At 72.2% G+C, this 113,919-nt stretch carries 99 protein-coding genes, 1 tRNA gene and 1 pseudogene (2 of these 101 running past the window's edge); 42 read left to right on the top strand and 59 right to left on the bottom strand.

Annotated features, from left to right (window positions below):
- Positions 1 to 326, bottom strand: partial view of a DEAD/DEAH box helicase gene (locus AC3EUV_RS16155; RefSeq protein WP_432143227.1) — the 5' end (the start) only. Its footprint begins 2,617 nt before the window's first position; 326 of the gene's 2,943 nt are visible here — the first part of the coding sequence; it begins with the start codon at positions 324 to 326; its stop codon lies off the left edge, out of view.
- A 501-nt stretch (positions 327 to 827) separates the two neighbouring features.
- On the opposite strand from AC3EUV_RS16155, the gene AC3EUV_RS16160 reads away from it, so the two are divergent.
- Together AC3EUV_RS16160 and AC3EUV_RS16165 are read left to right on the top strand one after the other, a co-directional pair.
- Positions 828 to 2,372: a UvrD-helicase domain-containing protein gene (locus tag AC3EUV_RS16160; RefSeq protein WP_432143226.1), complete on the top strand. Its 1,545-nt coding sequence runs from the start codon at positions 828 to 830 to the stop codon at positions 2,370 to 2,372.
- A gap of 46 nt (positions 2,373 to 2,418) precedes the next feature.
- Positions 2,419 to 2,733: a DUF6343 family protein gene (locus AC3EUV_RS16165; protein WP_432143225.1), complete on the top strand. Its 315-nt coding sequence runs from the start codon at positions 2,419 to 2,421 to the stop codon at positions 2,731 to 2,733.
- A 177-nt stretch (positions 2,734 to 2,910) separates the two neighbouring features.
- Here AC3EUV_RS16165 and AC3EUV_RS16170 read toward each other — a convergent pair whose 3' ends face one another.
- The 5 genes from AC3EUV_RS16170 to rpsA form a co-directional block, all read right to left on the bottom strand.
- Entirely contained in the window at positions 2,911 to 3,330 is a 420-nt protein-coding gene (locus tag AC3EUV_RS16170; RefSeq protein ID WP_432143224.1) for a tetratricopeptide repeat protein, read from the bottom strand.
- A gap of 483 nt (positions 3,331 to 3,813) precedes the next feature.
- On the bottom strand, positions 3,814 to 4,134 hold the full coding sequence (locus AC3EUV_RS16175; protein WP_432143237.1) for a cupin domain-containing protein: 321 nt from the start codon (positions 4,132 to 4,134) through the stop codon (positions 3,814 to 3,816).
- 164 nt (positions 4,135 to 4,298) lie between these two features.
- Positions 4,299 to 4,889 carry a dephospho-CoA kinase gene (gene coaE, locus AC3EUV_RS16180; protein ID WP_432143223.1) on the bottom strand — a complete coding sequence of 197 codons (591 nt, stop codon included), beginning with the start codon at positions 4,887 to 4,889 and terminating at the stop codon, positions 4,299 to 4,301.
- Between the two features lie 312 nt (positions 4,890 to 5,201).
- Positions 5,202 to 6,155 carry a PAC2 family protein gene (locus AC3EUV_RS16185; RefSeq protein ID WP_432143222.1) on the bottom strand — a complete coding sequence of 318 codons (954 nt, stop codon included), beginning with the start codon at positions 6,153 to 6,155 and terminating at the stop codon, positions 5,202 to 5,204.
- A gap of 630 nt (positions 6,156 to 6,785) precedes the next feature.
- Complete coding sequence (gene rpsA / locus AC3EUV_RS16190) at positions 6,786 to 8,306, bottom strand: 30S ribosomal protein S1 (RefSeq protein ID WP_129296945.1); 1,521 nt, start codon at positions 8,304 to 8,306, stop codon at positions 6,786 to 6,788.
- A gap of 376 nt (positions 8,307 to 8,682) precedes the next feature.
- Here rpsA and AC3EUV_RS16195 point away from each other — a divergent pair, with 376 nt between their 5' ends.
- Positions 8,683 to 9,504 (top strand): class I SAM-dependent methyltransferase, encoded by an 822-nt coding sequence (locus tag AC3EUV_RS16195; protein ID WP_432143221.1) that lies wholly within the window; start codon positions 8,683 to 8,685, stop codon positions 9,502 to 9,504.
- 82 nt (positions 9,505 to 9,586) lie between these two features.
- A complete protein-coding gene (gene hrpB / locus AC3EUV_RS16200) occupies positions 9,587 to 12,217 on the top strand; it encodes an ATP-dependent helicase HrpB (protein ID WP_435603200.1) in 2,631 nt (876 codons plus the stop codon).
- 6 nt (positions 12,218 to 12,223) lie between these two features.
- On the opposite strand, the gene pgfA is transcribed toward hrpB, so the two are convergent.
- From pgfA to AC3EUV_RS16215, 3 genes are all read right to left on the bottom strand, one after another.
- A complete protein-coding gene (pgfA, locus tag AC3EUV_RS16205) occupies positions 12,224 to 13,237 on the bottom strand; it encodes a cell envelope lipid trafficking protein PgfA (protein WP_432143236.1) in 1,014 nt (337 codons plus the stop codon).
- A 94-nt stretch (positions 13,238 to 13,331) separates the two neighbouring features.
- Positions 13,332 to 13,466: an SPW_0924 family protein gene (locus AC3EUV_RS16210; RefSeq protein ID WP_435603201.1), complete on the bottom strand. Its 135-nt coding sequence runs from the start codon at positions 13,464 to 13,466 to the stop codon at positions 13,332 to 13,334.
- Between the two features lie 183 nt (positions 13,467 to 13,649).
- Entirely contained in the window at positions 13,650 to 15,476 is a 1,827-nt protein-coding gene (locus AC3EUV_RS16215) for a lytic transglycosylase domain-containing protein (protein WP_435603202.1), read from the bottom strand.
- Positions 15,477 to 15,628: 152 nt separating this feature from the next.
- Between AC3EUV_RS16215 and AC3EUV_RS16220 the strand changes: the two genes are divergently transcribed.
- Positions 15,629 to 16,576 carry a DUF4184 family protein gene (locus AC3EUV_RS16220; protein WP_432143218.1) on the top strand — a complete coding sequence of 316 codons (948 nt, stop codon included), beginning with the start codon at positions 15,629 to 15,631 and terminating at the stop codon, positions 16,574 to 16,576.
- Between the two features lie 42 nt (positions 16,577 to 16,618).
- Here the strand turns inward: AC3EUV_RS16220 and AC3EUV_RS16225 are convergent, their stop codons facing one another.
- Positions 16,619 to 17,317 carry a rhomboid-like protein gene (locus AC3EUV_RS16225; RefSeq protein WP_435603233.1) on the bottom strand — a complete coding sequence of 233 codons (699 nt, stop codon included), beginning with the start codon at positions 17,315 to 17,317 and terminating at the stop codon, positions 16,619 to 16,621.
- A gap of 217 nt (positions 17,318 to 17,534) precedes the next feature.
- Positions 17,535 to 20,273 carry a DNA polymerase I gene (gene polA, locus AC3EUV_RS16230; protein WP_435603203.1) on the bottom strand — a complete coding sequence of 913 codons (2,739 nt, stop codon included), beginning with the start codon at positions 20,271 to 20,273 and terminating at the stop codon, positions 17,535 to 17,537.
- Positions 20,274 to 20,539: 266 nt separating this feature from the next.
- Between polA and AC3EUV_RS16235 the strand changes: the two genes are divergently transcribed.
- The 7 genes from AC3EUV_RS16235 to AC3EUV_RS16265 all read left to right on the top strand — a co-directional run bounded on the left by AC3EUV_RS16235 (position 20,540) and on the right by AC3EUV_RS16265 (position 29,638).
- Positions 20,540 to 22,840, top strand: a complete 2,301-nt coding sequence (locus AC3EUV_RS16235; protein WP_432143216.1) for an FdhF/YdeP family oxidoreductase — start codon at positions 20,540 to 20,542, stop codon at positions 22,838 to 22,840.
- A gap of 116 nt (positions 22,841 to 22,956) precedes the next feature.
- Positions 22,957 to 23,430 (top strand): PaaI family thioesterase, encoded by a 474-nt coding sequence (locus tag AC3EUV_RS16240; protein ID WP_432143215.1) that lies wholly within the window; start codon positions 22,957 to 22,959, stop codon positions 23,428 to 23,430.
- A gap of 483 nt (positions 23,431 to 23,913) precedes the next feature.
- Positions 23,914 to 25,134: a branched-chain amino acid ABC transporter substrate-binding protein gene (locus AC3EUV_RS16245; protein ID WP_432143234.1), complete on the top strand. Its 1,221-nt coding sequence runs from the start codon at positions 23,914 to 23,916 to the stop codon at positions 25,132 to 25,134.
- A gap of 121 nt (positions 25,135 to 25,255) precedes the next feature.
- The gene (locus AC3EUV_RS16250) at positions 25,256 to 26,185 is read left to right on the top strand and encodes a branched-chain amino acid ABC transporter permease (protein ID WP_432143214.1); all 930 of its coding nucleotides are present in this window, start codon (positions 25,256 to 25,258) and stop codon (positions 26,183 to 26,185) included.
- A gap of 5 nt (positions 26,186 to 26,190) precedes the next feature.
- Positions 26,191 to 27,987, top strand: a complete 1,797-nt coding sequence (locus AC3EUV_RS16255) for a branched-chain amino acid ABC transporter permease (protein ID WP_432143213.1) — start codon at positions 26,191 to 26,193, stop codon at positions 27,985 to 27,987.
- A 5-nt stretch (positions 27,988 to 27,992) separates the two neighbouring features.
- On the top strand, positions 27,993 to 28,925 hold the full coding sequence (locus AC3EUV_RS16260) for an ABC transporter ATP-binding protein (RefSeq protein WP_432143212.1): 933 nt from the start codon (positions 27,993 to 27,995) through the stop codon (positions 28,923 to 28,925).
- Positions 28,922 to 29,638, top strand: coding sequence for an ABC transporter ATP-binding protein (locus AC3EUV_RS16265; RefSeq protein WP_432143211.1), 717 nt, complete (start codon positions 28,922 to 28,924; stop codon positions 29,636 to 29,638). Before AC3EUV_RS16260 ends, AC3EUV_RS16265 begins: the two co-directional genes overlap by 4 nt.
- 75 nt (positions 29,639 to 29,713) lie before the next feature.
- Here the strand turns inward: AC3EUV_RS16265 and AC3EUV_RS16270 are convergent, their stop codons facing one another.
- Positions 29,714 to 30,367 (bottom strand): ANTAR domain-containing response regulator, encoded by a 654-nt coding sequence (locus tag AC3EUV_RS16270; RefSeq protein ID WP_432143210.1) that lies wholly within the window; start codon positions 30,365 to 30,367, stop codon positions 29,714 to 29,716.
- Positions 30,368 to 30,456: 89 nt separating this feature from the next.
- On the opposite strand from AC3EUV_RS16270, the gene AC3EUV_RS16275 reads away from it, so the two are divergent.
- Positions 30,457 to 30,539 (top strand) — tRNA-Leu (locus tag AC3EUV_RS16275).
- 84 nt (positions 30,540 to 30,623) lie between these two features.
- Positions 30,624 to 31,412, top strand: a complete 789-nt coding sequence (locus AC3EUV_RS16280) for a helix-turn-helix domain-containing protein (protein ID WP_435603204.1) — start codon at positions 30,624 to 30,626, stop codon at positions 31,410 to 31,412.
- Positions 31,413 to 31,464: 52 nt separating this feature from the next.
- Here AC3EUV_RS16280 and pyk read toward each other — a convergent pair whose 3' ends face one another.
- Both pyk and AC3EUV_RS16290 read right to left on the bottom strand, forming a co-directional pair.
- Positions 31,465 to 32,901: a pyruvate kinase gene (gene pyk / locus AC3EUV_RS16285; protein ID WP_432143208.1), complete on the bottom strand. Its 1,437-nt coding sequence runs from the start codon at positions 32,899 to 32,901 to the stop codon at positions 31,465 to 31,467.
- Between the two features lie 145 nt (positions 32,902 to 33,046).
- Complete coding sequence (locus tag AC3EUV_RS16290; protein WP_432143207.1) at positions 33,047 to 33,778, bottom strand: SIMPL domain-containing protein; 732 nt, start codon at positions 33,776 to 33,778, stop codon at positions 33,047 to 33,049.
- Positions 33,779 to 33,919: 141 nt separating this feature from the next.
- Here AC3EUV_RS16290 and AC3EUV_RS16295 point away from each other — a divergent pair.
- Positions 33,920 to 34,270: pseudogene (locus tag AC3EUV_RS16295) on the top strand (metallophosphoesterase family protein); the annotation flags it as partial.
- Positions 34,271 to 34,515: 245 nt separating this feature from the next.
- On the opposite strand, the gene AC3EUV_RS16300 reads toward AC3EUV_RS16295, so the two are convergent.
- From AC3EUV_RS16300 to AC3EUV_RS16315, 4 genes are all read right to left on the bottom strand, one after another.
- Positions 34,516 to 35,952, bottom strand: a complete 1,437-nt coding sequence (locus AC3EUV_RS16300) for a lysine N(6)-hydroxylase/L-ornithine N(5)-oxygenase family protein (RefSeq protein WP_435603205.1) — start codon at positions 35,950 to 35,952, stop codon at positions 34,516 to 34,518.
- On the bottom strand, positions 35,949 to 37,382 hold the full coding sequence (locus tag AC3EUV_RS16305) for a pyridoxal phosphate-dependent decarboxylase family protein (protein WP_432143205.1): 1,434 nt from the start codon (positions 37,380 to 37,382) through the stop codon (positions 35,949 to 35,951). Before AC3EUV_RS16305 ends, AC3EUV_RS16300 begins: the two co-directional genes overlap by 4 nt.
- A 200-nt stretch (positions 37,383 to 37,582) precedes the next feature.
- Entirely contained in the window at positions 37,583 to 40,117 is a 2,535-nt protein-coding gene (pepN, locus tag AC3EUV_RS16310; RefSeq protein ID WP_435603206.1) for an aminopeptidase N, read from the bottom strand.
- Positions 40,118 to 40,745: 628 nt separating this feature from the next.
- The gene (locus tag AC3EUV_RS16315) at positions 40,746 to 41,633 is read right to left on the bottom strand and encodes a helix-turn-helix domain-containing protein (RefSeq protein WP_432143203.1); all 888 of its coding nucleotides are present in this window, start codon (positions 41,631 to 41,633) and stop codon (positions 40,746 to 40,748) included.
- Positions 41,634 to 42,014: 381 nt separating this feature from the next.
- Here AC3EUV_RS16315 and AC3EUV_RS16320 point away from each other — a divergent pair, with 381 nt between their 5' ends.
- Positions 42,015 to 43,802, top strand: coding sequence for a beta-galactosidase (locus AC3EUV_RS16320; protein ID WP_435603207.1), 1,788 nt, complete (start codon positions 42,015 to 42,017; stop codon positions 43,800 to 43,802).
- 44 nt (positions 43,803 to 43,846) lie between these two features.
- On the opposite strand, the gene AC3EUV_RS16325 is transcribed toward AC3EUV_RS16320, so the two are convergent.
- From AC3EUV_RS16325 to AC3EUV_RS16340, 4 genes are all read right to left on the bottom strand, one after another.
- Positions 43,847 to 46,963 (bottom strand): endo-alpha-N-acetylgalactosaminidase family protein, encoded by a 3,117-nt coding sequence (locus AC3EUV_RS16325; RefSeq protein ID WP_435603208.1) that lies wholly within the window; start codon positions 46,961 to 46,963, stop codon positions 43,847 to 43,849.
- A 248-nt stretch (positions 46,964 to 47,211) separates the two neighbouring features.
- A complete protein-coding gene (locus AC3EUV_RS16330) occupies positions 47,212 to 48,369 on the bottom strand; it encodes a sensor histidine kinase (protein WP_435603209.1) in 1,158 nt (385 codons plus the stop codon).
- Between the two features lie 67 nt (positions 48,370 to 48,436).
- Positions 48,437 to 48,613, bottom strand: a complete 177-nt coding sequence (locus AC3EUV_RS16335) for a hypothetical protein (protein ID WP_432143200.1) — start codon at positions 48,611 to 48,613, stop codon at positions 48,437 to 48,439.
- A 229-nt stretch (positions 48,614 to 48,842) separates the two neighbouring features.
- Positions 48,843 to 49,637 carry a S1 family peptidase gene (locus AC3EUV_RS16340; RefSeq protein ID WP_432143199.1) on the bottom strand — a complete coding sequence of 265 codons (795 nt, stop codon included), beginning with the start codon at positions 49,635 to 49,637 and terminating at the stop codon, positions 48,843 to 48,845.
- A gap of 264 nt (positions 49,638 to 49,901) precedes the next feature.
- Here AC3EUV_RS16340 and AC3EUV_RS16345 point away from each other — a divergent pair, with 264 nt between their 5' ends.
- The gene (locus tag AC3EUV_RS16345) at positions 49,902 to 50,801 is read left to right on the top strand and encodes a hypothetical protein (RefSeq protein ID WP_432143198.1); all 900 of its coding nucleotides are present in this window, start codon (positions 49,902 to 49,904) and stop codon (positions 50,799 to 50,801) included.
- A gap of 45 nt (positions 50,802 to 50,846) precedes the next feature.
- Here the strand turns inward: AC3EUV_RS16345 and AC3EUV_RS16350 are convergent, their stop codons facing one another.
- Complete coding sequence (locus tag AC3EUV_RS16350) at positions 50,847 to 51,542, bottom strand: alpha/beta fold hydrolase (RefSeq protein ID WP_432143197.1); 696 nt, start codon at positions 51,540 to 51,542, stop codon at positions 50,847 to 50,849.
- A gap of 161 nt (positions 51,543 to 51,703) precedes the next feature.
- On the opposite strand from AC3EUV_RS16350, the gene AC3EUV_RS16355 reads away from it, so the two are divergent.
- Positions 51,704 to 52,276 (top strand): LacI family DNA-binding transcriptional regulator, encoded by a 573-nt coding sequence (locus AC3EUV_RS16355; protein ID WP_432143196.1) that lies wholly within the window; start codon positions 51,704 to 51,706, stop codon positions 52,274 to 52,276.
- 47 nt (positions 52,277 to 52,323) lie between these two features.
- On the opposite strand, the gene AC3EUV_RS16360 is transcribed toward AC3EUV_RS16355, so the two are convergent.
- Positions 52,324 to 53,058, bottom strand: coding sequence for an MBL fold metallo-hydrolase (locus tag AC3EUV_RS16360; RefSeq protein ID WP_432143195.1), 735 nt, complete (start codon positions 53,056 to 53,058; stop codon positions 52,324 to 52,326).
- Positions 53,059 to 53,208: 150 nt separating this feature from the next.
- Here AC3EUV_RS16360 and AC3EUV_RS16365 point away from each other — a divergent pair, with 150 nt between their 5' ends.
- The gene (locus AC3EUV_RS16365) at positions 53,209 to 53,697 is read left to right on the top strand and encodes a hypothetical protein (RefSeq protein ID WP_432143194.1); all 489 of its coding nucleotides are present in this window, start codon (positions 53,209 to 53,211) and stop codon (positions 53,695 to 53,697) included.
- Between the two features lie 72 nt (positions 53,698 to 53,769).
- Entirely contained in the window at positions 53,770 to 54,246 is a 477-nt protein-coding gene (locus tag AC3EUV_RS16370; protein WP_432143193.1) for a PPOX class F420-dependent oxidoreductase, read from the top strand.
- 15 nt (positions 54,247 to 54,261) lie between these two features.
- Here the strand turns inward: AC3EUV_RS16370 and AC3EUV_RS16375 are convergent, their stop codons facing one another.
- On the bottom strand, positions 54,262 to 55,023 hold the full coding sequence (locus tag AC3EUV_RS16375) for a winged helix-turn-helix domain-containing protein (RefSeq protein WP_432143192.1): 762 nt from the start codon (positions 55,021 to 55,023) through the stop codon (positions 54,262 to 54,264).
- Between the two features lie 67 nt (positions 55,024 to 55,090).
- On the opposite strand from AC3EUV_RS16375, the gene AC3EUV_RS16380 reads away from it, so the two are divergent.
- Positions 55,091 to 55,660 carry a hypothetical protein gene (locus AC3EUV_RS16380; protein ID WP_432143191.1) on the top strand — a complete coding sequence of 190 codons (570 nt, stop codon included), beginning with the start codon at positions 55,091 to 55,093 and terminating at the stop codon, positions 55,658 to 55,660.
- Between the two features lie 109 nt (positions 55,661 to 55,769).
- Here AC3EUV_RS16380 and AC3EUV_RS16385 read toward each other — a convergent pair whose 3' ends face one another.
- The 3 genes from AC3EUV_RS16385 to AC3EUV_RS16395 form a co-directional block, all read right to left on the bottom strand.
- Positions 55,770 to 57,230 (bottom strand): glutamate synthase subunit beta, encoded by a 1,461-nt coding sequence (locus AC3EUV_RS16385; RefSeq protein WP_432143190.1) that lies wholly within the window; start codon positions 57,228 to 57,230, stop codon positions 55,770 to 55,772.
- Positions 57,223 to 61,845, bottom strand: a complete 4,623-nt coding sequence (gltB, locus tag AC3EUV_RS16390) for a glutamate synthase large subunit (protein ID WP_432143189.1) — start codon at positions 61,843 to 61,845, stop codon at positions 57,223 to 57,225. Before gltB ends, AC3EUV_RS16385 begins: the two co-directional genes overlap by 8 nt.
- Positions 61,846 to 62,165: 320 nt before the next feature.
- On the bottom strand, positions 62,166 to 62,897 hold the full coding sequence (locus AC3EUV_RS16395) for a VIT1/CCC1 transporter family protein (protein ID WP_388195115.1): 732 nt from the start codon (positions 62,895 to 62,897) through the stop codon (positions 62,166 to 62,168).
- 360 nt (positions 62,898 to 63,257) lie between these two features.
- On the opposite strand from AC3EUV_RS16395, the gene AC3EUV_RS16400 reads away from it, so the two are divergent.
- Genes AC3EUV_RS16400 through AC3EUV_RS16425 form a run of 6 tightly spaced genes read left to right on the top strand, consistent with a single transcriptional unit; the run spans position 63,258 to position 70,725 of the window.
- Positions 63,258 to 64,364 carry an ADP-ribosylglycohydrolase family protein gene (locus tag AC3EUV_RS16400; protein WP_432143188.1) on the top strand — a complete coding sequence of 369 codons (1,107 nt, stop codon included), beginning with the start codon at positions 63,258 to 63,260 and terminating at the stop codon, positions 64,362 to 64,364.
- Positions 64,361 to 65,653: an ADP-ribosylglycohydrolase family protein gene (locus AC3EUV_RS16405; protein ID WP_432143187.1), complete on the top strand. Its 1,293-nt coding sequence runs from the start codon at positions 64,361 to 64,363 to the stop codon at positions 65,651 to 65,653. The genes AC3EUV_RS16400 and AC3EUV_RS16405 overlap by 4 nt, the downstream gene beginning before the upstream one ends.
- Positions 65,650 to 66,954, top strand: coding sequence for an ADP-ribosylglycohydrolase family protein (locus tag AC3EUV_RS16410; RefSeq protein ID WP_435603210.1), 1,305 nt, complete (start codon positions 65,650 to 65,652; stop codon positions 66,952 to 66,954). The genes AC3EUV_RS16405 and AC3EUV_RS16410 overlap by 4 nt, the downstream gene beginning before the upstream one ends.
- A complete protein-coding gene (locus tag AC3EUV_RS16415) occupies positions 66,951 to 68,411 on the top strand; it encodes an ADP-ribosylglycohydrolase family protein (protein WP_432143185.1) in 1,461 nt (486 codons plus the stop codon). The genes AC3EUV_RS16410 and AC3EUV_RS16415 overlap by 4 nt, the downstream gene beginning before the upstream one ends.
- On the top strand, positions 68,408 to 69,712 hold the full coding sequence (locus AC3EUV_RS16420; RefSeq protein ID WP_432143184.1) for a CaiB/BaiF CoA transferase family protein: 1,305 nt from the start codon (positions 68,408 to 68,410) through the stop codon (positions 69,710 to 69,712). Before AC3EUV_RS16415 ends, AC3EUV_RS16420 begins: the two co-directional genes overlap by 4 nt.
- A complete protein-coding gene (locus AC3EUV_RS16425; protein WP_435603211.1) occupies positions 69,709 to 70,725 on the top strand; it encodes an HpcH/HpaI aldolase/citrate lyase family protein in 1,017 nt (338 codons plus the stop codon). The genes AC3EUV_RS16420 and AC3EUV_RS16425 overlap by 4 nt, the downstream gene beginning before the upstream one ends.
- Before the next feature lie 85 nt (positions 70,726 to 70,810).
- Here AC3EUV_RS16425 and lgt read toward each other — a convergent pair whose 3' ends face one another.
- From lgt to hisI, 11 genes are all read right to left on the bottom strand, one after another.
- Complete coding sequence (lgt, locus tag AC3EUV_RS16430; RefSeq protein ID WP_432143182.1) at positions 70,811 to 71,869, bottom strand: prolipoprotein diacylglyceryl transferase; 1,059 nt, start codon at positions 71,867 to 71,869, stop codon at positions 70,811 to 70,813.
- 119 nt (positions 71,870 to 71,988) lie between these two features.
- Entirely contained in the window at positions 71,989 to 72,882 is an 894-nt protein-coding gene (locus AC3EUV_RS16435; protein ID WP_432143181.1) for a DsbA family protein, read from the bottom strand.
- Between the two features lie 116 nt (positions 72,883 to 72,998).
- Positions 72,999 to 73,817 (bottom strand): tryptophan synthase subunit alpha, encoded by an 819-nt coding sequence (gene trpA, locus AC3EUV_RS16440; RefSeq protein ID WP_432143180.1) that lies wholly within the window; start codon positions 73,815 to 73,817, stop codon positions 72,999 to 73,001.
- Positions 73,814 to 75,100, bottom strand: a complete 1,287-nt coding sequence (gene trpB / locus AC3EUV_RS16445; protein ID WP_435603212.1) for a tryptophan synthase subunit beta — start codon at positions 75,098 to 75,100, stop codon at positions 73,814 to 73,816. The genes trpA and trpB overlap by 4 nt, the downstream gene beginning before the upstream one ends.
- A 487-nt stretch (positions 75,101 to 75,587) precedes the next feature.
- Entirely contained in the window at positions 75,588 to 75,716 is a 129-nt protein-coding gene (trpM, locus tag AC3EUV_RS16450) for a tryptophan biosynthesis modulator TrpM (protein WP_387248982.1), read from the bottom strand.
- A 184-nt stretch (positions 75,717 to 75,900) separates the two neighbouring features.
- Positions 75,901 to 76,710, bottom strand: a complete 810-nt coding sequence (gene trpC / locus AC3EUV_RS16455; RefSeq protein WP_432143178.1) for an indole-3-glycerol phosphate synthase TrpC — start codon at positions 76,708 to 76,710, stop codon at positions 75,901 to 75,903.
- Positions 76,711 to 76,888: 178 nt separating this feature from the next.
- Complete coding sequence (locus tag AC3EUV_RS16460) at positions 76,889 to 77,329, bottom strand: DUF2752 domain-containing protein (RefSeq protein ID WP_432143177.1); 441 nt, start codon at positions 77,327 to 77,329, stop codon at positions 76,889 to 76,891.
- A gap of 163 nt (positions 77,330 to 77,492) precedes the next feature.
- Positions 77,493 to 77,738, bottom strand: coding sequence for an HGxxPAAW family protein (locus tag AC3EUV_RS16465; protein ID WP_432143176.1), 246 nt, complete (start codon positions 77,736 to 77,738; stop codon positions 77,493 to 77,495).
- An 84-nt stretch (positions 77,739 to 77,822) separates the two neighbouring features.
- Entirely contained in the window at positions 77,823 to 78,488 is a 666-nt protein-coding gene (locus tag AC3EUV_RS16470) for a TIGR02234 family membrane protein (protein ID WP_432143175.1), read from the bottom strand.
- 66 nt (positions 78,489 to 78,554) lie between these two features.
- On the bottom strand, positions 78,555 to 80,099 hold the full coding sequence (locus AC3EUV_RS16475) for an anthranilate synthase component I (protein WP_435603213.1): 1,545 nt from the start codon (positions 80,097 to 80,099) through the stop codon (positions 78,555 to 78,557).
- A 10-nt stretch (positions 80,100 to 80,109) separates the two neighbouring features.
- Positions 80,110 to 80,499, bottom strand: coding sequence for a phosphoribosyl-AMP cyclohydrolase (gene hisI, locus AC3EUV_RS16480; RefSeq protein WP_432143173.1), 390 nt, complete (start codon positions 80,497 to 80,499; stop codon positions 80,110 to 80,112).
- A 33-nt stretch (positions 80,500 to 80,532) separates the two neighbouring features.
- Here hisI and AC3EUV_RS16485 point away from each other — a divergent pair, with 33 nt between their 5' ends.
- Entirely contained in the window at positions 80,533 to 80,676 is a 144-nt protein-coding gene (locus tag AC3EUV_RS16485) for a hypothetical protein (RefSeq protein ID WP_432143172.1), read from the top strand.
- Positions 80,677 to 80,703: 27 nt separating this feature from the next.
- On the opposite strand, the gene AC3EUV_RS16490 is transcribed toward AC3EUV_RS16485, so the two are convergent.
- Both AC3EUV_RS16490 and AC3EUV_RS16495 read right to left on the bottom strand, forming a co-directional pair.
- Entirely contained in the window at positions 80,704 to 81,336 is a 633-nt protein-coding gene (locus AC3EUV_RS16490) for a TIGR03085 family metal-binding protein (RefSeq protein ID WP_435603214.1), read from the bottom strand.
- 101 nt (positions 81,337 to 81,437) lie between these two features.
- Positions 81,438 to 82,334 (bottom strand): LysR family transcriptional regulator, encoded by an 897-nt coding sequence (locus AC3EUV_RS16495; protein WP_435603215.1) that lies wholly within the window; start codon positions 82,332 to 82,334, stop codon positions 81,438 to 81,440.
- A gap of 95 nt (positions 82,335 to 82,429) precedes the next feature.
- Here AC3EUV_RS16495 and AC3EUV_RS16500 point away from each other — a divergent pair, with 95 nt between their 5' ends.
- The 3 genes from AC3EUV_RS16500 to AC3EUV_RS16510 are packed head-to-tail and all read left to right on the top strand — an operon-like array spanning position 82,430 to position 85,828.
- On the top strand, positions 82,430 to 83,137 hold the full coding sequence (locus tag AC3EUV_RS16500) for a succinate dehydrogenase (protein ID WP_435603216.1): 708 nt from the start codon (positions 82,430 to 82,432) through the stop codon (positions 83,135 to 83,137).
- Between the two features lies 1 nt (position 83,138).
- Positions 83,139 to 85,088 (top strand): fumarate reductase/succinate dehydrogenase flavoprotein subunit, encoded by a 1,950-nt coding sequence (locus AC3EUV_RS16505; protein ID WP_435603217.1) that lies wholly within the window; start codon positions 83,139 to 83,141, stop codon positions 85,086 to 85,088.
- Complete coding sequence (locus AC3EUV_RS16510; protein ID WP_432143167.1) at positions 85,085 to 85,828, top strand: succinate dehydrogenase/fumarate reductase iron-sulfur subunit; 744 nt, start codon at positions 85,085 to 85,087, stop codon at positions 85,826 to 85,828. The genes AC3EUV_RS16505 and AC3EUV_RS16510 overlap by 4 nt, the downstream gene beginning before the upstream one ends.
- 1 nt (position 85,829) lies before the next feature.
- Here AC3EUV_RS16510 and AC3EUV_RS16515 read toward each other — a convergent pair whose 3' ends face one another.
- From AC3EUV_RS16515 to hisD, 11 genes are read right to left on the bottom strand one after another with little or no spacing between them, the layout of a single operon-like run.
- The gene (locus tag AC3EUV_RS16515) at positions 85,830 to 86,420 is read right to left on the bottom strand and encodes a nitrile hydratase subunit alpha (RefSeq protein ID WP_432143166.1); all 591 of its coding nucleotides are present in this window, start codon (positions 86,418 to 86,420) and stop codon (positions 85,830 to 85,832) included.
- Positions 86,417 to 86,701 carry an SH3-like domain-containing protein gene (locus AC3EUV_RS16520; RefSeq protein ID WP_432143165.1) on the bottom strand — a complete coding sequence of 95 codons (285 nt, stop codon included), beginning with the start codon at positions 86,699 to 86,701 and terminating at the stop codon, positions 86,417 to 86,419. Before AC3EUV_RS16520 ends, AC3EUV_RS16515 begins: the two co-directional genes overlap by 4 nt.
- Positions 86,694 to 86,963, bottom strand: coding sequence for a hypothetical protein (locus AC3EUV_RS16525; RefSeq protein WP_432143164.1), 270 nt, complete (start codon positions 86,961 to 86,963; stop codon positions 86,694 to 86,696). Before AC3EUV_RS16525 ends, AC3EUV_RS16520 begins: the two co-directional genes overlap by 8 nt.
- A 31-nt stretch (positions 86,964 to 86,994) precedes the next feature.
- On the bottom strand, positions 86,995 to 87,759 hold the full coding sequence (gene hisF / locus AC3EUV_RS16530) for an imidazole glycerol phosphate synthase subunit HisF (RefSeq protein ID WP_398834395.1): 765 nt from the start codon (positions 87,757 to 87,759) through the stop codon (positions 86,995 to 86,997).
- A complete protein-coding gene (locus AC3EUV_RS16535; RefSeq protein WP_190145050.1) occupies positions 87,756 to 88,163 on the bottom strand; it encodes a Rid family hydrolase in 408 nt (135 codons plus the stop codon). The genes hisF and AC3EUV_RS16535 overlap by 4 nt, the downstream gene beginning before the upstream one ends.
- Before the next feature lie 21 nt (positions 88,164 to 88,184).
- A complete protein-coding gene (gene priA / locus AC3EUV_RS16540; RefSeq protein WP_026169748.1) occupies positions 88,185 to 88,907 on the bottom strand; it encodes a bifunctional 1-(5-phosphoribosyl)-5-((5-phosphoribosylamino)methylideneamino)imidazole-4-carboxamide isomerase/phosphoribosylanthranilate isomerase PriA in 723 nt (240 codons plus the stop codon).
- An 8-nt stretch (positions 88,908 to 88,915) separates the two neighbouring features.
- Positions 88,916 to 89,572, bottom strand: coding sequence for an imidazole glycerol phosphate synthase subunit HisH (gene hisH / locus AC3EUV_RS16545; RefSeq protein ID WP_435603218.1), 657 nt, complete (start codon positions 89,570 to 89,572; stop codon positions 88,916 to 88,918).
- On the bottom strand, positions 89,563 to 89,727 hold the full coding sequence (locus tag AC3EUV_RS16550) for a hypothetical protein (RefSeq protein WP_167511540.1): 165 nt from the start codon (positions 89,725 to 89,727) through the stop codon (positions 89,563 to 89,565). The genes hisH and AC3EUV_RS16550 overlap by 10 nt, the downstream gene beginning before the upstream one ends.
- A gap of 3 nt (positions 89,728 to 89,730) precedes the next feature.
- Positions 89,731 to 90,324 carry an imidazoleglycerol-phosphate dehydratase HisB gene (hisB, locus tag AC3EUV_RS16555; protein WP_432143161.1) on the bottom strand — a complete coding sequence of 198 codons (594 nt, stop codon included), beginning with the start codon at positions 90,322 to 90,324 and terminating at the stop codon, positions 89,731 to 89,733.
- Positions 90,321 to 91,439 (bottom strand): histidinol-phosphate transaminase, encoded by a 1,119-nt coding sequence (locus AC3EUV_RS16560; protein ID WP_432143160.1) that lies wholly within the window; start codon positions 91,437 to 91,439, stop codon positions 90,321 to 90,323. Before AC3EUV_RS16560 ends, hisB begins: the two co-directional genes overlap by 4 nt.
- Before the next feature lie 8 nt (positions 91,440 to 91,447).
- Positions 91,448 to 92,770, bottom strand: a complete 1,323-nt coding sequence (hisD, locus tag AC3EUV_RS16565; RefSeq protein ID WP_432143159.1) for a histidinol dehydrogenase — start codon at positions 92,768 to 92,770, stop codon at positions 91,448 to 91,450.
- A 263-nt stretch (positions 92,771 to 93,033) separates the two neighbouring features.
- On the opposite strand from hisD, the gene AC3EUV_RS16570 reads away from it, so the two are divergent.
- From AC3EUV_RS16570 to ybaK, 3 genes are all read left to right on the top strand, one after another.
- Complete coding sequence (locus tag AC3EUV_RS16570; protein ID WP_435603219.1) at positions 93,034 to 94,635, top strand: oxidoreductase; 1,602 nt, start codon at positions 93,034 to 93,036, stop codon at positions 94,633 to 94,635.
- Positions 94,636 to 94,914: 279 nt separating this feature from the next.
- Positions 94,915 to 95,661, top strand: a complete 747-nt coding sequence (locus AC3EUV_RS16575; protein ID WP_432143157.1) for an LON peptidase substrate-binding domain-containing protein — start codon at positions 94,915 to 94,917, stop codon at positions 95,659 to 95,661.
- A 45-nt stretch (positions 95,662 to 95,706) separates the two neighbouring features.
- Entirely contained in the window at positions 95,707 to 96,201 is a 495-nt protein-coding gene (ybaK, locus tag AC3EUV_RS16580; protein ID WP_432143156.1) for a Cys-tRNA(Pro) deacylase, read from the top strand.
- A 51-nt stretch (positions 96,202 to 96,252) separates the two neighbouring features.
- On the opposite strand, the gene AC3EUV_RS16585 is transcribed toward ybaK, so the two are convergent.
- The 4 genes from AC3EUV_RS16585 to AC3EUV_RS16600 all read right to left on the bottom strand — a co-directional run bounded on the left by AC3EUV_RS16585 (position 96,253) and on the right by AC3EUV_RS16600 (position 100,337).
- A complete protein-coding gene (locus tag AC3EUV_RS16585; protein WP_435603220.1) occupies positions 96,253 to 97,005 on the bottom strand; it encodes an ABC transporter permease in 753 nt (250 codons plus the stop codon).
- 68 nt (positions 97,006 to 97,073) lie between these two features.
- On the bottom strand, positions 97,074 to 97,895 hold the full coding sequence (locus AC3EUV_RS16590; RefSeq protein WP_432143154.1) for an ABC transporter permease: 822 nt from the start codon (positions 97,893 to 97,895) through the stop codon (positions 97,074 to 97,076).
- 61 nt (positions 97,896 to 97,956) lie between these two features.
- Complete coding sequence (locus AC3EUV_RS16595; protein WP_432143232.1) at positions 97,957 to 98,889, bottom strand: ABC transporter ATP-binding protein; 933 nt, start codon at positions 98,887 to 98,889, stop codon at positions 97,957 to 97,959.
- A gap of 161 nt (positions 98,890 to 99,050) precedes the next feature.
- Positions 99,051 to 100,337, bottom strand: a complete 1,287-nt coding sequence (locus AC3EUV_RS16600; RefSeq protein WP_432143153.1) for an NYN domain-containing protein — start codon at positions 100,335 to 100,337, stop codon at positions 99,051 to 99,053.
- Between the two features lie 275 nt (positions 100,338 to 100,612).
- Here AC3EUV_RS16600 and AC3EUV_RS16605 point away from each other — a divergent pair, with 275 nt between their 5' ends.
- Positions 100,613 to 100,786: a hypothetical protein gene (locus AC3EUV_RS16605; protein ID WP_362601611.1), complete on the top strand. Its 174-nt coding sequence runs from the start codon at positions 100,613 to 100,615 to the stop codon at positions 100,784 to 100,786.
- Positions 100,787 to 100,860: 74 nt separating this feature from the next.
- Here AC3EUV_RS16605 and dnaE read toward each other — a convergent pair whose 3' ends face one another.
- Positions 100,861 to 104,412, bottom strand: coding sequence for a DNA polymerase III subunit alpha (gene dnaE / locus AC3EUV_RS16610; protein ID WP_432143152.1), 3,552 nt, complete (start codon positions 104,410 to 104,412; stop codon positions 100,861 to 100,863).
- A 216-nt stretch (positions 104,413 to 104,628) separates the two neighbouring features.
- Between dnaE and AC3EUV_RS16615 the strand changes: the two genes are divergently transcribed.
- From AC3EUV_RS16615 to AC3EUV_RS16640, 6 genes are all read left to right on the top strand, one after another.
- A complete protein-coding gene (locus AC3EUV_RS16615) occupies positions 104,629 to 105,993 on the top strand; it encodes a DUF2252 domain-containing protein (protein WP_432143151.1) in 1,365 nt (454 codons plus the stop codon).
- A gap of 105 nt (positions 105,994 to 106,098) precedes the next feature.
- Positions 106,099 to 106,758: a hypothetical protein gene (locus tag AC3EUV_RS16620; protein ID WP_432143150.1), complete on the top strand. Its 660-nt coding sequence runs from the start codon at positions 106,099 to 106,101 to the stop codon at positions 106,756 to 106,758.
- Positions 106,759 to 106,807: 49 nt separating this feature from the next.
- Entirely contained in the window at positions 106,808 to 107,617 is an 810-nt protein-coding gene (locus AC3EUV_RS16625; protein ID WP_432143149.1) for a thioredoxin domain-containing protein, read from the top strand.
- A 122-nt stretch (positions 107,618 to 107,739) separates the two neighbouring features.
- A complete protein-coding gene (locus AC3EUV_RS16630; protein ID WP_432143148.1) occupies positions 107,740 to 108,447 on the top strand; it encodes a hypothetical protein in 708 nt (235 codons plus the stop codon).
- Positions 108,448 to 108,491: 44 nt separating this feature from the next.
- Complete coding sequence (locus tag AC3EUV_RS16635; RefSeq protein WP_435603221.1) at positions 108,492 to 109,433, top strand: thioredoxin domain-containing protein; 942 nt, start codon at positions 108,492 to 108,494, stop codon at positions 109,431 to 109,433.
- 90 nt (positions 109,434 to 109,523) lie between these two features.
- Entirely contained in the window at positions 109,524 to 111,167 is a 1,644-nt protein-coding gene (locus tag AC3EUV_RS16640) for an alkaline phosphatase D family protein (protein ID WP_435603222.1), read from the top strand.
- Between the two features lie 34 nt (positions 111,168 to 111,201).
- Here the strand turns inward: AC3EUV_RS16640 and AC3EUV_RS16645 are convergent, their stop codons facing one another.
- Positions 111,202 to 111,813, bottom strand: coding sequence for a dienelactone hydrolase family protein (locus AC3EUV_RS16645; RefSeq protein WP_432143145.1), 612 nt, complete (start codon positions 111,811 to 111,813; stop codon positions 111,202 to 111,204).
- Positions 111,814 to 111,925: 112 nt separating this feature from the next.
- Here AC3EUV_RS16645 and AC3EUV_RS16650 point away from each other — a divergent pair, with 112 nt between their 5' ends.
- On the top strand, positions 111,926 to 113,020 hold the full coding sequence (locus tag AC3EUV_RS16650) for a mechanosensitive ion channel family protein (protein WP_435603234.1): 1,095 nt from the start codon (positions 111,926 to 111,928) through the stop codon (positions 113,018 to 113,020).
- A 19-nt stretch (positions 113,021 to 113,039) separates the two neighbouring features.
- Here AC3EUV_RS16650 and AC3EUV_RS16655 read toward each other — a convergent pair whose 3' ends face one another.
- Positions 113,040 to 113,919, bottom strand: the 3' portion of a protein-coding gene (locus tag AC3EUV_RS16655) for a Na+/H+ antiporter (protein ID WP_432143144.1). It continues 716 nt past the right edge of the window; the window shows 880 of its 1,596 coding nt (coding positions 717-1,596); its start codon lies beyond the right edge, outside the window; it ends in the stop codon at positions 113,040 to 113,042.

Genomic DNA, 113,919 nt, shown 5'->3' on the forward strand with positions numbered 1-113,919 from the left:
AGCAGGACGGCGGGGACCGTACGGCTGCGGGCGCCGTTCCCGTGACGGCGGGCAACGGTCAGCGTCCCCTGCTCGGCGGCTCCATGCCCGTCCCCCGCCCCTTCGTCGCTTCCCCGGGCCGCGAGATCCGGGAGCGGCCCGCCGTCAGGACGCCAGAAAGCGATCTTCCCGGCACGCGGCGGCTGGGCGGGCAGAAAGACCGCGGCACAGCCGGCCAAGGCTGCATCGGCGATTCCGCTGCCCTGCCCATTGCCCTCGGACAGGGCGGCGGGCAAGCCGTCCGGCGACCGGGGCTCCCCCGCTGCCGTCTCCCACCGCCTCGCCATTCCATCCCCTGCTGCCTGGTCGATCGCCTGGTCGTTCCGCCCCGGTCGCGGCACCCTCCGAGCCTGCCGCGCCCGCCCTGCTCCTGCGCCCCCGACCTGCGAGTCTACGGTCGTACCCACAGCGTCTCCCGCCCCCTCTCCCACGTCTGCACCGGCCTCGGACAGCGGCGGGCGAGGAATACCGGTCACCCCCGCCCTCAGCTCCGCCCCGCCGCGGCACGCGCCCGGCGCCATGGCGGAGACATCGAGCACACGCCTGCCGCCCGCGGCCGGCCGAGGGCCGCCGTGCCGCCCCTGCCCGCCGACGATCGTCCGACCGCCGCTGCCTGACCACGATGGAAGCAGACAGCACTGACAACGCCCCCCACCTGCGCTTTCTTTGCACCGACCAGAGTTATCCACAGCCCACGAAAATCTCCTTGCCCGCACCTCGAAATCCGCTACGGTGAGTGACGTCATCACTCTCAGTGATCAGCTAATCGATATCGGTGAGGAGCTCTCATGCACACCCCGACGCGCGAACAAGCCGCCGCAACGGAGGCCTTCCCGACCGGCGCACACCTCGTGATCCAGGCGGGCGCCGGGACCGGAAAGACAACCTCCCTCGCCCTGCTGGCCCGTACCGCCCGGCGGCAGGGCCGGCGGGGCCGGTACATCGCCTTCAACAAAGCTGTCGCGCGCCACGCCGTCCGGGCCTTCCCCGCCGGAGTGACCTGCGGGACCGCCCATGCCCTCGCCTACACCGCCGTGGGCAGGGACTACCAGGCGCGGATGAAAGCCCCACGGCAAGCGGGATGGCGCACGGGCGCGGCCCTGGGCATCGACGAGGAGATGTCCGTGCGCCTCGGAGCGCGCAAGGCCACCAACAAGGCGCTCTCCCACACGGTCCTGCGCACCGTCACCCGCTTCTGCCAGTCGGCCGACAAGGAGCTCGCACCCCACCATGTCCCGCCCCTGCGCGGAGCCGAGGCCGAGCTGCTGCGGGCACGGCTCGCCGAGCTCACTCTCCCCTACGCGCGCAAGGCCTGGGCCGATCTCCAGCACCCCGATCACGGCGTGGTCCGCTTCGAGCACGACCACTACCTCAAGATGTGGGCGCTGCGCGATCCCGTCATTCCGGCGGACTTCCTGCTCCTTGACGAGGCACAGGACACCAACCCCGTGGTCGAGCAGCTCTTCACGGCCCAGCGCGACCACGCTCAGCTGGTGCTGGTCGGGGACTCCGCCCAGGCCATCTACGGCTGGCGCGGCGCACGCGACGTGATGACCGGATTCGACGGCAGACAGCTCAGCCTCTCCCGCTCGTTCCGCTTCGGCCCACCGCTCGCCGCGGAGGCCAACCGCTGGCTCACGATCATCGGCGCACCGATCCGGCTCACAGGTTCACCCGGTCTGGAGACGGAGTTGGGCACGGCCCATGCGCCGGACGCGGTCCTGTGCCGGACCAATGCGGGAGCCATGGTGGAGGTGATACGACAGCTGGACGCGGGCCGCCGGGTCGCGCTGGTCGGCGGCGGCGAGGCACCCAGCGCCCTTGCCCGCGCCGCCCACGACCTCGAATCCGGGCGCCGCACGGCCCACCCCGAGCTGATGCTCTTCGAGACCTGGGGCGAACTACGCGAGTACGCGGAGTACGACCCGGCCGGACGGGACCTGCTGCCCCTGGTGGAGCTGGTCGACGAGCACGGCACCGAGGCCCTGCTGTGCGCCCTGGACCGGCTCTCCCCTGAGGGCTCCGCCGAGGTGACGGTGTCCACGGCCCATCGGGCCAAGGGCCGGGAGTGGGCACGCGTGCGCATCGCGGACGATTTCACCGGCCCCGAAGATCTCGACGAACGCGACGACGACGGCACCCCGCTCCCCGGCCCGATCGACGTCGACGAGGCGCGCTTGGCCTACGTCGCCGTGACCCGCGCCCGCTCACTGCTCGACATCGGTGGCCTCTCGTGGATCAACAGCCACCCCGCCGGCGACCCGCGCCCCACCATCGACAGAGCCGAGGAGCAAAGGGTGAAAAGTAGGGAAAGAGGTCCCAGGGACAGGTGACTGGCTCGTCGACCGGGAGGATCCTGGAGGTGGGAGATGGGTTCCGATGCGTACAGGAGATGAGCCCCTTCACGCACGCAGCCCGCTGAAAATCCGCTGCGGACTGGCGCTGTGGGGGTTGCTGTGGACGATCGCCGGAGCCGTGGCCTTCGTCAATGCCGGCAGGCCGGAATGGGCCGCCGCGTGTGCCGCACTGGCGATGGTGGCGGCCGCGGACCTGACGATGGTGATCCGCCACATCCGCCAGGGACCGCACTACCAGCCGGGCAAGGACATACCGCCCTACGCCCCTGACCGAGGCCGGAACGACGCGTTCGGCATACGCAACGGCCGAGGCCGGAGACGGGACACCAGGCCGTAGGGGCTGCGCCAAGTGCCCGGTCTCCTGTACGGAGACGATGCCGTACGAGCTGCGGGCAGCATTGCCAGTGCCCCGTGTCGCCTACCGCCTACCGCCTACCGCCTACCGCCTACCGAGTGTCGGGCACGGGGTGGGACGGGAGGGACATTGACGCGAACGCAGGAGGGCCCCGCGTGACTACTCCTGATCGCCGTTGGGGAAACCAGGATCGCGTTCGCCGTCGCCGTCACCGGTGTCGTGTGCGAAGCGGGCGGCTTCGATGTAGTCCGGGCGCGGGTCGAGAGCCGCCGCCAGTCGGAAGTGCCGCAGCGCCTCCTCGGAGCGGTCGGCGCGCTCCAAGGTGCGGCCGAGCGCGAAGTGCGCGAAGGCATTGTCCGGTTCGCGCTCCAGAACGATCTGGAACTCGAGTTCCGCAGGACGCAGTTGAGCGGCGAGAAAGAAGGCACGGGCGCGCAGCAGGCGGGCCGCGGTGTTCTCGGGGTGCGCGGTGATGACCGAGTCCAGCAGCCGGATCGCCCCGCGCGGGTCGCGGGCCGCCAACAGCTGCTCCGCGGCGCGGAAGCCGATGACATGCGTCTCGGGGCTGCTCTCGGGCACGGCCTGCTCCTCTCGGTCGCCGTCGGGACGTCCCTTACCTGCGGACCGTACGGCGTTGCCTGCGGCACAACAATCCCATCGGTCCGGGCATTCCCCCGCCGGCCCGGCCTCAACCGGCCCTACCTGCGCCCCCGCATGAGGCTCGCACCATGTGTCGGGAGGGGGGACGGCGTGGGGCGGTGATCCATCCCCGTCCCCAGCCTGGGAGGTTCCGGAAACAGACCGCGGGGTGACACGAGAGGAGGCAGAAGGGCAAGGAGCGGAGGTGCCGGCCGCAACGTAGGCGGCACCAGCCGCGGAGGCAGAGCAGAGGAGCGGGAGGAAACGTAGGCGGAGGCGGCGGAGGGCGGGAGGGGAGGGGAGGGAGGGCCCCAGAGCCACGTCACCTCCATACCCTGTCTCCCCCTCACCCCTCCCGCCTCTTACCTCCCCCGCCAGGCGCCCGTAGCCCGTCCCCCACCCGCAACCCGCAACCCGCAACGGCTACAAGCTGATGTGGTACGCCTTGCGCAGGGTCTCGTGCACGGTCCACCGGGTGCGGTCGCCCTCACGCAGGACGCAGGCGTCACCGGGGCCGACCTCCAGCACCTGGCCGCCCTCGACCTCGATGGTGGCGCGCCCGCTGACGACCACGAACAGCTCATTGGCCTCGGTGTCCGTCACCACGCCCGGAGTGATCTGCCAGATTCCCCGGATCTGCCGGCCGTCGGGGGCCTCCCACAGCACCTTGCCCGTGACCACCGGCTCACCGGAGACGATTTGGGAAGGGTCCAGGGGATCGGGCTCAAGATCGTCGTCCGCGATGCCGGGGATGTTGACCACGAACGATGCCGGCGCCGCGTCCCCGGCGGTGGGGGACTCGGCGGCGGTGCCGGAGCCGGGCTCCGCGGCGAGGTCGGGCTCGTTGTCAGGGGTCTTGGCGTCAACGCCGGAAGCAGCAGTCATGGCGGCGAGGGTATCGTCCGGCCTCAGGCGGTCCGCAGGCGCTCCCATACTGCGCGGACCTGCGGTTCCAGCGCCTCCAGCGGTCCGTCGTTGTCGATGACCAGATCCGCGACCGCCAGCCGCTGTTCGCGGGTCGCCTGGGCCGCCATCCGGGACTTCGCCTCGTCCTCCGCCATGCCGCGCCGCCGTACCAAGCGGTCCAGCTGGGTCTGGGGTGCGGCGTCGACGACCACCACCAGGTCGTACAGCGGGGCCAGCCCGTTCTCCGTCAGCAGCGGCACGTCGTGCACCACCACCGCGTCCGGGCCCGCCGAGGCTTCGAGTTCGGCCGAGCGTGCCCCGACCAGCGGGTGCACGATCGCGTTCAGCGCCTTGAGCTTGCCGGGGTCGGAGAACACGATGCTGCCCAGCTTCGGCCGGTCCAGTGTGCCGTCCGGCGCGAGGATGTCGGCCCCGAACTCCTCGACCACCGCCGCCAGTCCGGGCGTGCCCGGCTCGACGACCTCGCGTGCGATCTTGTCCGCGTCCACGATCACCGCGCCGTACGACGCCAGCAGTCGCGAAACCTCACTCTTGCCCGCGCCGATTCCGCCGGTCAGCCCCACCTTCACCATGGGCCCACGCTATACGCTGCGCCCGGACGGCAGGAGACTCCCACTGCACTGCTTCAGGTGCCGACCGGCGCGGGCCTCGGCCGTTTCAGGCACGGAACGACAGGAGCCTCCCGCCGATGCACCCACGGGCCGGCTCCGGCACCCACCGATGCAGGCGCCGGACGGCAGGAACTCCGGCCCATGCAGGCACCGGCCGGTTTCAGCACCCACCGATTCCAGCACCGGCCGACTCAAACACCGAGCCACAACAGGCTCCCGCAAATACAGCCACCAGCCAGCTCAAGCACCGGCCGGTTCAAGCACCCCCCAGCATCAGACCCCGCCCGCCCCGCCATCGCCCTCGCGCTCCGCCAGGAAGCGTTCGAATTCGCGGCCGATCTCGTCGGCCGATGGCAGTTCTGCCGGCTCGGCGACCAGGCTCCCGCGGCTCTCCGCGCCGGCCACCGCGTCGTACTGATGCTCCAGCCCGCTGACCAGTGCGACCAGTTCCTCGTCGCCCTCCGAGATCTGCCGCTCGATCTCCTCCTGCGTCCGCAGCGCCTCCGTGCGCAGCGAATGGGCGGCGCCCGGCAGTACCAGGCCGGTCGCCGCCGTCACCGCCTCCAGAGCGGTCAGTGCGGCGTCCGGGTAGGCGGAGCGGGCGATGTAGTGCGGTACGTGCGCCGCCACTCCCAGGACATCGTGTCCCGCTTCCGCCAGCCGGAATTCGATCAGCGCCTCCGCGCTGCCGGGCACCTGTGCCTCGTCGAAGAAGCCGCCGTGGCCCGGCATCAGGTCGGTGCGGTTGCCGTGCGGGGTGAGGCCCACGGGGCGGGTGTGCGGGACGCCCATGGGGATGCCGTGGAAGTTCACCGAGAGGCGCACGCCGAGCCGCTCCACGATCTCCTTCACGGCGCTCGCGAAGCGCTCCCACTCGACGTCCGGTTCGGGGCCGGACAGCAGCAGGAACGGCGCGTCGGTGGTGTCCCGTACGAGCCTCAGCTCGATGCTCGGGGTCTCGTAGGCGGTCCAGCGGCTGCGCTCGAAGGTGAGCAGGGGCCGGCGGGCGCGGTAGTCGACGAGGCGGTCGTGGTCGAAGCGGGCGACGAGCTCGTTCGGCAGGCCGTCCAGCAGCCGCTCCACGATCTGGTCGCCGGTCTCACCGGCGTCGATGTACCCGTCGAAGTGGTACAGCAGCACCAGTCCGGCGGAGTCCCTGGAGGCAAGCGCCTCCACCTCCGCGAGCCCGCTCGGCTCCCATTCGTACAAACCCTGGGGATCCAACACAGTGACCGCTCCTCCTCGTTCTCATGAGCGGCAACGCACGACCCGGCGCAGGCATTCCCGGTAACGGAGATGACCCGGCCCACCGTGCGCACCGCCCGGCCCCACATCAGAGCCAGTCCCCCCACACACCGGTGCCACACACCACCCCCGCCCCGCCCCTCCGAAACCGGCTGTTTCCGGCCCACGCAGCCCCACACAGCCCTACGCGACCCCACACAGCCCCACCCCGGCCCCCACCTGCCCGCCGGGCTCCCGGCCTGCCACGCTCCCGGGCCCACGGACGCCGCACGCCCACTGGGCATCCCCACGCCTCCACCTCCAACGCAAGCCCCCTCGCCCTGCCCCAGCCCCCTCCCCCTGAGAACCGTCAACTCCCCCACAAAGGCGGCAAGTTCCCCCTCCCTCCCCGCTCCCAGACCCAGCCACCCCCAGCCCCCACGTTCCGTCCGGTTCTCACCGCCCCCGCAGACAGCCCCATCCCCACCCCCAACTGCTGCACACCCCCGGCCCCCGCCCCCACACACGCCCCGGCCCGCCCCAACCACCACCCCACCCCCCAACACGACAAAGGCCCGCTCCCCCCAAGGGGAACGGGCCTTCGTCTATCGGCTAGTGCCTACCGGCAAGAGCTCAGCTCTGGCCGCCGGCCAGCTTCTCGCGGAGCGCGGCGAGGGCCTCGTCCGACGCCAGGGCGCCGGAGTTGTCCGCCGACTCCGAGGAGTAGGAGCCGCCGCCACCGGCGTTGCCGCCGCCGGTCTGGCCGCCACCCTGCGCCGCCGGCGCCGCAGCACCCTCGGCCGCAGCCTGCTCGTCGGCCTCGCGGGACTTGATGACCTGAGCCTGGTGCTGCTCGAAGCGCTGCTGCGCCTCGGCGTACTGGTTCTCCCACGCCTCGCGCTGGGTCTCGTAGCCCTCGAGCCAGTCGTTGGTCTCGGGGTCGAAGCCCTCGGGGTAGATGTAGTTGCCCTGGTCGTCGTAGGACGCGGCCATGCCGTACAGGGTCGGGTCGAACTCGACCGCCGACGGGTCGGCACCGAAGGACTCGTTGGCCTGCTTCAGCGAGAGGCTGATGCGGCGGCGCTCGAGGTCGATGTCGATGACCTTGACGAAGATCTCGTCGTTGACCTGGACAACCTGCTCCGGGATCTCGACGTGGCGCTCGGCCAGCTCGGAGATGTGGACCAGGCCCTCGATGCCCTCGTCGACGCGCACGAACGCACCGAAGGGAACGAGCTTGGTGACCTTACCCGGGACGACCTGACCGATCTGGTGGGTCCGGGCGAACTGCTGCCACGGGTCTTCCTGGGTCGCCTTGAGCGACAGGGAGACGCGCTCGCGGTCCATGTCGACGTCCAGGACCTCGACCGTGACCTCCTGGCCGACCTCGACAACCTCGGACGGGTGGTCGATGTGCTTCCAGGACAGCTCGGAGACGTGGACGAGACCGTCGACGCCACCCAGGTCCACGAAGGCACCGAAGTTGACGATGGAGGAGACGACGCCGGAGCGCACCTGACCCTTCTGGAGGGTGGTGAGGAAGGTCTGGCGGACCTCGCTCTGGGTCTGCTCCAGCCAGGCACGGCGGGACAGGACCACGTTGTTGCGGTTCTTGTCCAGCTCGATGATCTTGGCCTCGAGCTCCTTGCCCACGTAGGGCTGAAGGTCGCGGACGCGGCGCATCTCGACCAGGGAGGCCGGAAGGAAGCCACGGAGGCCGATGTCGAGGATGAGACCACCCTTGACGACCTCGATGACGGTACCGGTGACGATCCCGTCCTCTTCCTTGATCTTCTCGATGGTGCCCCAGGCGCGCTCGTACTGGGCACGCTTCTTCGAGAGGATCAGGCGGCCTTCCTTGTCCTCCTTCTGGAGGACCAGGGCCTCGATCTCGTCACCGACGGCAACGACCTCGTTGGGGTCGACGTCGTGCTTGATCGAGAGCTCGCGGCTCGGGATGACGCCTTCGGTCTTGTAACCGATGTCGAGCAGGACCTCGTCCCGGTCGACCTTCACGATGACGCCGTCGACGATGTCGCCGTCGTTGAAGTACTTGATCGTCTCGTCGATCGCGGCGAGGAAAGCTTCCTCGTTACCGATGTCGTTGACCGCAACCTGCGGGGTGGTGGCGGTGGTCTCGGTGCTGCTCGTCATGTGGGAAAGGGCTCCGGTACGGACATTGAAGTCGTAGGTACTGCTACGCCGAGAGCCCGTATCGCCTCTGCATAAGCCGGACAGTGTGAAGGGCGAATCTTGGGGGAGCTCACAAATGCAAAGCATCTGGAACGACCCGAATCGCCTCAAACCGAGGGGACATACATACAGATGCGAGCGCGGCCTGCTCCGTCTGAGGCGCGCAAGCCCGCAGCGCAACTTGTAGCATACGGGGGCAGCCGGACCCGGTCAATGCGCGAACGCGCACACCGGGGGCGGAAAACCCCATAACCGGCACACGCGATGTTCCGCGAGGTCGAACGGCCTCACAGTCCCTGTAGCGACAAGCAGTGCAAAGACTACGACGACAGGCGCGATGAACCAAGACCACGAGCCCGAGGCGACCCGCCGTGACGCCTCGGACACCGAAAGCAGCCGGGCCAGCCGTGGGTGGTGGGACCGCAACGCGGACGAGTACCAGAGCGAGCACGGTGCCTTCCTCGGGGACGACCGGTTCATCTGGGGGCCCGAGGGGCTGGACGAGGCGGAGGCCGCGCTGCTGGGTCCTGCCGCCGAGCTGAAGGGGCGGCGGATCCTGGAGATCGGGGCCGGCGCGGCGCAGTGCTCCCGCTGGCTGGCGGCGCAGGGCGCGCTCCCGGTGGCGCTGGACCTCTCCCACCGGCAACTCCAGCACGCGCTGCGGATCGCGGACGGCGCGGCGGACGACGCCATCGGGCTGGTGGAGGCGGACGCCGGGGCGCTGCCGTTCCGCGACCACAGTTTCGATCTCGCCTGCTCCGCCTACGGGGCGCTGCCGTTTGTCGCCGATCCGGTGCGGGTGCTGCGGGAGGTGCGCAGGGTGCTGCGGCCGGGGGGCCGGTTCGTCTTCTCCGTCTCCCACCCGATCCGGTGGGCGTTCCCCGATGAGCCGGGGCCCGAGGGGCTGTCGGTGGGGGCGTCCTATTTCGACCGCACGCCGTATGTGGAACAGGACGAGGCCGGCCGGGCCGTATATGTCGAGCACCACCGGACGCTGGGTGACCGGGTACGGGACGTGGTGGCCGCCGGGTTCCGGCTGGAGGATCTCGTGGAACCGGAATGGCCCGAGTGGAACACCCAGGAGTGGGGCGGCTGGTCCCCGCTGCGCGGGCATCTGATCCCGGGGACGGCGATCTTCGTGTGCACGGCGGATTCTTAGGGCTGCCCTTAGGGGGCTGTAGCCGGCTCGGCGGCCCGGGGCAGCGGGCCGGAGTGCGGGGCCGGGGCGGCAGACTGGGGGCGTGATCCGCCGTGACGCCCTTGACCAGCTGCCCGTCCGTACCGCGTTGCCCGCGCTCCGTACCGCCCTCGACGGTGACGGTACGGCGGTGCTGTGTGCCCCGCCAGGTACCGGCAAGACGACGCTGGTGCCGCTGGATCTGGCGGGGCTGACCGGTGCGGGGCCGGTGCGGCGGGTGCTGGTCGCCGAGCCGCGCCGGATGGCGGCCCGTGCGGCCGCGCGGCGGATGGCCTGGCTCCTGGGCGAGGAGGTCGGCACGGGGGCTCCCCCGGCGCAGGGCTGGGGCCGGGTGGGGTTCACGGTGCGGGGTGAGCGCCGGGCCGGGCCCCGTACCACCGTGGAGGTGGTGACCACCGGCGTGCTGCTTCAGCGGCTTCAGCGCGATCCGGAGCTGGCCGGGGTCGATGTGGTGGTGCTCGACGAGTGTCATGAGCGGCATCTGGATGCGGATACCGCCGCGGCGTTCCTCTTGGACGTACGGGAGACCCTGCGGCCCGAGCTGCGGCTGGTGGCGGCGTCCGCCACCACGGACGCGGAGGGGTGGGCGCGGCTGCTGGGCGGTGCGCGGGGCGCGGCGCCGGTGGTCGAAGCGGCGGGCGTGTCGCATCCCGTGGAGGTGGTGTGGGCGCCGCCGGAGCGGGCGGTGCGGCCGGCGCACGGGACGCGTGTCGATCCGGCGCTGCTGACGCATGTGGCGGGAGTGGTGCGGCGGGCGCTGCGCGAGCGGTCGGGGGATGTGCTGTGTTTCCTTCCCGGTGTCGGGGAGATCGGGCGGGTCGCCGGGGAGCTGGCCGGGGTGGACGCCGAGGTGCTTCAGGTGCACGGGCGGGCGCCGGCCGCGGTGCAGGACGCCGTATTGGCGGGCGGGAACGGCGGACGGCGGGTGGTGCTGGCCACGTCGGTGGCGGAGTCCAGCCTGACCGTGCCGGGCGTACGGGTGGTGGTGGACAGCGGGCTGGCGCGGGTGCCGCGGACCGATCACGCCCGGGGGCTCAGCGCGCTCACCACCGTGCGGGCCTCCCGGGCGGCGGGCCGGCAGCGGGCCGGCCGGGCGGGGCGGGAGGCGCCGGGCGCGGTGTACCGCTGCTGGCCGGAGGGTGAGGACGGGCGGCTGCCGGCGTTCCCCGATCCGGAGATCAGGGTCGCCGATCTGACGGCTTTCGCCCTTCAGGCGGCCTGCTGGGGGGATCCGGCGGCGGACGGGCTGGCCCTGCTCGACGCGCCGCCGGCCGGTGCGCTGGCCGCGGCCCGGGAGGTGCTCACGGCGATCGGTGCGGTGGACGGGGCCGGCCGGGCGACGGAGCGGGGCACGCGGATGGCGCGGCTCGGACTGCATCCGCGGCTGGCGCGGGCCCTGCTGGACGGGGCGCCACAGGCCGGGGTGCGGCGGGCGGCGGAGGTGGTCGCCCTGCTGAGCGAGGAGCCGCCGCGCGCCTATGGGGACGATCTGGCGGCGGCGTGGCGTACCGCGCGGCGGGGCGGCGATGCGTACGGCGCCAGGTGGCGGCAGGAGGCGCGGCGGCTGGCGTCGGCGGCCGGGGAGCCGCGTACCGGGTCGGACGGGGACGGTGGCCGGGGTGGCGGCGCGGCGCTCACGGACGATGCGGTGGCCGGTCTCGTCGCGGCGCTGGCGTTCCCGGAGCGGGTGGCGCGGGCCCGTGGTGGCGGGAGTTTCCTCATGGCGTCCGGGACGGGGGCCGAGACGGCGGGGGCGGAGACGCAGGCCGGATGGGGGCAGCGGCCGGGGTCCTCGGGCGCGGGGGGTGGTTCGGGGCTGCGGGACGCGGAGTGGCTGGCGGTGGCGGTGGCGGACCGGCCGGTGGCGGCCGCGTCGGCGCGGGTGCGGCTGGCGGCGGTGATCGACGAGGAGACGGCCCGGGCGGCGGCGCCGGCGTTGTACGCGTCCGGTGAGGAGGTCCGCTGGTCGGACGGGGACGTGGTGGCCCGGCGGGTGACCCGGCTGGGGGCGATCGAGCTGGCGGCCCGGCCGCTGACCGCGCCCGACCCCGGGCTGCTGCGGGACGCGGTGGTGGCGGGCCTGCGGCGGGAGGGGATCGGACTGCTGCGGTGGTCGGCCGCCGCGGCGTCGTCGCGGCAGCGGATGGCGTTCCTGCACCGGGAGTTGGGCGCGCCCTGGCCGGATGTGTCGGATGCGGCGCTGCTGGAGTGCGCCGAGGAGTGGCTGGGGGTGGAGCTCGGGCGGGCGCGGCGGCGGGCCGATCTGGAGCGGATCGATGCGGGGCAGGCGCTGGCCCGGCTGCTGCCGTGGGCGACGGGCGAGGCGGCCCGCTTCGACGAGCTGGCGCCGGAGCGACTCGAGGTGCCGAGCGGTTCCCGGGTGCGGGTGGATTACGAGGGTGCGCAGCCGGTGCTGGCGGTCAAGCTCCAGGAGTTGTTCGGCTGGCAGGAGTCGCCGCGGGTGGCCGGCGGGCGGGTGCCGGTGCTGGTGCATCTGCTCTCCCCCGCGGGGCGTCCGGCCGCCGTCACGGCCGATCTCGCCTCGTTCTGGCGGGACGGGTACCGGTCCGTGCGCGCGGAGTTGCGCGGCCGCTACCCGAAGCATCCCTGGCCGGAGGATCCGTCGACGGCGGAGCCGACGCGGCACACGTCGGCGCGGCTCCGGCGGGGCTGAGCGGCGTCACGGGCCGGCGTCGGCCGCTCCGTCGCCGGCTGTCGCCGCGGGGGCGGGCGGCCGGGCCGGTACTGGGGCGGGGCGGCGGCCGCGGGCTTCGAGGTACAGGCTCAGGGCGAGCAGCGCGGCGCCGAGGAGCAGGAAGCCCCAGGGGAGGTAGCGGGTGAGCAGCAGGACGAGGGTGCGCTGTGAGGTCACCAGCGCCACGGTGGAGTCGACGTAGTCGTCGCGCATCTTCACATGGCCGGCGAAGGCGGTGACCTTGCCGCCGCCGGGCAGCAGATCGCCGCCGCGCAGCTCTTCCTTGTGGATCTCCTGGCCGTTGACCGGGGCGCCGGTGACGGGTTCGACCCAGAACATCCGCTTGGTGCTGTACCAGCGGGTGGTGCCCATCTTCGCGACGGACTGCGGGGTGATGCCCTTGACCGGCATCTTCTTGGGGAGGGCGACCTTGGTCCAGGGGATGGTCTGCTCGAAGTAGTAGACCTCCAGGCCGCGGAAGGTGCGGGTCCCCTTGTAGTGGATGGGGGCCGAGGTCCGGGTCTGGGCGTCGAAGTAGGTGTAGTCGCGCCGCTCGGTGAGGAACGGCCACTTGAACTCGATGCCCTCGCGGCGCACCGGGTCGCCGTCGACCATCTCGCCGGTGGCGTGCACCGGTTCCTGGGTGTGCGCGTCGAAGAGATAGCGCTCGGGGATCGCGGAGACCATCTTGCCGTCGGGTCCGGCGACGTAGGACAGCGCGTCCCAGACGACGATGTCCCGGCCCGCGGACTTCTCGATCCGGTCGGAGGCCGCCACATCGCCCTTGAGGGTCTGCACGATGGTGACCTTCGGGACACGCTCGGCCTTCATCGTCCCGTAGTTGAGGAGGGTGGCGGGCCGGGCCTCCAGGACCGTGTCCTGGTACTGGCCGGGCGGGATCTTGGCGAGCCGGGGGAAGGCGTACCACCGCATCAGCGGGGACAGCGCGGTGAAGAAGACGGCGCAGGCGAGCAGCACCAGGCTCGACCGGCGGCGCATGCCGCGGGCGGGGCGGGGCCGGCCGGGGCCGGGCGGCGGCCCGTCGGGGGTCCTGGGGGTGGGAGCGGTACGGCGCATGGCGGTCGTCCCTCCCTCAGGGGTGCTTGGGGACGGTGATCAGCAGCGGTTTGGGCGAGGTCGTGCCGCTGGGTGCGCCGGTCGCCGTGAGGGTGAGGACGAGGGCGAACGCCGCGGCCAGTCCGACCGCGGCTGCTGTCAGGGCGCGCATGGTCGGCCTCCCGGAATCTGATACGGCGTCAGGGCTGGGGCACCGTAGCAACGGGCGGCGCAGATGAGAACACGTGACACCGCCGCCCTGCCCGGGACGGCGGGCAGGACGGCGGGGGCTTACCGGGCGCGGAGGCCGGCCCGGGGTGCGGAACCGGCCGTGTGGAGGGGCCGGTGGGCGTGGTCAGGAACCGGCCGCGGGGGCGACCTTCAGCTGGACGGTGAGGACGGCGCCGTCGGCGGTGGTCAGCCTCAGCAGGAACGTTCCCGAGTGCGCGTCGGTGTAGATCTTCGGGAGCTTCAGCAGGCCGTTGGCGTCCGTGGTGAGCCCGGTGAGGGTGCGGACCGGCTTGTTCCTGGCGTCGCCGGTGGCCTCGGGGTCCTTGAAGTAGGGGCCCTTGTCGTTCTCGACGGGCCGGCTCGGATCGTCGGTGACCATGGTGGCGGTGACCGCCACGCCCGCCGCGCTCTTGCCCTGGTAGGTCGCCTTGATCTCGACCGCGTCCTCGGCGAAGGCCATTCCGGCGGTCGCCGTCAGCTCCTTGTCCGAGGTACGGGCGAGCTTGTCGGCCTTCGGGGCGGGCTTGGCCTTGACGGTGGCGCCGACCTCGACGGCGGGCGCGGTGTGCGGCACGGTCGTGACGCGGATACGGAAGTCACCGGTCCGGTCGCCCGCACGCAGGGTGGGGGCGGTGGCCAGGCCGTCCTTGTCCGTCTTGACGGTGACGGCGGTCGCGTCGCCGGGGAAGCGGGCGTCGGTGGCCGGGGGAAGGGTGAAGCGGACGGAGACGCCGGCGACCGGCTTGCCCTGGGCGTCCTGCGCGCGGACCTGCGGCGGGGTGGCGAACTCGGTGCCCGCGGTGGTGCTCAGGTCCTTGTCACCGACCCGTACGAGGGTCTTGGGGTGCGCGGGCTCGGGGTGCGGGGTGGGCTTCTGGGAGGGCGGCTCCGTGCCGCCCGGTGTGGGGCGATTGCCGTCCGGGCGCCCCGGCTTGCCGGGCTGGTCCTGCCCCTTGCCGGGCTTGTTGGGCTTGTCCGGCTCGTTGGCCTGGTCGGGCCTGCCGGATCCGCCGGGGCGCGGGTCCTTGGCCGGCGTGCCGTCGGAGCCGCGGCCGTGGTGCGGACGGCCTGCGGACCGGCCGCCGTTGCCGTCGCCGTGCCGTCCGGTGTCGCGGTGCACCGGCAGCACGCCCCTGCCGTCCGGCACCTCATGGGTGCCGTTGCGGTAGAACGCATACCAGGACAGCACCGTGCGCAGATACTCCTCGGAGTGGTTGTAGCCGAGGATCGCCCGGTCCAGGTCGTCCTGGGCCGTCAGATCGCGGCCGCCGGCGCAGAGATAGTGGCCGGCGGCGAGCGCCGCGTCGAAGACGTTGTTCGGGTCCTTCTTGCCGTCGCCGTTGCCGTCGGCGCCCCAACCGCTGCCGTCGGGGCCGCCATCGGCCCAGGTGGAGGGGATGAACTGCATCGGGCCCACGGCACGGTCGTGGGTGAGGTCGCCGTCGTAGCGGCCGCCGTCGGTGTCGGTGATCCGCGCGAAGCCGCGGCCGTTGAGCTGCGGGCCGAGTATTGGCTGGAGGGTGGTGCCCTCGGCGTCGACCGCGCCGCCGCGCGCCTGGCCGGACTCGACCTTGCCGATTCCGGCGAGCAGCTGCCACGGCAGCCGGCAGCCCGGGTCGGAGCCGTCGATCGTGGACGCGGCCTTCTTGTACGCGGCCAGGACGGTGGCGGGGAGACCGGCCTCGGCGGGTCCCCTTCCGATGGCGGGGTCCTTGCCGGTGTGCGGCGACCCGTGCGGCGGTACCGGGCTCTTGAGGGGCGGCAGGTCGGTGTAGTACGCGGCGCCGCCGTCGATGGGAACATCGGCCGGGGGCGGGGCCGGCCGCCGTTTGGCGGCCGCGGCGCCGGCGGCTCCCGGCGCCTGTGAGGCGGTCAGTGCGGCAAGCACCAGGGCTGCCACGGCCGTCGAGGCCGCTCCCCTGTGGAGCCGCCGCCGGAAAGTGGCTGCCATACGTGGTTCCCCTCCGCATTGCCGTACCGCGCTCCTGACGCGGTATCGCGCTCCCCCAGCGCTCCAACTCAGGCGAGACTACGACAACTCGGGTCCGGCATCTACCACCCCATCAACACACATAATGATCTGAATCGATCGAGGAGAGGTACATGCCGTTCACACTCAGCCATGCCGCCGCGGTGCTCCCTGCGGTCCGCCGGACCGGTGCGGCCCGCGGCCCGCTGGTCGCCTCGGCGCTCGTGGCAGGGTCGTTCGCACCTGATATGACGTACTACGCGGACACTCTGGTTCCGGGTGGCATGGCTTTCGGTGCGGTGACCCACTCGCCGACCGGCGTGCTGACGGTGGATGTGCTGGTCACGGCGGCGCTCGTGGGCGGCTGGCTGCTGGTGCGCGAGCCGCTGACCGCGCTGCTGCCCCGGGCGTGGCAGGGACCGGTCCACGGCTTCCTGCGCGGCCGGCCCTGGCGGCCCGACGGTCCCCGTGAACGCGCCGCCCTGGTGGGCTGGTTCGTGGTCTCGGCGGTACTGGGGGCGACGACCCATGTGGTCTGGGACGCCTTCACCCACCCGGGCCGCTGGGGCACCCGGCTGGTTCCCGGACTGGACCAGGTGGTGGGCGGCCTGCCGGTCTACACCTACGTCCAGTACGGCACCTCGGCGCTCGCAATGGCGGCGATGGGCGCGTTCCTGTGGCCGGTCCTCCGGGGCGGCGGTACCGCGGCGGCCGGGCTGCCGGCGCCGGCCTCGGTACCGGACATGTCCGTACGGCTGCGGCTGCTGCTGACCGGCCCGCTCGCGCTGTGCGTAGTGGCCGGCGCCGTGCACCGTGTCCTGCGGGCGCGCGCCGAGTACGGGCCCGCGGCGAGCGTGCTCAACTACCTCCCGACCGCGCTCTTCGGCGCCGGGGCCGGCCTCGTCCTCGGGCTGCTGCTCTTCGCGGTGGCCGTACGGCTGCTGCACCGCCGCGCACTCCGCACCCGGGCGGCCGGTGCCCCGGGCCGGCCGACGGTGCCCGCGGGCCGGACCGCGCCCCGGGCGGCGTCGCCGTCGGGTGCCGGGGCCGCCTCGCCGGACAGGTCCTCCGGCGGCGAATGACGGCGCCCGATGCGCCTGTCGAGTGTCTGCGCCCCCGTCGGGCTACTCGACGAGCGCCGGGTCGGCCGGCGGCACCGGGGCCGTGGTGGCGCGGCGGGCGGTCCGCAGCAGGAAGGCGCCGCAGACGAAGCCGATGGCGGCCGCCAGCAGATGTCCGATGGTGGTGAAGTCGGGCAGCACCCCGCTCCAGTCGCCGCCGAGCACCGGCCAGGCGACGACTCCGGCCGCCGCGAGCCAGCGCGCCCGGGGCAGCAGCAGCGCACCCGCCGCGAGCACCGCCTCGGCCCCGTAGCTGATACCGAAGTCGGGGGCGTGCCGGACGCTGTCCGGATACCAGCCGTGGGCCAGGGCCACCAGGATCACCGGCACAGTGAGCAGCGTCGCCGCGAGATGCCCCAGGAGGAAGAGGCCGAAGGCGCGCCCCGCTCCGTAGTGCCGTTCCAGCCACGCCAGGCACCCGGCGACGCCGAGGCCGAGCGTGATCAGCGTGCCGGCGAAGGCTTCCGAGGCGACGTCGGTCAGGGTGCCGTCGAAGAACAGCAGGCTGCCCGCCAGCGCCCGAAGGGGACGGTCCTGAAGATTGTCCAGATGAGTGCTGACGCCGAGCAGCACCCGCTGGGCCTCCGCGGTGGACAGCACCGCGGTGCACCACAGGTGGGTCGACAACAGCAGGACGACATAGCCGGCCGTGACCGGACTGCGGGAGAGATAGGTGCCCAGGAATCGGGCCGCACGACGCATCACCGCGTGATCAAAGCAGAGCGCTCTCCCGCTGAACAAGATCCATGACGCGTCGGGCGACGACCGGTTTCCAGCCACCGCCGAACGGGGCGGAACCGGCCGCGCCGACCGCAACTCGGCGCGGTGCGGGCCGGGTTACGGGTGCGGCCAGGCGACGCGGGCCGGACGCGGCCGGGCGGCGCGGGGCTCCCGCGCCGTCACCGGCCCGCTTCCCGGCTCAGTGCGCCGCCGACTCCCAGTCCTTGCCGAAGCCGACCGAGACGTCCAGCGGGGCGCTCAGTTGGGCCGCGGCGGCCATTTCGCGGCGGACCAGTTCCTCGACCTGCTCGCGTTCGCCGGGGGCCACCTCGACGACGATTTCGTCATGGACCTGGAGCAGCAGCCGGGACTCCAGCTCCGCGGTCCGCAGCGCCGCGTCGACCCGCAGCATCGCGATCTTGACGATATCGGCGGCGGTGCCCTGGATCGGGGCGTTGAGCGCCATCCGCTCGGCCGTTTCGCGGCGCTGGCGGTTGTCGCTGTTGAGGTCGGGGAGATAGCGGCGGCGGCCGAGCATCGTCTCCGTGTAGCCGGTGGCGCGGGCCTCCTCCACGACGCGCTGGAGGTAGTCGCGCACCCCGCCGAACCGCTCGAAGAAGTTGTCCATCAGCTTGCGGGCCTCATCGGGCTGGATGCCCAGCTGCTGGGAGAGGCCGAAGGCCGACAGCCCGTACGCCAGGCCATAGGACATCGCCTTGATCTTGCGGCGCATCTCCGGGTCGACCTTGGTCTTGTCGACCGAGAAGACATGCGAGGCGACGGTGGTGTGCAGGTCCTCACCGGAGGTGAACGCCTCGATCAGGCCCTCGTCCTCCGAGAGATGGGCCATCACCCGCAGCTCGATCTGGCTGTAGTCGGCGGTCAGCAGCGAATCGAAACCCTCGCCGACGACGAAGCCACGGCGGATCGCCCGGCCCTCGTCCGTGCGCACCGGGATGTTCTGGAGATTGGGGTCGGTGGAGGACAGCCGGCCGGTGGCCGCCACGGTCTGGTTGAAGGTGGTGTGGATCCGGCCGTCGGCGGCGATGGTCTTGATCAGGCCCTCGACGGTCGTACGCAGCTTGGCCTGCTCACGGTGCCGGAGCATGATCACCGGGAGCTCGTTGTCGGTCTGCGCGGCCAGCCACGCGAGCGCATCGGCGTCGGTGGTGTAACCCGTCTTGGTCTTCTTGGTCTTGGGCAGGCCCAGCTCGCCGAAGAGGACCTCCTGGAGCTGCTTGGGCGAGCCCAGATTGAACTCATGGCCCGCGGCGGCGTGCGCCTCCTTGACGGCCTGCTGCACCGCGCCGGCGAACTGCTGCTCCATCCGCTCCAGCCAGCCCCGGTCCGCGGCGATACCGGCCCGCTCCATCCGGGCCAGCAGCACGCTGGTCGGCAGCTCCACCTCCCGCAGCAGCTCGGCCGCGCCGACCTCCGCCAGCTTCGCCTCGAACGCCGTCCCCAGATCGAGGACCGTACGGGCCTGCCCCATCAGGGCGTCCGCCTCGGCCTCCTCATCCGCGCCGAACGCCAGCTGGCCGTCACCGGCCGCCGCCGGGGCGAGATCGCGCCCCAGGTATTCGACGGACAGCGCGTCCAGCGCGAAGGAGCGGCGGCCCGGCTTGACCAGATAGGCGGCCAGGGCGGTGTCCATGGTGACGCCGTCGATGCGCCAGCCGTGCTCGCCGAAGACCCGCATCAGGCCCTTGGCGTTGTGCATCACCTTGGGGCGGGCGGCGTCCGCGCTCCAGGCGGCGAAGGCCCGCTCGTCGGCCTCGTCGAGCTGCGACGGGTCGAACCAGGCGGCCGGGCCGTCGGCGGCGGCCAGCGCCACCTCGGCGACGCTGCCGCTGCCCAGCGTCCACACGTCGACCGTGGCCACACCCAGGGGTCCGGTGCCGTGCTCGGCCAGCCACGGAGCGAGTTCACCGGCGCCGATGACCGTGCCGTCCACCTCGACGCCGGGGGCGGGGGCGGCCTCCTCGGCGGCCTCCGCGGCGCCCGGGTCGACGGCGTGCAGCCGGTCCCGCAGGCCCTGGTTGCGGATCTCCAGGGCGTTGAAGAGGACCGCGAGCGCGTCCCGGTCGTACGCCTCGCGGGTCAGCTCCGCCGGGCCGCACGGCAGCTCGACATCGCGCACCATCTCCGTCAGCCGGCGGTTGAGCTTCACCGCCTCCAGGTGCTCGCGGAGGTTGGCACCCGCCTTGCCCTTGACCTCGTCGACGCGCTCCACCAGCTCGGCGAACGAACCGAACTGGTTGATCCACTTCGTGGCGGTCTTCTCGCCGACGCCCGGGATGCCGGGGAGGTTGTCGGAGGGGTCGCCGCGCAGCGCGGCGAAGTCCGGGTACTGGGCGGGGGTCAGGCCGTACTTCTCGAAGACCTTCTCCGGGGTGAAGCGGGTCAGCTCCGAGACACCCTTGGTGGGGTAGAGGACCGTGACGTCGTCGGAGACCAGCTGGAAGGAGTCGCGGTCGCCGGTGACGATCGAGACGTGGAAACCCTGCGCGGTGGCCTGCTCGGTGAGGGTGGCGATGACGTCGTCGGCCTCGAAGCCCTCGATCGCGAAGCGCTTGACCCGCATCGCGTCGAGCATCTCGCCGATCAGCTCGACCTGGCCCTTGAACTCGTCGGGCGTCTTGGAGCGGTTCGCCTTGTAGTCGGCGAATTCCTCGGACCGCCAGGTCTTGCGGGAGACGTCGAACGCCACCGCGAAATGCGTGGGCGCCTCGTCGCGCAGGGTGTTCGCGAGCATCGACGCGAAGCCGTAGATCGCATTGGTCGGTTGTCCCGTGACGGTGGTGAAATTCTCCACGGGCAGGGCGAAGAACGCCCGGTATGCCATGGAATGCCCGTCCATCAGGAGCAGGCGGGGACGACCGCCCGCCGCCGCTTCGGTCCCGGTCGCTTCGCTCTTCTTCGCTGCCTTTGCTGCCACGCCCCCGATCCTGCCACGCCCCACTGACAATCCCCGCCGCGGCGGCCCCGGCCCCGCGCCGTACCCCGCTCCAACCCCGCGCCGTACCCCGCTCCGGCACCCGCCCGCACACCGCTCCGGGCCGCGCCGCACGCCCGGCCGCCGCCCCGGCACGCGCCTGCCGCGATCACCTCTACACCGCCCCGCGCGTCCGTGACAGGATCTGATGTCTACCGCAACGATCCGCCCGTGCCGGCGGAGCAGCCCACGGCTCAAGGGAGAGCGCCATGGCAGGCAAGCCGCCCGCATCGGACCCCGTCCAGGACGCGCCCCAGGTCAGCGCACCCCAGCACGCCGCCGTCGGACTGCCGGCGATCACCCACGCGCTGCGCATCTCCCAGCAGCAGATGGGCGTGCGCCGTACCGCCCTCACCCTCCTGCGGGTCAACCAGCCGGACGGGTTCGACTGCCCCGGCTGCGCCTGGCCCGAGCCCGACAAGCCGCACACCGCCGAATTCTGCGAGAACGGCGCCAAGGCCGTCGCCGAAGAGGCCACCCTGCGCCGCGTCACCCCGGACTTCTTCGCCGAGCACTCCGTCGCCGACCTCGCGGACCGCAGCGGTTACTGGCTCGGCCAGCAGGGCCGCCTCACCCACCCCATGTACCTCGCCGAGGGCGCCGACCACTACGAGCCGGTGACCTGGGAACAGGCCTTCGACATCGTCGGCGAGGAGCTGACCGCCCTCGACTCCCCCGACGAGGCCGTCTTCTACACCTCCGGGCGCACCAGCAACGAGGCCGCCTTCCTCTATCAGCTCTTCGCCCGCGAATTCGGCACCAACAACCTCCCCGACTGCTCCAACATGTGCCATGAGTCGTCGGGCTCCGCCCTGACGGAGACCATCGGCATCGGCAAGGGCAGCGTCCTCCTGGAGGACCTCTACAAGGCCGACCTGATCATCGTCGCCGGCCAGAACCCGGGCACCAACCACCCGCGGATGCTCACCGCCCTGGAGAAGGCCAAGGCCGGCGGCACGAAGATCATCTCGATCAACCCGCTGCCCGAGGCCGGCCTGGAGCGCTTCAAGAACCCGCAGACGCCGCGCGGTCTGGCCGGCGGGGGCACCGCGCTCACCGACCTCTTCCTCCAGGTACGCCTCGGCGGCGACCAGGCGCTCTTCCGCGCCCTCAACCGCCTCGTGCTCGACACCGAGGGAGCCCTCGACGAGGACTTCATCCGTGAACACACCCACGGATTCGAGGAGTTCGCGCGCACGGCCCGCGCCGATGACGACTGGGACGAGACGCTGCGCGCCACCGGCCTGACCCGCGCGGAGATCGACCGCACGCTCGCCATGGTCCTCGCGTCGAAGCGCACCATCGTGTGCTGGGCCATGGGCCTGACCCAGCACAAGCACTCCGTCCCCACCATCCAGGAAGTCGTCAACTTCCTCCTGCTGCGCGGCAACATCGGCCGCCCCGGCGCCGGCGTCTGCCCCGTACGCGGCCACAGCAACGTCCAGGGCGACCGCACCATGGGCATCTTCGAGCGGCCCGCGCCCGCCTTCCTCGACGCCCTGGAGAAGGAGTTCGGCTTCGCCCCGCCCCGGGAGCACGGCCTCGATGTCGTCCGTGCCATCCGCGCGCTGCGCGACGGGCAGGCCAAGGTGTTCTTCGCGATGGGCGGCAACTTCGTCGCGGCGACGCCCGATACGGACGTCACCGAGGCAGCGATGCGCCGCGCCCGGCTGACCGTCCATGTCTCCACCAAGCTCAACCGCTCGCATGTGATCACCGGTGCCCGCGCACTGATCCTGCCGACGCTGGGCCGTACGGAACGCGATGTGCAGACCGGCCACGACGGCGCGCCCGCCGAACAGTTCGTGACGGTCGAGGACTCCATGGGCATGGTGCACGCCTCCCGCGGCCGCCTGACGCCCGCCGGTCCCCAGCTGCTGTCCGAGCCGGCCATCGTCGCCCGGCTGGCCCGCCGTGTCCTGGGCACCAAAAGCCGCACCCCCTGGGAGGAGTTCGCGCGGGACTATGCGACGATCCGCGACCGTATCGCCCATGTCATCCCGGGCTTCGAGGACTTCAACACCAGGGTCGCCCGCCCCGGAGGCTTCGCCCTCCCGCACGCCCCCCGGGACAGCCGCAGCTTCCCCACCGCCACCGGGAAGGCCAACTTCACCGCCGCGCCCGTCGAATACCCCACCGTCCCCGAAGGCCGGCTGCTGCTCCAGACGCTGCGCTCCCACGACCAGTACAACACCACCGTCTACGGCCTCGACGACCGCTACCGCGGCATCAAGAACGGCCGCCGGGTGGTGCTCGTCCACCCTGACGACGCCCGCGAACGGGGCCTGGCCGACGGCGCGTACACCGATCTGGTCAGCGAATGGACGGACGGCAGCGAGCGGCGCGCGCCCGGTTTCCGCGTGGTGCACTACCCGACGGCCCGCGGCTGCGCGGCCGCCTACTACCCCGAGACCAATGTCCTCATCCCGCTCGACCACACCGCCGACACCAGCAACACCCCCGCCGCCAAGTCGATCGTGATCCGCCTGGAGGGCCCCCGGGAGGACTGACCGCCCACGGGGAGGCCGGCGGGAACAACGACCCCGCGCTGAGCGCTTGCTCAGGGGCCTGATAGGAACAGGCACGGATCGACGACGATCACGGGCGAGCGAACGGAGCCGTAGGCATGGGTGAGCGCAGCACCACCACATTTCCGCAGGAGATCCTGGACCAGTGGGCCGGCCTCGGCCTCGACCTGCCGTCCCTCTTCTCCGCCGGCCACCTCGGCGAGCGGATGAGCGTGCAGGTCACCGAAGCCGCCCCCGAGCGCATCGTCGGCACCATGCCCGTCGAGGGCAACACCCAGCCCTACGGACTGCTGCACGGCGGCGCCTCGGCCGTCCTCGCCGAGACCCTCGGCTCCGTCGGCGCCATGCTGCACGGCGGCCCCACCAAGCTCGCCGTCGGCGTCGACCTGAACTGCACCCACCACCGCGGCGTCCGCTCCGGACTGGTCACCGGTGTCGCCACCCCCGTACACCGGGGCCGCTCCACCGCCACCTACGAGATCGTGATCACCGACGAACAGGACAGGCGGGTCTGCACCGCCCGGCTGACCTGCATGCTGCGCGACGTGGAAACCGACGCCTACCGCGCCTGATCCACCCCGGCCGGCGCTCCGCCGGCCGCCGTCACGGCCCCGCCCCCGGCCCCGGGAGCGGGGCCGTTCGCGTATCCGTAACTCTGAGTAACCCGCGCGCCGTGGGGCGCCCGGAGCAACTCCCGTACCCCCCACGGGCATCGGCACCACCCTGACCGGCGCATCCGCTATCCGGACGCCGTTCCGTCACCACGCGCCCCATCCCCCCGTGGAAGTGCGCGTTCACCCTCCGCACCGCGTTCGCCCTGCGGTGTAAGGACCATAACGGCATAACGCTCATCGAAGGTCATAACAAGAGCGTCACATCCTGGTCTGCGCCTCTGCCGGTCCGGCGAACACCGGCTTAGAGTCACCGCCAGTCACCGCGCCGCCGGGCCCGCTGACGGCGCAGCACCCTCGCGCTCCCGCTCGCCCGGCCAGCGGAACGGCCATGCGACAGCCGTGGCCGCGCCAGGGAAAGGACTGCTCGTGCGTCACCGTTCCTTGCTTCTCCTCACCACCGCAGTCACCGCCGGCGCCCTCACGCTCTCCGCGTGCGGCTCCCGCGGCGACACCAAGAGCGGCGACGGATCCAAGACCACCGTCGTCATCGGCCTCGACGCCCCCACCACCGGCGAGCTCTCCGCCCTGGGCCTGGGCATCCGCAACTCCGCCCAGCTCGCCATCGACACCGCCAACAAGACCGGCGAGGTCAAGGGCGTCAACTTCAAGCTCGAAGCCCTCGACGACAAGGCGCTCCCCAACGTCGGCCAGCAGAACGCCACCAAACTCGCCGGCGACAAGGACGTACTCGGCGTCGTCGGCCCGCTCAACTCCGGCGTCGCCCAGTCCATGCAGCAGGTCTCCAAGCAGAACAACCTCACCCTGATATCGCCGGCGAACACCACGCCCGACCTCACCCAGGGCAAGGACTGGAAGCAGAACAAGCGCGTCCGCCCCTTCCCCACCTACTTCCGCACCGCCACCACCGACGAGGTGCAGGGCGCCTTCGACGGCCAGTACGCGTGGGAGAAGATGAAGGTCAAGAAGGCCTATGTGATCGACGACCAGAAGACCTACGGCGTCGGCCTCGCCTCCTCCTTCAAGGACCAGTTCGTCAAGCTCGGCGGAAAGATCGCCGGCACCGAACACGTCAGCCCCGACGACCGTGACTTCAAGGCCGTCGTCTCCAAGGTCAAGTCCGCCAAGCCCGACCTGGTCTTCTACGGCGGCGAATACCCCGCCTCCGGCCCGCTCAGCCAGCAGCTCAAGGACGGCGGCGTCACCGTTCCCCTCATGGGCGGCGACGGCATGTACAGCGGCGACTACATCAAGCTCAACAAGAAGGCGCAGGGCGACTACGCCTCCTCCGTCGGCAAGCCCGTCGAGGAACTCCCCTCCGCCAAGAAGTTCATCGCCGACTACAAGGCAGCCGGCTTCAAGGAGTCCTACGAGGCCTACGGCGGCTCCACCTACGACTCGACCTGGGCCATCATCCAGGCCGTGAAGAAGGTCGTCGAGGACAACGACGGCAAGCTCCCCGACGACGCCCGCAAGAAGGTCGTCGACGCGATGAACAAGGTCACCTTCGACGGTGTCACCGGCCCCATCGCCTTCGACAAGTACGGCGACACCACCAACACCACGATCACCGCCTACCAGGTGGACAAGGGGAAGTGGGCCTCCCGCTTCAGCGCCGAATTCAAGAAGTTCGACAAGAGCTGACCAACCGCACCACTCCTCATCACCACGGGCCGCGCCAGGACGCACCAATGACCCTGGCGCGGCCCGTGGCACACCGGGACCCCCCGGCTTCTCCTCACTCCCACGCAACGGAGGCCCTGCGGTGAGCGAACTGCCGCAACAGCTGGCCAACGGACTCATCCTCGGCGCGATGTACGGTCTCATCGCGATCGGCTACACGATGGTCTATGGAATCGTCCAGCTCATCAACTTCGCCCATGGCGAGATCTTCATGGTCGGCGGCTTCGGAGCGCTCAGCGTCTACCTGGCGCTGCCGTCCGGTACCTCGCTGATCCTCGCCCTGCCGGCCATGCTCCTCGGCGGTATCGCCGTATCCGTCCTCGTCGGCATCGCAGCGGAACGATTCGCCTATCGTCCGCTGCGCGGCGCCCCACGCCTCGCCCCCCTGATCACCGCCATCGGCCTGTCCATCGCCCTCCAGCAAGCCATCTGGAAGTGGTACCCCGACGGCAAACAGGCCCGCGTCTTCCCCCAGTTCAAGGGCCACGCCTTCGACATCCTCGGTGCCACGGTCCAGCGCGGCGACATCTTCGTCCTCGTCGCCGCCCCGGCCTGCATGATCGCTCTCGGCTTCTTCGTCGCCAAGACCCGCAGCGGCCGCGCCATGCAGGCCACCGCGCAGGACCCCGACACCGCCAAGCTCATGGGCATCAACACCGACCGCATCATCGTCCTGGCCTTCGCCATCGGCGCCGCCTTCGCCGGTGTCGCCGCCGTCGCCTACGGACTGCGCACCGGCGAGGTCCAGTTCCGCATGGGCTTCATCATGGGCCTCAAGGCCTTCACCGCGGCCGTGCTCGGCGGCATCGGCAACATCTACGGCGCCATGCTCGGCGGTGTCGTCCTCGGCGTCGCCGAAGCCCTCGCCACCGCCTACATCGAGGAAATACCCGGCATGGAGCAATTCGGCGGCGGAGCCTGGAAGGACGTCTGGGCCTTCGTTCTCCTCATCCTCGTACTCCTCCTGAGACCACAAGGTCTCCTGGGCGAACGCGTCGCGGATCGGGCGTGATACCGATGACCACCCACACCACCACCCCGGCCCGCGGCCTGATCCCGCTCCCCGAGCGCACCGCGCGCCTCGTCACCGCCGCCGGCGCCCTGGCCACCACCGCCAGCACCGCCCTCGCCTGGACCTGGAGCAGCGACTTCCCCGGCGACCTCACCTACTACCTCTCCCCCGCCGGGCTCCAGATCGTCACCCTCGTCGGCGGGCTCCTCACCCTGCTCCTCGCCTGCTCCGCGCTCGGCGTCCGCGGCCTGCAATGGCTCACCCCGGCGGGCCGCAACGCCCCCACGCTCCTCGCGGCCCTCGCCACGTTCGCCGCCACCTGGTTCACCCTGCTCTCCATCGCCGTCGAGCTGAACGGCCTGATCAACCTCGAACCCGGCGGCGCCATCGCCGGACTCGCCTCCCTGATCACCGTCGCCGGCGCCCTCGCGCTGCCACCCGACCAGGTCCCCGACACACCACCCGGCAACCCCTGGCAGCGCTTCACCGCGAGCCTGGCCGCCTCCCCCCTACGGCGCCGCACCCTCGAACTCCCCTCCTGGGCCGAGATCCTGATCATCGCGGCCGCCTTCGCCGCCGGTCTGCTCGTCTTCACCTACGGGATCGACACCGACGACGGCGCCCCCTTCGTCGGCTACCTGATCTTCATGGTGCTGGCCATCCCGGCCCTCAACCGGGCCGGACTCATCGCGCGGCTCACCGCACTCACCCACACCCACCGCGGGGTGGCCCTCGGCGCGGCCTTCGTCGCCGCCGCCTGCTTCCCCCTCACCCAGGACACCGACCAGTACACGATCATCGGGGCCAACATCCTGATCTTCGCGACCGTCGCCCTGGGCCTCAATGTCGTCGTCGGCCTCGCCGGTCTGCTCGACCTCGGCTACGTCGCCTTCCTCGGCGTCGGCGCCTACGCGGCCGCCCTCGTCTCCGGCTCCCCCGAATCCGCCCTCGGGCTCCACTTCCCCTTCTGGGCAGCCCTGCTGACCGGCGCCGCGGCCTCTCTCATCTTCGGCGTCCTCATCGGCGCCCCCACCCTGCGCCTGCGCGGCGACTATCTCGCCATCGTCACGCTCGGCTTTGGTGAGATCTTCCGCATCGCCATGCTCAACCTCAACGGCACCACCGGCCCCGACGTCACCAACGGCGCCATGGGCATCCCCAACATCCCCAACCTCGAAATCTTCGGCTTCAACTTCGGCGAGCCGCACACCATCCTCGGCATCCCCATCGCCACCTACGGCAACTACTACCTGCTGATGATCCTCGTGACGGCCTTCGTCGTCCTCGTCTTCCGGCGCGCCGCGGCCTCCCGCATCGGCCGCGCCTGGATCGCCATCCGCGAGGACGAGACCGCCGCCATCGCCATGGGCATCAACAGCTTCCGCCTCCGGCTCCTGGCGTTCGCGCTCGGCGCCGCGCTCGCCGGCCTCGCCGGCACCGTGCACGCCCACGTCGTCACCACGGCCACCCCCGAACAGTTCCAGTTCGCCGGGCCCCAGCCGCCCAACTCCGCCTTCCTCCTCGCCGCCGTCATCCTCGGCGGCATGGGAACCCTCAGCGGACCCCTCGTCGGCGCCGCACTGCTCTTCCTCATCCCGGCCAAGCTCGACTTCATCCAGGACTACCAGCTCCTGCTCTTCGGCATCGCCCTCGTCCTCCTGATGCGCTACCGCCCCGAGGGCCTCATCCCCGACCGCAGGAAGCAGCTGGAATTCCACGAGACCGGCCAACTCGACGTGCCCGACCAGCAGCGCCTCCCGGACGCAGACGCCACCCTCGGCGCCACCAAGGCAAAGGCGTGACGACCATGACCACAGCACCCAGCCTCGCACCCGCCACTGACACCGTCCTCAAGGCCGACGGCGTCACCATGCGCTTCGGCGGACTCACCGCCGTACGCGGCGTCGACCTCACCGTCGGCGCCGGCGAAATCGTCGGCCTCATCGGCCCCAACGGCGCCGGCAAAACCACCTTCTTCAACTGCCTCACCGGCCTCTACGTGCCCACCGAAGGCACCGTCAGCTACCAGGGCACCCGCCTCTCCCGCAAACCCCACCTCGTCACCCAGGCCGGTGTCGCCCGCACCTTCCAGAACATCCGCCTCTTCGCCAACATGACCGTCCTCGAAAACACCCTCGTCGGACGGCACACCCGCACCAAAGAAGGGCTCTGGTCCGCGCTCCTGCGCAGCCCCGGCTTCAAAAAGGCCGAGCGCACCAGCGAAGAACGCGCCATGGAACTCCTGGAGTTCACCGGCCTCGCCCACAAACGCGACCACCTCGCCCGCAACCTCCCCTACGGCGAACAACGCAAGCTCGAAATCGCCCGCGCCCTCGCCAGCGAACCCGGACTGCTGCTGCTGGACGAACCGACCGCCGGCATGAACCCCCAGGAAACCCGCGCCACCCAGGACCTCGTCCTCGCCATCCGCGCACAGGGCATCGCCGTTCTCGTCATCGAGCACGACATGCGCTTCATCTTCAACATGTGCGACCGCGTCGCCGTCCTCGTCCAGGGCCAGAAACTCGTCGAAGGCACCGCGGACGTCGTCCAGGCCGACGAACGCGTCATCGCCGCCTACCTGGGCACCCCCGTCGAGGACGTCGCTCCACCGGACCGGCCCACCGACACCGCCGCGCCCGAGACCCCGGCCCCGGACCCGGCAGCAGAACCCGACGCAGCAGACGGGACGGCCCCCGCAGACCGGCCGGCCCAGGGACAGACCGGAGACACCCCATGACCGCACTCCTCGAGGTCGAGGACCTCCGCGTCGCCTACGGCAAGATCGAAGCCGTCAAAGGCATCTCGTTCTCCGTCGAAGAAGGCCAGGCCGTCACCCTCATCGGCACCAACGGCGCCGGGAAAACCACCACCCTGCGCACCCTCTCCGGCCTCCTCAAGCCCCTGGCCGGCAAGATCACCTTCGATGGCGAACCGCTCAACGGCGTCCCCGCCCACAAAATCGTCGAACGCGGCCTCGCCCACTCCCCCGAAGGCCGCCGCCTCTTCCCCCGCCTCACCATCGCCGAAAACCTCAAGCTCGGCGCCTTCCTCCGCAAGGACTCCGACGGCATCGACAAAGACATCCAGCGCGTCTACGACCTCTTCCCCATCCTCGGCGAACGCAGCAAACAAGCCTCCGGCACCCTCTCCGGCGGCGAACAGCAAATGCTCGCCATGGGCCGCGCCCTGATGTCCCGCCCCAAACTGCTCATGCTCGACGAGCCCTCCATGGGCCTCTCCCCGATCATGATGCAGAAGATCATGGAGACCATTCGCGAACTCCGCTCCCAAGGCACCACCATCCTCCTCGTCGAACAGAACGCCCAGGCCGCGCTCTCCCTCGCCGACCAGGGACACGTCATGGAAATCGGCCGCATCGTCCACTCCGGCAGCGGCGAATCCCTCCTCCACGACGAATCCGTCCGCAAGGCCTACCTCGGCGAGGACTGACCCCACACCGCCCCGACACGAGCGGCCCCGCACCGGTCAACACCGGTACGGGGCCGCTCACACACTCGGCAGCGCCTACTGATCCTTCTGCTGCTTCTTCTCCTCGGCGTCCTCGATGACCGCCTCGGCGACCTGCTGCATCGACAGCCGCCGGTCCATCGACGTCTTCTGGATCCACCGGAACGCGGCCGGCTCCGTCAGCCCGTACTGCGTCTGAAGAATGCTCTTCGCCCGGTCCACCAGCTTCCGGGTCTCCAGCCGCTGGGTGAGGTCCTCGACCTCCTTCTCCAGCGTCCGCAGCTCGGTGAACCGGCTCACCGCCATCTCGATCGCCGGCACCACATCGCTCTTGGAGAACGGCTTCACCAGATACGCCATCGCACCCGCGTCCCGCGCCCGCTCCACCAGCTCACGCTGCGAGAACGCGGTCAGCATCAGCACCGGCGCGATGCTCTCCTCTGCGATCTTCTCGGCCGCCGAGATACCGTCCAGCACCGGCATCTTCACGTCCAGGATCACCAGATCGGGACGGTGCTCCCGGGCCAGCTCCACAGCGGTCTGCCCGTCCCCGGCCTCGCCGACGACGGTGTAGCCCTCCTCCTCCAGCATCTCTTTGAGATCGAGACGGATGAGGGCCTCGTCCTCGGCGATCACGACGCGCGTGGTCAGCGGCGGGACATGCGACTGATCGTCATCGGCGACGGGCTGCTCGGGCTCGGCGGCGCTCACGGGACTCCTCATTCCAGGCAGGTGGTGCCATTGCAGCCTACCTAGCGGCGGCCATAGTGACGCACGCGGTAGGGTGTCTCTCGCAACCGGCCCGGTTGGTGGAACTGGTCAGACACGCGGCTCTCAAACAGCCGTGCCCTTGGGCATGTGGGTTCGAATCCCACACCGGGCACCCTTGAACAAGTGGAATTCCCCCTTCGCGTGATTCGCACGCGCTTTCGTTCCTTTCTCGCGATGCGTCACGCACAGTGATGTCATGAACTTCCACGGCGCAGATGTGCGACACACGGCAATCGCCCAGCTCCGCGCGGGGGCAAGGAACGCGGAGGTGGCCCGCGCGCTGGGCGTCCCTCTCGGCACCATCGGCTACTGGCGACACATGGACCGCGCCGAGCGCGGAGAGTGTCCGGGCGCCCACAACCCGCAATGCCCACGGTGCGACGGGCGCGAACTCGACGCAGCCGCCTACGCCTACCTCCTCGCCCTCTACCTCGGCGACGGTCACATCATCCAGTACTCGGCGCACCGCGTACCGAGTCTCATGATCGCGTGCGGTGACGGCTGGCCGGGCCTCATGGATGCCTGCGAAGCCGCCGTGCGCGCGGTCTTCCCCGACAACTCCGTATGCCGCGTCAGCAGGACCGGCTGCCACAACGTGAAGGTCTACTCCAAGCACTTATGGTGCATGTTCCCGCAGCACGGTGCGGGAAAGAAGCACGAGCGGCCGATCGCCCTCGAAGCGTGGCAGCAGCAGATCGTGGACGCACACCCGTGGGAGTTCCTCCGCGGGCTGATCCACTCCGACGGCTGCCGGATCACCAACTGGACCACCCGGCTCGTCGGCGGCGCACGCAAGCGTTACGAATACCCGCGGTACCTCTTCACCAACAAGTCCGACGACATCCGCAGGCTCTGCTCGGAGACCCTCACGAAGGTCGGGGTCGAGTGGACGACCCTCGCCCGCGGCAGCGACCCGTTCAACATCTCCGTGGCCCGCAAAGCCTCCGTTGCCCTCATGGACCAACACATCGGGCCGAAGTACTGACAGGGACGGCAGTCAGGTACCTCGGCCCAGCGGGAGCGCGGTGCGGGTGGGGCTACTTCGGGGAGTCGTCCTCGCCGATGTGGTGGACGCGGACGAGGTTGGTGGAGCCGGGGACGCCGGGCGGGGAGCCGGCGGTGATGATGACGACGTCGCCCTTCTGGCAGCGGCCGAGCCTGAGGAGCTGCTCGTCGACCTGGGCGACCATCTCGTCGGTGGAGTTGACGGTCGGGCCGAGGAAGGTCTCCACGCCCCAGCTGACGTTGAGCTGGGAGCGGGTGGCCGGGTCGGGGGTGAAGGCCAGGAGCGGGATGGGTGAGCGGTAGCGGGAGAGGCGGCGGACGGTGTCGCCGGACTGCGTGAAGGCGACGAGGAACTTCGCGCCGAGGAAGTCGCCCATGTCGGCGGCGGCGCGGGCGACGGCGCCACCCTGGGTGCGGGGCTTGTTGGCTTCGGTGAGCGGCGGGAGGCCCTTGGCGAGGAGATCTTCCTCGGCGGCCTCGACGATGCGGCTCATGGTTTTGACGGTCTCGGTGGGGTACTTCCCGACGCTGGTCTCGCCGGAGAGCATCACGGCATCGGTGCCGTCGATGACGGCGTTGGCGACGTCGGAGGCCTCGGCGCGGGTGGGGCGGGAGTTGTCGATCATCGAGTCGAGCATCTGGGTGGCGACGATGACCGGTTTGGCATTGCGCTTGGCGAGTTTGATGGCGCGCTTCTGGACGATCGGGACGGTTTCGAGGGGCATTTCGACGCCGAGGTCGCCGCGGGCGACCATGATGCCGTCGAAGGCGGCGACGATGTCGTCGATGTTGTCGACCGCCTGCGGCTTCTCGACCTTGGCGATGACGGGCAGGAAGCGGTTTTCCTCGCGCATGATGCGGTGGACGTCTTCGATGTCACGGCCGCTGCGGACGAAGGAGAGGGCGATGATGTCGGCGCCGTAGCGCAGGGCCCAGCGGAGGTCGTCGCGGTCCTTTTCGGAGAGGGCGGGGACGGAGACGGCGACGCCGGGGAGGTTGAGGCCCTTGTGGTCGGAGACCATGCCGCCTTCGATGACCTTGGTGCGGACGCGGGGTCCGTCGACGCCGGTGACTTCGAGGGTGACCTTGCCGTCGTCGACGAGGATGCGTTCGCCGGTGGTGACGTCGGCGGCGAGGCCGTCGTAGGTGGTGCCGCAGATCTGGCGGTCGCCTTCCACGGACGGTTCGACGGTGATGGTGAACTCGTCGTCGCGTTCGAGAAGTACGGGGCCTTCGCGGAATCGGCCGAGGCGGATCTTCGGGCCTTGAAGATCGGCGAGGATGCCGACGCTGCGGCGGGTTTCTTCGGATGCTTTGCGGACCCGGTCGAATCGTGCCTCGTGTTCGGCGTAGGTGCCGTGGCTGAGGTTGAAGCGGGCGATGTCCATTCCGGCGTCGACGAGGGCTTTGATCTGCTCGTACGAGTCGGTGGCGGGTCCCAGAGTGCAGACGATCTTTGCTCGGCGCATGTTTCGACTCTATGACTTACCGGGCGGTAGGGAACTGTAAGAAAGTGACTGCCCAACGAGCGCTTGATGAAAGGCTGTTGACAACTAATGAAATGCGCGCGAAGGCGCTCCGATGAGCGGAATATAGCCCTCGCGGCGGGTGGTCTCACAGTACGGGACGGGTCATCGTAAAGCGTGCGTTGACATGGGCATAGACGGCCTGGCGCTGGGGTTCGAGATCGAGGGCGGGGGCGGATTCCTGAGCGGCGCCGCCGTAGCCGGCGAAGGAGCGCATGGTGGGGGCGGCCGTGGCGGCGGTGTTCTCGGCGCCGAGGTCGGCGATTTCGAGCAGGGCGTCGAGGCGGGCGCCGAGGGCCTCGGCGTATTCGCGGGCGCGCTGGACCGCTTCGCGGACGGCTTGGGTGCGGGCGGCGCGGTGGGCGGGTGAGTCGGGACGCAGGGCCCACCAGGGTCCGTCGACGCTGGTGAGGTCGAGGTCGGCGAGGCGGGTGGTGAGTTCGCCGAGGAGGGTGAAGTCGTTGAGGGTGGCGGTGTGGGTGACGCGCCCGTGGTAGGCGCGGATGCGTTCGTGGCGGCCCTTGTCGGTGAGCTGGGGGGTGAGGCTGAAGGTGCCGGTTTCGAGCTTTTCGATGGCGTCGCCGTAGCTCTTGATGAGGGTGAGGGCGGCTTCGTTGCGGCGGGTGAGGTCGGTGAGGGCGGCGCTGCGGTCGGTGCCGCGGGCGCTGACGGTAACGGCGAGGCGGGCGATTTCGGGGTCGACTTCGAGGCGGGCTTCGCCGCGTACGGCGAGGCGGGGGGTGTCGGGGGTGCCGTAGGGAAGGGCGGTGGGGGTGGTGCCGGTGGTGGGGACGGCGGGGGTGTCGTCGGCGTCGGTCATGGGTGGCTCCCGGGGTTGCGGGGGTGTGGGTGGTGAAGGGTCGCATATCGGGGCCGCCGGTGGCGGGTCATCAGGCCGCCGGGGTGAGGGGTGTTCCGGGCGGGGTGGCTGCGCCGGAATCTCCGCGCGTTGTCCAGCGGTAATGCGATCGGCTATGACGCGGCGGCGCTGGGGAATCATGAGTTCAATTACGGGATTCCGGTGCTGCGGAAGTTCGAGGAGAACTGTGATTTTCCGCTGCTGGGGGCGAATGCGGTGGGTGCGAAATCCCTGCGCCCGGCAGGGGAAGCCGGCGTTTCCCGGGCTGGTGGAGCAGGCGGCGAAGTGGGTGCCGAAGCTGCGGTCGATGGGCGCGGACGTGGTGTTCGTCGCGGCGCATTCCGGGATGAGCGGTACGTCGTCGTACGGGAATCAACTGCCGCATGTGGAAATGCGGCGGCCTTGGTGGCGGAGCGGGTGCCGGGGATCGATGCGATGTTGGTGGGGCATGCGCCGGCGGTGAACAATTACCGGGCGAGTGGTGGCGGCAATTTCCCGCATGTGGCGGCTGCCGAGCAGGTGTGGTCGGCGTCGGACGAGATCCGGAATCTGTTGATCGGGTGGGTGCAGGAGACCGGGGAGATCGATCCGGCGGAATGGGCCTCGGTGGACCGGAAGTTGACCCGGGACGGGGTGCCGGTGTTCTGGGTCCGGGCGGGGGCCGGGAGGTCGCCCCCGAGCGGGACGGCGGGTGCGGGTCAGCGGCGGGGTACGAGGGTGGAGCCCTGGCGGGGGACCGTGCCCGCGCGGCCCGTGGTGGGCTGCGGGAGGCCGAAGGTGGTGAAGGCGGTGCGGGTGGGGAGCGGGTAAGGGGTGTTGCCGGTAAGGGAGTTGAGGATGGTGGCGCTGCGCCAGGCGGCGAGGCCGAGGTCGGGGGCGCCTACGCCGTGGGTGTGGGTTTCGGCGTTCTGGACGTAGACCGAGCCGGTGACGGCGGGGTCGAGGACCAGCCGGTGGTGGGCGTCGATGCGGGGGCGGGCGCCGGAGTCGCGGCGTACGTAGGGGTCGAGGGCGGCGAGCAGGGTGTCCATACGGCGTTCGCGGTAGCCGGTGGCGAGGACGACGGCGTCGGTGGTGAGGCGGGAGCGGGTGCCTTGCTGGAGGTGGTCGAGGTGGAGTTCGACCTTGGTGGTGCCGACGCGGCCCGCGGTACGGACGAAGACGCCGGGGGTGAGGGTGGCGTCGGGCCAGCCGCCGTCGAGGGTGCGGCGGTAGAGCTCGTCGTGGAGGGCGGCGAGGGTGGTGTGGTCGATGCCTTTGTGGAGCTGCCACTGACCGGGGACTAGGTCGTCGCGGACGCGTTCGGGGAGGGCGTGGAAGTAGCGGGTGTAGTCGGGGGTGAAGTGTTCGAGGCCGAGCTTGCTGTATTCCATGGGGGCGAAGGCGGGGGTGCGGGCAAGCCAGTGCAGGCGTTCGCGGCCGGCGGGGCGGGCGCGGAGCTGGTCGAGGAAGATTTCGGCGCCCGACTGGCCGGCGCCGATGACGGTCACATGGTCGGCGGCGAGCAGGCGTTCGCGGTGGTCGAGGTAGTCGGCGGAGTGGATGACGGGGACGGCGGGGGCGTCGGCGAGGGGGCGCAGTGGGACGGGGATGTGGGGGGTGGTGCCGATGCCGAGGACGAGGTTGCGGGCGTAGGTGCGGCCGAGGGCTTCGGCTTCGCCGCCGGTGTCGAGCTGGGTGAAGTCGACTTCGAAGAGTTCGCGTTCGGGGTTCCAGCGGATGGCGTCGATCTGGTGGCCGAAGTGGAGGGTGGGGAGTTTTTCGCTGACCCAGCGGCAGTAGGCGTCGTATTCGGCGCGGTGGATGTGGAAGCGCTCGGAGAAGTAGAAGGGGAAGAGGCGTTCGCGGGTCTTGAGGTAGTTGAGGAAGGTCCAGGGGCTGGCGGGGTCGACGAGGGTGACGAGGTCGGCGAGGAAGGGGACTTGGAGGGTGGCGCCGTCGATGAGGAGGCCGGGGTGCCAGTGGAAGGCGGGGCGCTGGTCGTAGAAGGCGGTGCGGAGCTGGGTGAGGGGGTGGGCGAGGGCGGCGAGGGAGAGGTTGAAGGGGCCGACGCCGATGCCGGCGAGGTCGAGGGGTTCGTCGGGGCTCGTGGTGTCGGTGGTGAGGGGGCCTTCGGGGGGTGGGGTGCTGCTCATCTGGGGGTGTGGCCTTCCACGAGTTTGAGGAGGGTGCTGAGGTCTCCGGGTTGGGTGTGGGGGTTGAGGAGGGTGGCCTTGAGCCAGAGCCCGGTGGGGGTGGTGGCGCGGCCGAGGACGGCCTGTCCGTCGGTGAGGAGGGTGCGGCGGATGGTGGCGAGGGTGGTGTGGTCGGCGCCGGTGGGGCGGAAGAGGACGGTGCTGAGGGTGGGGCGGGAGTGGAGTTCGTAGCGGGGGTGGGCCTCGATGAGGTCGGCGAGGGTCTGGGCGGCGGCGAGGGTGCGGTCGACGAGTTCGCCGAGGCCGTGGCGGCCGAGGGCCTTGAGGGTGACCGCGATTTTGAGGATGTCGGGGCGGCGGGTGGTGCGCAGTGAGCGGCTGAGCAGGTCGGGGAGGCCGGCTTCGGTGTCGTCGTCGGCGTTGAGGTAGTCGGCCTGGTGGGCGAGGGGGGCCAGGGTGGCGGGCCCGGGGACGGCGAGGAGACCGGCCGCGACGGGTTGCCAGCCGAGTTTGTGCAAGTCGAGAGCGACGGTGTGGGCGCGGGCGAGGCCGTGCAGGGCGGCGCGGTGGGTGTCGCTGAAGAGGAGGGCGCCGCCGTAGGCCGCGTCGATGTGGAAGCGGGCGCCGTGCTGTTCGGCGACGTCGGCGAGGGCGGGCAGCGGGTCGATGGCGCCGGAGTCGGTGGTGCCCGCGGTGGCGGTGAGGAGGACGGGGCCGGTGCGTCCGGCGAGGTTGGCCAGGCAGCTGTGGACGGTGTCGGGGGTGAGGATGCCGTCGGGGGTGGGGAGGGTGAGGGGTTCGGGGAGGCCCAGGAGCCAGGCGGCGCGGTGGATGCTGTGGTGGGCGTTGGCGCCGCAGACGATCCGGAGGGGGCGGGCGGGGCGGTGGGGGTCGGTCGCGGTGCCCTCGGGGGTGGTGGCTTCACGGGCGAGGAGCAGGGCCAGCTGGTTGGACTCGGTGCCGCCGGTGGTGATCAGCGCGTCGGGGTCGGTGGCCTGGGGGTAGACCAGCGCGGCGAGGGCGCGACCGGTGAGGGCTTCGAGGGTGGAGGCGGCGGGGGCCTGGTCCCAGGAGTCCATCGAGGGGTTGAGGGCGGCGGCGGCGAGGTCGGCGGCGGCGGCGAGGGCCAGCGGCGGGCAGTGCAGATGGGCGGCGCAGTGCGGGTCGGCGGGGTCGGCGGCGCCGGCGGCGAGGGTGTGGACGAGGGTGCGCAGGGCGGCGAGCGGGCCGCTGCCGTGGTCGGGCAGCAGGGGGTGGCAGGCGTCGCGTACGGTGCGGGCGACCGTCTCGGGGCCGCCGGGGGGCAGGGGGCCGGCGCGGTCCTCGGCGCCGGTGGTGAGGGCGTCGAGGACGGTGTCGAGGAAGGGGCGGAGTGCGCGGGGGCCGTTGGTGCCGCCTGCGAGGGCGGTGCCGGCAGGGGGCACAGGCATCAATGTGCTCTTCTGTCAGGGGAGTTCGGGCCGTGGTCCGGTGCGGACGAGCCCTGAGGCGGCCCTAAGTTACTTTCCCCGTACGGTGCGTATCCACAGGTCGGGCGGTCATACCACCCGTAAGTGGTACGGGTGTACCGCAGGTGTTCGGGTGCCGCCGGCTGCCCGGTCCGGCGGCGCCCGGTGCGTTCAGCCGGCGGTCAGGCGCCGCCGGCCGCGGCGCGTACCCGCAAGGCGCGCCGCAGGTCGTCGAGTTGGTCGAGGAGCCTGCGGCGCAGGGCGGGGGTCGGGTCGCGGTCGGTGAGGCATGCCTCGCCGAGCCGGAGGGTGTCCTCCTCGACGAAGGGGGTGGGGAAGGCGTAGCGGCCGGCGGCCGTGGCGAGGGCCGGGCCGCGGGCGGCGGCGAGGGCGGGGACCTCGGTGAAGTAGCGGTCGACGTAGGGGCGGAGCAGGTCGAGCTGTTCGGGGGCCCAGAAGCCGGTGGCGGTGGCGGTGAAGAGGTAGTTGGACAGGACGGCCTCGCCGTCGGTGGTGACCAGGGCGTCCCAGGCGGCCTGTTTGGCGGCCGGGTCGGGGAGCGCGGCGTGGCAGCGGGCGGCGCCCTCGCAGCCGGTGGCGCTGGGGTCGCGGGCGAGTTCGGCGTCGATGGCGTCCGGGGTGGTGGCGCCGAGGGTGGCGAGCCGGGCGAGGATGCGCCAGCGGAGTTCGGGGTCGAGGCGGGGGCCGCCGGGGACGCTGCCGTCGTCGAGCCAGTCCTGGATGCCCGCGGGGGTGGTGGCGCTGTCGATGAAGGCGCGTACGGCGGTGAGCCGGAATCCTGCTTCGGTGCCGTGTTCGGGGCCTTCGGTGCGGCGGAGTATGTCGCGGCTGAGGGCGGTGAGGGTGGTGAGGGCGGCGTGGCGTTCGGCGAGGGGGAGGAAGGCGTCGGCGATCTGGGTGCGGGCGAAGGAGAGGACGCCCTGGACGAGGGCGAGGTCGGTCTCGTGCGGGAGGTGGGCGCGGGCCGCGTCCAGGTAGGCGGTGGGGGCGAGTTCGCCGTCGCGGACCATGTCGCGGGCGGCGTTCCACACGACGGCGCGGGTCAGCGGGTCGGGGAGGCCGGACAGGGCGCCGAGGACGGTGTCCCAGGAGACGGGGTCGAGGCGGACCTTGGCGTAGGTGAGGTCCTGGTCGTTGAGGAGGAGCAGGGCCGGGCGGCCGCCGGTGGCCGTGTGGGGGCCGTCGTCGGGCACGTCCAAGGACAGCGGTTCACGCGGCACGAGCTCGCCCGGCGTGCCGCGGTCGTGGTCGTAGAGCCCGATGGTGAGCCGGTGCGGGCGGGTGCCGTCCACGCTTCCGGTCTGCTCGACGGACACGCTCCAGGTGCCGTCCGCGGCCTCCTGCACGACCGGGGTGAGGGTGTCGACTCCGGTGGTACGCAGCCAGCGTGCGGCCCAGGCGTGGACATCGCGGTCGGTGGCGCGGGCGAGCGAGTCGAGGAAGTCGGCGAGGGTGGCGTTGCCGAAGCGATGCCGGGCGAAGTGCTCGTTGATGCCGGTGAGGAAGTCCTTCTCCCCCATCCAGGCGACGAGTTGGCGCAGTGCGGAGGCGCCCTTGGCGTACGAGATGCCGTCGAAGTTGAGCAGCGCGGAGGCGGTGTCGGGGACGTCCGCGGGGGTGGGGGCGACAGGGTGGGTGGAGGGCCGCTGGTCGGCGTCGTAGCCCCAGCCCTTACGGGCGACGGCGAAGTCGGTCCAGGTGTCGGTGAAGCCGGTGGCCTCGGCCAGGACCTGGTAGCCCATGTATTCGGCGAAGGACTCGTTCAGCCAGATGTCGTCCCACCACTGGAGGGTGACCAGGTCGCCGAACCACATGTGGGCCATCTCGTGGGCGATCGTCACGCCGCGGGACTGGCGTTCGGTGTCGGTGACGGCGGAGCGGAAGACGAACTCGTCGCGGAAGGTGACCAGGCCGGGGTTCTCCATGGCGCCGGCGTTGAACTCCGGGACGAAAGCCTGGTCGTAGGAGTCGAACGGGTACGGCTCCGTGAAGATCTCGTGATAGCGGTCGAAGCAGCGGCGGGTGAGGTCGAGGAGCTCCTCGGCGTCGGCGTCCAGGTGGGGCGCGAGCGACCGGCGGCAGTGGATACCGAAGGGCAGTCCGGCGTGCTCGGTGCGGACCGAGTGCCAGGGGCCGGCGGCGACGGCCACCAGGTAGGTCGAGATGAGCGGCGTGAGGGCGGCCTGCCAGCGGCCCTCCCCCAGGTGTTCGGTGCGGCCGTTGGCGAGCACCGTCCAGTCTTCCGGGGCCTGGACGGAGAGCGCGAAAACGGCCTTGAGGTCGGGCTGGTCGAAGGCGGCGAAGACGCGCTGGACGTCGTCCATGAACATCTGGGTGTAGACGTAGCTCTCGCCGTCGGCCGGGTCGGTGAAGCGGTGCATGCCCTCGCCGGTGCGGGAGTAGTGCATGGCGGCTTCCAGCCGCAGCTCGTGGGCGCCGGGGGCCAGGCCGGTCAGCGGGAGGCGGTTGTCGTCGAGGGCAGCGGGGTCGAGCGGCCGGCCGTCGAGGGTGACGGAGTGCAGCTCGGCGGGCCTGACCTCGACGAAGGTGTCGCCGCCGGTGCGCGCGGTGAAGTGGATGACCGTCCGGGAGCCGAATCGCTCCGCGCCTCTGGTGAGGTCGAGGGCGACCTCGTAGCGGTGGACGTCGATGAGTCGGGCTCGGGTCTGCGCCTCGTCGCGCGTCAGTTGGGGCATGGGGCCATGCTGCCGTACCGGCCTGTGGCCGGGGGAGGCGTTGTTTGGCTGCGGGTGCGGTTGTGGCTGGGCGCGCCGTTCCCCGCGCCCCTGGTTGTGTGCCGTACGTCGTTTGGTGCGGGGCCGTTGTGGCTGGCGCCGTTGCGGGGTGCGTGGTTGCCGCGGGGGTCGGAGGGGACGCACCGGGACCCGTCCTCGGCGCGGGCGACGCGGGTCCATGGGATTGAGTACCCCGGCGTTTGCTCCGGTCCTGCGGGCGGGCCCCGGTACATCCCCTCCGACCGTCCAGCGTTGCCGTCTGCCGGTCGGTGGCACCGCCCGTCACAGACCAGCTCGGCCCGCGCCCAAGCTGCGGGGCGTGGCCGGACCAGGTGCCTGCCAAGGGGTGCCGCTGCCTCGACGTAACGGTGATCCGTACGGCGGGTCAGTCGCGTACGGACGGTGGTCGGAGGGGATGTCCGGTGCCCCGCCCGCAGGACCGGAGCAAACGCCGGGGTGCCTTACCTCTGGGACCAGGGCCGCCCGCGCCGAGGACGGGGTACCGGGCGTCCCCTCCGACCCGCCACCCACCCGCCGTAGGCGAACGGCGAACAGCCACCGGCAAACCGCCCAGCCACCGGCCAACCGATCAACCGCTCCAGCCGCTGACCAAAGGGGGATCGTCCGGGTCCGGGATCTTCGTGGACCAGCCGCCGGGCACGTTGTGGATCTGGCGGTCGCGGAAGCGGATGGGGGCGGTGCCGACGCGGCGGGTGAACAGGCGGCTGAAGTAGGCGGGGTCGTCGTAGCCGACGCGTCGGGCGACGGCGGCGACCGGGAGTTCGGTGCCTGCCAGGAGTTCCTTGGCGCGGCCGAGTCGTATGCCGAGGAGGTAGTCCTTCGGGCTACAGCCGGCGCCGCGGCGGACGGCGGTGCGGAGTTCGGCGGGGGTCATACCGTGCCGGGCGGCGTGTTCGGCGACCGAGAGGGGGAGGAAGGCGTCGCGGGCCAGGGCCGTCAGGACGGGGTCGCCGTCGGCGTCGGTGTCGGCGCGGGCGCGGCGCAGGGCGACCAGGAGTTCGTGGACGGCGGCGGCGGTCTCGACTTCGAGCAGGGGGTTGCCGCGGCGCGCGGCCCGTGCGATGCGCCCGACCGCGGCCCGCGCGGGTCCGGTGTCCGCGAGCGGTACGACGGGCCGGTCCGGCTCGATGTAGCCGAGTTCGGTGTAGGTGGCGGCGGCCGGGCCGGTGAAGTCGACGAAGCTTTCGTCCCAGCCGGTCTCGGGGTCGGCCCCGTAGTGGTGCACCACGCCCGGCGTGATCCACAGCAGGGCGGGGGCGGTGACCGGGTGGCGGCGGCCGTCGGGGGTGGTGCACCAGCCGCGGCCGGCGCTGATGACGATGGCGACGTGGTGGTCGAGGGTGCGCGGGCCGACCGTGGGCAGGGCACCGTGCTGGAGGCCGACGCCCAGGCACACCAGGCCGAGCCGGTGGTGGACCGGGTTCGGCGTGAAGTACCGCATCCAGGTGTGGTACATGCCCGGCCTCCCGTCGCTCTCGGTGCCGCTCCGTCGAACCGTCGAACCGTCCAAACAACGCCGATCTTTGTCCATGGACCGGCGCACCGCCAGAGGGCGAGGGTGACCGATGACGTATCGGTGACCGTGCCCGCCCGGCCCGTCGGCGCCCAGGGCCTGTCTTCAAAGTCCCGTCGTTCGCCCGTAGGGCGGGCCTCGCGGCGTCTGGTGCGTGCGATCGCAAGGCGGAGGGTCGTCCCGGTACTGGGTGTACCGGGATGATCCCGACAACGCGGCGAGCGTGCGTGCCAGGCGTCGCGAGGCAGGCGGGAATTTGAAGACAGGCCCCAGGCGGCCACGGCACGGCGCCGGCGGCACGGGACGACACAGGGGCGGGGCGACGTGGCGCGGTTTGCGGTGGACGGGCGGGACTTCACGGTGGACGGGCGGCCGGTGCGGCTGCTGTCCGGTGCGATGCACTACTTCCGGGTGCACGAGGCGCAGTGGGGCCACCGGCTGGCGATGCTGCGGGCGATGGGCCTGAACTGCGTGGAGACGTATGTGCCGTGGAATCTGCACGAGCCGCGGCCGGGTGAGTTCCGGGATCCGGAGGCGCTGGGGCGGTTCCTGGACGCGGCCGGGGCGGCGGGGCTGTGGGTGATCGTCCGACCGGGGCCGTACATCTGCGCGGAGTGGGAGAACGGCGGACTGCCGGAGTGGCTGACCGGGCCACTGGGGCGGCGGGTGCGGACCGGGGACGCGGAGTATCTGCGGGCCGTGGACGCGTGGTTCGGGCGGCTGCTGCCGCAGGTCGTGGCGCGTCAGTGTGACAGCGGCGGGCCGGTGGTCATGGTGCAGGCGGAGAACGAGTACGGCTCGTACGGGAGCGATGCCGGCTATCTGGTGTGGCTGGTGGAGCGGCTGCGAGCGCTGGGGGTGCGGGTGCCGTTGTGCACCTCGGACGGGCCGGAGGACCACATGCTGAGCGGCGGTTCGGTGCCCGGCGTCCTGGCCACCGTCAACTTCGGCTCGGGGGCCCGGGAGGCGTTCGCGGCGCTGCGCCGCCATCGGGCGGACGGGCCGCTGATGTGTATGGAGTTCTGGTGCGGCTGGTTCACGCACTGGGGGCGCAGCGCGGAGCCGCGCGCCGCGGAGGACGCGGCGGCGGCGCTGCGGGAGATCCTGGAGTGCGGTGCCTCGGTCAACGTCTACATGGCGCACGGCGGGACGAGCTTCGGTGGCTGGGCGGGCGCGAACCGCGCGGGTGAGCTCCAGGACGGGGAGCTGCGGGCGACGGTCACCTCGTACGACTACCAGGCGCCGGTCGATGAACGCGGGCGGCCGACCGAGAAGTTCTGGCGGTTCCGTGAGGTGCTCGCCGAGTACGCGGAGGGGCCGCTGCCTCCGGTGCCGGAGCCGCTGCCCGTATTGGCGGCTCCGGTGCGTGCGGTGGTCGGGGAGTGGGCGCCGGCCGGGGAGGTGATGGCGGCGCTCGGCGGTGCGGAGGTCGAGGCGGCCGGTCCGGCGACGTTCGAGGAGCTGGGGGTGGACCGGGGGCTGGTCCGCTATCAGGTGACGGTTCCGGGGCCGCGGGGGCGGTACCCGCTGCGGGTGCGCGCGCTGCGGGACCGGGCGGTGGTGTGCGTCGACGGGGAGCTGCGGGCCGTGGTGGACGGCGAGGACGCGGTGCTGGGTGAGGTGGCGGGGCCGGCGTCGGTGGAGCTGTGGGTGGGGTCGCTGGGGCGGGTCAACTACGGGCCGCGGCTGGCCGAGTCGAAGGGGATCGTGGGCGGGCTGCTGCACGAGCGGCAGTATCTGCACGGGGTGCGGTCGCGGGGGCTGCGGCTGGACGCGCTGGAGGAGGCGGGGGCGATGGCCCGGGTGCCGTTCCGGGCGGTGGAGGGGGCCGGTGGCGGTGCGGGGCTGTACCGGGGGACGCTGACGGTGGCCGGGCGGCCGGGTGATGCGGACCTCGCGCTGCCGGGCTGGCGCCACGGGTTCGCCTGGATCAACGGGTTCTGTCTGGGCCGCTATCGGGCGGAGGGGCCGCAGCGCACGCTGTATGTGCCGGGTCCGGTGCTGCGTGCGGGCGACAACGCGCTGCTGCTGTGGGAGTGGGAGGGCGCCCCGGCCCTGGTGGGAAGAGGGGCGGGGGCGCCCGGTCTGTATCCCTGCTCGGCAGGGAGCTGAGAGCGTGCCGTTGGGGCGCGGCGGCCGCGCCCCCAACGGCCCGGTTACACCTCGCGCACCTCGAACGTGTCCAGGACGAACTCCGCCGTCCCGTCGTCGCCCACCTTGCGCAGCCCCACCCATGCCGTGCCGCCCGCCGGGGCGGTGAACTCATAGGTCCAGCTGGTGGGTCGGTTCGCCACCGGGAGCGGGCGGCGGCTCAGCTCGCGGGGCGCGGGTTCGTCGACGGCGGTGACCCAGGCGTACTGGCCGGCCTTTTCGTTTTCGTAGCGGAAGGTGACCCGGTAGCGGCGGCCGGCGGTGAAGCGGACGGTGTGCGGGACGGTCCGGTAGACCAGCCCGGTGTTCTCGCCGCGTGACTTGAGCGAGCAGCCGCCGTCGATGACGTCGTCGATCGCCTTGCCGTTCCAGCCGCGCTGGGTGAACGGGGCGTGCCGCTGGGCGATATGGGTGCGCGGATCGGTGCTGCCGCCCGCGTCGCCCTTGACGAAGACGCCCCAGCCCTGGGGGACGTGCTCGAAGTCCTCGTAGGCCAGGGCGCCCTTCTTGGTGACGGTCTCGGCGGGCACGACGCGGACATTGTCGAATCGGACCCGGGCCCGGCCGGCCGCCGCGGTCAGGGCGAGGGTGACCGGGCCGCCGCCCTCGGGGACGGTGAAGTGGGTGAACAGGCGCTGGAAGCGGGTGCCGGATTTGCGGTCCGCGGCCACGTAGTTGCCCGCGGTGGAGGTGTCCGTCCAGTTGGTGGCGGTGACGCCGTCGGCGGTACGGATCTCCAGGCCGGCCCGGCGCCGCTCGCCCGCCGTGGCCCCGACCTCGATCTGGACGGAGGCGGCGTAGCTGCCGGGGGTGAGCCGGGCGAGTTTCTGGGCGACGGTGGCGGCGCCGCCCGCGCCGATGACCAGCTCGTAGTCGCCCGTCCTGCTGAGCTGTACGGAGGCCGGGCCGGTGGTCCGCCAGCCGTCCAGGGTTCCGGAGTGGAAGCCGGGGTCGGTGACGGGGGTGCCCTCGCCCCAGTGGGGGTCGCCCTGGGCGGGGGCCTTGGTGCGATGGAGGACGTAGGCCACCCCGGGCTCGGCGGTGAGGGTGATCCTGCCGTCGCTGACGGGGATCCGGGTCTCCTGGGTGCGGCCCTGGTCGGTGAGCCGGTAGGCGTGGACGGTGCGGGCGGCCGACCAGCCCCGGGGCAGCGTCCAACGCGTGCTGCCGCCACGGGGGTTGTAGTGGTAGAGCTTGTCGGGGTCGGTGGCCCGGCGGGGCTCCCAGGGGAGCAGATAGGTGCCGCCGTCGTAGACGAGGCGGCCGTCGGTGGTGATCCGCCGGGTGCCTTCGGTGTCGCTGACCGAGGTCCTGGTGGGGCCCTCGAAGGTGATCTCGTGCGCGCCCCAGGACGCGATCGGGTACGCCTGGAGGTATTTGGCGGGCAGGGCGTCGGTCCAGATGATCGTGTGGAAGGCGTGCCAGTCGGTCTTGCCCACCCAGCCCTCGAAGTTGCCCATCCGGCCGTGGCCGAGCAGGGTGGGCCACTTGTCGGCGAAGACGTCCTTGTGGTGGTGGTGCAGGAAGCGGATCAGCCGGGAGTTGATCCCGCGTGAGGTGTCGGGGCCGTAGTCGGTCTCGTTCGCCCAGTGCGACCACAGGGCGGAGCGCTCCAGGCCGTGGCCCCATTCGGTGGTGATCTGCCAGCCCTGGTCGCGCAGATGACGCTGGAGCCGGTCGGAGTTCCAGCCGGACTCGCGGAAGACGTCGAGGTAGAGGGTGTTGAGCGCGGGGTCGGTCTCCTCGCGCAGCTGGGCGAAGCGCCGGGCGATGTCGCCGGAGACCAGATCGCGGCGGGCGTCGATGCGGTAGGACTGGTCGAGCCAGTCCCACTGCTTGTCGTCCTTGTTGACGAGCGTTTCGGAGAAGGCGTGCGCGACCGGGTAGGACTCGGTGGCGTTGACGTGCACCGCGAAGTCGCTGTTCCACTTCTTGCCGGCGCGCAGCAGGGCGTTGAGGCCGGTGAGGCCGCCGGCCCGCTCGTTGTAGTTGCCGCCGTAGTCGGGGTGGGCGGAGTCGTGGCCCTCGGACTGGTAGCCCTTGAGGAGGGTGAACTGCCGCAGCCCGTCGGTGGCCAGCGCGATCCGCTTGACGGTGTCGAGGGTGGCGAGAAAGGGGTTGGTGGCCTGGCTGGCGAAGTTGAACGGGATGTGCGGGACGACCCGCAGATGCTGTGCGTCCGCGCCCAGCGGCGGCACCATGAGGTCGCGCAGCGCGATCGCGCCGTCCTGCCAGTCGGCGGTGCCGTCGCCGTTGCGGTCGCGGGTGACGACGACGGTCGCGTACGGCAGGGGGTCGGTGGCGATGGGGGCACCTCCCGCTCGAGCGGAGTCGAGAGCGGGGGATGGCTGGCCGGCCGCCCGGTGGGTCCACTGGCCGCAGCCGAGCTGGGCCGTGACGAAGCCGTCGCCGGGCACGGTCTGCCGCCACAGCCGGCCGTTCTCCCAGGTGGTGGCGCCGGTGGGCCGGTCGTAGCAGGTGTTGGTGTCGATGCCGGCGGCCAGTTGGCCGGTGGCGACGACGGCGTAGGCGCAGCCGGTGGGGGTGGCCTCGGCGGGGGTGTCCTTGGTGACCCGTATCAGGGTGTCGCCGCTGGTGGCCTTGTCGAGGGCGATCCGGGCGGCGAGCAGGGTGGCGTCGGGCTGGTCGCTGCGGACGCCGAGCAGGGCGAGGCCGGGGATCTCCAGGGTGCCGACGCGCAGTGCCGGGGTGTCGGCGATGCCGGTGACCCGCCAGGTGGTCCGGCGGCCGTGGACGGCGATCTCGACGGTGATCCTGGTGCCGCCGTCGAAGCCGAGGGTGTAGGTGGCACGGCCGGCGCGGGTGCGGTGGGTGACCCGGGGGGTGCGGGCGGTGCCGTCGATGAGGACCCGGGTGACCGGGGTGTGGCCGCCGTACAACACGGCGCCGGTGCCGCGGTCGGTGTAGGACACGATGCGCGGGAAGGCGGTGTCGACGCGGACCTCCAGCGCGTCGGACCGCAGCACCGCCTCCGCCGCGCGGGGTGCGGCCGCGGCGGGCTGTGCGGCGAGCGGGAGGGCGCCGGCGACCCCGGCGAGCGCGGTGGCGGCGACGACCTTTCGGCGGCTGGGCCCGGCCGGGGCTCCGGTCTGTTCGTTCACGCGCGCGGTCCTCCTTCGTACCTGCACTGCCTGTCGGCGGACAGCGTGCTGCCGGTGCGGGGCGTGCGCCTATGGACAAAGGAGGGGCAGGTGTTGGACAGATGTGCGGCGGGCGGGAAGGGCGGGTCAGGCGGTGGCGCCGCCACCGAGGGGCGGGTCCGGCCGTGGCCCCGCCGTCGAGGGACGGGTCGGGCCGTGGCACCGCCGTCGAGGGACGGGTCGGGCGAGCCCCGCCGTCGACAGGCAGCTCAGGCTGTGGCGCCGCCGTCGAGGGGCAGGACGGCGGTGAGTTCCCAGCCGCCCTCCGGTGCCGGGCCCGCGGTGAGCCGGCCGCCCATCGCCTCGGCCCGTTCGGTGAGTCCGGCCAGGCCGAAGCCTCCGCCGCGGGCCTGTTCGGAGAGGCGGGCGGGGGCGCCGCCGTCGTTGGCGATGCGCAGCTCCACCCCGCGGGGGACGGGCCGCAGGCCGATGCGTACCGCCGTGGCGTCCGCGGCGTGCTTGCGGATGTTGGTGAGCGCCTCGCGCACGATGCGGTGGACCGCCGCGGCCACCTCGGCCGGCAGCGCGTGCGCCGCGCCGGCTTCGAGGGCCAGGACGACCGGCGGGCCGGTGCGGGCGAAGGCGTCGGTCATCGCCCGGACCTCGGCGAGCCCGGCGAGCGGATGGGCCCGCGCCCCGTCCTCGCGCAGTACCCGCACCAGCCGGCGCATCGCGCCCAGCGCCTCGCTGCCCGCGGTCTCGATCCGTTCGAAGGCGGCGTCGGCCGGCGGGCCTTCGAGGCCGGTGCAGCGGGCGGCGCGGGCCTGGACGACGATGCCGGTGACGTGGTGGGCGACCAGATCGTGCAGCTCCCGCGACAGTTCCAGACGCTCGGCGGCCCGGACCGCGGCGAGATCGCGCAGCCGCTGGACGTCCTGCCGGCGCAGGGTCAGCGAGTAGGCGGCGACGACCACGGTGAGCACTGCCTGGACCACGGTGAACAGGCCCGGGCGGAGGTCGCGCAGCGGGGTGAGGACGCAGGCCAGGCCCAGGAGCGGGCCGAGGACGGCGGCGGTGCGGCCGGGCGCCCGGCGGACCACGGCGGCGAGCAGCAGGAGCAGGGCGAGACCCTCGCCGAGGCCCCACACGTGCGGGGGGCGTGGTCCGGCGATCAGCAGCGCGGACCCGGTCAGCGAGAGCACGGCCGCGGCGGCGGCCCGGGCGGTCAAAGGGATCCGGGTGCTGGGCACCGTGCACAGGCAGACCGCGAGGGCGGTCGCCCCCATGACGGCGTGCGGCCGGGCGGGCTGGTGGGCCATCGCCACGGTCTCCAGCCCGGCGAGGAGCAGCAGCAGCACCGCCGGGCCGGCCGCGGCCGCGACGCGGTGCGGTGGCCGGCGCGTCGGCCGCCCCGGCTGGGGGCTCATCCGCGGGGCCCGCCGGGTGCGCGCCGGGGCCGGCAGCGGGAACCGCCGCCGGTGGTGGGGGTCCGGTTCACCCCCAAGCCGCCGTCGAGGGGGCATCGTCCGGCGATTCGAGGGGATCGTGATGACCACCGAGCAGGACGTAGGCGAGGGCCGCGGCGGAGGCGGCGAGGAGCAGTGCGGCGAACACCGTGCAACGGCGGTCGCGGTCGGGCGCCGGCGGCCGGCGGCGGGGCTCGGGGGTCATGCCGTTCACGCTAGGGAGGCGGCACGGGGCCGCCCAGAGGCCGTCCGGTCCTCCGTGGCGGCACAGGACCCGGCCCGGAACCCGTATTTGGTCCCGGGCCGGACGGACCAAAGGCCGTGGTGCGGCGGGACCAAGGGCCGGGACCAAGGACCGGACTTCCGGCCCGGCGAAGGGCCCGGCGAAGGGCCCGGGGAGCGGATCCCCCGGGCCCCAGAAGGTGCGGGGCCGGTCAGCCCAGTTCGCCCGCGGCCTTCTTGATGTTGGCGGCGAAGGCGCTCACCTCGCTGTAGACACCGGGCTTGCCGGGCCGTGCGCAGCCCTCGCCCCAGGAGACGATGCCGACCTGGAGCCAATTGCCGGCGTCGTCCTTGCGGAACATCGGGCCACCGGAGTCGCCCTGGCAGGTGTCGGTGCCGCCGGTGTCCAGCTTGCCGGCGCAGATCTCGTCACCGGGGGTCAGCTGGTCGCCGTACGCCTTCTGGCAGGCGGCGTCGTCGACGAACGGCACGGTCGCCTTGAGGAGGTAGCGCTGCTGCTCGCCGCCTTCCTTGTCGGCGCCCCAGCCGGCGATGGTGAAGTCGCCGCTGTTGAGCTTGTCGTCCTCGGCGATCTTCAGGGTGGGCTGGTCTATCGGCTTGGCGAGCTTGATCAGGGCCCAGTCCTTGCCCTTGCCGTTGTAGCCGGGGGCCTGGAGGACCTTGGTGGAGTTGACCTTGACGGCGGCGGAGTCCTCCAGGTCGACCACGCCGGCGGTGGCGGTGATGGAGGTGTTGTCGCCGCTGCCGTCGACGCAGTGCGCCGCGGTGAGCACGATGTCCTTGGCGTAGAGGGCGCCGCCGCAGCCCATCGACAGCCGGACCATGAAGGGGAATTCACCCTGGTCGGCCTTGGTGCCGCCGACGACCTTGGTGGAGGGTTCGGGGGCGGGCGCGGCCGAGGCCGAGCCGGGCTGGAGGCTGAAGGCGGCCAGGGCGACCGCGCCGACGGCGAGGGTTCTCTTGAGGGGCTTCCGGTAGCTGCGCAACGGGCTTCCTTTCGTGGGGGGTTGCACGTCGATGACGAGCCCATGCCAACACCGGAGCCGGACGTGACCGCCGCACACAGCACGTGGAGGACGGCAGCACACCGTGAGGCGTCCGGACCCAGTGGGGGATGAGTCCGTACAGCGCTCTGCGATTATGTGGAGTGGGCGATCAGAGTGACAAGGGTGCGCATCCGGCCAACTCCCGTACGCGCCACGCCCGTACACCTCATTCCGGACTTTCCCGGCCCCCCGTACAGTGGCCGGGTGACCACCGGCGGCAGAGCGATCGAGCACGGCTACCCCCACCTCGACACGGTGCGTGCGGCCGTCCACGCCCTGTTCAGACGCCTGTCGTACGACACGGTGCGCACCTTCGACACCAGCGTGCTGCCGGTCGACGTGGCCTTCGGCGAGGACGAGGATCTGCATCTGGGCGCGCAGCGGGTGGCCGGCGCGCTGGTCCGGCAACTGCATCTGCCGGACGCGCGGGCGGTGATCACCTTCCGTGAGATGGAGCATGCCGCGAATGTCGAACTCACCGCGGGTCCGGAGTACTTCATCGAGCTCAACGACCGCTTCCGGACGCACCGCAAGGACATCGGCGCGGCCCTGGCCCATGAGGTGACGCATGTCGCGCTGCACCGTCTGGATCTGGCGTTCCCCGGCACCCGCGACAACGAGATCCTCACCGACACCGCCGCCGCCTACCTCGGCGCGGGCTGGCTGCTGCTGGACGCCTACCGCGAGCACGGCCCGTTCTCGCAGAAGCTGGGCTATCTGACGCCGGAGGAGTTCGGCTATGTCCTCGCCAAGCGGGCCCGGTTCTTCGGGGAGGACCCGGCGCCGTGGTTCACCAGCCCGCAGGCGTACGACGCGTACACGGCGGGCGCCGCGCGGGCCCGTCAGGACCTGCGCCGGCCACCGCTCGCCGGCGCGGGGTGGGCCGCGCGGCTGCGCTACGCCAAGGACCGCCGGGCGGCGCAGGACCCGCGGCGTCCCGGCCGCCCGCCTGCCGCCGACGAGGGCTATGTCTTCGAGGGCCCGTCGCCGCTGCGGGTGTCGTTCCCCTGCCCCGCCTGCCATCAGCGGATCCGGGTCCCGGTCCGCGGCCGGCTCCAGGCGCGCTGCGGGCTGTGCAAGACGCTGCTGGACTGCGACACCTGACGGGGTATCGGCCGCGGCACGGGGCGGCCGGCTGCCGGGCCGTTGTCAGACCCAGCCCTCCAGGCCCGCCATGAAGCCGTCGAAGTCGTCGCGGTGGATGGTGTGGCCCGTGCGGGGCACCGTACGGACCTCGAAGCCGCGCTCGGTCAGATCTGCCGCCGCCTGCTCGGAGAAGAGGAACCCCTCCCCCGCGAACTGCACCAGGGACGGGACGACCGGTTTCTCGGGCGTGTGGTCCTGGAGATGGACGGCGGACAGCGCGAGGGCGGTCCCGGTGTCCCAGTCGGCGACCGTGGCCAGTTCGAGGTCGACATCGGCCTCGCACCAGCGCGGGTTGAAGGTCCGCACCATCTCCCGGTCGGCCCGCTTGAACGCGACGAACAGGGCCGGGTCGACGGGCTGTCCGACCCTGGCGAGCGACCAGGCCGGATCGCAGTAGACCGCCCGCCGCGGCTGGAGCCGCTCCACCGCCAGGGACAGCGCCAGCCCGCCCAGGGAATGCCCGATGGCGACCTCGGGGGCGGTGGGCAGGGTCTCCACGAGGTCCTCGGCGAACAGCTCGGTGCCGTACGCGCCGCGCGGGCTGCGGCCGTGGCCGCGCAGATCGACGGCGAGCACCCGGTAGCCGCGGCCGGCGAGCGCCGGACCGACCCGGTGCCAGGTGCGGTGATCGGACATCAGGCCGTGGACCAGCACCGCGATGCGTTCGCCGGTGCCCCATTCGTGGGTGTGCAGCTGCATGCCCTGCCTCTCTTCGGTTCCCGCGCTCCGGCTCCCGGGGGTCCGGTCCCGTTCGCCGGTCCGGTGGCGCACCGCCCGACGTTACACGTGTCATCCGAGGCCGCGGGGGCGCTCCGGGCCGACCCGCCGGACGATTGCGCTGTGCGAGGATGCCCCGCAGCATGACTGACCGAGCCGGCCCACGCGCCACCCCAACTCCCCCGACCAGTACGGCCGTTGCCCGGCACGCCGGGGTCTCCCGGGCGACCGTCTCCTACGTCCTGAACGGGCAGGCCGCCGGGCGGGTCGGCGAGCGCACCCAGGCCAGGGTCAGGGCCGCCGCCGAGGAACTGGGGTATGTGCCGCACGCCGCCGCCCGCAGTCTGCGGGCCGGCCGGGGCCGCCTCGTGCTGCTGGCCGCCCCCGCCGACGCGGTCGAGGCGTTCGGCCCGCTCTTCACCGGCTTCCTGGCCGGATTCCAGACCACGCTGCACCGCCTGGGCTACACCGGCGTGCTGCACGGTGCGCCCGCGAGCTCCCCCATGGCGGCCGCCCGCGCCTGGGCCGAACTGCGGCCCGCCGCCGTACTGAACCTCTACGGACCCCGGTTGGACGCCCCCGCCGTCGAGCTGCTGCACCGGGCCGGCACCGCCGCGGTCCCCGCCCACGACCCACCGGCTGGGCACCTTCCACGTCACACCGCGCGCCTCGGGCTGACGGCCGGGCCCCGGGCGGCGCTACCGCTCCTCGCGTAGCGGCGTGCACCTCGCCCGGTGACGGGGCTGCACGCCGTCCGCGGCCCTCACAGCCAGTCCGCCTCGGGGGTGGCAGCGGCCAGGATGTCGCGGGTGTGGGTGCGGATCGGGACGCCGTGCGGGACGCACACCGTGTCGACCGCGTCGAGGGCGGCGAGCCGCCGGAAGGAGGCGATGGCCTCCTCGCGTGCGACGTTGCCGGGGCCGAGGACCGCCCGGGTGCCGTCGGGGGTGGTGCCGATGATGTCGCCGGGGAACAGCAGCCGGCTCTCGGGGAGGTGCAGCGCGATCCCGCCGGGGGTGTGGCCGGGGACGTGCAGCACCCGCACCGGCTCCGGCCAGCCGTCGAGGGTGTCCCCGTCGTGGAGTTCGACATCGACCTCGACGGGGCGCAGCGGCGGGCCCCCGGCGTCCGCGAAATCGGCCATGACCCGCTCGAACAGCGCCCGTTCCGCGGCGCTGTACACCGGCGCGGGTTCGGGTGCGGCGCCGCGGATGTACGGGGCGTCCAGCGCGCCGGCCAGCACGCGGGCGCCGGTGGCGGCGACCAGGTCGGCGGCGGAGCCCATGTGGTCGAGATGGGAGTGGGTGAGCACGATCTGCCGCAGCTGGTCCGGCCGGCCGCCGAGCCGGGCCAGCGCGTCGAGGACGGCGGGGGCCGAGCCGGGAACGCCGGTGTCGATGACGGCGTATCCGTCGTCGGGGAGGGCGACGAGGTACACATGCCCGACGGGGAAGGCGAGTTGCCGGACGGTGGGGGTGATTTCGGTGAGTGCGTCCATGGCCGGGACGCTAGCCGGACCGCGCCGGTGACCACCGGCCGTTGCGCCGTGGGCGGATTGAGCGCAGAGCGGAAGCCCCGGCCCGGCCGAAAGCGGCCGGAACCTGTCTTGCCTTCGGTGCGTCTCATCGCCGAACCAAGGAGGCAAGTCATGCGAGGATCCCACCTCTCCCGCACCCGTACCCTCACCACCGTGCTCGCGCTGGCGGTGTCCGGCACCGCCGTACTGTCCGGCTGCGGCCAGAAGCAGCAGACCGTGGGCAGCGCGCCGCCGCCGAAGAAGCCGGACGCCTTCGAGCAGCGGGCGGACCAGATCGTGCGGCACTGGCCGAAGGTCTCCCCGGTCACCGGGCGGCAGCAGGCGCTGCTGCCGCTGGCCGGCGCGGACCGCCCCAAGGACACCGGGGCACGGGAGATCACCGTCACCGTCGGGCACAGCGCCTGCGATGTCCGCTTCGGTGCCCGCGGCCATGAGTCGAAGGACCTGGTGGTGATCACTGGCTGGGGCAAGCGGAAGAGCTCCAAGGGGATGTGCACCGAGCAACTGGCCACCGACAAGGTGAAGGTGCAGCTCAAGAGCGCGCTGGGCGACCGCAAGGTCGTGGACGCGGCCACCGGCAAGGAGCTCTTCAAGAGCTGACGGTGCGACGTGGCGGTGGACCTGCGCCATGGGTCCGGCTCCGCGGGCGCCGCACCACCTAGGCTCACCCGCATGAGCCCTTCCACCGCCACCACCACCCGTGTCGACCTGCCCGGGCTGCTGGAGTTCGTCCGCCCCCGCCATCGCGCGATCCTGCTCACCCGCCGTTCCGACGGCACCCCGCAGGGCTCGCCGCTGACGTGCGGGGTGGACGACTCCGGGCGGCTGGTGATGGCGACGTATCCGGAGCGCGCCAAGGTCCGTAACGCCCGCCGGGTCTCCTCGGTCAGCGTCATCGTGCTGTCCGACGAGTGGAACGGCCCGTGGGTGCAGATCGACGGCGAGGCCGAGGTCATCGACACCCCGGACGCCATCGAGCCGCTGGTCGAGTACTACCGCAACATCGCCGGTGAGCACCCGGACTGGGACCAGTACCGGGAGGCCATGCGCAAGCAGGGCAAGTCACTGATCCGGGTGACGCCGCTGCGCTGGGGTCCGGTCGCGACCGGCGGCTTCCCGGCCCGGCTCACGGAGGGCGGCGGCGCCTGAGGGACGCCCGGGCGGTCAGCCGCGGGGTGGTTGGAGCGTGAGCGAGGGGAAGAGTGCCTCGTCGGGCAGTCCGAGCTGCGCGCGGAAGGCCGCCCGGCCCGCCGCGGTGACGGTGAGGATGCGGGTGGCGAGGGCCTTGACGACCCAGGCGCGCTCCACGGCGTGCCGGTAGAGGGCGGCCCCGACCGCGCCGGAGAGATGCTGGCGGCGCACCGTCCAGTCGAGGCAGGTGCGGACATGGGCCCGGTGGGCGTCCGGTGGCGCGGCGTCGGGGAGGCCGAGCGCGGTGAGCCAGTCGGCGCCGGCGGCGGTGAGCACCAGGCCGTAGTCCCGGGCCAGCAGGCCGCGTTCGGTCATCGCGTCGGCGATGGCGACGCCGAGGGCGCCGGCGATGTGGTCGTAGCACGTGCGGGCGTGGTGCAGGGCCCGGCGGTGGTTGGCCTCGGCCAGGGAGCGGATCGGGACCTGGCGGTAGGGGGCGAGTCCGGCGAGGTTCTCCAGGGTCTCCGCGGTCTCCGGCCCGGCGAGCCGGACGTAACGCCGCCGGCCCCGGCGTTCCTCGGCGAGCAGCCCGCCGGCGACCAGGAGGTTGAGGTGCTCGGTGGTGGTGGACGGCGCCACCGCGGCGTACTCGGCCAGTTCGCCCGCGGTCCAGGTGCCGCCGTCGAGCAGGGCCATACAGATCGCGGCACGGGTGCGGTCCGCGAGCAGCGCCGCGAGGGCGGCCAGATCGGGGGTCTCCGCGACGCTTTCCTGATCGGCGTCCCATCGTTTCATGTACACAGAGTAACCTCTGATAACATTTCGGTGAGCACCGAATCATCCGGCTTCTATCCTCGGCAGCATGAAAGGCGCGCTGGAGAAAAGCAGTTCGGTCGCCCCGGCGCTGCTGTCCACGGAGAACGACGACGGAACCTTCGTCCTGGTCGAGCTGCGCATCCGGTGGGAGCTCGGACCGGTCGTCAGCGTCTGGCTGCCGGCCCGCGGCCGGACCGCGCGCAATCTCGCGGTACGCCCGGACGTGGTCTTCAATCTGCCGCCGGACGGCACGGGGGCCGAGGAGGGGGCGAGCGCCGTGCCGTCCACGGACGCGCCGTGGACGGAGCCGTCCGAGCTGGTGCGGCCGCCCCGACTGGCGCACTGTCCGGTGCAGTTGGAGGCCCGCCGGGTCGGCGAGCGGACGGTCACCGACGGCGCGTGGACCCAGATCGAGGCGCAGGTGCTGCGGGTGCATGCCGATCCGCGGTGGGTGCTGCCGCCGGGCGACCGGCGGATCGGTCCGGGGGCGTGGCGGGCGCCGGTGCACGACTTCCGTTCGCCGGGCACTCCCCCGCCGCAGCCGGTGCCGGCCTCCGCACCGGAGATGGCACGGCAGTTGGAGCGGCGCTATCCGGCCACCCGGGGCGGTTCGTAGGGCGACCCCGGTGCGGGAAATGCCGCGGCGCCTGCCCTCCGGTCGGGGGAGGAGGCAGGCGCCGCGATTGTTCCGCACGACGTTGTACGGGACATCGGTGGACGGTCGGTCACACGGTGAGTGCCCGGTCCGTCGGCTTGATGGGAGCCGGCAGGGCGCTGGCTCCGGTCAGGAAGCGGTCCACGCCCTTGGCCGCGGAACGGCCCTCGGCGATGGCCCACACGATCAGGGACTGGCCGCGGCCCGCGTCACCGGCGACGTACACGCCGGGGACGTTGGTGGCGAAGTCCGCGTCGCGGGCGACGTTGCCGCGCTCGTCGAGCTCCAGGCCGAACTGCTCGACCAGGCCGTTCTCCCGGTCGGTGCCGGTGAAGCCCATGGCGAGGGTGACCAGCTGGGCCGGGATCTTCCGCTCGGTGCCGGGCTTGGGGGCCGGCCGGCCGTCCTTGAACTCCACCTCGGTCAGGTGCAGGTACTGGACGTTGCCGTCCTCGTCGCCCTCGAAGTGGGTGGTGGAGACGGAGTAGACCCGCTCGCCGCCCTCCTCGTGCGCGGAGGTGACCTTGTAGAGCATCGGGAAGGTCGGCCAGGGCTGGTTGGCGTTCCGCTCCTCGCCCGGCTGCGGCATGATCTCCAGCTGGGTGACGGAGGCCGCGCCCTGGCGGTGGGCGGTGCCGACGCAGTCCGCGCCGGTGTCGCCGCCGCCGATGACGACGACATGCTTGCCCTCGGCGGAGATCGGGGCGACGGTCAGGTCGCCCTCCTGCACCTTGTTGGCGAGCGGCAGGTACTCCATCGCGAAGTGGATGCCGTTCAGCTCCCGGCCGGGCACCGGCAGGTCGCGGGAGGTGGTGGATCCGGCGGCGATGACGACGGCGTCGTAGCGCTTGCGCAGCTTCTTGGCGTCGAGGTCGCGGCCGATCTCCACCTCGGTGCGGAACTTGGTGCCCTCCGCGCGCATCTGCTCGATACGGCGGTTGATGTGGCGCTTCTCCATCTTGAACTCGGGGATGCCGTAGCGGAGAAGGCCACCGATACGGTCCGCGCGCTCGTAGACGGCGACGGTGTGGCCGGCCCGGGTCAGCTGCTGGGCGGCGGCCAGCCCGGCCGGGCCGGAGCCGATGACGGCGACGGTCTTGCCGGAGAGGCGCTCGGGCGGCTGCGGGGTGACGTCGCCGTTGTCCCACGCCTTGTCGATGATGGAGACCTCGACGTTCTTGATGGTCACCGGCGGCTGGTTGATGCCCAGCACACAGGCGGCCTCACAGGGCGCGGGGCACAGACGACCGGTGAACTCCGGGAAGTTGTTGGTCGCGTGCAGCCGCTCGCTGGCCTCGGTCCAGTCCTCGCGGTAGGCGTAGTCGTTCCACTCGGGGATGAGGTTTCCGAGCGGGCAGCCGTTGTGGCAGAACGGGATACCGCAGTCCATGCAGCGCGACGCCTGCTTGCTGATGATCGGCAGCAGGGAGCCGGGCTGGTAGACCTCGTTCCAGTCCTTGACGCGCTCCTCGACGGGGCGGGTCTTGGCGATCTCGCGCTCGTGGTTCAGGAAGCCCTTGGGGTCAGCCATTGGTCGCCGCCTCCATCATCTTCTCGTGGGTCTCGGACTCGGAGAGTCCGGCCTGCTCAGCGGCGTCCTTGGCGGCGAGCACTGCCTTGTAAATGGGCGGGATGACCTTGCTGAAGCGCGCGGCCGCGGCATCCCAGTCGGCGAGGAGCTTCTCGGCGACGGTGGAGCCGGTCTCCTCCTGGTGGCGGCGCACGACGTCGTGCAGCCACTGCTTGTCGGCGTCGTCGAGTGCGTGGACCGCGTCGACGAGCTCCTTGTTGACGTTGGCCTTGTCGAGGTCGATGACGTAGGCGAAGCCGCCGGACATACCGGCCGCGAAGTTGCGGCCCGTCTCGCCCAGCACGACCGCGTTGCCGCCGGTCATGTACTCACAGCCGTGGTCACCGACGCCCTCGGAGACCACCGTGGCGCCGGAGTTGCGGACGCAGAAGCGTTCGCCGACCCGGCCGCGCAGGTACAGCTCGCCGCCGGTGGCGCCGTAGGCGAGGGTGTTGCCGGCGATGGTGGAGTACTCGGCGAGGTGGTCGGCGCCGCGGTCCGGGCGGACGATGACCCGGCCACCGGAGAGGCCCTTGCCGACGTAGTCGTTGGCGTCGCCCTCCAGGCGCAGCGTGATGCCGCGCGGCAGGAACGCGCCGAAGGACTGGCCGGCCGAGCCGGTGAAGGTGATGTCGACGGTGTCGTCGGGCAGACCGGCGCCACCGAACTTCTTGGTGACCTCGTGGCCGAGCATGGTGCCGACGGTCCGGTTGATGTTCCGGATCGCGACCTGGGCGCGCACCGGCTGGGCGGCCTCGGCGGTGTCCGCGGACAGGGCGTCGGCGGCGAGCTTGATCAGCTCGTTGTCGAGCGCCTTCTCCAGGCCGTGGTCCTGCTCGATGACCTGGTGGCGGACGGCGCCCTCGGCCAGCTCGGGCACGTGCAGCAGCGGGGCCAGGTCCAGGCCCTGCGCCTTCCAGTGGTCCACCGCGCGGGAGGTGTTCAGCAGCTCGGCGTGGCCGATGGCCTCGTCCAGGCTGCGGAAGCCCAGCTCGGCGAGGAGCTCGCGGACCTCTTCGGCGATGAACTGGAAGAAGTTGACGACGTACTCGGCCTTGCCGCTGAACCGCTCGCGCAGCGTCGGGTTCTGGGTGGCGATGCCGACCGGGCAGGTGTCCAGGTGGCAGACGCGCATCATGACGCAGCCGGAGACGACCAGCGGTGCGGTCGCGAAGCCGTACTCCTCGGCGCCCAGCAGGGCGGCGATGACGACATCGCGGCCGGTCTTGAGCTGACCGTCGGTCTGCACCACGATCCGGTCGCGCAGCCCGTTGAGCAGCAGCGTCTGCTGGGTCTCGGCCAGGCCGAGCTCCCAGGGACCGCCCGCGTGCTTGAGGGAGGTCAGCGGGGAGGCGCCCGTACCGCCGTCGTGGCCGGAGATCAGGACCACGTCCGCGTGCGCCTTGGAGACACCCGCGGCGACCGTGCCGACGCCGACCTCGGAGACCAGCTTCACGTGGATGCGGGCCGCCGGGTTGGCGTTCTTGAGGTCGTGGATCAGCTGAGCCAGGTCCTCGATGGAGTAGATGTCGTGGTGCGGCGGCGGGGAGATCAGGCCGACGCCCGGGGTGGAGTGCCGGGTCTTGGCGACCCACGGGTAGACCTTGTGGCCGGGCAGCTGGCCGCCCTCGCCGGGCTTGGCGCCCTGGGCCATCTTGATCTGGATGTCGTCGGAGTTGACGAGGTACTCGGACGTCACACCGAAGCGGCCGGAGGCGACCTGCTTGATGGACGAACGGCGCGCCGGGTCGTAGAGCCGCTCGGGGTCCTCGCCGCCCTCACCGGTGTTGGACTTGCCGCCCAGCTGGTTCATGGCGATGGCGAGGGTCTCGTGCGCCTCCTGGGAGATGGAGCCGTACGACATGGCGCCGGTGGAGAAGCGCTTGACGATCTCGGACGCCGGCTCGACCTCCTCGATCGGGATCGAGGGGCGCTCGGAGGCGAAGGAGAACAGGCCGCGCAGCGTCATCAGCCGCTCGGACTGCTCGTTCACCCGGTCCGTGTACTGCTTGAAGATGTCGTAGCGGCGCGAGCGGGTGGAGTGCTGGAGCCGGAAGACGGTGTCCGGGTCGAAGAGGTGCGGCTCGCCCTCGCGGCGCCACTGGTACTCGCCGCCGATCTCCAGCGCGCGGTGCGTGGCGGCGATGCCGGAGGCCGGGTAGGCCTTGGCGTGCCGGGCTGCGACCTCCTTGGCGATGACGTCCAGGCCGGCGCCGCCGATCTTGGTGGCGGTGCCGTGGAAGTACTTCTCGACGAACTCCTCGTCCAGGCCGACGGCCTCGAAGACCTGCGCACCCCGGTAGGAGGCGACGGTCGAGATGCCCATCTTGGACATGACCTTCAGGACGCCCTTGCCGAGCGCCTTGATCAGGTTCTTGATGGCGGTCTCGGCCTCGACACCCGGCAGGAAGGTGCCGGCGCGGACCAGGTCCTCGACCGACTCCATGGCCAGGTACGGGTTGACGGCCGCGGCACCGAAGCCGATGAGCAGCGCGACGTGGTGCACCTCGCGCACATCGCCGGCCTCGACGAGCAGACCGACCTGGGTGCGCTCCTTGGTGCCGATGAGGTGGTGGTGGACCGCGGCGGTCAGCAGCAGCGACGGGATCGGCGCGTGCTCGGCGTCGGAGTGCCGGTCGGAGAGCACGATCAGCCGGGCGCCGTCGTCGATGGCGGCGTCGGCCTCGGCGCAGATCTCCTCGATCCGGGCGGCCAGCGACTCGCCGCCGCCGGAGACCCGGTAGAGGCCGGAGAGGGTCACGGCCTTCATGTCGGGCATGTCGCCGTCGGCGTTGATGTGCACGAGCTTGGCCAGCTCGTCGTTGTCGATGACCGGGAAGGGCAGGGTCACGCTGCGGCAGGAGGCCGCGGTCGGCTCCAGGAGGTTGCCCTGGGGGCCGAGCGAGGAAATCAGCGAGGTGACCAGCTCCTCGCGGATGGCGTCCAGCGGCGGGTTGGTGACCTGCGCGAAGAGCTGGGTGAAGTAGTCGAAGAGCAGCCGGGGGCGCTCGGACAGCGCGGCGATCGGCGAGTCGGTGCCCATCGAGCCGATCGGCTCGGCGCCGGCCTTGGCCATCGGGGCGAGGATGACGCGCAGCTCTTCCTCGGTGTAGCCGAAGGTCTGCTGACGGCGGGTGACCGAGGCGTGGGTGTGCACGATGTGCTCACGCTCGGGCAGGTCCGCGAGCTCGATCAGACCGGATTCCAGCCACTCCTGGTAGGGCTGCTCGGCGGCGAGCTGCGCCTTGATCTCGTCGTCCTCGATGATGCGGCCCTCGACGGTGTCCACGAGGAACATCCGGCCGGGCTGGAGGCGGCCCTTGCGGACGACCTTCGCCGGGTCGATGTCCAGGACGCCGACCTCGGAGGAGAGCACGACCAGGCCGTCGTCGGTGACCCAGTAGCGGCCGGGGCGCAGACCGTTGCGGTCGAGGACCGCGCCGACCTGGATGCCGTCGGTGAAGGTGACACAGGCCGGGCCGTCCCAGGGCTCCATCATCGTGGAGTGGTACTGGTAGAAGGCGCGCCGGGCCGGGTCCATGGAGGGGGAGTTCTCCCACGCCTCGGGGACCATCATCAGCACGGAGTGCGGCAGCGAGCGGCCGCCGAGGTGGAGCAGCTCCAGGACCTCGTCGAAGGAGGCGGAGTCGGAGGCGTCCGGGGTGCAGACCGGGAACAGCCGCGCGAGGTTCTCGGCGTCCTCGCCGTTCTCCGCGCCGAAGAGCTTGGTGGCGAGCTGCGACTCACGGGCCCGCATCCAGTTGCGGTTGCCCTTGACCGTGTTGATCTCGCCGTTGTGCGCGACGAAGCGGTACGGGTGGGCCAGCGGCCAGCTCGGGAAGGTGTTGGTGGAGAACCGCGAGTGGACCAGCGCGATGGCGGTGGCGAAGCGGCGGTCGGACAGGTCCGGGAAGAAGGGCTCCAGCTGGCCGGTGGTCAGCATGCCCTTGTAGACGATCGTCCGGGCGGACAGCGAGGGGAAGTAGACCCCGGCCTCCCGCTCGGCGCGCTTGCGCAGGGCGAAGGCCTTGCGGTCCAGCGCCAGGCCGGTGTTGACCCCGTCGCTCACGAAGATCTGGGAGAAGGCCGGCATGGTGGCGCGGGCGCCGTTGCCGAGCAGCTGCGGGGCCACCGGGACCACGCGCCAGCCGATGACGTCCAGGCCCTCTTCACCGGCGATCGTCTCGATGCGCGAGACGGCCTCGGCCGCCTCCTGGGCATCGGACGGGAGGAAGGCGATACCGACGGCGTAGGCGCCGGCCTCGGGGAGCTCGAAGGTGACGTTCTCGCGAAGGAACGCGTCCGGCACCTGGAGCAGGATGCCGGCGCCGTCGCCCGAGTCGGGCTCCGAGCCGGTGGCACCGCGGTGCTCCAGATTCGTCAGGACGGTCAGCGCCTGCTCGACCAGTGCGTGGCTGGCCTCGCCGGTGAGGGTGGCCACAAAGCCGACGCCACAGGCGTCGTGCTCATTGCGGGGGTCGTACATCCCCTGCTGGGCGGGGCGGCCGTCCATGGGCGACCAGGCTGCGGCGTCGCTGCTGCTGGTGGTCGCGGAGTGCGTGGACGCGAAACGCATCGGCTCTCCCAACGTCGTAGTGGCAATCGGGGTACCTCCCAGGCCCTGGAGGCCCGGGGGAATTGCCGAGGGACGACGTTGGCCCTCCGCGAAATTTCGTGCAGGTTACAGGATGGCGTCCTTCTCAAAAAGCGAAAAGGGGCTTCCAGCATGCGGACACCGCACCTGCGGTGAGTCAGTACGCGGACGGAAACGGGGCCGTCCCACAAGGCGGCGTTCGGCGAGCGACGTTGCCCGCGACGCCTGGGCCTTATGCCCGGCCGTCAACAAACCGAAACCGCTGGGTAACGCTGTAATTATGCAGTCACCCGTATGACAGGTCACCCTACGACGGTTCCGAACAATGCTCCCAGGACGTACGTCACACCCGCCGCGGCGCCACCGAGGGCCAGCTGCCGCAGCCCGCTGAACCACCAGGAGCGCGCCGTCACACGCGCCACGACCGCCCCGCAGGCAAACAGTCCGACCAGCGCGAGCAGCACCGCGGGCCAGATGGCGGACGCCCCCAGAAGGTAAGGAAGGACAGGCAACAGCGCACCCAACGCGAACGATCCGAAGGAGGAAATCGCGGCGACGGCGGGGGAAGGAAGGTCGGACGGGTCGATGCCCAACTCCTCCCGGGCGTGGATCTCCAGGGCCTGCTCGGGGTCCCTGGAGAGCTGTTCGGCGACCTGCCGGGCGAGCGCCGGCTCGACCCCGCGCGACGTATACAGCGCGGCGAGCTCTTCCAGCTCGTCCTTCGGGTGCTTGCGCAGTTCGGCGCGCTCGACGTCCAGCTCGGCCTGCACCAGCTCGCGCTGCGAGGCGACCGAGGTGTACTCCCCCGCCGCCATCGAGAAGGCGCCGGCCGCCAGGCCCGCGAGGCCGGTGATGATGATCGCCTGCTGCGACAGCGCGCCGCCGGCGGCGCCCGTCATCAGCGCGACGTTCGAGACCAGCCCGTCCATCGCGCCGAAGACGGCGGGGCGCAGCCAGCCGCCGTTCACATCGCGGTGGGTGTGGTTGTCACGGTGGGCCACATGCGTCGGCGCCGCCGCATCCATGATCTCCATGACGGACATATCGGTACCTACTCCCTGCGAGCGAGGTGTGGGCCGATGGCGGCACTTCCCCCTCCAACACGTCGAAGTTATGCGGCCCTTGGCCTCCGCCGCTAGCAAGGAAGGCCGAACTTACCGCGCTGACCTGCGGTTTTTCCGCGGGATCGGCGATGAGATCCGGGTCACACCCCCGTGAGCGGCCGGCCGGACGCATCGCTCCGGGGCCGTCCGGGGCGGTCGACCGGGTGACCCTGCCGCCCGGGACAGGAGAGCCGGGCCCTCGCGTGGCACGGATACAGCGCAGCGGTCCGCAGCCGGGCGGCGCCCCGCGGGCCCGGCGGCGGCCGGCCCGTACGACAGAACGGCACGCACATGAGCGCAGCGCACCCTCCGCCCGCGGAGCCGGCCGGGCCCGGCGCGGGCGACGCCGTCCGCGACCGGGCCCGCGGCGCGCTGCTCGGACTCGCCGTCGGTGATGCGCTGGGGGCCCCCGCGGAGAACATGAAGCCCTCGCAGATCCGCCGCCGCTGGGGCCGGATCGAGGGGTATGTCGAGGACGACCCGGCCGGCACCGACGACACCGAGTACGCGATCTTCTCGGGGCTGCTGCTGGCCGCGCACGGCTCGGCGCTGACCGTCGCCCAGGTCGAGGCCGCCTGGCACCAGTGGATCGCCGACCGGGACGAGGGGCCGTTCCGCGGTGCGGGCTTCAGTGAGCGCGGCACCCTGGAGAACCTGCGCCGGGGCCTGGCCGCGCCCATCTCCGCCCAGCACCGGCACGCCTGGAGCGACGGGCTGGCGATGCGCGCCGCGCCGTTCGGGGTGTTCGCCGCCGGACGGCCCGCCGAGGCCGCCCGGCTGGTGGCCATCGACGGCACGGTCAGCCACGACGGCGAGGGGATCTACGGCGGCCGGGCGGTGGCCGCCGGCGTCGCCACCGCCATGGTCGCCTCCGCCACCGACGCGGTGATCGCCGCCGCGCTGTCCGTCGTGCCGGAGGACTCCTGGACCGCCCGCTCGCTGCGCCGCGCGGTCGGGGCCGCCCAGCGCTCCCGGCACACCCCGGGCATCACCCAGCTCGGCACCGAGCGCGCGGTGCGCTCCGCCGTCGTGATCGGCGGCTACCCCTGGACGGATCTGGCGCCGGAGGCCGTCGGCCTGGCCTTCGGCGCGTTCGAGGCGGCCCGCGGCGACTTCTCCGCATCGGTGCTGACCGCGGTCAACATGGGGCGGGACGCCGACACCACGGCGGCCGTCGCCGGTGCGCTGGCCGGTGCGCTGTGCGGCGCCGCCGCGATCCCCGAGGCATGGGCCGCCGCCATCGGCCCGGCGCGCGGCAGCTGTCTGCCGTCGATGGCGGGCTACCACGTGCTGGACATCGCGGAGCTGCTGACCTCGCAGGGGGCGGACCCGCGGGCCGGAGCCGTCGCGGAGCCCGTCGCCGGGGCGGGCGTCGAGGCCGTGGTGGGGGCCGGATGAACGGCCGGGAAGCGGTGCGGAACGCCGCCGGACCCGGCGACCCGGCCGGGGCGCGCGGCCGTATCGAGGGGCTGCTGCTCGGGGTGGCCTCCGGGGACGCCGCGGGGTGGCCGGCGGCCCGGCACCGGGCGGCGCGGATGCCGGAGTGGACCCGGCGGCTGACCCGTGAGCTGGACACCTTCGCCGAGCAGAACGCGACCACCACGCTGCCGGTGCCGATCGCCCTCAACCAGCCGCCCGAACCGCTGCGGCTGGGCCCCTCCGACGACGCCGAGTGGGCCGCCTTCACCGCCGAGTCGGTGCTCACCGCGGCCGGTGCGCCCCTCAGCGACCTGGGCCGGGACCGCCGGATGCGGGCCGCCGTCGATCTCGCCTGGAACGCGCTGGCCAACGAGGTCGCCGCGGCCGCCGACCGGGCGCCCGAGGTCGAGTCCGCCGTGCTGCCGCTGCGCGCCCGGATCTCCGTACGCGCCGGGCTCGGCAATCTCGCCGCCGGGCTGCGGCCGCCCGCCACCGGCCACGACAACCCGCACTACTTCGACGACGCCGCCTGCGTCCGCGCCGCCGTCCTGGCCGTGGTGCACCCCGGCGAGCCGTCCGCCGCCGCCGAGCTGGCCGAGTACGACGCGCGCTACACCCAGGACGGCGACGGGGTGCACGGCGCGCGGGCGATGGCCGCCGCGGTCGCCGCCGCGCTCGGCGGCACGGCGGCGGGCGGCTGTGTGGACGCGGCGCTGGACCAGCTCCCCGACGGCACCGAGATCCGCCGCAACGCCCTGCACGCGGTCCGCCTGGCCCGCTCCTTCGCCGCCGACGGTCCCGGCCCGCCCGGCCGCCCCGGCACCGCCTTCGCCCTGGTGCCCCTGCTGGAGCACGAGATCGTCGACCACGTCTACAGCTACGGCATCGCCGCGGCCGAGACCGTCCCGGTGGCGCTGGCGCTGGCCCTCGCGACGGACGGGCGGATCGCCGAGGCGGTACCGGCCGCCGCCTGTCTCTCCCGGGTCGCCGACTCCGCACCGGCCCTCGCCGGGGCGCTGACCGGCGCGCTCGGCGGTGCGCACGCCCTGCCCCGCACCTGGCGCGACGCCTGCCGGGTGCTGTCCGGCTGTGCGCTGCCCCGGCTGGCCGGCACGGACCTGGTCGAGCTGGCCGGGCTGCTGGCCCGTACGGAGCTGACCGCGCCCGAAGCCGCCGCGGCTCCCCCGCCGGCCCGTCCGGAAGCCGTCTCCGGGGCCCTTCTGGCTCCCGCCCCCTCCCCCACCGTGGAAGGACTCACCCGCACATGACGTACGCAAGCGAGCAGACACCGGCCGCGGCGACCGCTCCCGACCCGCAGGCCACCCGGATCCTGCCGGTCACCCCCGTCACCGTGGTCGCCAAGCCGTCGCCCGTGAACCCGGTGCCCCCCGTCACGCCCGTCCCCCCGTCCCTGGAGGACCGGGCGACCGGGGCGCTGGTCGGCGCCGCCGTCGGCGATGCGCTCGGCGGGCCGGTGGAGGGCCGGACACCGGAGGAGATCGTGCAGCGGCACGGCGGCCGGGTCGAGGGCATCGTCGGCCCGTTCCACGACGACTGGCGCACCGCCCGCCCGCTCGCGCCGTACCACAAGGGCGACGGGCATGTCACCGACGACACCCTGATGACCCATGCGCTGGTGCGGGTCTACGAGGCGGTGCGCGACCACCTCGACGCCTATGACATCGCCGACCACCTGGTACCGGATCTGATCGGCACCCCGCGCTGGATCCCGGAACTGGAGGCCGAGGCGCTGCCGGTGCAGCGGATCTTCCTCGCCGAGAAGTGGATCGTGGCGCGGCTGCACTACGGGCACGCGGACCCGCGCGAGGCGGGCGTCGGAAACATCGTGAACTGTGGTGCGGCGATGTACATGGCGCCGGTGGGCATCGTCAACGCCGGCAATCCGGACCGGGCCTACGCCGAGGCGCTGGACATCGCCGGGGCGCACCAGTCCTCGTACGGGCGGGAGGCGGCGGGGGTGTTCGCCGCGGCGGTGGCCGCCGCGTTCATCCCGGACGCGACCCCGTCCTCGGTCGTCGTCCAGGCGCTGCGGCTCGCCAAGGACGGCACCCGGGCCGCGATCGAGGCGGTCTGTGAGGCGGCGTCCTCGGTCACCGACCCCGCGTCGGCACCGGCGCCGCTCCGCGCAGCGGTCGCCCCCTTCGACACGGTCGGCCCGGACTACCGCAACCCGTCGCTCGGTGCCCGGCGGCCCTCCCGGCTGCACGCCATCGAGGAACTCCCCATCGCCCTGGGCATGTTGCTGATCGGCGGCGGCGACTTCCGGGCCACGGTCCTCGGCTCGGTCAACTACGGCCGCGACTGCGACTCGATCGCCACCATGAGCGGCGCGCTGGTCGGCGCGCTGCGCGGCGCGGAGGCGGTGCCGGCCGAGTGGAGCACGGAGGTCGCCCGCGCCAGCCGCCTCGATCTGGAAGCGCCCGGCGCCGCGCTGGCCGCCGTCGCACGCGAGGTCTTCACCCGCGACCGGACCCGCGCCCGCACCCATGAGCAGGCGTTCACCGCGATCTCGGCGATCCCGGCGATGACGGAAGCGGTCGGACCGTGACGGCCACCGCGGCGGCGCCCGCCCGGCCCGTGGAGGCGGCGCCGCTCCGGGTGACCTGGGTGCAGCCCGAGGACCTGGTCGGGCACGAACTGCGCCAGGCGGCGGAGGACGGCCGGGACGCCGCCCCGCTCGCGCGGCGGTGGCGGGCGGCCGGCGGCACGACGGCGCCGGGCCGGGCGGGCGCCTCCCCCGGCCCGGCCCCTCCAGCCCTGCGGGCGCTCGCCGGCGCGCTGCTCGACGAACTGGCCCTGCTGCCCTGCCCGTCGGCGGCCGACGAGCCCACCGAGCTGACGGCGATCCAGCGGGAGTGGGCGCCATGGCCCGGGGACGGTGAGCCACGGCCGGACGGCGGTGTGCCGGCCGCCCGGCTGGAGGCCGCCTGGCTCGGGCGGGCGGCCGGCTGTCTGCTCGGCAAACCGGTCGAGAAGCTGCCGCTCGACGGGATCCGGGCGCTCGCCCGCTCGACCGGAAACTGGCCGCTGACCGGCTACTTCACCGAGACCGGACTCGACCCGGCGGTGGCCGCCCGGCACCCGTGGAACCGCCGCAGCCGCGCCACCTCGCTCGCCGGGAACATCGACGGCATGCCCGAGGACGACGACCTCAACTACCCACTCCTCGGTCTGCTGCTCCTCGAACGCCACGGCCCCGGCTTCAGCACGGCCGACGTGGCGCGGCTGTGGCTGGACGAACTGCCGGCCGGCCGGACCTTCACCGCCGAACGCCTGGCGTACCGCAACCTCCTGGACGGCATCGAGCCGCCGCACACCGCGCGCCACCGCAACCCGTTCCGGGAGTGGATCGGCGCGCAGATCCGCGCCGACGTCCACGGCTGGACCCACCCCGGCGACCCGGCCGCCGCCGCGGCCCAGACCTGGCGGGACGCCACGCTCAGCCACACCGCGAACGGGGTCTACGCCGCGATGTTCGTGGCCGGCGCGCTCGCCGCGGCGGCCGGCGGCGGCACGCAGGTGCACGGGGCGCTGCGGGCCGGGCTGGCCGTGATCCCCGCGCGCTCCCGGCTCGCGCGGGCCGTCCGCCGCGGTATCGCGCTGGCGCGGGAGGAACCCACCGGCACCCCGGCCGGCTTCGCGACCGTCGTCGACCGGCTGCACCGCGCCTACGGGCACCACCACTGGGTGCACGCCCTCCCCAACGCGGCGCTGCTGGCCGCCGCGCTCACCCACGCCGACGGCGACTTCAGCGGCTCGATCTGCCGTGTGGTGTCGGGCGGCTGGGACACCGACTCGAACGGCGCCACCGCCGGGTCGCTGGCCGGCCTGCTCGCGGGGACGCCCGAGGCGCTGCCCGCCCGCTGGACGGCACCGCTGCGCAACCGGCTGACCACCGGCGTCCGCGGGCTGGACGGCATCGGCTTCGACGCCCTCGCGGCGCGCACCGCCGCGCTGGTCGTACCCGGTACCCCCGCCGACCGAACGAAGGCCCCCGCACCATGACCGACCCCTCCCTTTCCGGGGCGCCCCGGCCCACCGCCGACGAGCGCGCCGCCGCCCCCGACTCGCCCGACTCCCCTGCCGCCGGCCCGCTCACCGGGCTGCGGGTGCTCGATCTCGCCACGCTGTTCGCCGGTCCGCTCGCCGCCACCCTGCTGGGCGACTTCGGCGCCGAGGTGATCAAGATCGAGCATCCGCACCGGCCCGACCCGTCGCGCGGCCACGGTCCCGCCAAGGACGGCGTCGGCCTGTGGTGGAAGCTGCTGGGCCGCAACAAGCGGACCATGACGCTCGATCTGTCCCACCCGGGCGGCCGGGACGTGCTGCTGCGGCTCGCCGCCGGGGCGGATGTCGTCGTCGAGAACTTCCGGCCCGGGACCCTGGAGCGCTGGGGCCTGGGCTGGGACGAGCTGTCGGCCGTCAACCCGCGCCTGGTGCTGGCCCGGGTCACCGGCTTCGGGCAGTTCGGCCCCTACGCCCGGCGCCCCGGCTTCGGCACCCTCGCCGAGGCGATGAGCGGTTTCGCCGCGATCACCGGGGAGCCGGACGGGCCACCGACCCTGCCACCCTTCGGTCTCGCCGACGCGATCGCCGCGCTGACCACGTCGTACGCCGTGCTGGCCGCGCTGCGCGCACGGGAATCCCCCACTCTCGGCTCCGCTCGAGCGGGGGGACCCCCATCCGGCCGCGGCCAGGTCATCGATCTGGCGCTGATCGAACCGATCCTGACGGTCCTCGGTCCGCAGCCGCTCTGGTACGACCAGCTCGGCCATGTCCAGCCGCGGACCGGCAACCGCTCGGCGAACGTCGCCCCGCGCAACACCTACCGCACCGCCGACGGCTCCTGGGTTGCGGTCTCCACCTCGGCCGAGTCGGTCGCCGGGCGGGTGATGCGGCTGGTCGGCCGGCCCGAGGTGACCGACGAACCCTGGTTCGCGACCGGCGAGGGGCGGGCCCGGCACGCCGAGGAGCTGGATACCGCGGTCGGTGACTGGATCGCCCGGCACGACCGGGCCGAGGTGCTGGCCGCCTTCGAGAAGGCCGAGGCGGCCGTGGCACCCATCTACGACATCCGCGAGGTGATGGCGGACCCGCAGTACGCGGCGCTGGGTTCGATCACCGAGGTCCCGGACGACGAGCTCGGCACGGTCCGGATGCAGAACGTCCTCTTCCGGCTCTCCGAGACGCCGGGCGCCATCCGGTGGGCGGGCCGCCCGCACGGCGCGGACACGGACGCGGTGCTGGCCGGACTCGGGCTGACCGACGCGGAGATCGACGCACTGCGCACGGCGGGCGCGCTGTGAGGCCGACCCCGCAGACACCCCGCCAGACCCCCGCTCCCACCCCGCTGACCTGGCTCTATGTGCCCGGGGACCGCCCGGAGATGGTCGCCAAGGCGCTCGGCTGCGGGGCCGATGTGGTCGTGATCGACCTGGAGGACGCGGTCGCCCCGGACCGCAAGGACCATGCGCTGCGGGCCACCGCCGAGCTGCTGGGCGACCCGCTGCCGGTGCCGGTCCATGTCCGCGTCAACGCGCTGGACGGCCCGCTCGCCGAGCACGAGATCCGCACCCTGGCCACCCTGCCGGGCCTGGCCGGTCTCCGGCTGCCCAAGGTGCAGGGCCCGGCCGATGTCCACCGCGCCGCCGGCTGGGCGACGACGGCCGCGGAGCCGGTACCCGAGCACGTCCCGTACGCCGCCGAAGGCCCCGTACCACCGGCCGGGCACGCCCGCGCGGACCACCTCGTCCCGGTCCGTACGCCCCTTGGCAGCACCGCCACCCTCGCCCCCGCGGCCCCGCCCGCCGCGAGCGCGCTGCCCGCCACCCCGACCCTGTACGCGCTGCTCGAATCCGCGCTGGGCATCGAGCACGCCTTCGCCATCGCCACCGCGCATCCGGCGCTGCGCGGGATCGCGCTCGGCGAGGCCGATCTGTGCGGGGAGCTGGGGGTGCGGGACGACGCCGGGCTGGCGTGGCCGCGCAGCCGGGCCGTGGTCGCCGCCCGCGCCGCCGGTCTCGCCCCGCCGCCGCAGTCGGTCCACCCTGACGTCCACGACCTCGACGGGCTGGCCCGGTCCTGCGCCCGGGGCCGGGCGCTGGGCTTCCTGGGCCGGGCGGCGATCCACCCCCGCCAGCTCCCGGTGATCGAGGCGGCCTACCTCCCCTCGGCGGAGGAGATCGCGGCGGCCCGGGAGATCGTGCGGGCCGCCACGGCGGAGGGCGGGGCGCTGGCGCTGCCGGACGGCCGGTTCGTGGACGCGGCGGTGGTCGCGGGCGCCCGGCGGGTGCTGGACCTGGCCGGACGCCGGCGCTGACCGGCGGGGCGCCGGGTCCGGACAGCACAGCGCCGGGCGGACCCTGTCTCGGATCCGCCCGGCGCGTGAGGCGGCCGGGGCCGCCTCAGGGCTTCTTGGTGCCGCCGCTGCCGGCCGGCTTGGCGTCCGCGGCGGGCTCGTCCGCCGTGTCCTCGGACGGCTTGTCGCCGGGCTCGTCCGTCGCGGACTCCTCGGCCACGTCGGCACCGGACTCCGCGTCATCGCCGGCCGCGGTCTTCGCCGCCGGCTTCTCGACCGAGACCTTGCCGCCCTCGGCGCCCTCGTCCGGGCCGGCGGTGTCGCCGTCCGCGCCCTCGTCCAGCTGCGCGCCCGGTTCGACGACCGCTTCCCGGCCGGGGGCCTTCTTGGCGGAGATCACGAAGTAGGCGACGGCCGCGACGAAGACGATCAGCGCGGTCCAGACGTTCAGCCGCAGGCCCAGGATGTGGTGGGCCTCGTCGACCCGCATGTACTCGATCCAGGCGCGGCCCGCGCAGTACGCGGCGACGTACAGGGCGAAGGCCCGCCCGTGGCCGAGCCGGAAGCGCTTGTCGGCCCAGATGACCAGCGCCGCGACGCCGATGCACCACAGGCACTCGTAGAGGAAGGTCGGGTGGTAGGTGCCGCCGATGCGGCCGATGGCCGGGTCGGAGCTGATCTCCAGCGCCCACGGCACATCGGTCGGCTTGCCGTACAGCTCCTGGTTGAACCAGTTGCCCCAGCGGCCGATCGCCTGCCCGAGGGCCAGCCCGGGCGCCAGCGCGTCGGCGTACGCGGGCAGCGGGATACCGCGCCGGCGGCAGCCGATCCAGGCGCCGACCGCGCCGAGCGCCACCGCGCCCCAGATGCCGAGGCCGCCCTCCCACACCTTGAAGGCGTCGAGCGGGTGGCCGTTCGGGCCGAAGTACGGCTCGTACGTCGTGATGACGTGGTAGAGACGGCCGCCGACCAGCCCGAAGGGGACGGCCCATACGGCGATGTCCGCGACGGTTCCGGAGCGGCCGCCGCGCTGCACCCAGCGCTTGTTGCCGAGCCAGACGCCGACGAAGACGCCGATGATGATGCAGAACGCGTAGCCGCGCAGCGGGATCGGGCCGAGATGTACGACGCCGACCGACGGGCTGGGAATGAATGCGAGGTCCATGGCAGGGACGACGCTACCGCGCCGGGCGGGGTCGGCGGCAACCCGGCCCAGCTACGGCTGCGTAACGACCCCGTCGGCAGGCGGTGACGCTGTGTGTCCGCGGCGCCGGGAGGCCCCGCTCAGGGCGTGACGCCGCGGCCCGTCGGCTCCGCCCGCGGCGCGGCGCTCCGTGCGGGGTGCCTGCCCTGGGGCGAGGCGCCGGTGTGCGGAGCGGCGCTCTGCTTCCCCGGCTGCCCGGCCTTGTTGGCGTCCAGCACCATCTTCTTGAGGTCCGCGGGGCTGAGCCGGCCGCCCTTCTCCTTGGACAGGTCCTTGCCGTTGAGCAGGACGGTCGGGGTGCCGCGGTATCCGGAGGTGGCGAAGGAGTCGTTGGACTTCTGCACGAAACGGTCGTAGGTGCCGTCGTTGACGCACTTGGTGAAGGCGGGGGTCACCAACCCCTTGACCTTGCCGGCCAGTTGGAGGAGGTACTGCTTGTCGGCGAACTTGTCCTGCGGCTCGGGCGGCTGGTGGGAGTAGAGGACGTCGTGGTACGCGCGGAACTTCCCGGCGTCCTGCGCGCACAGGGCGGCGTTGGCGGCGTTCCGGGACCCCTGGCCGCCCGCGTTGCCGTCGATGATGGTGACGAGGTGGTACTCGCTCTTGAGCCGGCCGGCGTCCTCCAGCTCATGGATGACCGGGCGGAATCCGGTCTCGAACTGCTGGCAGGCGGGACAGCGGAAGTCCTCCCACACCGTGAGTGTGGCGGGGGCGCCGGCCGCGCCCACCGGGACGGCGGGCCGGGCGCCGCCGCTGGCCTGCTTCGGGACGGCGACCTCATTGTCCTCGGCGGCGTGCTCCTCGGAGGACGACGACGCCCAGACGGCGATGCCGCCGGCCACCGCCAGCACCACCACCACCGCCCCCGCGACGATCGCCTGGCGGCCGCGCCGGGCGCGTGCCTTCTCCCGCTCCCGCTGTTCCTGGAGTCGCTCGCGGGCGGATTTCTTACCCTCATGATTCTTCTGGCTCACACCCCTGGACAACGAAGCGGAGGGGTGCCCCCGCACCCCTCCGCACCGATGTTCGCTCTATCGGGGGACAGCGGCCGGGCCCGCGTCCCGCCCGCGCCCGGCCGTGCGCGCCGCCGTCAGGAGCGCTTGCGCACGCCCTCGGCCAGCTCGCCCGCCAGGCCGCGGACCCCGGCGAGACCGGCCGCCAGGTCGCCGTCCGCCGCCAGCAGCAGCTTGACGAACGCCGAGCCGACGATCACCCCGTCCGCGAACCGGGCCACCTCGGCGGCCTGTTCGGCGTTGGAGACCCCGAGGCCGACGCAGACCGGCAGCCCGGTGGTGGCCTTGGTGCGCCGTACGAGGTCCTGCGCCTGCTCGCCCACCGACTCACGGGTGCCCGTGACGCCCATCAGCGAGGCGGCGTACACAAAGCCCGAGCCGGCCGCGGTGATCTCGGCGAGCCGGGCGTCCTTGCTGCTGGGGGCGACGACGAAGACGGTGGCGAGACCGTGCTTGTCGGCGTGCTCCCGCCAGCTCGCGGACTCCTGCACGGGCAGGTCGGGCAGGATGCAGCCCGCGCCGCCCGCCTCGGCGAGCTCGGCGGTGAAGCGCTCGATGCCGTAGCGGTCGATCGGGTTCCAGTAGGTCATGACGAGGACGGGCTTGCCGGTGGCCGCGTGCGCCTCGCGCACGGTCCGCATCACGTCGGCGATCTTCACCCCGCCCCGCAGGGCGATGTCGTCGGCGGTCTGGATGACCGGCCCGTCGAGGACCGGGTCGCTGTGCGGCAGCCCGACCTCCACGACGTCCGCGCCGCCGTCGAAGACGGCCTTGGCCGCCTCGATGCCGCCGTCGACGGTCGGGAACCCGGCCGGCAGGTAGGCGATCAGCGCGGACCGGCCCTCCGCCTTCGCGGCGGCGAGGGTGTCACTCAACAGCTTGATGTTCCCGCTCACTTGGCGTCCCCCTCGATCTCCGCGTCCTCGGTGCCGGCGTCCGCCTCGACGGCGGCGTCCGCGTCGTAGAGGCTGAAGTAGCGGGCGGCGGTGTCCATGTCCTTGTCGCCGCGCCCGGACAGGTTGACGACGATCAGGCCGTCCTCGCCGAGCTCCCGGCCGAGCTCCAGGGCCCCCGCGAGGGCGTGTGCGCTCTCGATGGCCGGGATGATGCCCTCGGTGCGGGAGAGCAGGCGCAGCGCCTGCATCGCGGCGTCGTCGGTGACGGCGCGGTACTCCCCGCGGCCGCTGTCCTTGAGGAAGGCGTGCTCTGGCCCGATGCCCGGGTAGTCCAGACCGGCCGAGATGGAGTACGGCTCGGTGATCTGGCCCTCGTCGTCCTGGAGGACGTAACTCCGCGACCCGTGCAGGATTCCCGGCTCACCGGCGCTCAGCGTGGCGGCGTGCTCGCCGGTCTCGATGCCGTGGCCCGCGGGCTCGCAGCCGATCAGCCGCACCCCGGTGTCCGGGATGAAGGCGTGGAAGAGCCCGATGGCGTTGGAGCCGCCGCCGACACAGGCGACCGCGGCGTCCGGCAGCCGGCCGGCCCGCTCCAGGATCTGGCGGCGCGCCTCGACGCCGATGACGCGGTGGAAGTCGCGCACCATCGCGGGGAAGGGGTGCGGTCCGGCGACGGTCCCGAACAGGTAGTGGGTGTGGTCGACGTTGGCGACCCAGTCGCGGAAGGCCTCGTTGATGGCGTCCTTGAGGGTGCGGCTGCCGGACTTCACGGCGATGACCTCGGCGCCGAGCATCCGCATCCGGGCGACGTTGAGGGCCTGCCGCTGGGTGTCGATCTCGCCCATGTAGATGGTGCATTCGAGGCCGAACAGGGCGCAGGCGGTGGCGGTGGCCACGCCGTGCTGGCCCGCGCCGGTCTCGGCGATGACCCGGGTCTTGCCCATCCGCTTGGTGAGCAGCGCCTGGCCCAGCACGTTGTTGATCTTGTGGGACCCGGTGTGGTTGAGGTCCTCGCGCTTGAGGAACACCCGGGCCCCGCCGGCGTGTCCGGCGAACCGCGGCACCTCGGTGAGCGCGCTGGGGCGCCCGGTGTAGTTGACCATCAGGTCGTTGAGCTCAGCCGCGAACGCGGGATCCCCCTTGGCCTTGTCGTACTCCGCGGCGACCTCGTCGACCGCGGCGACCAGCGCCTCGGGAATGAACTTGCCGCCGAACGCACCGAAATAGCCTTCGGGGTTCGGCACCCGTCCCTCGGGATCGGGAAGGAAAAAATCTGCGGACATCAGACGCACTCCTCGCCGGGGCAACTGCCCCGGAAGTCCAGTGGTGGCGGGATGGGCATCACGGTATGCGGCGCGCGCGGGGCGGGGCGGGCAGGCCGTCGCCGCAGCGGAGCGGCAACGGGGCGCTCGGGCGGAGGCCGGCCGGCGTCGTGGGACCCGGCGGGGGCGTGGCCCGGCCTGGCCTGGACGTTGGCCGGCCTGGCCGGGACGCTCCCCGGCCTGGCCGGGACGCTCCCCGACCTGGCCGAGACGCTCCCCGACCTGGCCGGGACGCTCCCCGACCTGGCCGAGACGCTCCCCGACCTGGCCGAGACGTTCCCCGGCTCGGCCGCGGCACTCCCCGGCCCCGGTCGGGGCGCTCCCCCGCCCCCTCCCCCTCTCCCCCTTCGGGGGAGGGGGCGGGGGTGGGTTCGGGGGTGGGGGGGAGCAGGCGGTCAGACGACCGCTGTCTCCCCCGGTGTCCCGGCGCCCGGGCGGGGCCGGCGCGTCAGCGCGCGGGCCCCGGTCGCCATCGCATGCCGTTGATCTGTCCCGGCTCGGAACCGATGTGATACCTGACCCGGCGTCCGTGGACCCGCCTGGCGGGTGCCCGGCAGCCCCGGTGCCACGGCGGCAGCGCACAGCGCTTGGGGTCGGGGCGTCGGTGCGGGGCGGGCGGGAAGCCGTGGACCGGCACCACCGGGCAGGGAACGCGGACGGCCGCCCCGGCGCGCACCCCGGCCGGGCCCGGGTGCGGTACCCGGGCCCGGCAGCGGAGGTCTGCGGCGGTGGCGGTCATGTCGGTGTGCTGTCCCAGGCGCTCAGGACCGGCCGTGCCGGATCGCCGGGTGGGAGCCCGCGGCGACCAGGTCGGCGACCGCGGTCTTGGGGTCCTTGCCGGTGACCAGCGACTCGCCGACCAGCACCGCGTCCGCGCCGTCGTTGGCGTAGGCGATCAGGTCGTGCGGTCCGCGGACACCGGACTCGGCGATCTTGACGATGTGGTCGGGGATCTCGGGGGCGACCCGGGCGAAGTTGCCGCGGTCGACCTCCAGGGTCTTCAGATTGCGGGCGTTGACGCCGATGATCCTGGCGCCGGCGTCCACCGCGCGGGCGACCTCTTCCTCGTCGTGCACCTCGACCAGCGGCGTCAGACCGATCGACTCGGCGCGCTCGATCAGCGAGACCAGCGCCTCCTGCTCCAGCGCGGAGACGATCAGCAGCGCGAGGTCGGCGCCGTAGGCACGGGCCTCCCACAGCTGGTAGGCGGTGACGATGAAGTCCTTGCGCAGGACGGGGATGTCGACCTTGGCGCGGACGGCTTCCAGGTCGGCCAGCGAACCGCCGAACTTGCGCTGCTCGGTGAGGACGGAGATGACGGCCGCGCCGCCCGCCTCGTAGTCGGCGGCCAGACCGGCCGGGTCGGCGATCGCGGCGAGCGCGCCCTTGGAGGGGCTGGAGCGCTTGACCTCGCAGATCACCGTGACGCTCTCGCCCTTGAGCGCGGCGACGCCGTCCTTCGCGGGGCGCGCCTTCTGGGCCCGCTCCTTGAGCTCGTCGAGGCTCACCCGCGCCTGCCGCTCTGCGAGGTCGGCGCGGACGCCGTCGATGATCTCGTCGAGCACACTCACGCGAGCGGCCTCCTTCTGGGGCAGTGGTGGACGGTCCCCCGGACGAACGGTCCCATCCGGCACTCCGATGGTATCCGCCAAGCGATGCAGGTCTCACATCCGGTGGACCGTGACCCCACGACCTGGGCTTCTCCGGGCGCTGGGCGGCCGCTGGCACCGGGTCCGCACGGCCGCCGGGTCACGGTGCGAGCCCGCTGCCGAAGGGGAGGTTGCGGACGACCGTGAAGACCAGCAGCAGCCCGCCCAGTGCCCACCAGTGGACGGCTCGCGGCCGCGGCCCCGCCGTGCGGCGCCCGCGGACCGCATTGCCCAGCCAGAGCGCCCAGAAGACCGCACAGGCGGCGTATCCGGCCACCGCGAGCGCGTTGGCGCCCAGCGCCGCGACGAGGTCGCCGTGCGCGACGGCGTGGGCGCTGCGCAGCCCGCCGCAGGCCGGGCAGTAGACGCCGGTGAGGTGCAGCAGCGGGCACACGGGGTAGTGGCCGGGCTCGTTCGGATCGACGGCACCGAGGACGGCGAAGGCGGCGGTGGCGGCGGCCAGGGCGCCGAGGGGCGCCACGAGGCGGCGCGGCAGACCGCCGCGCGGGGAGGCGTCGGGCCGGGCCGCGGGTTGGCTCACGTGCCGATTGTCCGGCCGGACAGGCGAAGGCGCAGCTTCTCGGCCGCCGTACGGAACGGTCACGGACGGCGGGTACGGCACCGCGGTGCGTACGGGCCGGGAAGCGGCGCCTTCGGGGTGCTGCGGGAGTGGCGCCGGACCCCGGCGCCACGGGAGCGGGGGCTCAGCCCTCCTGCGGCTGCGCCTGCGCCTGGGGGCGCGGCTTGGCGGCACGCTTGGGCTCCGAGCCCAGACCGGCCATCCGCATCAGACCGCCCACGGCGGCACCGAGACCGATCAGCGCCATGCCGGCCCAGAAGCCGGGCACGTTCGCCAGCACGATGAAGGCTCCGGCCACACAGAAGCCGATGAACGAGATGATGACGCCGGTCCAGGCGGCGGGGGTGTGTCCGTGGCCACTGCTCGACATGAATGCTCCTCGATGCTCTGCGCGCCGGGGTCGGGGCGCGATGATCCGCTCGGCCCATTGTCACCGATGCCGGAGGGAGCCCTTTTACCGGGTGGGGTCCTCACCGCGGTCCAGGGACTTCCAGATCTCCTCGGGGCGGTCCAGATCCGGCGGGGCCGGTGCCCGCCGCGGTCCGCGGCCGCCGCCGGGCGTCCGCTCGTATTTGCCCGACATCGCAGGCCAGTGGCGTCCGTACACCAGCGCCAGCAGTCCGGCGAGCAGCAGCAGCAGACCGCCGGCCGCGGCCACCCACGGCCAGCCGGTGTGGGTGACGTGATGCACATCGGTTCCGGTCAGCCCGACGGCGGTGGCGGCCTTCTCGCGCAGCGCCGAGGTGTCGGAGTTGCCCAGCACGGCGGCGACGGCGATGCCCACGCCGCTCAGCGTGAGCAGGGCGGCGACCGCGATCCGGCCGGCCCGGCGGACCGCGAAGACGGCGACCAGCGCGGCCAGGCCGACGACGGCCAGCGCGCCGGGCACGCCGGTCACATCGGCGCCGGTCACCGTGCGCGGCAGCGCGCCCTGGGCCAGCACCGCGGAGCCCTCGGCCCAGGTGCGGCCGGAGGCCAGCAGCGCCAGGCCGGCGCCGGCCGCGCCGGCCAGCAGCGCCAGGGCGAGGCTGCGGTGCGCGCGGCGCGCGGGCCTGGCCGGCGGGGGCCCGGAATCGCCCTGCGGCGCGCTGTCGGTGGGGGTCTGGGATGCGGCACTCACGCGTACCACTATCGCGCACCGGCCGCCGGGGGCCGGTGCGCGGGGGTGCTGCGGGTGCCCGGCCCGTTACTTGCCCAGGTGGTTGGCGGTGTGCACGGCGCGCAGCACCGCGGCGGCCTTGTTGCGGCACTCCGTGTCCTCGGCCACCGGGTCGGAGTCGGCGACCACCCCGGCGCCCGCCTGGACGTAGGCGGTGCCGTCGCGCAGCAGGGCGGTGCGGATCGCGATGGCGGTGTCGGAGTCGCCGGCGAAGTCGAGATAGCCGACACAGCCGCCGTACAGACCGCGCCGGGACGGCTCCAGCTCCTCGATGATCTGGAGGGCGCGCGGCTTGGGGGCGCCGGAGAGGGTGCCCGCGGGGAAGCAGGCGGTGAGCACGTCGAAGGCGGTGCGGTCCGCGGCGACCTTGCCGGTGACCGTCGAGACGATGTGCATGACGTGGCTGTAGCGCTCGACGGACATGAAATCGACGACCTCGACACTGCCCGGTTCGCAGACCCGGCCCAGGTCGTTGCGGCCCAGGTCGACCAGCATCAGATGCTCGGCGCGCTCCTTGGGGTCGGCCATCAGCTCGTCGGCCAGGGCCTGGTCCTCCTGGACGGACGCGCCGCGCGGGCGGGTTCCGGCGATGGGGTGGACCATGGCCCGGCCGTCCTCGACCTTCACCAGCGCCTCGGGGCTGGAGCCGACCACGTCGAAGGCGCCGTCCTCGCCGCCGTCGGGGCCCTCGAAGCGGAAGAGGTACATGTACGGGCTGGGGTTGGTGGCCCGCAGCACCCGGTAGACGTCCAACGCACTCGCCGTGCACGGGGTTTCGAACCGCTGGGAGGGCACGACCTGGAAGGCCTCGCCGGCCCGGATGCGCTCCTTGATGTCCTCGACGGCGTCCTGGTAGGCCGCGCCGCCCCACTTGGCGGTGTACGGCGGGACCTCGGACGGGGGCAGCGCGGCGGCGCTGGCGGGCGCGGGCCGGGCGAGGTCGTCGGCCATGGTGTCCAGGCGGGCCACCGCGTCCGCGTAGGCCTCGTCGATGCCGGTGTCGAGGTCGTTGTGGTTGATCGCGTTGGCGATCAGCAGGACGGTGCCGTTCCAGTGGTCGAGGACGGCGAGGTCCGAGGTGAGCAGCATGGTGAGTTCGGGCAGCCGGAGGTCGTCGGTGGTCTGCTCGCCGATCTTCTCCAGGCGGCGCACGATGTCGTAGCCGAGGTAGCCGACCATGCCGCCGGTGAACGGCGGCAGCCCCTCGCCCTCGATGAGGTCCCGGGGGGTGTGCAGGGTCTCGACGGTGGCGCGCAGGACGGCGAGCGGGTCTCCGCCGGCGGGCACGCCGACGGGCGGGGTGCCGAGCCAGTGCGCCTGCCCGTCGCGGGTGGTGAGGGTGGCGGCGCTGCGGACGCCGATGAAGGAGTAGCGCGACCACGTACGGCCGTTCTCGGCGGATTCCAGGAGGAAGGTGCCGGGGCGCTCGGCGGCGAGTTTGCGGTAGAGCCCGACCGGTGTGTCGCCGTCCGCGAGCAGCCGCCGGGTGACGGGGATGACCCGCCGGTCCTTGGCGAGGGTGCGGAAGGTGTCGAGGTCCGGAAGGGCGGTGCCGGTGGTTCCCGTGGTCATGGCGCGGAGCCTACTTGTCCTGGCCGTCCCGGGGGGTAAGAACGTCCGCGTCGAAGCAGGTGCGGTCGCCGGTGTGGCAGGCGGCGCCGACCTGGTCGACCCGGACCAGGACGGTGTCGGCGTCACAGTCCAGCGCCACCGACTTCACGTGCTGGACGTGGCCGGAGGTGTCGCCCTTGACCCAGTACTCCTGGCGGCTGCGGGACCAGTACGTGCAGCGGCCGGTGGACAGGGTGCGGCGCAGCGCCTCGTCGTCCATCCAGCCGAGCATCAGCACCTCGCCGGTGTCGTACTGCTGGGCGATGGCCGGGACCAGACCGTCGGCGCCGCGCTTGAGGCGGGCGGCGATGGCGGGGTCGAGGGCGGGGGTGGTGTCCGGGGTGGTGGCGCGGCTGCTCATGGTCTCCATTGTGCCGTGCGGCATCCTGCACCTATGCATCCTCAAGCGCCGTCCGCGCCGCCCCCGCCGCCGGACCCGGACCGCGCCGCGCGGGTCGCGGCGCGGGTCCTGGGTGCGGTCTTCGCGTCGGCGGTGGTGGTGGCCGTGGTGGTCGCGCTGGTGGTGCTGCGCTCCTAGAACGTGGCTACGGGGCAGGGGCCGGGCTCACATGCCCAGCTTCGCCGCCGTCACCAGGTCGACCGCCTCCTTGTCGCCGTCCAGCTGCACATCGGCGGCCTCCTGCCGGCCGAAGGCGAACATCGTCAGCTCGCCCGGTTCGCCGACGACGGTGACCACCGGGGTGCCGCGGTGGGCCACCGCGGTCCGCCCGTCCGGCCGCCGCAGCACCAGGCCCACCGGCGATTTCCGGCCGAGCACCCGGGCCATCCGCTCGATCCTGGACCACAGGGCGTCCGCGAACACCGGGTCCAGCTCGCGCGCCGCCCAGTCCGGCTGGGCCCGGCGGACGTCCTCGGCGTGGACGTAGAACTCGACGGTGTTGGACGCCTCGTCGATCTGCTTCAGGGCGAACGGCGACATCCGCGGCGGGCCGGTCCTGATCAGGTGGATCAGCTCTTCGTACGGCTTGGCGGCGAACTCCGCCTGTACCCGTTCCAGCCGGGCGGCCAGCGGTTTGACGAGGAGGCCGCCGGCCGCGTCGGCGCGCCGCTCGCGCACGACCACGTGCGCGGCCAGATCCCGCGCGCACCAGTTCTCACACAGCGTCGGCGCCTCGGGGCCGGCGCTCTCCAACAAGTCGGCGAGAAGGAGCCGTTCACGCTTCGCATGGGTCGACATGCGGCCAGCCTACGACCGGCCCCGCACCCCTGCCACGGCGCCGCGCCCCGGGCCCGCACCGGTGGCCGCCCGCGCGCCCCGGCCGCCGGGCCCGCCCCCGCTCAGGGCGCGCCCGGGTCCACATGCACCATCAGGATGCGCGTCAGCTCCCGGGCGGCGCGCGGCGGGGAGACATCGCCCCGGTGGGCGACGGACACCACGCGGTGCATGCCGGGCGTCGAGAAGGGGGTGATCCGCAGGCCGGAGCGCTCGGCGACCATGCTGGGCACCACGGCGAGGCCCAGCCCGGCCCGGACGAAGCCGAGGACCGCGTCCATCTCGCCGCCCTCGACGGTGAAGGCCGGTTCGAAACCGGCCGCCCGGCAGGCCGCGGTGGTGAATTCCCGCAGGTCGTAGCCGCGGCGGAACATGGCCAGCGGCCGGCCGCGCAGATCCTCCACCCGGATGCGGGTACGCCGGCCGACGGGCGCGGGGCGGTCGGGCGCGGAGACCACGACGAGTTCCTCGCGCAGCAGCTCGGAGGTGGTCAGGGCGGGGGCCTGCACCGGGAGCGGGGTGATGATCAGGGCCAGGTCCAGGGCGCCGCCGGCCAGCGCCCGGACCAGGTCCTGCGAGCCGTCCTCGGTGACGATCAGGTCCACGCCGGGGTAGCCGGCGTGGAAGGCGCGCAGGACGTCGGGGACGAGGCTGGCGCAGAGGCTGGGCGGGGCGCCGAGGCGGAGTCGGCCGCGGCGCAGCTGGGCGACCTCCTGGACCTCGCGGCGGGCGGTCTCGGCGTCGGCGAGGATGCGCCGGGCGAACGGCAGCAGCGTCTCACCGGCGTCGGTGAGGGTGATGTGGCCGCGGGCCCGGTGGAAGAGCTCCGCTCCCAGTTCCCGTTCCAGGGCGCGGATTTGCTGCGAGAGGGAGGGCTGGGCGACGTGTTCGCGCTCGGCGGCGCGGGTGAAGTGCCGGGTGTCGGCCACGGCGGCGAAGTAGCGGAGCTGCTGCAACTGCATACGACGACGGTAAGGCACCGATAGGCAGTGCCTATGGAGATGAGCCGCACCATGTCTTGGACTGATGGGCCACCCGGTCCTTACCGTCGGGACCCATGGCACTGGACACACGGACGGACCGAGGGCCGTCCTTCGCGGCTCTGCTGTGGGGCTCGACCGTCGGCAAGAAGACGGTGATGGCCGTGAGCGGCCTGGTCATGCTGCTCTACCTGGTCGTCCACATGATCGGCAATCTGAAGATCTTCTTCGGCGCCGAGGAGTTCAACGGCTACGCCCACTGGCTGCGCGTCGTCGGGAAACCGTTCATGCACTACGAGTGGACGCTGTGGCTGGTCCGCGTGGTCCTGGTGGCCGCCGTCGTCGCCCATGCCACGTCCGCCTACCAGCTCAGCCGCCGCGACCTCAGGGCCCGCCCGAGCAGGTACGCGCACAAGAAGGCGCGGGCGAGCTACGCCACCCGCACCATGCGGTGGGGCGGGATCATCCTGGGTCTGTTCCTCGTCTGGCATCTCCTCGACCTCACGACCGGCACCGTGCACCCGGGCGGCTTCCAGGAGGGCCACCCGTACCAGAACGTCGTGGACACCTTCTCCACCTGGTACGGCAACGTCGTCTACCTCGTCGCGATGCTCGCCCTCGGGCTGCACATCCGGCACGGCTTCTGGAGCGCCGCACAGACGCTCGGCGTCGGCAGCCGGGCCCGCGAACGCCTGCTGAAGACCCTCGCCCAGGTCCTCGCGCTGGCGCTGACCGCGGGCTTCATCTCCGTACCCGTCGCCGTCATGACCGGAGTGGTGAGCTGATATGGCCTCTTTTGCGGACTACGCGACCGGGGAACCGGTCCACGACACCAAGGCGCCGGCCGGGCCGGTCGCCGGGCGCTGGGACACCCGGCGCTTCGAGGCGAAGCTCGTCAACCCCGCCAACCGCCGCAAGCACACCGTCATCGTGGTCGGCACCGGTCTCGCGGGCGGCTCGGCCGGCGCCACGCTCGCCGAACAGGGCTACCACGTCGTCCAGTTCTGCTACCAGGACTCCCCGCGCCGCGCCCACTCGATCGCCGCGCAGGGCGGCATCAACGCGGCGAAGAACTACCGCAACGACGGCGACTCGGTCCACCGGCTGTTCTACGACACCGTCAAGGGCGGCGACTTCCGGGCCCGTGAGTCGAACGTCCACCGGCTCGCGCAGATCTCCGTCGAGATCATCGACCAGTGCGTCGCCCAGGGCGTCCCCTTCGCGCGGGAGTACGGCGGTCTGCTCGACACGCGGTCCTTCGGCGGCGTGCAGGTGTCCAGGACCTTTTACGCCCGTGGGCAGACGGGACAGCAGCTGCTGCTCGGCGCGTATCAGGCCCTCAGCCGGCAGATCGCCGCGGGCACCGTCGAGATGCACCCGCGTACCGAGATGCTCGACCTGATCGTCGTGGACGGGCGGGCGCGCGGCATCGTGGCCCGGGACCTGATCACCGGCAGGATCGACACCTACTTCGCGGACGCCGTCGTACTCGCCAGCGGTGGCTACGGCAATGTCTTCTACCTGTCGACGAACGCCATGAACTCCAACGCCACCGCGATCTGGCGGGCCCACCGGCGCGGCGCCTACTTCGCCAACCCCTGCTTCACGCAGATCCACCCGACCTGCATCCCGCGCACCGGCGACCACCAGTCGAAGCTGACGCTGATGAGCGAGTCGCTGCGCAACGACGGCCGGATCTGGGTGCCGAAGGCCAAGGGCGACGACCGGCCCGCGCACACGATCCCCGAGGACGAGCGGGACTACTACCTGGAGCGCAGCTACCCGTCCTTCGGCAACCTGGTGCCCCGCGACATCGCCTCCCGCGCCGCGAAGAACGTCTGCGACGAGGGCCGGGGAGTGGGCCCCGGCGGGCAGGGCGTCTACCTGGACTTCGCGGACGCCATCACGCGCACGGGCCGAAAGGCCGTCGAGGCCAAGTACGGCAACCTCTTCGACATGTACCAGCGGATCACCGACGAGGATCCGTACGAGGTGCCGATGCGGATCTACCCCGCGGTGCACTACACGATGGGCGGCCTGTGGGTCGACTACGACCTCCAGACCACCGTCCCGGGCCTCTTCGCGATCGGTGAGGCCAACTTCTCCGACCACGGCGCGAACCGGCTGGGCGCCTCGGCCCTGATGCAGGGGCTGGCCGACGGCTACTTCGTCCTTCCGGCGACCATCAACGACTACCTCGCCCGCCACCCGCACCACGACAAGGTCACCGACGACCACCCGGTCGTCCAGGAGGTGCTGGCCGAGACCCAGGACCGGCTCAACCTGATGCTGGCCGTGGACGGCGACCGTACCCCGGACTCCTTCCACCGCGAACTCGGCGAGCTGATGTGGGAGTTCTGCGGGATGGCCCGCACGGACTCCGGTCTGCGCAAGGCGCTGGAGCGCATCCCGCAGATCCGCGAGGAGTTCTGGCGCCGCATCAAGGTCCCGGGCACCGGCGAGGAGTTCAACCAGTCGCTGGAGAAGGCGAATCGCCTCGTCGACTACCTGGAGCTCGCCGAGCTCATGTGTCTCGACGCGCTGCACCGCAGCGAGTCCTGCGGCGGCCACTTCCGCGAGGAGTCGCAGACGCCGGACGGCGAGGCCGCCCGCCGGGACGAGGAGTTCACCTACGCGGCGGCCTGGGAGTTCACCGACACCGGCGCCGCTCCCGTCCTGCACAAGGAAGACCTGGTCTTCGAGTACGTCCACCCCACCCAGCGGAGCTACGCATGAGGCTCACCCTGCGCGTCTGGCGGCAGAAGAACGCCGACGCCGACGGCGCCATGTCCACCTACGAGGTGGACGGGATCTCCTCCGACATGTCGTTCCTGGAGATGCTCGACACCCTCAACGAGGAGCTGATCCTCAACGGCGAGGACCCGGTCGCCTTCGACCACGACTGCCGCGAGGGCATCTGCGGCGCCTGCTCGCTCGTCATCAACGGCGCGGCGCACGGCCCGGAGCACACCACGACCTGCCAGCTGCACATGCGGTCCTTCAAGGACGGCGACACCATCGACATCGAGCCGTGGCGCGCCGCGGCGTTCCCGGTCGTCAAGGACCTGGTAGTCGACCGCTCCGCCTTCGACCGGATCATCCAGGCCGGCGGCTACATCACCGCACCGACCGGGGCCGCGCCCGACGCCCACGCCACCCCCGTGCCGAAGCCGGACGCCGACTCCGCGTTCGAGCACGCCGAGTGCATCGGCTGCGGGGCCTGCGTGGCGGCCTGCCCGAACGGTGCCGCGATGCTCTTCACCTCCGCCAAGGTGAACCATCTCAATGTGCTGCCGCAGGGCGCGCCCGAGCGCGGGACCCGGGTGCTGGACATGGTGGCGCAGATGGACGAGGAGGGCTTTGGCGGCTGCACCCTCACCGGCGAGTGCGCCACCGCCTGCCCCAAGGGCATCCCGCTGTTCAGCATCACGGCGATGAACCGCGAGTTCCTGCGGGCGGCGCGGAAGGGCCGCTGAGTCAGACCGCGGCGGTCCCGATGAGCCCCTCCCGGGTGACGAGCGCGGCCAGCTCCGTCTCGCTCCGCCCCTCGGTGCCCTCGGGCCGCCGCGGCAGGACCAGGTAGCGGCTCTCCGCGCTGGAGTCCCACACCGTGATCGTGGTGTCGTCGGGCAGCTCCAGCCCGAACTCGGCCAAGACGGCGCGGGGTTCGCGCACCACCCGCGAGCGGTATGCCTCGCTCTTGTACCAGGACGGCGAGGGCCCCAGCAGCCCGATCGGATAGCAGGAGCACAGGGTGCACACCAGGACATGGTGGGTGGTGGCGGTGTTCTCGACGACCTTGAGCCGCTGCTCCTGGATGCCGCCCGCCATGGAGAGCCCCACTTCGGGCAGCGCCGCATTCGCGTCGGCCAGCAGCCGCTCCCGGAACCCCGGGTCGGTCCAGGCGCGCGCCACGATCCGCGCCCCGTTGACCGGCGAGGCCCCCTCCAGCATCGCGGCGAGCGCCGCGTCCAGCTGTGCCTCGGTGACCACCCCGGCCCCGGTCAGCCGCGCCTCCAGCCGCCTGACCCGCGCCGCCACCGGTGTACTCGTGTGCTCGCCGCTCATGCGCCGTCCTCCCGTACCCGCTCGATGTACGACTCCCAGAGGTCGACCGTGACCTCGTGACCGCCCTCGCCCCACAGATCGCCCGCGGCGAAGGCCACGGTGTAGACGGGCTCGACGCGCGGCTCGGCGACGCCCGCCGCGCTCTCGTCGGCGAGCGCCCACCGCCCCTGGCACTCGACGATCCGCCCCACCTGGCCGCGCACATACCGCGGCACCCGGGTGTGCCCCTCAGGGTCGACGGCGCGCACCCGCACCCGCTGCCCCGCCCGGAAGTCAGTCATCGCCGAGCAGCCCCCGTTCGGCGAGCAGCGTCTCGATCGCGTGCAGCCAGCGCTCGTAGTACGACGCCGCCAGATACTCCTGCGGGGCCATCCGCTCGACGGCGTCCCGGAACTGGTCGAGCCGGTAGACCCCGTTCCGCACCAGCACGGAGTTCAGCGCGAACACCCGCGCCTCCCAGTCGGCATGGAACGGCGGCTCGTCCGCCTCGATCTCCAGGGCCCCGAACCCGGCCTGGCCACCCACATCGTTGACACGGCTCATGGCCGGAGCCTACGCGTTAGTGATCTTCGTGTCAGCGCACCGGGTGACCCGCGCCCCGCAGGGCGTCCTTGACCTGGGAGATGCGCAGGTCGCCGAAGTGGAAGACGGAGGCGGCCAGCACCGCGTCGGCGCCGGCGGCGACGGCCGGGGCGAAGTCGTCGAGCTTGCCGGCGCCGCCGGAGGCGATCACCGGGATGGTGACGTGCTTGCGGACCGCCTCGATCATCGCGACGTCGTAGCCGTCCTTGGTGCCGTCGGCGTCCATGGAGTTCAGGAGGATCTCGCCGGCGCCCAGTTCGGCGGCGCGGTGGGCCCATTCGACGGCGTCGATACCGGTGCCGCGGCGGCCGCCGTGGGTGGTGACCTCGTAGCCGGACGGGGTGCCGGCGTCGGTGCGGCGGGCGTCGACCGAGAGGACCAGGACCTGGCTGCCGAAGCGCTCGGCGATCTCGCGGATCACGTCGGGGCGGGCGATGGCGGCGGTGTTGACCCCGACCTTGTCGGCGCCGGCCCGCAGCAGCTTGTCGACGTCCTCGGGGGTGCGGACACCCCCGCCGACGGTCAGCGGGATGAAGACCTGCTCGGCGGTGCGGCGGACCACGTCATAGGTGGTCTCGCGGTTGCCGGAGGAGGCGGTGATGTCGAGGAAGGTCAGCTCGTCGGCGCCCTCGTCCCCGTAGATCTTCGCCATCTCGACGGGGTCGCCGGCGTCCCGCAGGTTCTGGAAGTTGACGCCCTTGACGACCCGGCCGTTGTCGACGTCCAGGCAAGGGATGACTCGGACCGCCAGGGTCATGTGGGTTCAGGCCTCTCTGACATTTCTCGGAAAGCTTCCAGTTCCACCTCGACCAGGACGCGGGAGTCGACGAAGCCGGAGACCACGACCAGGGTCGAGGCCGGCGGCGCCGCGGCGAACAGCTCCCGGTGGGCGCGGCCGGCCGCGTCCACGTCGCGGAGGTGGGTGAGGTACAGACGGGTGCGGAGGACCGCTTCGGCGCCGAGGCCGAAGGGGGTGAGGGCCTCCAGGGCGTTGGCGAGGGCGACCTTGGTCTGCACATAGGGGTCGCCCTCCCCCTGGAGGACGCCGTCGATCAGCGGCATCGTGCCGGCGACCAGGACCCGGTCACCGGCCGCCACGGCGCGAGCGAAGCCGATCTTCTCTTCCCAGGGACCGCCGGTCCGTACGCGCTCGATGGTCATCACGCCGCCTTTCCTCCGCTGTTACGACACTGCCGCCAGCGCCTCTTCGAGGGTGAACGCCTTCGCATAGAGCGCCTTGCCGACGATCGCGCCCTCCACACCTTCCGGCACCAGCGTGGCCAGCGCCCGCAGGTCGTCGAGCGAGGACACGCCGCCGGAGGCGACCACGGGCCGGTCGGTGGCCGCGCAGACGTTCCGCAGCAGTTCGAGGTTGGGGCCCTGGAGGGTGCCGTCCTTGTTGATGTCGGTGACGACATAGCGGGCGCAGCCCTCGGCGTCGAGGCGGGCCAGCGTCTCGTAGAGGTCGCCGCCGTCGCGGGTCCAGCCCCGGCCGCGCAGCGTCGTCCCGCGCACGTCCAGACCGACCGCGATCTTGTCACCGTGCTCGGCGATGACCTTGGCGACCCACTCGGGGGTCTCCAGCGCGGCGGTGCCGAGGTTGACCCGGCGGCAGCCGGTGGCGAGGGCGGCGGCGAGCGTGTCGTCGTCGCGGATGCCGCCGGACAGCTCGACCTTGATGTCCATGGAGCGGGCGACCTCGGCGATCTGCGCCCGGTTGTCGCCGGTGCCGAAGGCCGCGTCGAGGTCGACGAGGTGCAGCCATTCGGCGCCGGACCGCTGCCAGGCGAGGGCCGCCTCCAGCGGGTCGCCGTAGGAGGTCTCGGAGCCGGACTCGCCGTGGACGAGGCGGACGGCCTGGCCGTCGCGGACGTCGACGGCGGGGAGGAGTTCGAGCTTCGGCATCAGGGGGCTCACAGGGTGTTGATCCAGTTGGTCAGGAGCTGGGCGCCGGCGTCGCCGGACTTCTCGGGGTGGAACTGGGTGGCCCACAGCGGGCCGTTCTCGACCGCGGCCACGAAGGGCGCGCCGTGCGTGGCCCAGGTGACCTTGGGCGCGGCGAGGTGCGGGTTGCCGACCTCCAGCTCCCAGTCGTGCACCGCGTAGGAGTGCACGAAGTAGTAGCGGGCGTCGGCGGGCAGACCGGCGAAGAGCTGCGAGCCCTCGGCGGCCTCGACGGTGTTCCAGCCCATGTGCGGGACGATGTCGGCCTGGAGCGGGCCGACCGTGCCGGGCCACTCGTCCAGGCCCTCGGTCTCCACACCGTGCTCGATGCCCCGGCCGAAGAGGATCTGCATGCCGACGCAGATGCCCATGACGGGGCGGCCGCCGGCCAGCCGGCGGCCCACCAGCCAGTCACCGCGGGCCTCCTTCAGCCCGGCCATACAGGCGGCGAACGCGCCGACGCCGGGGACCAGCAGCCCCTCGGCGTTCATCGCCCGGTCGAAGTCCCGGGTGATCTCGACGTCGGCGCCGACGTGTGCCAGCGCGCGCTCGGCGGAGCGGACGTTGCCGAAGCCGTAGTCGAAGACGACGACCTTCTTACGGGGTGCCGAGGCGGTCAATTCCATACCTCCAACCGGAGCACACCGGCGGCCAGACACAGCGCCGAGCCCACGGACAGCAGCACGATCAGGCTCTTGGGCAGCTGCTGCTTCCAGAAGGAGTAGACGCCGCCGAGGAGGAAGAGCCCGAGCAGGATGAAGACGGTGGAGAGACCGTTCACGGGCTACAGGGCTCCCTTGGTGGAGGGGATGATGCCGGCGGCGCGCGGGTCGCGCTCGCTGGCGTAGCGCAGGGCCCGGGCCAGCGCCTTGAACTGGCACTCCACGATGTGGTGGGCGTTGCGGCCGTACGGCACGTGGATGTGCAGCGCGATCTGGGCCTGGGCGACGAAGGACTCGAAGATGTGCCGGGTCATCGTCGTGTCGTAGCTGCCGATCATCGGCGCCATGTTCTCCGGCTCGGCGTGCACCAGGTACGGGCGGCCGGAGAGGTCGACGGTCACCTGGGCGAGCGACTCGTCCAGCGGGACGGTGCAGTTGCCGAAGCGGTAGATGCCGGACTTGTCACCGAGCGCCTGCTTGAAGGCGGCACCCAGCGCGAGGGCGGTGTCCTCGATGGTGTGGTGGGTGTCGATGTGCAGATCGCCGTCGGTCTTGACCTTGAGGTCGAACAGACCGTGCCGGCCGAGCTGGTCGAGCATGTGGTCGTAGAAGCCGACACCGGTCGAGACGTCCACGTCGCCCTTGCCGTCGAGATCGATCTCGACGAGCACGGACGTTTCCTTCGTCGTGCGCTCCACGCGTCCTACGCGGGTCATCGCTTGCTCTCCTTCAGTACTGCGCGAACCGCGTCGAGGAACGCGTCGTTCTCGGCCGGGGTGCCGGCGGTGACCCGCAGCCAGCCCGGTACGCCGTTGTCACGGACCAGCACGCCGTGGTCGAGGATCGCCTGCCAGGTGGCGTGGGAGTCCTCGAAGAGGCCGAACTGCACGAAGTTGGCGTCGGAGTCGACGACCTGGCAGCCGGCCGCCCGCAGCTCGGTGACCAGGCGGTCCCGCTCGGTCTTGAGCTGCTCGACGTACTTCAGGAGCGTCTCGGTGTGCTCCAGCGCGGCCAGCGCGGTGGCCTGGGTGACGGACGAGAGGTGGTACGGCAGCCGGACCAGCTGGACGGCGTCGACCACGGCGGGGTCGGCGGCCAGATAGCCCAGCCGCAGCCCGGCGGCGCCGAATGCCTTGGACATCGTCCGGGAGACCACCAGATTCGGCCGGCCTTCGAGCAGCGGCAGCAGCGAGGGCCGGTGGCTGAACTCGCCGTAGGCCTCGTCGACCACCACCAGGGCCCCGGCACCGTCGGCGCGGGCCGCCTGCGCCGCCTCATAGAGCGCGAGCACGGTGGCGGCCTCGACGGCGGTGCCGGTGGGGTTGTTCGGCGAGCAGATGAAGACCACGTCGGGCCGCCGCTCGGCGATGACCGCGGTGGCCGCCTCGACGTCGATGGTGAAGTCGTCGTTGCGCGGGCCGGAGATCCAGCCGGTGCCCGTGCCGCGGGAGATCAGGCCGTGCATCGAGTACGACGGCTCGAAGCCGAGGGCGGTGCGGCCGGGGCCGGCGAAGGTCTGGAGCAGCTGCTGGATGACCTCGTTGGAACCGTTGGCGGCCCATACGTGGTCCTTGGTGACCTCGTGGCCGGCGGTGTGGGTGAGGTAGCGGGCCAGCTCGGTGCGCAGCTCGACCGCGTCCCGGTCGGGGTAGCGGTTGAGCTGCCGGGCGGCCTCGGTCACCCGCTCGGCGATCCGCCGGACCAGCGGCTCGGGCAGCGGGTAGGGGTTCTCGTTGGTGTTCAGCCGCACCGGGACGTCCAGCTGCGGCGCGCCGTAGGGCGACTTGCCGCGCAGCTCGTCCCGGATGGGGAGGTCGTCAATACGGGTCACGTGCCTGCTCACTTGCTCTGCGGGACCTTCCAGTCGAACCTCGCCTTGAGCGCGGCGCCATGGGCCGGGAGGTCCTCGGCCTCGGCGAGGGTCACCACATGGTGGGCGACCTCGGCCAGCGCGTCACGCGAGTAGTCCACGACATGGATGCCGCGCAGGAAGGACTGCACGGACAGGCCCGAGGAGTGGCAGGCGCAGCCGCCGGTGGGCAGCACGTGGTTGGAGCCGGCGCAGTAGTCGCCGAGCGAGACCGGGGCGTACGGGCCGACGAAGACCGCGCCGGCGTTGCGGACCCGGGCGGCGACGGCGGTGGCGTCGGCGGTCTGGATCTCCAGGTGCTCGGCACCGTAGGCGTCCACGACCTTCAGGCCCTCGTCGATGCCGTCGACGAGGACGGTCGCGGACTGCCGCCCGGCCAGCGCCTCGGTGATCCGCTCGATGTGCTTGGTGGCGGCGACCTGCCGCTTGAGGGCCTCGTCGACGGCGTCCGCGAGCTCGGCGGAGTCGGTGACCAGGACGGCGGCGGCGAGGGTGTCGTGCTCGGCCTGGCTGATCAGGTCGGCGGCGACGTGCTCGGGGTCGGCGGTGGCGTCCGCGAGGACCGCGATCTCGGTCGGGCCGGCCTCGGCGTCGATGCCGATCCGGCCCTTGAGCAGGCGCTTGGCGGAGGCGACGTAGATGTTGCCGGGGCCGGTGACGAGGTTGACCGGCAGGCACTCGTCGGTGCCGTAGGCGAACATCGCGATGGCCTGGGCGCCGCCGGCCGCGTAGACCTCGTCGACACCGAGCAGGGCGCAGGCGGCGAGGATGGTCGGGTGCGGCCGGCCGCCGAACTCTTTCTGCGGCGGGGAGGTCACGGCGATGCCCTCGACACCGGCTTCCTGCGCCGGGACCACGTTCATGACCACCGAGGACGGGTAGACCGCGAGACCGCCGGGGACATAGAGGCCCACCCGCTCGACCGGCACCCAGCGTTCGGTGACCGTGCCGCCGGGGACGACCTTGGTGGTGACGTCCGTGCGGCGCTGTTCGCGGTGGACGATCCGGGCGCGCCGGATGGACTCCTCCAGGGCGGCCCGCACGGCCGGGTCGAGCCCGTCGAGCGCGTCCCGCAGGGCCTCGGCGGGCACCCGTACCTGCTCGATCTCCACACCGTCGAACCGCCGCGCGTAGTCGATCAGCGCCGCGGTGCCCCGATGGCGTACGTCCTCGCAGATGGGCCGCACCTTCTCCAGGGCGGCTTCCACGTCGAACTCGGCACGGGGCAGCAGGTCGCGCAGGGCGCCGCCCTCGGGAAGGGCGTCACCGCGCAGATCGATTCGGGAGATCACTCCCCCAGTGTCTCAGACCCGCTCCGGCGCCCGAGCGGCCGTATCACTCAGTGATACACAGCGGAGCACACCCCGGACGCACCGTGACCCGGCCGTTCGAAGTTGACCGGAGTTGGCCCTGACCGCGCGTGTTCAAGCAGTCACGGGGCGGGCAAGGGCCACACGACGGCGTACGGGGAGACCTGCGGGACGCAACACGACCGGTGCACGAATTGCGTCCGAACAGGTTGCGACACACCACGGGAGAGCAAGGGGGACCCACAGTGACCGAACCCGCGGACGGCGACGCGCCGGCCGAGCTACAGCTGACCTCCGCGGAATGGAGCATGTGGCAGGCGTTCCGCAACGGCAGCACCTGCGATCTGCACATCGGCGATCCGGCCAGGGACGATCCGCACGGGCAGCATCTGTGGGGCCCGGAGCGCCGGGTGCGGGCCCGGGTGGTGGCGCTGCTGCTGCTCGACGGGCCGCCCGCGCAGCCCGGCCGGGTCTCCGCGCTCAAGATCACCGGTGCGTACATCACGGACACTCTCGACGTTGCGGGCGGCACGATCAAGCCATTCGTGGAGCTGCGGGACTGCCGCTTCGAGGCCGAGGTGGTGCTCCCCGAGAGCCGGTTCACCACCCTGCGGCTGGTGAACTGCGCGATACCCCGGGTGGAGGCGGCCCGGCTGCACACCGAGGGCGATCTCCATCTGCCGCGCTGCGTGGTGCATTCCGGCATCCGGCTCACCGACGCCCACATAGGCACGGACCTGATGCTCAACCAGACCGTGGTGCACAAGGACCGGCAGGGCCGGTCGATCATGGCGGACGGGATGACCGTCACCCAGGACCTCCAGGCCGAGATGCTGGAGTCCTATGGAGAGCTGTCGCTGCGCGGCGCCACCATCGGGGTGTCACTGAGCCTGCGCGGCAGCCGGCTGAGCAACCCCTTCGGCCGCCGCGCCCTGAACGCCCCGCAGCTGACCGTCGAGCGCACCCTCTATCTGACCGCCGCCGGGCTGCCCAACTCCCCGTTCTCCAGCGGCACCACTCCCCCGTACGGCACCGCCTACACCCCCTCACGCGGCACCCGGGTGCAGCGCTTCGAGTGCGAGGGCGGGATGCGCCTGGACGACGGGCGGTTCGGCGACGCGGTCGACTTCGAGCACGCCCGGTTCATCATGGAGTCCGACCAGGAGCTGTCGCTGCGCCGCATCCAGACGCCCGAGCTGCGGTTCCTCGGCGAGCGGCCGCAGCGCGGCCGGGTGATCCTCTCCGGCGCCCGGGTGGTCAATCTCGTCGACAAGTCGGCGAGCTGGCCGGGGCTGGGCGGCCTGTGGATGGCCGGCTTCGCCTACGAGACGCTGATCCCGCGCGGCCACTTCCCGCTCTCGCTGCGGCTCCAGTGGGTGGCCGCGGCGACCCCCGAGTACGCCCCCGAGCCGTACGAGATGCTCGCCGCCTCGCTGCGCACCACTGGTGAGGACGCCGACGCCCGCGAGGTGCTGCTGGCCAAGCAGCGCCGCCGCCGCGAGACGCTGCCGCTGGCCGCGAAGACCTGGGGCTTCCTCCAGGACTGGACGGTGGCCTACGGCTACCGGCCGGGGCGGGCCGCGGTGTGGATGGCCATCCTGTGGGCGATCGGCACGATCTACTTCTCGACCTCCCCACCGCCACCCCTCAAAACAGGCGAGGCGCCCCCCTGGAACCCCTACCTCTACTCCCTCGACCTGCTGCTACCGGTAATAGACCTCAACCAGAGCGCCGCCTGGAAACCGGGCGGCGGCGCACAGTGGGCGGCCGCGGTACTCATCCTGGCGGGCTGGGTACTGGCCACGACGGTCGCCGCCGGTGCGTCCCGCCTGCTGCGACGGCAATAGCCAGATCACCGCGACCGCCAAGGCACACCCGACCACCAACATGCACCCCCACCGGCCTCACCACCACCCACCCGCGGGAGGGGACGGGCCGGAGGGGCAGGGGTGTGGGACGTAAAGCGAAGCAGTCCCACACCCCTGCCCCGGAGGTCCGTCACCGCACCCCGACAGCCCCGCGCAGCGGACCCCGGCCCGCCGCAGGCGCAACGGCGAACAACCACCACGACGGGATTCCCGACCACGTGGGAACACAGCCAAGCGCAGCGTCTAGGCTTACGGGCTGTGACCTCCCTGCGCCTACCGCTCTTCCCGCTGAACTCGGTGCTGTTCCCGGGACTCGTGCTCCCGCTGAACGTCTTCGAGGCGCGGTACCGGGCCATGATGCGCGATCTGAGCGCCGTAGCCGAGGACGACCGCCGCTTCGCGGTGATCGCGATCCGGGACGGCCGGGAGGTCGCCGCTACCGCGCAGGGCATGCCGGACAACACCGTGCCCGCCTCGGACGGTCCCGCGGCGGGCTTCGGCGACGACCCGGTGCAGGCGTTCCACACCGTGGGCTGTATCGCCGACGCGGCGACCATCCGGGAGAAGTCGTCCGACGACGACACGGGCTACGAGATCCTCGCGACCGGCACCACCCGCTTCCGGCTGCTGTCGGTGGATGCCTCGGGGCCGTATCTGACCGGGGAGCTGGAGGTCCTGGAGGACGACGAGGGCGAGGGCGCCGGCGCGCTGGCCTCCGGTGTCGTACGGGCGTTCCGGACCTATCAAAAGCGGCTGGCCTGGGCGAACGAGCGGACCCTGTCGAGTGGGCAGGATCTGCCGGCCGACCCGTCCGTCCTGTCGTATCTCGTCGCCGCGGCGGCCGTGCTGGACGTGCCCGCCAAGCAGCGGCTGCTGGAGGCGCCGGACACCGCGGCCCGGCTGGCGCAGGAGCTGAAACTCCTTCGCCAGGAGTCGGCGGTGCTCGGTAAGCTCCCGTCGCTGCCGGCGGTGGACCTGACCCGGCAGCCGACCAGCCCCAATTGAACGAGCGGCCCCAGCTGCCGGGCCCTGACGCGAGGCACGAAGACGTTGGCGAAGAAGTCCAAGAAGTCCGTCGGCACCCCGGCGACCGTCGCCCTCACCGCGGCCGGCGTCCCGTTCACCACCCACTCCTACGAGCACGATCCGGCCGCCCCGTCGTACGGCGAGGAGGCCGCCGAGGCGCTCGGGGTCGCGCCGGACCAGGTGTTCAAGACCCTGCTGGCGGAGGTCGACGGCACCCTGACGGTGGCCGTGGTCCCGGTGTCGGGGTCGCTGGACCTCAAGGCGCTGGCGGCCGCGGTGGGCGGCAAACGGGCCACGATGGCCGACCCGGCGGCGGCCGAGCGCAGCACCGGCTACGTCCGCGGCGGCATCTCGCCGCTGGGGCAGCGTAAGCGGCTGCGCACGGTCGTGGACGCCTCGGCCGAGGGCCGGCCGACGGTCTGTGTCTCGGCCGGGCGGCGCGGGCTGGAGGTCGAGCTGGCGCCCGGCGATCTGGTGGCGCTCACGGGGGCGCACCTCGCGCCGATCGCCCGCGGCTGAACGCGCCGCGGGGCGGCCGGTGGACCGGCCGCCCCGTGCGGTGTGTGCTGCTCAGCCCTCGGCGGGCGGCCGCTGGTCGTGATGCTTCCGGAGCCGGTCCGGGACCTCCTGCTGCGGTGTCTCCGGAGCCTGCGGCGCCTGCTGGGCCTGCTGGGCCTGCTGCCCCTCCGGGCCCGGCTCCCCGTGCTGCCCCTGGAGCCAGTACGGCACCTCCGGCACCGGGTCGGGCGGTCCGAACAGCGCGGACAGCACCACCTGGGTGAGCATCGCCCCCATCGGCCAGGCCAGCAGGGCGCCCTTGGCCTGCAACCGCAGCGGGCCGTCGAAGACCACACCGGGACCGACCTGCTTGGCGTGGGCCACCACGTCCGGCGTCGGGCCCAGCCACATCCCCGTCATCCAGCCCAGCGTCGCGCCGAGCAGCCCGCCCACGACCAGCGCCACGACCAGCGGAATCCCGCCGCGCCGACGGAAGAGGAAGACCACGGCGGTGGTGACCACGCCGAAGGCGAAGGCCAGCAGGAGGAAGGTGCCGTCCGCGCCGATCGACTCCTCGCCCTCGGTGTTCTTGAGGTAGACGTTGCGGGTGTCCGCGACCAGCGGGACATGCGGCGCGAGCCAGTTCCACAGCAGGCCGAGCAGCGCACCGGTCACCGCGACCAGGAGCGCGATCAGCGCACCCTCGCGCAGCTCACGGGCCAGCTCCGGGCCGCCCAAACCACCGTGATCGGCGGCGGGCGCGGCCTCGGGGTGCCGGGGCTCTTCGGGCGGTTGGTTGTCGCGGGGCGTCAGCGGTGCGGTCACACCGTCATCGTGCCAGGTGGGGCTGGTGGGACCGGCAGCAGGACGCCCGTTCGGCGAGGTGGCCCCGCTCACCGGGTCGCCGCCCGCCGGTAGGCCCAGGTGGCGACGGCCAGGGACAGCACCCCGACGGCCGCGCAGACGCCCAGGTCGGCGCCGACCGCGACCCAGTCCGGGTGCGGGTCGAAGCTGCGCGCCAGCGCCTCCACGCCATAGGTCGAGGGCAGCAGATCACGGGCCCAGCCGATCACTGCGGGCATCCGCTCGGCCGGCAGGACGCCCAGCAGCAGCGCCGCCGACATCCCCAACTGGCCGCAGAGCGTGGCGAGTTCCTGGCGCGGGGCGAGCAGTCCGAGGGCCGCGCCGAGACCGGCCAGCGCCGCCCCGGCGAGCGGGAGCACCGCGGCCAGCACCCACAGATGGGACATCGGCAGCTGGAAGAGCACACAGCCGGTGACCGCGGTGACCACCGTCCCCGGCACGGTGAACGAGGCGTAGGCGGCGGCGGCGCCGAGCACCACGGCGGCCGGCGGCACCGGCAGCGTGGCGTAGTGGTCGAGCCCGCCGCCGGCCCGCAGCTGGCCGAAGTACTGGGCGAGGAGGTTGAGCGCCACGAAGGCGACGACCAGCACGCTGGAGCCGGACACCACTGCCCGCGCCGGTTCGCCGCCGTCGACCACCCCGCGCAGCAGGACCATGATCCCGATGGACTGGAAGGTGGCGACGAACAGCAGCGGGATCCGTGCGACCCGGGCCCGGGAGAGCTGGGCCCGGTAGACGGCGACCAGCGCGGGCACCAGACGGGCGGGCGGCGCCAGCGGGGCGGCCTCCTCGTCTCGTACCCCGGTGGCCCGGGCCGCCCCGGCCACCGCCTGCACGGGAACCACACTCACGCTGTCACCACTTCCTCGCTGTCCCCCTGGCCGTGCATACGTCCGCCGGACCGGTCCCCGTTCACGCCTTGACCAGCCCCTCGGCCCGGCCGCCGAGGGCCAGGTAGACATCTTCCAGGCTCGGCGTGGCGAGGGTGAAGTCGTCGAGGGCGGCGAAGGCGGGGCCCGCGGTGACGGCGGCGACGGCGGAGCGGGCCTGGTCGGCGGGGAGGCGGAGGGTCCAGCGGCGGCCGGAGGCGTGCGCGGCGGCTTCCAGGGCGGCGACCTCGGGCACGTCCAGCGGCGGGCGGTCGCGCCACACCAGCTCCAGCCGCACCTCGTCGCTCACCATTTCCTTCAGTCCGCCGGGCGTGTCACAGGCGATGACCCGGCCACGGTCGATCACCGCGACCCGGTCGAGCACGCTCTCGGCCTCCAGGACGTTGTGCGTCACCAGCACCACCGTGACGCCGCGCTCGGCCCGCCGCCGGTCCACCGCGGCCCATACGGCGCGCCGCGCGACCGGGTCCATGCCGGTGGTCGGCTCGTCCAGCACCAGCAGCGGCCGCTCGCCGATCAGCGCGGTGGCGAAGCAGGCCAGCCGGCGCTGCCCGCCGGAGAGCTTCTTCAGGGCCCGTCCGGTGAGGTCCGCGAGGCCCAGCTCGTCGATCACCGCGTCCCGCTCGGCGCGCGCCTCGCGGGCCCCGAGGCCGCGCAGCCGGCCGGTGGTCTCCACGGCCAGCGCGACGGTCATCTCGTCCAGGGCGGTGGATTCCTGGCCCAGGTAGGCGAGCAGCCGGGCGGCCCGCTCCGGGTGGCGCACCAGATCGTGGCCCAGGACGGAGATCCCGCCGGAGTCGGGGCGCAGCAGTCCGGTGAGCTGGCGCACGAGGGTGGACTTCCCGGCGCCGTTGGGGCCGAGCAGCCCGAAGATCTCGCCGCGGTGCACATCCAGGGTGATGCCGTCGCTGGCGCGTACGGCGGGCGCCTGTGCCGCCCCGCGGCGCCCGCGCATCGCGGGGTACGTCTTGACCAGGTCCCGCACGGCGCACACCGGCACCCCGCGCTTCACCTGTTTTGCGCCCGTCCTCACGAGCTATGAGGGTACGCGTCCCCGGGCCGCCCTCGGGCCGCGGGGCTCCGGCGGGCGAGCCGGGCCCGGGGCGGCGGGGGCCGTCAGTCCGCGGCCGGTGCGTGCTCGGCGGCCGTCCGCAGATCGACCTCGCGCCAGAAACCGGCCCGGATCGCATAGCGGTCGTGCTCGTCGATCTGGTCGTCCTTGTGGGCGAGCAGTCCGAAGCGGGCGGCGTAGCGCAGCAGTTCACCGTCGATCCGGTGCGGGATGCGCGGGTACTCCGTGGACAGCTGCTGAAGATGCGCGGCGTCGGAGAGCCGGTCGGTCCAGCGGCGGGCGAAGACCTGACCGACCTCGAAGGGGTCGCCGCTGACCGCGGTGATGTCCTCCTCGCGGTCGGCCCAGCGCTGCTCGGCGCTGGTGAGCTGGGCGAGGGTGGGCAGCGCGGCGGTCCCGTCCGGCTCACCTGCGGCGCCGCCGCGCTCGACCCAGCCCTTGTCGGACGACCAGCGCAGGGTGGCGCCCGCCGCCTGCGCCGGCCCGCCCGCGCCGGCCGGCTGCTGGCCCGCGGCGTGCGCCCGGCCGAGGCCGGCCAGGTCCTTGGGGGTGGGCACGACCTTGGAGCCGGCGCCGGACCCGTCGGCGGCGGCCGCCCCGCTTGCACCGGCCGCCGGGCGGGAGACGCCGTTGGCGCCGTTGTGCTCATGGGTGTGCTCGGCGGCTTCCGGGCCGCCCGCGGCGGCCGCCGCGGCCGCGACCGCGGACTCGGGCAGTGGCGCGGAGAGGATCGCGGCGATCTCGGGGCGGGGTACCGGCGGCGGGGCGCAGGGGCCGCCGAGTTCCTTGGCGCGGACCGCGCGGGTGATCCAGGTGCGGTCCAGCACCCGCCGCTCGTCGGCCTCGGCGACCAGGTCCTCGGACTGGTTGTAGTCGCCGTCCGCGGCCTGCACGGCCCACAGATGGACGGCGACGCCGTGCTCCTTCGCGGACATCAGTCCGGGCAGCAGATCTCCGTCGCCGGTGACCAGCACGATGTCGGAGCAGGCGCGGTTACGGGCGAGTTCGGTCAGCTCGGCGTGCATGGCGGCGTCCACGCCCTTCTGCGCCCAGCGGCCGTCGCTGCGGGTCAGGGCACCCAGCCGGACGGTGACCCGGGGCATCACCCGCAGCCTGCGGTGCTCGGGCTGCGGGACGCGGTCGGGGGCGCCGTCGAACCAGTAGATGCGCAGCAGCGAGCGTTCGGTCTCCGCCTCGGCGCGCTGGCGCAGCCCCTGGATGAGGGCGGCGTGGTCGACGGTGATCCTGGAACGGGCGGGCTCTCCGGCGAGCAGACTGGCGGCGGCACCGAGCAAATATCCGGCGTCCACCAGGACGACGCAGCGATCCACGTTCCACCCTCTTCCCTGAGGTGCTGAAAGTCCGGTCGCCCCCCGGCTCGGCCCATGGCTCGAGTGCTCTTCGGCTTTCCTTCGAGTCTGCCCGACCGTACGGGCGTTATCTGCCCGAACTCGATCATCGGCGTGGCGGATTCAGCGGAGGCGTCGTACACGGTGCGTGATCAACCATATAACGCACGGTAATTGCCCGAAATGCAGGCGTCTGTCCGCCATGTCAGTCTGGTTCCGGCCCAGATCCCGGATTCCCCCCTCAGGAGGCAAAGATCATGGCCAAGGACAAGAAGCAGGACCGCAGTCAGCAGAAGGCATCCGCGGCCGAGCGCGGCCAGCAGGAGGCCCAGAAGGCGAGCCTGGAGGCACAGTCCCAGGCGCGGTCGCAGGCGCAGGGCAGCCCGGCGGATGTGGCACGTAAGCACCAGCGGCGCTTCGGTCACAACTGACCTACGCCACAGGGAAGTTGAGGGGCGCGTCCACAACGGGCGCGCCCCTCGGGGTACCGGCGGGAGCCGGCCGCTCAGCCCGCCAGACAGGACGGGCCGAGCAGCACCTTCAGATCACCGAACAGCGACGGGTCGGGCGTGACCCGGTGCCGGTCCAGCCGGAGCACGGTGGTCTTGCGGGCCCCCAGGAGCTTGATCCGCACCTCCGTGGAGCCGCGGTGGCTGCTGAGCACCTCGCCGAGCTTCTCGACCATCGGCGGGGTGACCTTGACCGTCGGAATGGTGATCGTCACCGGGGCGTTGGTGCCGGCCTCCGAGAGGTCGGGGACCATCATCTCCATGGCGACCAGCCGGGGGATGTCCTCCCGCTTGTCGAGGCGGCCCTTGACGAAGACCACGGTGTCCTCGACGAGTTGGGTGGACACCAGCTGGTAGGTGGCCGGGAAGAACATGCAGTCGATGGAGCCGGCCAGGTCCTCGACGGTGGCGATGGCCCAGGCGTTGCCCTGTTTGGTCATCTTGCGCTGGAGGCCGGAGATGATGCCGCCGATGGTGACGATCGAGCCGTCCGAGTAGTCGCCGCCGGTCAGCTGGGCGATGGCGGCGTCCGCCTTGTCGGACAGCACATGCTCCAGGCCGAAGAGCGGATGGTCGGAGACGTAGAGACCGAGCATCTCGCGCTCCTGGGCGAGGAGATAGGTCTTGTCCCACTCGACGTCCGAGAACTCGATGTCCAGCCCGAAGCCCGGCCCCTCGTCGGCGCTGTCGTCGCCCATGCCGCCGAAGAGGTCGAACTGCCCCTCGGCCTCCTTGCGCTTGACCTGGACCACGTTGTCGATCATCGGCTCGTAGTGGGCCGTCAGCCCCTTGCGGGTGTGGCCCATCTCGTCGAAGGCGCCGGCCTTGATCAGTGATTCGGTGGTGCGCTTGTTGCAGACGACCGCGTCGACCTTGTCGAGGTAGTCCGGGAAGGAGGAGTACTTCCCCTTCGCCTTGCGGCAGCGGATGATCGAATCGACGACGTTCTGGCCGACGTTACGGACCGCGGTGAGGCCGAAGAGGATCACATCGTCGCCCTGGGCGGCGAAGTTCGCCTCGGACTCGTTGACGTTGGGCGGCAGCACCTTGATGCCCATGCGCCGGCACTCGTTCAGATAGACCGCCGACTTGTCCTTGTCGTCGCGCACGGAGGTCAGCAGCGCGGACATGTATTCGGCGGGGTAATTGGCCTTGAGGTAGGCGGTCCAGTAGGTGACCAGGCCGTACGCGGAGGAGTGCGCCTTGTTGAAGGCGTAGCCGGCGAACGGGACCAGGACGTCCCACAGCGCCTGGATGGCCTGGTCGGAGAAGCCCTTCTTCTTCGCGCCCTCCTGGAAGAGCACAAAGTTCTTCGCCAGCTCCTCGGGCTTCTTCTTGCCCATGACGCGGCGGAGGATGTCGGCCTCACCGAGGGAGTACCCGGCGATGATCTGGGCGGCCTTCTGCACCTGCTCCTGGTAGACGATCAGGCCGTAGGTGAGGCCCAGGACCTCCTTGAGCGGCTCCTCCAGCTCCTTGTGGATCGGGGTGATCTCCTGGAGGCCGTTCTTGCGCAGCGCGTAGTTGGTGTGCGAGTCCATGCCCATCGGGCCCGGGCGGTACAGGGCCGAGACGGCGGAAATGTCCTCGAAGTTGTCGGGTTTCATCAGCCGCAGCAGCGAGCGCATCGGGCCGCCGTCGAACTGGAAGACGCCGAGCGTGTCACCGCGGCAGAGCATCTCGTAGGTCTTGGGGTCGTCCAGCGGGATGGAGAGCATCTCCAGCTCGACGCCCTTGTTCTTCTTCACCATCTTGACGGCGTCGTCCATGATGGTGAGGTTGCGCAGGCCCAGGAAGTCCATCTTCAGCAGGCCGAGCGACTCGCACTGGGGGTAATCCCACTGCGTGATGGTGACGTTGTCGGTGTGCCGCACCCAGACCGGGGCGTGGTCGACGATGGGTTCGCTGGACATGATCACGCCGGCCGCGTGCACACCCATCTGCCGGACCAGGCCCTCGACGCCCTTGGCGGTGTCGATGACCTTCTTCACGTCCGGTTCGTTCTCGTACATCCCCCGGATCTCGCCCGCCTCGCTGTAGCGCGGGTGCTGGGGGTCGGTGATACCGGAGAGGTCGATGCCCTTGCCGAGGACGTCGGCGGGCATGGCCTTGGTGAGGCGGTCGCCCATGGCGTAGGGGTAACCCAGCACGCGGGCCGAGTCCTTGATGGCGTTCTTGGCCTTGATCTTGCCGTAGGTGCCGATCATGGCGACCTTGTCGGCGCCGTACTTTTCCGTGACATACCGGATGACTTCGACGCGCCTGCGCTCGTCGAAGTCGATGTCGACATCGGGCATGGAGACGCGCTCGGGGTTGAGGAACCGCTCGAAGATCAGTCCGTGCGTGATCGGGTCGAGGTCGGTGATGCCCATCGCGTACGCCACGATCGAGCCGGCCGCGGAGCCACGGCCGGGGCCCACCGCGATGCCGTTGTTCTTGGCCCACATGATGAAGTCGGCGACGACGAGGAAGTAGCCGGGGAACCCCATCTGGATGATGATGTCCATCTCGTACTCGGCCTGCTTCTGCCGGTCCTCGGGGACCCCGTCCGGGAAGCGGCGCTGCATGCCGACCCGGACCTCCTCCTGGAACCAGGTGACCTCGGTGAAGCCCTCCGGGATGTCGAACTTCGGCATCAGGTCGCGCTTCTCGAACATCCCGCTGGTGTCGATCTGCTCGGCCACCAGGAAGGTGTTGGCGCAGCCCTGCTGCCAGGCGTCCGAGGAGTCGATGGCGTACATCTCGTCCGTGGACTTGAGGTAGTAGCCGGTGCCGTCGAAGCGGAAGCGGTCCGGGTCGGAGAGGTTCTTGCCGGTCTGGATGCAGAGCAGGGCGTCGTGCGCGGTGGACTCGTGGGCGTAGGTGTAGTGCGAGTCGTTGGTGACCAGCGGGGGGATGCCGAGCTTCTTGCCGATCTCCAGGAGGCCGTCGCGGACCCGGCGTTCGATCTCGATGCCGTGGTCCATCAGCTCCAGGAAATACCGGTCCTTGCCGAAGATGTCCTGGTATTCGGACGCGGACTTCAGCGCCTCGTCGAACTGGCCGAGCCGCAGCCGGGTCTGGAGCTCACCCGAGGGGCAGCCGGTGGAGGCGATCAGGCCCTCGGACCACTGGGCGATGGTCTCCTTGTCCATCCGCGGCCACTTCGTCAGCCAGCCCTCGGCGTACGCGTCCGAGGACAGCCGGAAGAGGTTGTGCAGACCGGTCTTGTCGGCCGCCCAGATCGTCTTGTGGGTGTAACCACCGGAACCGGAGACGTCATCGCGCTTCTGGTGCGGCTGGCCCCACTGGATCTTGCGCTTGTTGCGCCGCGACTCCGGGGCCACATAGGCCTCGATGCCGATGATCGGCGTCACCCCGGCCTTCTGCGCCGAGTGGAAGAAGTCGTAGGCGCCGTGGAGGTTGCCGTGGTCGGACATGGCGATATGCGTCATGTCCATCTCGTTGCACGCCTTGAACATGTCCGACAGCCGCGCCGCACCGTCCAGCAGTGAGTACTGGGTGTGGACATGCAGGTGCGTGAAGGGGGGCCTGGACGAGGCTGCCACGGCGGAGGACCTCCGGGAAAACGGTCGGCGGGGGCACCTTCCCGGCAGGACCGGGAGGGGCGGATGGTGGTCTCGAAGTCTACGGCTCCCCGGTGACAATCGACGGGCACCGACGAGTAGCCTCGCGCGTTGTCAGTGGCAGATCCTCCCCCGGCCCACCGCCGGGGGATCCGCCACGGATCCCGTACCGTTCCGCACCTCAGGAGGCACCCAGCGATGCCGTCCCAGCACGCCCCGGCGCAGGACGCCGCGCAGCGCGGCGAGGAGATCCTCGCCGTTTTCGACACCGCCTTCGGAGAGCTGCTCGCCGCCGACCCCGCGGCCTTCCGCGTGAAATTCCGGAAGATGGCCGCCTCCGCGTTCGCCTTCTACCGAGGCACGGCCTGCCTGTTCTACCGGGACATGGAGGCGTTCGCCACCCAGGACGGCGGCGGCAAGGACAGCGGCCCGTATCTGGACGAGCGGACCGCCCGGGTGTGGATCCACGGCGATCTGCACGCCGAGAATTTCGGCACGTACATGGACGCCACGGGCCGGCTGATCTTCAACGTCAATGACTTCGACGAGGCCTACGTCGGCCCGTTCACCTGGGACCTGAAGCGGTTCGCCGCCTCGGTCGCGCTGATCGGCTACGCCAAGGCGCTCAGCGACAAGCAGATCACCGACCTCGTGCGCACCTACGCCGCCGCCTACCGGGAGCGCGTCCACGCACTGGCCTCCGGGACGAAGAGCTCCGACAAGGACGAGCTGCCGCCCTTCACGCTGGACACCGCCGAGGGCCCGCTGCTGGACGCGCTGCGCGACGCCCGCTCGCTGACCCGGTTCGGGCTGCTGGACTCGATGACCGAGATCCGCGACTTCGAGCGGCGCTTCGCGGCGGGCGGCGGCAGCGTCGAGCTGGACGCGGCGACCCGCTACAAGGTCCTCGCCGCCTTCGACGGCTATCTGGAGACGCTGCCGGAGTCGAGCCTGGACCGCCCGGACTCCTACCGCGTCAAGGACGTGGTGGGCCGGCGCGGCATCGGCATCGGCTCGGCCGGTCTGCCGTCGTACAACATCCTTCTGGAGGGCAACAGCGACGCCCTGGAGAACGATGTCGTGATCTACATGAAGCAGGCGCAGACCCCGGCCGTCTCCCGGCACATCACCGACCCCACGGTCCGCGGCTACTTCCAGCACGAGGGCCACCGCACAGTGATCTCGCAGCGCGCCCTCCAGGACCACGCCGACCCGTGGCTGGGCTGGACCGAGCTCGACGGCGCGGGCCAGCTGGTCGCCGAGATCTCGCCGTACGCGGTCGACCTGGACTGGTCCGACATCGACGACCCGGACGAGATCGCGGCCGTGGTGGCCGACCTGGGCCGGGCCACCGCGACCATGCACGCCGCCGCGGACGACGAGAGCGGCCACTCCCTGGTCCCGTTCTCCACGGAGCGCGCCATCGACGCGGCCATCGCGGCCGACGAGGAGGGCTTCGCGGCGCTGCTGGTGGACTTCGCGCACTCCTACGGCGCCCGCGCCCGCGCCGACCACCAGATCTTCGTGGACCTCTTCCGCAACGGCCGGATCCCCGGCCTGTAGGGAGCACGGGCCCGAGTCACCCCGTACGCACCGTATCGCCCGGTGCGTACGGCTTCGGGCCCTCTTAAGCACCCCTTATCCCCGGTCATGGCACACTCGGCTGCAATGGACGTTTCGGCACCTCACCTGCGGGCTCTGCGCGCGGCGCTCTTCACGGCGCTGTGCGTCTCGCTGTCCGCGGCGTCCCATGTGCTGCTGTCCCGTATGCCGCTGCCGCTGACCACCGTCGCCGCGATCGCCACCCCCGTATTCCTCCTCGCCTACGCGCTGGCCGGCCGGGAGCGCGGCTACTGGCGCATCGCGGCGCTGCTGGTCCCCCTGGAGCTCACCGCCGATCTGGTCTTCAGCCTCGGTCAGCACGCCTGTTACGGCGCGGCCGGCGGCCCGGTCGCCGGCCCGCTGCGCTCGCTCGGCGTGGATCTGCTGTGCGGCGGCGGCCCGGTCGGCGGACCGCTGACGCGGCTGCCCGAGGACCAGGCCGGGCCGGTCAGCAGCTGGCTCGTCCTGCTGGCGGCGCATCTGCTGGTCGGGCTGCTGGCCGCGGGCTGGCTGCGCCGCGGTGAGGCCGCGCTGGGCCGGCTGCTGGGCGCGGTGGCCGGCTTCGCCTTCCGCCCGCTACTCCTCGCCGTCGCGGTCATCGGCGCCACCGCCGCCCCGCGCCGCCCGGCGCCCGCTCCCGTACGGTCCGGGTCTCCCGCCCGCGCCACCCCCCTGCTCGTGCACTGTGTCGTCCGCCGTGGGCCGCCCTGCGCGCTCGCCGCATAGGCACACCGCACCCACCCCTTCCCACGGATCGCACAGAGCAGGAACAGTCATGAGCAATCGCAACAACCAGGCCAACAAGCAGGCAGCCCGCGAGCGGCTGCGCGCCGAGCGCGAGCGGCAGGCGAAGAAGGACCGGCTCCGCCGGCAGCTGACCGTCGGCGGTGCGATCGTCGGTGTCCTGGCGATAGCCGGCGGCATCGCGGTGGCCGTGGCCGGCTCGGGTGACGACGCGGCGAGCGGCCCGCTGGTCAAGCCCGCCAACACCAGCGGCACCGACGGCACCACGATCGTCGTCGGCAAGAAGGACGCCAAGAACACCCTGGAGCTCTTCGAGGACCCGCGCTGCCCCGGCTGCGCCGCCTTCGAGCAGACCGCCGGCGCCACCATCGAGAAGGACATCCAGGACGGCAAGTACAAGGCCTCGTACCACCTGGGCACGTTCCTCGACAACAACCTCCAGGGCACCGGCTCCAAGAACGCGCTCAGCGCGCTGGGCGCCTCCCTGAACGTCAGCCCCGACGCCTTCCTGAAGTACAAGTACGCGCTGTACTCGAAGGAGTTCCACCCGGACGAGACCGGGCCGGACAAGTTCGCCGACGACAGCTACCTGATCAAGGTCGCCGACACCGTCCCGGCGCTGAAGGGGAACGCCGCCTTCCAGAAGGCCGTCAAGTCCGGTACGTACGACCGCTGGGCGCTGGGGGTGTCCAAGGCCTTCGACTCCGTCAAGGACGTCAAGAGCACCCCGACGATCAAGCTCAACGGCACGGTGCTCGGCACGAAGACCCCGCAGGGCACGTCGGCACCGTCCAGCGTGGCCGCCTTCAACTCCGCGGTGGACAAGGCCCTGAAGAAGTGACGTAGGCGGGGGCCGGTCGTGCCGGCCGGTCCCCGGCTCCCCCGGCCGGCGCGCTCCGTGCGCGCCGGCCGATGCCAAATCTTGACCCGTGCCGGTGCCGTGCACATGGCAGACTCCCGAACGTGCAGGCGACGGGAGGGCGTCCCGGGACCCGGCCGGCGGCCGCGCCGGGGGTCCAGCTCCGGGCGGTGCGGGCGGCGTTGTTCACCGCGCTGTGCACCACCCTGTCCGCGACCTCCCATGTCCTGCTCTCCCACGCCCCGTTGCCGCCCGCGTCGGTCGCCGCGATCTGCGCCGGCGTCTTCGCCGCGGCCTACGCACTGACCGGACGGGAGCGCGGCTACGGCCGGATCGCCGCACTGCTGGTGCCCCTGGAGCTGACCGCCGACACCGTCTTCACCGCCGGACAGCACACCTGTTACGGCGGAGCCGGCGGCCCGGTCACCGGCCCGCTGCGCTCGGTCGGCGTCGATCTGCTGTGCGCGGGCGGCGAGTTGGGCACTCCGCTCGCCCGCCTCGCCGCCCACACGGGCACGCCGCTGCCGCCGGTGCCGCCGGCCGCCCCCTGGCTGCTGCTCGCTGCCCATGTCGCCGTCGGCCTGCTCGCCGCCGGCTGGCTGCACCGCGGGGACGCCGCCCTGGACGCCCTGCTGCGCGCCGCCGCGGCCGGCGCCTTCCGCCCACTGCGGACCGCGGCCGCGGTGGTCACCACCGTGTTCCCGCCGCCCCGTCGGCGCCTGCGCCCGCCGCCTCCGCCGGCCGCCCGCCCGCTCCCTCTCCTGGTGCACTGCGTCCTGCGCCGCGGCCCGCCCGCCGCGGCCGCCGTCTGACCAGTCCGCAGCAGCAACCCCACCCTTGAGAGACGGAACCCCCCATGAGCAACCGCAACAACCAGGCCAACAAGGCCGCCGCCCGTGAGCGCATCCGGGCCGAGCGCGAGCGCCAGCAGAAGAAGGAGAAGCTGCGCCGTCAACTCTTCGTGGCCGGGGCCGTGGTCGGTGTCCTGGCCGTGGCCGGCGGCATCGGCTTCATGGTGATGAAGGCCAACGAGCCCACCGGCTGGGAGGCCGCCAAAGAGGCCAAGCCCGTCGCGCCCGCCCACACCCAGGGCAAGAACGGCACCGAGATCCTGATAGGTGACAAGAACGCCAAGGAGACCCTGGAGGTCTTCGAGGACGTCCGCTGCCCGGCGTGCGCGTCCTTCGAGCAGAGCAGCGGCGAGGCGCTGCTGAAGGACATCGAGGACGGCCGCTACCGGGTCCGCTTCTCGATGTACACCTTCATCGACGACTCACCGGCCGGCGGCGAGGGCTCGAAGAACGCGCTGAGCGCGCTCGGTGCGGCGCTGAACGTCAGCCCGGAGGCGTTCCTGAAGTACAAGAAGGCGCTGTACTCCACCAAGTTCCACCCCGAGGAGCAGGTGGACACCTACGCCAAGGACGCCGAACTGCTCAAGGTCGCCGCCACGGTGCCGGAGCTGAAGAACAACAAGGCGTTCGAGACGGCGGTGAAGGAGGGCACCTACGACCGCTGGGTGATGGACATGACCGCGCTGTTCGGCCGTAAGGGCGTCCGGGGTACGCCCACCTTCATGCACGGCGACAAGAAGCTGACGATCCCCCAGGTGCCACAGCAGCAGATGACGCAGGCGCAGTACAACCAGCTCGCCCAGGCCAACTTCAAGAAGATGATCGACAAGGAGTTCGGCCCGGCGAAGGGCTCCGGGAAGCCGGACCCGGGCAAGGGCGACAGCAAGGGCGATGGCGGCCAGAACGGCATTCGCGAGGGCGAAAAGGACCCCACGGCCTCCCGCTGAGTGCCTTTCGGACAACGGGCGGGCGAATTCTCGGAGTTCCCGCGAATTCGCCCTCCCGGGCCCGCTTACCGGCCAGTAGGGTGAGCGGCCGTGACCGATCATGACCAGATCTCGCGCCGCACTGCCGTTACGGCAGTAGCCGCCACCGCCGCACTTCTGCCGTTCGCCGGCGCCACCACCGCGCACGCCCAAGAGGCCGCCGGCCAGGACCCGTTCTTCCGGCACGGCGTCGCCTCCGGTGACCCGCTCCCGGACGGCGTCCTGCTGTGGACCCGGGTCACGCCGACCCCGGCGGCCACCCCCGGATCCGGCCGGGGGCCGGCCACCGAGGTGAGCTGGCAGGTGGCGACCGACAAGGACTTCGCGTCCGTCGTCGCCCGGGGAAGCCTGACCGCCTCGGCCGCCGCCGACCACACCGTCAAGGCGGACGTCCGCGGCCTGAAGCCGGCCACCCACTACTTCTACCGCTTCACCGCCGGCGGGCAGCACTCCCCCGTCGGCCGGACCCGCACCGCCCCGGCCCATGACTCCGCCGCCGGCAACGTCCGCTTCGGTGTGGTCTCCTGCGCCAACTGGGAGTCCGGCTACTTCTCCCCGTACCGGCACCTGGCCGCCCGCGCCGACCTGGACGCGGTGCTGCACCTCGGCGACTACCTCTACGAGTACAAGTCCGGCGAGTACCCGGAGTTCAAGTACGTCGTCCGCCCGCACTCCCCCGCCCACGAGCTGCTGACGCTCGCCGACTACCGCATCCGGCACGGCGTCCACAAGACCGACCCGGACGCGCTGTCCATGCACGCCACGCACCCGGTCATCGCCATGTGGGACGACCACGAGTTCGCCGACAACGCCTGGAAGGGCGGCGCGACGAACCACACGCCGGAGACCGAGGGCCCCTGGTCCGCGCGGATGGCCGCCGCGAAGCAGGCGTACTTCGAGTGGATGCCGGTGCGCCCCTCGACGGCCGGCACCACCTACCGCAGGCTGCGCTTCGGCACCCTCGCCGATCTGCATCTGCTGGATCTGCGGTCGTTCCGCGACGAGCAGGCCAAGCCGGGCAGCGGCGCGGTCGACGACCCGAGCCGTACGCTCACCGGGCGGGCCCAGCTGGACTGGCTCAAGGCCGGGCTGGAGCGCTCGGACACCGCCTGGCGGCTGGTCGGCACCTCGGTGATGATCTCGCAGGTCGCCTTCGGCGCCGTCCCGGCGAAGCTGCTCGGCCCGCTCGCCGACATCCTCGGGATACCCAAGGAGGGCCTGGCGATCAACACCGACCAGTGGGACGGCTACACCGATGACCGGCGCGAGCTGCTGAGCCACCTCAGCGACCGCGGCATCGACAACACCGTGTTCCTGACCGGCGACATCCACATGGCCTGGGCCAACGATGTCCCGCTCCAGGCGGCGACCTACCCCGCCGACCGGCCGGTGGCGACGGAGTTCGTGGTCACCTCCGTCACCTCCGACAACGTGGACGACTTCCTGCATGTCGCCCCGCACACGATCTCGCTGGCCGGGGTCGCCGCCCTCAAGGCCGCCAACCGGCATGTGAAATGGCTGGACATGGACTCCCACGGCTACGGGGTCCTGGACGTCAACGCCGAGCGGACGCAGATGGACTACTTCGGGGTCTCCGACCGGACCGACCCGCAGGCCACCAGCGAGCTGCTGCGCTCCTACCGCACCCGGTCCGGCACCCAGCAGATGGAGCGGGCGGACCAGCCGGCCGGCTGACGGCGCACGTCCCGCGCGGCGCCGGCCGCCCGGTTCACAGCCCGGCGAGGAAGCCCAGCGCCACCTTCCAGGTGCGCTCCGCGGCCTCCGCGTCGTAGTCGGGCAGCCCGGGATCGGTGAACAGGTGGCCGGCGCCGGCGTAGCGGAAGACCTCTACGTCCGCGCCGGCCCGGCGCATCTGGAGATACCAGGCGTTCAGCCAGTCGTGCGGCTCGTACGGGTCCGGGTCGGCGACATGCAGCTGCACCGGCAGATCGTCGGCGGTGGTGTCCTCCGCGATGTCCGAGGTGCCGTGCAGCAGGAGCAGCCCGCGGGTCTTCTCGTCGCCCAGCGCGAGGTTCTGGGCGACCGAGCCGCCGAAGGAGAAGCCGGCGTAGACCAGCCCGCGGTCGGAGTACGGCGCCACGGCCGTGATGGCCCGCTTGAGCAGCTCCTCCTTGCCGATCTCGTCCTTGATGACCATGCCGTCCGCTACCGATTCCGCGGTCCGTCCGTCGAACAGATCGGGGACGATCACCTCGTGTCCCGCGGCCCGCAGCCGGTCCGCCGCGGCGTGCACCGCGGGACGAAGCCCGCATACCGAATGAAACAGCACAATCGTCGAAAGCCCGCTGGTCGGGGACTCGGCGGAGGCCGGCACTGACATCACTTCCCTGGAGTCGGATCGTTCTCGCCCCATCCTGCCAGCTACCGTCGTGGGGACCGGGTACCCGCACACCACAGCCGCTCGCACCCCACGGAGGAGGAGTCCCGTGTCATTGGAGGACGTCCTGCGTCCGGTCGCCGTCATCGGCGGCGCGGTCCTGCTCACGCTCATCCTGGTCTGGCTCACCGATCGCGGACTGCGCCGGATCGACGCCGCCCATCCCGAAACCCCCTTGTGGGGGCTGCTGCGGCGCTGCCGGATACCACTGCGGGTGGCCCTGTGCACCGCGCTGCTGCGCGGCTCGTTCGACGAGGCGGGGCTGAAGATCGCCGCGGACCACGAGGCGGGCGTCGGCCAGGCGCTGACCCTGGTCCTGATCGCGGCCACCGCCTGGCTGGCGGTCCGGGCCGCGGCGGCGATCGTCGAGTCCTCGTACTCGCGCTATGCAGCCAGCGGCCGGGACGCGGCACGGGTGCGGCGGGTGCGGACCCAGGTGACGCTGATCCAGCGGGTGGTGACGGCCGTGGTGATCGTCGTCGCGGCCGCCTCGATGCTGCTGACGTTCCCGGCCATGCGGGCGGTCGGCACGTCCATGCTGGCGTCTGCCGGCCTGCTCGGCATCGTCGCCGGTATCGCCGCCCAGTCCACCCTCGGCAACCTCTTCGCGGGGCTCCAGATCGCCTTCGGTGACATGGTGCGCATCGGGGACACCGTCGTCGTGGACGGCGAGTGGGGCACCGTCGAGGAGATCACCCTGACCTCGCTGACCGTACGGACCTGGGACGAGCGCCGGATCACCATGCCGGTGTCGTACTTCACCGGCAAGCCGTTCGAGAACTGGTCGCGCGGCGGGGCACAGATGACCGGCACGGTCTTCTTCCACCTCGACCACAGCGCGCCGGTGGAGAAGATGCGCCAGCGGCTGCTCGAAACCCTCCAGGAGTGCCCGGACTGGGACGGCAGGTCCTGGAGCCTGGTCGTCACCGACACCACCCCGTCCACGATCGTGGTGCGGGCGCTGGTCACCGCGCGGGACGCGGACACCCTCTGGACGGTGCGCTGCGAGGTCCGCGAGCGGATGCTGGAGTGGCTGCGGACCGAGCATGCCTACGCGCTGCCGCGGATCAGCACCGCGCCGGCCCCGCTCGGGGTCCCGGAGGCCCGCCATGGCGAGGAGCCGGACGCCCGGCGGCTGTCGAAGGAGTAGGAGGCCGGCCCGCCCGGCGTCAGGGTGTGTGCCGCAGACTGCGCACGTCCAGATGGCGCAGCACCCGGTCGACGATCTCCGGGTCCGCGCCCGGCTCGCTGCGCGCGGCCAGCACCTCGTGCCGGGCGGCCGAGAGCATCTCGCCCTGGATCCGCTGCACCTTCTTCATCCGTTGGATGCGCTTCTCGAACAGCTCGCGCCGCTCGTCGTCGACGATGTCCGGCGCGATCCGGGCGCCCAGGTCGTACGCCCGGCGCGCCAGCTGGTCGCTGACCTCGTCGGGCAGCTCCTCGACCTCCAGGATCTCCTTCAGCCGCCGCTTGGACGCCTTGATCACCCGGAGCGCCAGCTCCCGCTCCAGCGCGTCGACGGCGTCGGTGTCGGCCCGCACCCGCAGCCTGCGCACCAGCCAGGGCAGGGTGAGGCCCTGGACGAGGAGGGTGCTGAGCACCACCGCGAAGGCGATGAAGAGGATGTCGTCGCGGGCGGGGAAGCCGTTCCCGCCGTCGATGCTGAAGGGGATGGCCAGCGCCAGCGCCACGGAGGCCACCCCGCGCATCCCCGACCACCACATGATGAGCGTCTCCCGCCAGCTCATCGGGATCTCCTCGTCGTAGTCGCGGAGCTTGTGCATCCGCTTGGCCAGCCAGGCGGCGGGCAGCAGCCACAGCAGCCGGACGCCGACGACCACCCCGACGACGGCGGCGCCGGCGCCGAGCAGCTGGCCCCAGCGGTGCGAGGCGGCCCCGAAGATGTTGTGCAGCTCCAGCCCGATCAGCCCGAAGGCGACACCGGTGACGAGGGTGTCGACGACCTCCCAGAAGGTGTAGCCGGCCAGCCGGCCCATCACATCGTCCGCGTCGACCGCGTATTCGGCCAGGAACAGCGCGCAGGTAAGC

It is taken from the genome of Streptomyces sp. bgisy130 (assembly GCF_057708345.1).

Coding starts and splice junctions, on each gene's coding strand:
- rpsA (WP_129296945.1), bottom strand. CDS start 8,306: ATGACGAGCAGCACCGAGACCACCGCCACCACCCCGCAGGTTGCGGTC.
- AC3EUV_RS16280 (WP_435603204.1), top strand. CDS start 30,624: ATGAACTTCCACGGCGCAGATGTGCGACACACGGCAATCGCCCAGCTC.
- hisH (WP_435603218.1), bottom strand. CDS start 89,572: ATGGAATTGACCGCCTCGGCACCCCGTAAGAAGGTCGTCGTCTTCGAC.
- AC3EUV_RS16235 (WP_432143216.1), top strand. CDS start 20,540: ATGGCAGGCAAGCCGCCCGCATCGGACCCCGTCCAGGACGCGCCCCAG.
- AC3EUV_RS16395 (WP_388195115.1), bottom strand. CDS start 62,897: ATGGAGATCATGGATGCGGCGGCGCCGACGCATGTGGCCCACCGTGAC.
- AC3EUV_RS16225 (WP_435603233.1), bottom strand. CDS start 17,317: ATGCGTCGTGCGGCCCGATTCCTGGGCACCTATCTCTCCCGCAGTCCG.
- AC3EUV_RS16360 (WP_432143195.1), bottom strand. CDS start 53,058: ATGGACGCACTCACCGAAATCACCCCCACCGTCCGGCAACTCGCCTTC.
- hisF (WP_398834395.1), bottom strand. CDS start 87,759: ATGACCCTGGCGGTCCGAGTCATCCCTTGCCTGGACGTCGACAACGGC.
- AC3EUV_RS16505 (WP_435603217.1), top strand. CDS start 83,139: ATGGCCTCTTTTGCGGACTACGCGACCGGGGAACCGGTCCACGACACC.
- AC3EUV_RS16350 (WP_432143197.1), bottom strand. CDS start 51,542: ATGCAGCTGCACACCCACGAATGGGGCACCGGCGAACGCATCGCGGTG.
- AC3EUV_RS16620 (WP_432143150.1), top strand. CDS start 106,099: ATGGACGTTTCGGCACCTCACCTGCGGGCTCTGCGCGCGGCGCTCTTC.
- AC3EUV_RS16405 (WP_432143187.1), top strand. CDS start 64,361: ATGAACGGCCGGGAAGCGGTGCGGAACGCCGCCGGACCCGGCGACCCG.
- AC3EUV_RS16500 (WP_435603216.1), top strand. CDS start 82,430: ATGGCACTGGACACACGGACGGACCGAGGGCCGTCCTTCGCGGCTCTG.
- AC3EUV_RS16355 (WP_432143196.1), top strand. CDS start 51,704: ATGACTGACCGAGCCGGCCCACGCGCCACCCCAACTCCCCCGACCAGT.
- AC3EUV_RS16495 (WP_435603215.1), bottom strand. CDS start 82,334: ATGCAGTTGCAGCAGCTCCGCTACTTCGCCGCCGTGGCCGACACCCGG.
- AC3EUV_RS16605 (WP_362601611.1), top strand. CDS start 100,613: ATGGCCAAGGACAAGAAGCAGGACCGCAGTCAGCAGAAGGCATCCGCG.
- gltB (WP_432143189.1), bottom strand. CDS start 61,845: ATGCGTTTCGCGTCCACGCACTCCGCGACCACCAGCAGCAGCGACGCC.
- AC3EUV_RS16215 (WP_435603202.1), bottom strand. CDS start 15,476: ATGGCAGCCACTTTCCGGCGGCGGCTCCACAGGGGAGCGGCCTCGACG.
- AC3EUV_RS16290 (WP_432143207.1), bottom strand. CDS start 33,778: ATGACCGACGCCGACGACACCCCCGCCGTCCCCACCACCGGCACCACC.
- AC3EUV_RS16165 (WP_432143225.1), top strand. CDS start 2,419: ATGCGTACAGGAGATGAGCCCCTTCACGCACGCAGCCCGCTGAAAATC.
- lgt (WP_432143182.1), bottom strand. CDS start 71,869: ATGGACCTCGCATTCATTCCCAGCCCGTCGGTCGGCGTCGTACATCTC.
- coaE (WP_432143223.1), bottom strand. CDS start 4,889: ATGGTGAAGGTGGGGCTGACCGGCGGAATCGGCGCGGGCAAGAGTGAG.
- AC3EUV_RS16520 (WP_432143165.1), bottom strand. CDS start 86,701: ATGACTGACTTCCGGGCGGGGCAGCGGGTGCGGGTGCGCGCCGTCGAC.
- AC3EUV_RS16385 (WP_432143190.1), bottom strand. CDS start 57,230: ATGGCTGACCCCAAGGGCTTCCTGAACCACGAGCGCGAGATCGCCAAG.
- AC3EUV_RS16330 (WP_435603209.1), bottom strand. CDS start 48,369: ATGAGCCCCCAGCCGGGGCGGCCGACGCGCCGGCCACCGCACCGCGTC.
- AC3EUV_RS16490 (WP_435603214.1), bottom strand. CDS start 81,336: ATGTCGACCCATGCGAAGCGTGAACGGCTCCTTCTCGCCGACTTGTTG.
- priA (WP_026169748.1), bottom strand. CDS start 88,907: ATGCCGAAGCTCGAACTCCTCCCCGCCGTCGACGTCCGCGACGGCCAG.
- AC3EUV_RS16335 (WP_432143200.1), bottom strand. CDS start 48,613: ATGACCCCCGAGCCCCGCCGCCGGCCGCCGGCGCCCGACCGCGACCGC.
- AC3EUV_RS16400 (WP_432143188.1), top strand. CDS start 63,258: ATGAGCGCAGCGCACCCTCCGCCCGCGGAGCCGGCCGGGCCCGGCGCG.
- AC3EUV_RS16465 (WP_432143176.1), bottom strand. CDS start 77,738: ATGTCGAGCAGTGGCCACGGACACACCCCCGCCGCCTGGACCGGCGTC.
- AC3EUV_RS16220 (WP_432143218.1), top strand. CDS start 15,629: ATGCCGTTCACACTCAGCCATGCCGCCGCGGTGCTCCCTGCGGTCCGC.
- hisI (WP_432143173.1), bottom strand. CDS start 80,499: ATGAGCAGCCGCGCCACCACCCCGGACACCACCCCCGCCCTCGACCCC.
- AC3EUV_RS16420 (WP_432143184.1), top strand. CDS start 68,408: ATGACCGACCCCTCCCTTTCCGGGGCGCCCCGGCCCACCGCCGACGAG.
- AC3EUV_RS16240 (WP_432143215.1), top strand. CDS start 22,957: ATGGGTGAGCGCAGCACCACCACATTTCCGCAGGAGATCCTGGACCAG.
- AC3EUV_RS16635 (WP_435603221.1), top strand. CDS start 108,492: ATGAGCAACCGCAACAACCAGGCCAACAAGGCCGCCGCCCGTGAGCGC.
- AC3EUV_RS16625 (WP_432143149.1), top strand. CDS start 106,808: ATGAGCAATCGCAACAACCAGGCCAACAAGCAGGCAGCCCGCGAGCGG.
- trpB (WP_435603212.1), bottom strand. CDS start 75,100: ATGTCCGCAGATTTTTTCCTTCCCGATCCCGAGGGACGGGTGCCGAAC.
- AC3EUV_RS16365 (WP_432143194.1), top strand. CDS start 53,209: ATGCGAGGATCCCACCTCTCCCGCACCCGTACCCTCACCACCGTGCTC.
- AC3EUV_RS16515 (WP_432143166.1), bottom strand. CDS start 86,420: ATGAGCGGCGAGCACACGAGTACACCGGTGGCGGCGCGGGTCAGGCGG.
- AC3EUV_RS16160 (WP_432143226.1), top strand. CDS start 828: ATGCACACCCCGACGCGCGAACAAGCCGCCGCAACGGAGGCCTTCCCG.
- AC3EUV_RS16370 (WP_432143193.1), top strand. CDS start 53,770: ATGAGCCCTTCCACCGCCACCACCACCCGTGTCGACCTGCCCGGGCTG.
- AC3EUV_RS16525 (WP_432143164.1), bottom strand. CDS start 86,963: ATGAGCCGTGTCAACGATGTGGGTGGCCAGGCCGGGTTCGGGGCCCTG.
- AC3EUV_RS16255 (WP_432143213.1), top strand. CDS start 26,191: ATGACCACCCACACCACCACCCCGGCCCGCGGCCTGATCCCGCTCCCC.
- pepN (WP_435603206.1), bottom strand. CDS start 40,117: ATGCCCCAACTGACGCGCGACGAGGCGCAGACCCGAGCCCGACTCATC.
- AC3EUV_RS16475 (WP_435603213.1), bottom strand. CDS start 80,099: ATGACCACGGGAACCACCGGCACCGCCCTTCCGGACCTCGACACCTTC.
- AC3EUV_RS16300 (WP_435603205.1), bottom strand. CDS start 35,952: ATGAGCAGCACCCCACCCCCCGAAGGCCCCCTCACCACCGACACCACG.
- AC3EUV_RS16375 (WP_432143192.1), bottom strand. CDS start 55,023: ATGAAACGATGGGACGCCGATCAGGAAAGCGTCGCGGAGACCCCCGAT.
- AC3EUV_RS16260 (WP_432143212.1), top strand. CDS start 27,993: ATGACCACAGCACCCAGCCTCGCACCCGCCACTGACACCGTCCTCAAG.
- AC3EUV_RS16645 (WP_432143145.1), bottom strand. CDS start 111,813: ATGTCAGTGCCGGCCTCCGCCGAGTCCCCGACCAGCGGGCTTTCGACG.
- AC3EUV_RS16380 (WP_432143191.1), top strand. CDS start 55,091: ATGAAAGGCGCGCTGGAGAAAAGCAGTTCGGTCGCCCCGGCGCTGCTG.
- AC3EUV_RS16210 (WP_435603201.1), bottom strand. CDS start 13,466: ATGCGCGCCCTGACAGCAGCCGCGGTCGGACTGGCCGCGGCGTTCGCC.
- AC3EUV_RS16195 (WP_432143221.1), top strand. CDS start 8,683: ATGAACCAAGACCACGAGCCCGAGGCGACCCGCCGTGACGCCTCGGAC.
- pyk (WP_432143208.1), bottom strand. CDS start 32,901: ATGCGCCGAGCAAAGATCGTCTGCACTCTGGGACCCGCCACCGACTCG.
- AC3EUV_RS16485 (WP_432143172.1), top strand. CDS start 80,533: ATGCATCCTCAAGCGCCGTCCGCGCCGCCCCCGCCGCCGGACCCGGAC.
- pgfA (WP_432143236.1), bottom strand. CDS start 13,237: ATGCGCCGCCGGTCGAGCCTGGTGCTGCTCGCCTGCGCCGTCTTCTTC.
- AC3EUV_RS16315 (WP_432143203.1), bottom strand. CDS start 41,633: ATGTACCACACCTGGATGCGGTACTTCACGCCGAACCCGGTCCACCAC.
- AC3EUV_RS16535 (WP_190145050.1), bottom strand. CDS start 88,163: ATGACCATCGAGCGCGTACGGACCGGCGGTCCCTGGGAAGAGAAGATC.
- AC3EUV_RS16595 (WP_432143232.1), bottom strand. CDS start 98,889: ATGCGCGGGCGCCGCGGGGCGGCACAGGCGCCCGCCGTACGCGCCAGC.
- AC3EUV_RS16615 (WP_432143151.1), top strand. CDS start 104,629: ATGCCGTCCCAGCACGCCCCGGCGCAGGACGCCGCGCAGCGCGGCGAG.
- AC3EUV_RS16265 (WP_432143211.1), top strand. CDS start 28,922: ATGACCGCACTCCTCGAGGTCGAGGACCTCCGCGTCGCCTACGGCAAG.
- AC3EUV_RS16410 (WP_435603210.1), top strand. CDS start 65,650: ATGACGTACGCAAGCGAGCAGACACCGGCCGCGGCGACCGCTCCCGAC.
- hisB (WP_432143161.1), bottom strand. CDS start 90,324: ATGACCCGCGTAGGACGCGTGGAGCGCACGACGAAGGAAACGTCCGTG.
- AC3EUV_RS16510 (WP_432143167.1), top strand. CDS start 85,085: ATGAGGCTCACCCTGCGCGTCTGGCGGCAGAAGAACGCCGACGCCGAC.
- AC3EUV_RS16305 (WP_432143205.1), bottom strand. CDS start 37,382: ATGCCTGTGCCCCCTGCCGGCACCGCCCTCGCAGGCGGCACCAACGGC.